At 70.8% G+C, this 115343-nt stretch carries 100 protein-coding genes and 6 pseudogenes; 39 read left to right on the plus strand and 67 right to left on the minus strand.

Annotated features, from left to right (window positions below; all coding sequences use genetic code 11):
* Positions 1–239: 239 nt before the first annotated feature.
* The 4 genes and pseudogenes from IH09_RS15360 to IH09_RS15375 all read right to left on the minus strand — a co-directional run bounded on the left by IH09_RS15360 (position 240) and on the right by IH09_RS15375 (position 6262).
* Positions 240–1997: a glycoside hydrolase family 35 protein gene (locus tag IH09_RS15360; RefSeq protein ID WP_052856809.1), complete on the minus strand. Its 1758-nt coding sequence runs from the start codon at positions 1995–1997 to the stop codon at positions 240–242.
* Between the two features lie 54 nt (positions 1998–2051).
* Positions 2052–4043, minus strand: a complete 1992-nt coding sequence (locus tag IH09_RS15365) for a glycoside hydrolase family 5 protein (protein ID WP_110952318.1) — start codon at positions 4041–4043, stop codon at positions 2052–2054.
* Positions 4044–4257: 214 nt separating this feature from the next.
* Positions 4258–4863: pseudogene (locus IH09_RS40660) on the minus strand (ABC transporter substrate-binding protein); the annotation flags it as partial.
* Positions 4864–5104: 241 nt separating this feature from the next.
* Positions 5105–6262: an ROK family transcriptional regulator gene (locus tag IH09_RS15375; protein WP_318279462.1), complete on the minus strand. Its 1158-nt coding sequence runs from the start codon at positions 6260–6262 to the stop codon at positions 5105–5107.
* Positions 6263–6428: 166 nt separating this feature from the next.
* Between IH09_RS15375 and IH09_RS15380 the strand changes: the two genes are divergently transcribed.
* Positions 6429–8546, plus strand: coding sequence for an alpha-galactosidase (locus IH09_RS15380; protein ID WP_318279463.1), 2118 nt, complete (start codon positions 6429–6431; stop codon positions 8544–8546).
* 100 nt (positions 8547–8646) lie between these two features.
* On the opposite strand, the gene IH09_RS15385 is transcribed toward IH09_RS15380, so the two are convergent.
* The 4 genes from IH09_RS15385 to IH09_RS15400 form a co-directional block, all read right to left on the minus strand.
* Positions 8647–9552, minus strand: coding sequence for a helix-turn-helix domain-containing protein (locus IH09_RS15385; RefSeq protein ID WP_052856812.1), 906 nt, complete (start codon positions 9550–9552; stop codon positions 8647–8649).
* Positions 9549–10313 carry a phytanoyl-CoA dioxygenase family protein gene (locus IH09_RS15390; protein ID WP_052856813.1) on the minus strand — a complete coding sequence of 255 codons (765 nt, stop codon included), beginning with the start codon at positions 10311–10313 and terminating at the stop codon, positions 9549–9551. The genes IH09_RS15385 and IH09_RS15390 overlap by 4 nt, the downstream gene beginning before the upstream one ends.
* A 799-nt stretch (positions 10314–11112) precedes the next feature.
* On the minus strand, positions 11113–11748 hold the full coding sequence (locus IH09_RS15395) for a response regulator (RefSeq protein WP_052856814.1): 636 nt from the start codon (positions 11746–11748) through the stop codon (positions 11113–11115).
* Entirely contained in the window at positions 11745–12968 is a 1224-nt protein-coding gene (locus IH09_RS15400) for a histidine kinase (protein WP_052856815.1), read from the minus strand. The genes IH09_RS15395 and IH09_RS15400 overlap by 4 nt, the downstream gene beginning before the upstream one ends.
* A gap of 172 nt (positions 12969–13140) precedes the next feature.
* Here IH09_RS15400 and IH09_RS15405 point away from each other — a divergent pair, with 172 nt between their 5' ends.
* The 4 genes and pseudogenes from IH09_RS15405 to IH09_RS15425 form a co-directional block, all read left to right on the plus strand.
* A complete protein-coding gene (locus IH09_RS15405) occupies positions 13141–14229 on the plus strand; it encodes an ABC transporter permease (protein WP_052856816.1) in 1089 nt (362 codons plus the stop codon).
* Entirely contained in the window at positions 14226–14906 is a 681-nt protein-coding gene (locus tag IH09_RS15410; RefSeq protein ID WP_052856817.1) for an ABC transporter ATP-binding protein, read from the plus strand. Before IH09_RS15405 ends, IH09_RS15410 begins: the two co-directional genes overlap by 4 nt.
* Positions 14907–14942: 36 nt before the next feature.
* Positions 14943–15386 (plus strand): DUF2871 domain-containing protein, encoded by a 444-nt coding sequence (locus IH09_RS15415; RefSeq protein WP_052856818.1) that lies wholly within the window; start codon positions 14943–14945, stop codon positions 15384–15386.
* A 653-nt stretch (positions 15387–16039) separates the two neighbouring features.
* Positions 16040–16765 (plus strand): annotated as a pseudogene (locus IH09_RS15425) (NAD(P)/FAD-dependent oxidoreductase); the annotation flags it as partial.
* 479 nt (positions 16766–17244) lie between these two features.
* Here the strand turns inward: IH09_RS15425 and IH09_RS15430 are convergent.
* The 4 genes from IH09_RS15430 to IH09_RS15445 form a co-directional block, all read right to left on the minus strand.
* Positions 17245–17469 (minus strand): hypothetical protein, encoded by a 225-nt coding sequence (locus IH09_RS15430; RefSeq protein WP_052856820.1) that lies wholly within the window; start codon positions 17467–17469, stop codon positions 17245–17247.
* A gap of 67 nt (positions 17470–17536) precedes the next feature.
* On the minus strand, positions 17537–18871 hold the full coding sequence (locus IH09_RS15435; protein WP_190233301.1) for a Dyp-type peroxidase: 1335 nt from the start codon (positions 18869–18871) through the stop codon (positions 17537–17539).
* A 20-nt stretch (positions 18872–18891) separates the two neighbouring features.
* Positions 18892–19905 (minus strand): hypothetical protein, encoded by a 1014-nt coding sequence (locus IH09_RS15440; RefSeq protein ID WP_110952322.1) that lies wholly within the window; start codon positions 19903–19905, stop codon positions 18892–18894.
* A 44-nt stretch (positions 19906–19949) separates the two neighbouring features.
* Positions 19950–20480 (minus strand): hypothetical protein, encoded by a 531-nt coding sequence (locus tag IH09_RS15445; protein WP_052856821.1) that lies wholly within the window; start codon positions 20478–20480, stop codon positions 19950–19952.
* A gap of 71 nt (positions 20481–20551) precedes the next feature.
* On the opposite strand from IH09_RS15445, the gene IH09_RS37250 reads away from it, so the two are divergent.
* Positions 20552–20749: a hypothetical protein gene (locus IH09_RS37250; RefSeq protein WP_190233302.1), complete on the plus strand. Its 198-nt coding sequence runs from the start codon at positions 20552–20554 to the stop codon at positions 20747–20749.
* A gap of 357 nt (positions 20750–21106) precedes the next feature.
* Positions 21107–22030, plus strand: a complete 924-nt coding sequence (locus tag IH09_RS15450; protein WP_190233311.1) for a GNAT family N-acetyltransferase — start codon at positions 21107–21109, stop codon at positions 22028–22030.
* A gap of 432 nt (positions 22031–22462) precedes the next feature.
* Here IH09_RS15450 and IH09_RS15460 read toward each other — a convergent pair whose 3' ends face one another.
* A complete protein-coding gene (locus IH09_RS15460; RefSeq protein WP_052856824.1) occupies positions 22463–23152 on the minus strand; it encodes a TetR/AcrR family transcriptional regulator in 690 nt (229 codons plus the stop codon).
* Positions 23153–23267: 115 nt separating this feature from the next.
* Between IH09_RS15460 and IH09_RS15465 the strand changes: the two genes are divergently transcribed.
* Complete coding sequence (locus IH09_RS15465) at positions 23268–24224, plus strand: NAD(P)-dependent alcohol dehydrogenase (RefSeq protein WP_052856926.1); 957 nt, start codon at positions 23268–23270, stop codon at positions 24222–24224.
* A gap of 288 nt (positions 24225–24512) precedes the next feature.
* Here the strand turns inward: IH09_RS15465 and IH09_RS15470 are convergent, their stop codons facing one another.
* The 3 genes from IH09_RS15470 to IH09_RS15480 form a co-directional block, all read right to left on the minus strand.
* A complete protein-coding gene (locus tag IH09_RS15470; RefSeq protein ID WP_052856825.1) occupies positions 24513–25907 on the minus strand; it encodes a thioester domain-containing protein in 1395 nt (464 codons plus the stop codon).
* A 641-nt stretch (positions 25908–26548) separates the two neighbouring features.
* Positions 26549–27196 (minus strand): response regulator, encoded by a 648-nt coding sequence (locus IH09_RS15475; protein ID WP_052856826.1) that lies wholly within the window; start codon positions 27194–27196, stop codon positions 26549–26551.
* Positions 27193–28683, minus strand: coding sequence for a sensor histidine kinase (locus tag IH09_RS15480; RefSeq protein ID WP_110952325.1), 1491 nt, complete (start codon positions 28681–28683; stop codon positions 27193–27195). The genes IH09_RS15475 and IH09_RS15480 overlap by 4 nt, the downstream gene beginning before the upstream one ends.
* Positions 28684–29097: 414 nt before the next feature.
* On the opposite strand from IH09_RS15480, the gene IH09_RS15485 reads away from it, so the two are divergent.
* Together IH09_RS15485 and IH09_RS15495 are read left to right on the plus strand one after the other, a co-directional pair.
* Entirely contained in the window at positions 29098–29643 is a 546-nt protein-coding gene (locus IH09_RS15485) for a GlcG/HbpS family heme-binding protein (protein WP_052856827.1), read from the plus strand.
* A gap of 363 nt (positions 29644–30006) precedes the next feature.
* Positions 30007–30604 (plus strand): annotated as a pseudogene (locus tag IH09_RS15495) (ankyrin repeat domain-containing protein).
* A gap of 183 nt (positions 30605–30787) precedes the next feature.
* Here IH09_RS15495 and IH09_RS15500 read toward each other — a convergent pair.
* The 11 genes from IH09_RS15500 to IH09_RS15545 form a co-directional block, all read right to left on the minus strand.
* Positions 30788–31939 carry an MFS transporter gene (locus tag IH09_RS15500; protein ID WP_052856929.1) on the minus strand — a complete coding sequence of 384 codons (1152 nt, stop codon included), beginning with the start codon at positions 31937–31939 and terminating at the stop codon, positions 30788–30790.
* A gap of 367 nt (positions 31940–32306) precedes the next feature.
* On the minus strand, positions 32307–32618 hold the full coding sequence (locus IH09_RS15505) for a putative quinol monooxygenase (RefSeq protein WP_052856829.1): 312 nt from the start codon (positions 32616–32618) through the stop codon (positions 32307–32309).
* A gap of 266 nt (positions 32619–32884) precedes the next feature.
* Positions 32885–33277: a GNAT family N-acetyltransferase gene (locus IH09_RS15510; protein WP_052856830.1), complete on the minus strand. Its 393-nt coding sequence runs from the start codon at positions 33275–33277 to the stop codon at positions 32885–32887.
* Positions 33278–33872: 595 nt separating this feature from the next.
* Complete coding sequence (locus IH09_RS15515; protein WP_172450741.1) at positions 33873–34526, minus strand: GNAT family N-acetyltransferase; 654 nt, start codon at positions 34524–34526, stop codon at positions 33873–33875.
* A gap of 59 nt (positions 34527–34585) precedes the next feature.
* The gene (locus tag IH09_RS39055) at positions 34586–34753 is read right to left on the minus strand and encodes a hypothetical protein (RefSeq protein ID WP_190233304.1); all 168 of its coding nucleotides are present in this window, start codon (positions 34751–34753) and stop codon (positions 34586–34588) included.
* Complete coding sequence (locus IH09_RS15520; protein ID WP_052856832.1) at positions 34750–35403, minus strand: HAD family hydrolase; 654 nt, start codon at positions 35401–35403, stop codon at positions 34750–34752. The genes IH09_RS39055 and IH09_RS15520 overlap by 4 nt, the downstream gene beginning before the upstream one ends.
* Positions 35385–36374 carry a dTDP-glucose 4,6-dehydratase gene (locus IH09_RS15525; RefSeq protein ID WP_094792430.1) on the minus strand — a complete coding sequence of 330 codons (990 nt, stop codon included), beginning with the start codon at positions 36372–36374 and terminating at the stop codon, positions 35385–35387. Before IH09_RS15525 ends, IH09_RS15520 begins: the two co-directional genes overlap by 19 nt.
* Positions 36375–36387: 13 nt before the next feature.
* Positions 36388–37698 (minus strand): aminotransferase class III-fold pyridoxal phosphate-dependent enzyme, encoded by a 1311-nt coding sequence (locus IH09_RS15530; RefSeq protein WP_052856834.1) that lies wholly within the window; start codon positions 37696–37698, stop codon positions 36388–36390.
* A 25-nt stretch (positions 37699–37723) separates the two neighbouring features.
* On the minus strand, positions 37724–38824 hold the full coding sequence (locus tag IH09_RS15535; protein ID WP_052856835.1) for a glycoside hydrolase family protein: 1101 nt from the start codon (positions 38822–38824) through the stop codon (positions 37724–37726).
* Positions 38825–38874: 50 nt separating this feature from the next.
* Positions 38875–40050, minus strand: a complete 1176-nt coding sequence (locus IH09_RS15540; RefSeq protein WP_052856836.1) for a glycosyltransferase family 4 protein — start codon at positions 40048–40050, stop codon at positions 38875–38877.
* Positions 40047–41246 carry a DegT/DnrJ/EryC1/StrS family aminotransferase gene (locus IH09_RS15545; protein WP_052856837.1) on the minus strand — a complete coding sequence of 400 codons (1200 nt, stop codon included), beginning with the start codon at positions 41244–41246 and terminating at the stop codon, positions 40047–40049. The genes IH09_RS15540 and IH09_RS15545 overlap by 4 nt, the downstream gene beginning before the upstream one ends.
* A gap of 492 nt (positions 41247–41738) precedes the next feature.
* Here IH09_RS15545 and wecB point away from each other — a divergent pair, with 492 nt between their 5' ends.
* Both wecB and IH09_RS15555 read left to right on the plus strand, forming a co-directional pair.
* Complete coding sequence (gene wecB / locus IH09_RS15550; RefSeq protein ID WP_052856838.1) at positions 41739–42893, plus strand: non-hydrolyzing UDP-N-acetylglucosamine 2-epimerase; 1155 nt, start codon at positions 41739–41741, stop codon at positions 42891–42893.
* Between the two features lie 193 nt (positions 42894–43086).
* Positions 43087–44031 (plus strand): LLM class F420-dependent oxidoreductase, encoded by a 945-nt coding sequence (locus tag IH09_RS15555; protein WP_052856930.1) that lies wholly within the window; start codon positions 43087–43089, stop codon positions 44029–44031.
* Positions 44032–44472: 441 nt separating this feature from the next.
* Here IH09_RS15555 and IH09_RS15560 read toward each other — a convergent pair whose 3' ends face one another.
* From IH09_RS15560 to IH09_RS15590, 7 genes are all read right to left on the minus strand, one after another.
* Positions 44473–45036, minus strand: a complete 564-nt coding sequence (locus IH09_RS15560) for a hypothetical protein (protein ID WP_052856839.1) — start codon at positions 45034–45036, stop codon at positions 44473–44475.
* A gap of 17 nt (positions 45037–45053) precedes the next feature.
* A complete protein-coding gene (locus tag IH09_RS15565; protein WP_052856840.1) occupies positions 45054–46205 on the minus strand; it encodes an NAD(P)/FAD-dependent oxidoreductase in 1152 nt (383 codons plus the stop codon).
* A 450-nt stretch (positions 46206–46655) separates the two neighbouring features.
* Positions 46656–47447, minus strand: coding sequence for an ABC transporter permease (locus tag IH09_RS15570; RefSeq protein ID WP_052856841.1), 792 nt, complete (start codon positions 47445–47447; stop codon positions 46656–46658).
* Positions 47444–48217, minus strand: a complete 774-nt coding sequence (locus IH09_RS15575) for an ABC transporter permease (protein ID WP_052856842.1) — start codon at positions 48215–48217, stop codon at positions 47444–47446. The genes IH09_RS15570 and IH09_RS15575 overlap by 4 nt, the downstream gene beginning before the upstream one ends.
* On the minus strand, positions 48214–49248 hold the full coding sequence (locus tag IH09_RS15580; RefSeq protein ID WP_240150801.1) for an ABC transporter ATP-binding protein: 1035 nt from the start codon (positions 49246–49248) through the stop codon (positions 48214–48216). Before IH09_RS15580 ends, IH09_RS15575 begins: the two co-directional genes overlap by 4 nt.
* Before the next feature lie 822 nt (positions 49249–50070).
* Entirely contained in the window at positions 50071–51408 is a 1338-nt protein-coding gene (locus IH09_RS15585; RefSeq protein ID WP_052856843.1) for an FAD-binding protein, read from the minus strand.
* A 698-nt stretch (positions 51409–52106) separates the two neighbouring features.
* The gene (locus IH09_RS15590) at positions 52107–52916 is read right to left on the minus strand and encodes a streptomycin biosynthesis protein (RefSeq protein ID WP_342352221.1); all 810 of its coding nucleotides are present in this window, start codon (positions 52914–52916) and stop codon (positions 52107–52109) included.
* Between the two features lie 1117 nt (positions 52917–54033).
* On the opposite strand from IH09_RS15590, the gene IH09_RS15595 reads away from it, so the two are divergent.
* The gene (locus tag IH09_RS15595) at positions 54034–54435 is read left to right on the plus strand and encodes a hypothetical protein (protein WP_190233305.1); all 402 of its coding nucleotides are present in this window, start codon (positions 54034–54036) and stop codon (positions 54433–54435) included.
* A gap of 56 nt (positions 54436–54491) precedes the next feature.
* Here IH09_RS15595 and IH09_RS15600 read toward each other — a convergent pair whose 3' ends face one another.
* Both IH09_RS15600 and IH09_RS15605 read right to left on the minus strand, forming a co-directional pair.
* Entirely contained in the window at positions 54492–55130 is a 639-nt protein-coding gene (locus tag IH09_RS15600; protein WP_052856845.1) for a methyltransferase family protein, read from the minus strand.
* A gap of 162 nt (positions 55131–55292) precedes the next feature.
* Positions 55293–56051, minus strand: a complete 759-nt coding sequence (locus IH09_RS15605; protein WP_052856846.1) for a MerR family transcriptional regulator — start codon at positions 56049–56051, stop codon at positions 55293–55295.
* A gap of 691 nt (positions 56052–56742) precedes the next feature.
* Here IH09_RS15605 and IH09_RS15610 point away from each other — a divergent pair.
* From IH09_RS15610 to IH09_RS15620, 3 genes are all read left to right on the plus strand, one after another.
* A complete protein-coding gene (locus IH09_RS15610; RefSeq protein WP_052856933.1) occupies positions 56743–58452 on the plus strand; it encodes a sensor histidine kinase in 1710 nt (569 codons plus the stop codon).
* 88 nt (positions 58453–58540) lie between these two features.
* The gene (locus tag IH09_RS15615) at positions 58541–59194 is read left to right on the plus strand and encodes a response regulator transcription factor (protein WP_052856847.1); all 654 of its coding nucleotides are present in this window, start codon (positions 58541–58543) and stop codon (positions 59192–59194) included.
* A 248-nt stretch (positions 59195–59442) separates the two neighbouring features.
* A complete protein-coding gene (locus tag IH09_RS15620) occupies positions 59443–61005 on the plus strand; it encodes an alpha/beta hydrolase (RefSeq protein ID WP_052856848.1) in 1563 nt (520 codons plus the stop codon).
* Between the two features lie 226 nt (positions 61006–61231).
* Here IH09_RS15620 and IH09_RS15625 read toward each other — a convergent pair whose 3' ends face one another.
* The gene (locus tag IH09_RS15625; protein ID WP_052856849.1) at positions 61232–62767 is read right to left on the minus strand and encodes an MBL fold metallo-hydrolase; all 1536 of its coding nucleotides are present in this window, start codon (positions 62765–62767) and stop codon (positions 61232–61234) included.
* A gap of 87 nt (positions 62768–62854) precedes the next feature.
* Between IH09_RS15625 and IH09_RS15630 the strand changes: the two genes are divergently transcribed.
* Positions 62855–63505 carry a TetR/AcrR family transcriptional regulator gene (locus IH09_RS15630; protein WP_052856850.1) on the plus strand — a complete coding sequence of 217 codons (651 nt, stop codon included), beginning with the start codon at positions 62855–62857 and terminating at the stop codon, positions 63503–63505.
* 126 nt (positions 63506–63631) lie between these two features.
* Here the strand turns inward: IH09_RS15630 and IH09_RS15635 are convergent, their stop codons facing one another.
* A complete protein-coding gene (locus tag IH09_RS15635) occupies positions 63632–64507 on the minus strand; it encodes a helix-turn-helix transcriptional regulator (protein ID WP_052856851.1) in 876 nt (291 codons plus the stop codon).
* Positions 64508–64746: 239 nt separating this feature from the next.
* Between IH09_RS15635 and IH09_RS15640 the strand changes: the two genes are divergently transcribed.
* Positions 64747–66237, plus strand: a complete 1491-nt coding sequence (locus tag IH09_RS15640; RefSeq protein ID WP_052856852.1) for a UbiD family decarboxylase — start codon at positions 64747–64749, stop codon at positions 66235–66237.
* 116 nt (positions 66238–66353) lie between these two features.
* Here the strand turns inward: IH09_RS15640 and IH09_RS15645 are convergent, their stop codons facing one another.
* The 13 genes from IH09_RS15645 to IH09_RS15705 all read right to left on the minus strand — a co-directional run bounded on the left by IH09_RS15645 (position 66354) and on the right by IH09_RS15705 (position 77505).
* Positions 66354–67121: a TSUP family transporter gene (locus tag IH09_RS15645; protein WP_052856853.1), complete on the minus strand. Its 768-nt coding sequence runs from the start codon at positions 67119–67121 to the stop codon at positions 66354–66356.
* Complete coding sequence (locus tag IH09_RS15650; protein WP_190233306.1) at positions 67118–67306, minus strand: hypothetical protein; 189 nt, start codon at positions 67304–67306, stop codon at positions 67118–67120. Before IH09_RS15650 ends, IH09_RS15645 begins: the two co-directional genes overlap by 4 nt.
* 156 nt (positions 67307–67462) lie before the next feature.
* A complete protein-coding gene (locus IH09_RS15655) occupies positions 67463–68239 on the minus strand; it encodes a hypothetical protein (protein ID WP_052856855.1) in 777 nt (258 codons plus the stop codon).
* Positions 68240–68444: 205 nt separating this feature from the next.
* Positions 68445–68978 (minus strand): SgcJ/EcaC family oxidoreductase, encoded by a 534-nt coding sequence (locus IH09_RS15660; RefSeq protein WP_052856856.1) that lies wholly within the window; start codon positions 68976–68978, stop codon positions 68445–68447.
* 110 nt (positions 68979–69088) lie between these two features.
* Positions 69089–69655, minus strand: a complete 567-nt coding sequence (locus tag IH09_RS15665) for a hypothetical protein (protein ID WP_052856857.1) — start codon at positions 69653–69655, stop codon at positions 69089–69091.
* Positions 69652–70773: an ROK family glucokinase gene (locus IH09_RS15670; RefSeq protein ID WP_052856858.1), complete on the minus strand. Its 1122-nt coding sequence runs from the start codon at positions 70771–70773 to the stop codon at positions 69652–69654. Before IH09_RS15670 ends, IH09_RS15665 begins: the two co-directional genes overlap by 4 nt.
* Positions 70774–70983: 210 nt before the next feature.
* A complete protein-coding gene (locus IH09_RS15675) occupies positions 70984–71793 on the minus strand; it encodes an ATP-binding cassette domain-containing protein (protein ID WP_052856859.1) in 810 nt (269 codons plus the stop codon).
* The gene (locus IH09_RS15680) at positions 71790–72863 is read right to left on the minus strand and encodes an ABC transporter permease (protein WP_052856860.1); all 1074 of its coding nucleotides are present in this window, start codon (positions 72861–72863) and stop codon (positions 71790–71792) included. The genes IH09_RS15675 and IH09_RS15680 overlap by 4 nt, the downstream gene beginning before the upstream one ends.
* Entirely contained in the window at positions 72860–73873 is a 1014-nt protein-coding gene (locus IH09_RS15685; RefSeq protein ID WP_446750520.1) for a sugar ABC transporter substrate-binding protein, read from the minus strand. The genes IH09_RS15680 and IH09_RS15685 overlap by 4 nt, the downstream gene beginning before the upstream one ends.
* Positions 73874–74015: 142 nt before the next feature.
* Positions 74016–75023 (minus strand): substrate-binding domain-containing protein, encoded by a 1008-nt coding sequence (locus IH09_RS15690; protein ID WP_052856861.1) that lies wholly within the window; start codon positions 75021–75023, stop codon positions 74016–74018.
* A gap of 214 nt (positions 75024–75237) precedes the next feature.
* Entirely contained in the window at positions 75238–75957 is a 720-nt protein-coding gene (locus IH09_RS15695; RefSeq protein ID WP_052856935.1) for a UTRA domain-containing protein, read from the minus strand.
* 397 nt (positions 75958–76354) lie between these two features.
* Positions 76355–77215 carry an oxidoreductase gene (locus IH09_RS15700; RefSeq protein ID WP_052856862.1) on the minus strand — a complete coding sequence of 287 codons (861 nt, stop codon included), beginning with the start codon at positions 77213–77215 and terminating at the stop codon, positions 76355–76357.
* Positions 77212–77505 (minus strand): Atu4866 domain-containing protein, encoded by a 294-nt coding sequence (locus IH09_RS15705; protein ID WP_052856863.1) that lies wholly within the window; start codon positions 77503–77505, stop codon positions 77212–77214. The genes IH09_RS15700 and IH09_RS15705 overlap by 4 nt, the downstream gene beginning before the upstream one ends.
* A 127-nt stretch (positions 77506–77632) precedes the next feature.
* Here IH09_RS15705 and IH09_RS15710 point away from each other — a divergent pair, with 127 nt between their 5' ends.
* Positions 77633–78475 (plus strand): helix-turn-helix transcriptional regulator, encoded by an 843-nt coding sequence (locus IH09_RS15710; protein WP_052856864.1) that lies wholly within the window; start codon positions 77633–77635, stop codon positions 78473–78475.
* A gap of 445 nt (positions 78476–78920) precedes the next feature.
* Here the strand turns inward: IH09_RS15710 and IH09_RS15715 are convergent, their stop codons facing one another.
* Both IH09_RS15715 and IH09_RS15720 read right to left on the minus strand, forming a co-directional pair.
* Positions 78921–79589 carry a bifunctional 4-hydroxy-2-oxoglutarate aldolase/2-dehydro-3-deoxy-phosphogluconate aldolase gene (locus IH09_RS15715; RefSeq protein ID WP_052856865.1) on the minus strand — a complete coding sequence of 223 codons (669 nt, stop codon included), beginning with the start codon at positions 79587–79589 and terminating at the stop codon, positions 78921–78923.
* Between the two features lie 428 nt (positions 79590–80017).
* Positions 80018–80467 carry a ribonuclease domain-containing protein gene (locus IH09_RS15720; protein WP_052856866.1) on the minus strand — a complete coding sequence of 150 codons (450 nt, stop codon included), beginning with the start codon at positions 80465–80467 and terminating at the stop codon, positions 80018–80020.
* Positions 80468–80722: 255 nt separating this feature from the next.
* On the opposite strand from IH09_RS15720, the gene IH09_RS15725 reads away from it, so the two are divergent.
* The 3 genes from IH09_RS15725 to IH09_RS15735 all read left to right on the plus strand — a co-directional run bounded on the left by IH09_RS15725 (position 80723) and on the right by IH09_RS15735 (position 84671).
* The gene (locus IH09_RS15725; RefSeq protein WP_052856867.1) at positions 80723–81349 is read left to right on the plus strand and encodes a helix-turn-helix domain-containing protein; all 627 of its coding nucleotides are present in this window, start codon (positions 80723–80725) and stop codon (positions 81347–81349) included.
* Between the two features lie 71 nt (positions 81350–81420).
* Positions 81421–81633: a DUF6126 family protein gene (locus IH09_RS15730; RefSeq protein WP_052856868.1), complete on the plus strand. Its 213-nt coding sequence runs from the start codon at positions 81421–81423 to the stop codon at positions 81631–81633.
* 371 nt (positions 81634–82004) lie between these two features.
* On the plus strand, positions 82005–84671 hold the full coding sequence (locus IH09_RS15735) for a beta-N-acetylglucosaminidase domain-containing protein (protein WP_052856869.1): 2667 nt from the start codon (positions 82005–82007) through the stop codon (positions 84669–84671).
* A gap of 213 nt (positions 84672–84884) precedes the next feature.
* On the opposite strand, the pseudogene IH09_RS15740 reads toward IH09_RS15735, so the two are convergent.
* Positions 84885–85064 (minus strand): annotated as a pseudogene (locus tag IH09_RS15740) (GNAT family N-acetyltransferase); the annotation flags it as partial.
* A 245-nt stretch (positions 85065–85309) separates the two neighbouring features.
* Here IH09_RS15740 and IH09_RS39060 point away from each other — a divergent pair.
* Both IH09_RS39060 and IH09_RS39065 read left to right on the plus strand, forming a co-directional pair.
* Entirely contained in the window at positions 85310–85447 is a 138-nt protein-coding gene (locus IH09_RS39060; protein WP_190233308.1) for a hypothetical protein, read from the plus strand.
* Between the two features lie 372 nt (positions 85448–85819).
* Positions 85820–86023: a hypothetical protein gene (locus IH09_RS39065; RefSeq protein ID WP_052856871.1), complete on the plus strand. Its 204-nt coding sequence runs from the start codon at positions 85820–85822 to the stop codon at positions 86021–86023.
* 188 nt (positions 86024–86211) lie between these two features.
* On the opposite strand, the pseudogene IH09_RS37265 reads toward IH09_RS39065, so the two are convergent.
* Positions 86212–86536, minus strand: a pseudogene (locus IH09_RS37265) (dihydrodipicolinate synthase family protein); the annotation flags it as partial.
* Positions 86537–86781: 245 nt separating this feature from the next.
* Here IH09_RS37265 and IH09_RS15755 point away from each other — a divergent pair.
* Positions 86782–87741 carry a LysR family transcriptional regulator gene (locus IH09_RS15755; RefSeq protein WP_052856936.1) on the plus strand — a complete coding sequence of 320 codons (960 nt, stop codon included), beginning with the start codon at positions 86782–86784 and terminating at the stop codon, positions 87739–87741.
* A 109-nt stretch (positions 87742–87850) separates the two neighbouring features.
* On the opposite strand, the gene IH09_RS15760 is transcribed toward IH09_RS15755, so the two are convergent.
* Entirely contained in the window at positions 87851–90013 is a 2163-nt protein-coding gene (locus IH09_RS15760; RefSeq protein ID WP_318279464.1) for a M9 family metallopeptidase, read from the minus strand.
* Between the two features lie 849 nt (positions 90014–90862).
* Between IH09_RS15760 and IH09_RS37275 the strand changes: the two are divergent.
* From IH09_RS37275 to IH09_RS15780, 4 genes and pseudogenes are all read left to right on the plus strand, one after another.
* Positions 90863–91348: pseudogene (locus IH09_RS37275) on the plus strand (aminopeptidase P N-terminal domain-containing protein); the annotation flags it as partial.
* 113 nt (positions 91349–91461) lie between these two features.
* A complete protein-coding gene (locus IH09_RS15765) occupies positions 91462–91950 on the plus strand; it encodes a dTMP kinase (protein ID WP_052856872.1) in 489 nt (162 codons plus the stop codon).
* A gap of 39 nt (positions 91951–91989) precedes the next feature.
* On the plus strand, positions 91990–92430 hold the full coding sequence (locus IH09_RS15770; protein WP_052856873.1) for an NUDIX hydrolase: 441 nt from the start codon (positions 91990–91992) through the stop codon (positions 92428–92430).
* A 403-nt stretch (positions 92431–92833) separates the two neighbouring features.
* The gene (locus IH09_RS15780; protein ID WP_052856875.1) at positions 92834–93169 is read left to right on the plus strand and encodes a MazG-like family protein; all 336 of its coding nucleotides are present in this window, start codon (positions 92834–92836) and stop codon (positions 93167–93169) included.
* Positions 93170–93404: 235 nt separating this feature from the next.
* On the opposite strand, the gene IH09_RS15785 is transcribed toward IH09_RS15780, so the two are convergent.
* The 5 genes from IH09_RS15785 to IH09_RS15805 form a co-directional block, all read right to left on the minus strand.
* On the minus strand, positions 93405–93806 hold the full coding sequence (locus tag IH09_RS15785; RefSeq protein ID WP_190233309.1) for a hypothetical protein: 402 nt from the start codon (positions 93804–93806) through the stop codon (positions 93405–93407).
* Between the two features lie 183 nt (positions 93807–93989).
* The gene (locus IH09_RS15790; protein ID WP_190233310.1) at positions 93990–94448 is read right to left on the minus strand and encodes a hypothetical protein; all 459 of its coding nucleotides are present in this window, start codon (positions 94446–94448) and stop codon (positions 93990–93992) included.
* A gap of 386 nt (positions 94449–94834) precedes the next feature.
* A complete protein-coding gene (locus IH09_RS15795) occupies positions 94835–95560 on the minus strand; it encodes a nucleotidyltransferase domain-containing protein (RefSeq protein WP_052856878.1) in 726 nt (241 codons plus the stop codon).
* Between the two features lie 292 nt (positions 95561–95852).
* Complete coding sequence (locus IH09_RS15800) at positions 95853–96845, minus strand: phosphotransferase family protein (protein WP_052856879.1); 993 nt, start codon at positions 96843–96845, stop codon at positions 95853–95855.
* 53 nt (positions 96846–96898) lie between these two features.
* Positions 96899–97129: a hypothetical protein gene (locus tag IH09_RS15805; RefSeq protein WP_052856880.1), complete on the minus strand. Its 231-nt coding sequence runs from the start codon at positions 97127–97129 to the stop codon at positions 96899–96901.
* 450 nt (positions 97130–97579) lie between these two features.
* Between IH09_RS15805 and IH09_RS15810 the strand changes: the two genes are divergently transcribed.
* Entirely contained in the window at positions 97580–98257 is a 678-nt protein-coding gene (locus IH09_RS15810; protein ID WP_052856881.1) for a thiaminase II/PqqC family protein, read from the plus strand.
* An 80-nt stretch (positions 98258–98337) separates the two neighbouring features.
* The gene (locus IH09_RS39915) at positions 98338–99798 is read left to right on the plus strand and encodes an inositol monophosphatase family protein (RefSeq protein WP_240150803.1); all 1461 of its coding nucleotides are present in this window, start codon (positions 98338–98340) and stop codon (positions 99796–99798) included.
* Positions 99799–99823: 25 nt separating this feature from the next.
* Here IH09_RS39915 and allB read toward each other — a convergent pair whose 3' ends face one another.
* A complete protein-coding gene (gene allB / locus IH09_RS15825; protein WP_052856882.1) occupies positions 99824–101167 on the minus strand; it encodes an allantoinase AllB in 1344 nt (447 codons plus the stop codon).
* A gap of 498 nt (positions 101168–101665) precedes the next feature.
* On the opposite strand from allB, the gene IH09_RS15830 reads away from it, so the two are divergent.
* Complete coding sequence (locus tag IH09_RS15830; protein ID WP_052856883.1) at positions 101666–102469, plus strand: IclR family transcriptional regulator; 804 nt, start codon at positions 101666–101668, stop codon at positions 102467–102469.
* 191 nt (positions 102470–102660) lie between these two features.
* Here the strand turns inward: IH09_RS15830 and IH09_RS15835 are convergent, their stop codons facing one another.
* The gene (locus IH09_RS15835) at positions 102661–102951 is read right to left on the minus strand and encodes a DUF5955 family protein (protein ID WP_110952330.1); all 291 of its coding nucleotides are present in this window, start codon (positions 102949–102951) and stop codon (positions 102661–102663) included.
* 609 nt (positions 102952–103560) lie between these two features.
* Between IH09_RS15835 and IH09_RS15840 the strand changes: the two genes are divergently transcribed.
* The 4 genes from IH09_RS15840 (at position 103561) to IH09_RS15855 (ending at position 107152) form a co-directional block, all read left to right on the plus strand.
* Positions 103561–103785: a hypothetical protein gene (locus IH09_RS15840; RefSeq protein ID WP_052856885.1), complete on the plus strand. Its 225-nt coding sequence runs from the start codon at positions 103561–103563 to the stop codon at positions 103783–103785.
* Positions 103786–103832: 47 nt separating this feature from the next.
* Positions 103833–104546: a nucleotidyltransferase family protein gene (locus IH09_RS15845; RefSeq protein WP_094792402.1), complete on the plus strand. Its 714-nt coding sequence runs from the start codon at positions 103833–103835 to the stop codon at positions 104544–104546.
* Positions 104547–104948: 402 nt separating this feature from the next.
* The gene (gene aceB / locus IH09_RS15850; RefSeq protein ID WP_052856886.1) at positions 104949–106586 is read left to right on the plus strand and encodes a malate synthase A; all 1638 of its coding nucleotides are present in this window, start codon (positions 104949–104951) and stop codon (positions 106584–106586) included.
* 299 nt (positions 106587–106885) lie between these two features.
* The gene (locus tag IH09_RS15855; RefSeq protein ID WP_318279465.1) at positions 106886–107152 is read left to right on the plus strand and encodes an SCO5918 family protein; all 267 of its coding nucleotides are present in this window, start codon (positions 106886–106888) and stop codon (positions 107150–107152) included.
* A gap of 75 nt (positions 107153–107227) precedes the next feature.
* On the opposite strand, the gene IH09_RS15860 is transcribed toward IH09_RS15855, so the two are convergent.
* From IH09_RS15860 to IH09_RS15870, 3 genes are all read right to left on the minus strand, one after another.
* A complete protein-coding gene (locus tag IH09_RS15860; protein ID WP_052856887.1) occupies positions 107228–108781 on the minus strand; it encodes a YfcC family protein in 1554 nt (517 codons plus the stop codon).
* Complete coding sequence (locus IH09_RS15865; protein ID WP_318279466.1) at positions 108778–110199, minus strand: M20/M25/M40 family metallo-hydrolase; 1422 nt, start codon at positions 110197–110199, stop codon at positions 108778–108780. The genes IH09_RS15860 and IH09_RS15865 overlap by 4 nt, the downstream gene beginning before the upstream one ends.
* Before the next feature lie 177 nt (positions 110200–110376).
* A complete protein-coding gene (locus IH09_RS15870) occupies positions 110377–110694 on the minus strand; it encodes a hypothetical protein (RefSeq protein ID WP_052856888.1) in 318 nt (105 codons plus the stop codon).
* A gap of 309 nt (positions 110695–111003) precedes the next feature.
* Here IH09_RS15870 and IH09_RS15875 point away from each other — a divergent pair, with 309 nt between their 5' ends.
* From IH09_RS15875 to IH09_RS15885, 3 genes are all read left to right on the plus strand, one after another.
* Positions 111004–111558: a TetR family transcriptional regulator gene (locus IH09_RS15875; protein ID WP_052856889.1), complete on the plus strand. Its 555-nt coding sequence runs from the start codon at positions 111004–111006 to the stop codon at positions 111556–111558.
* A gap of 108 nt (positions 111559–111666) precedes the next feature.
* Positions 111667–112482: a GNAT family N-acetyltransferase gene (locus IH09_RS15880; RefSeq protein ID WP_052856890.1), complete on the plus strand. Its 816-nt coding sequence runs from the start codon at positions 111667–111669 to the stop codon at positions 112480–112482.
* Positions 112483–112665: 183 nt separating this feature from the next.
* A complete protein-coding gene (locus IH09_RS15885) occupies positions 112666–113538 on the plus strand; it encodes a chitosanase (protein WP_052856891.1) in 873 nt (290 codons plus the stop codon).
* A gap of 82 nt (positions 113539–113620) precedes the next feature.
* On the opposite strand, the gene IH09_RS15890 is transcribed toward IH09_RS15885, so the two are convergent.
* Positions 113621–115084, minus strand: a complete 1464-nt coding sequence (locus tag IH09_RS15890; RefSeq protein WP_052856892.1) for a solute carrier family 23 protein — start codon at positions 115082–115084, stop codon at positions 113621–113623.
* Between the last annotated feature and the right edge of the window lie 259 nt (positions 115085–115343).

A 115343-nucleotide genomic window follows, 5' to 3' on the forward strand; every position in this document is an offset into this window, starting at 1 on the left:
CAGGCATGCTCCTGACCTACCGCTGCGAACCATGTGCGCCCAGGCGCACGGCAGTGACGACGGAAGCACAGCCACACAGGCAGGGCATCCTGGAATGAAACAGGCGCAAGCTACACCCCGCCCCACCTGTCACCTCACCCGACCAACAGGCATCAACCGCACCCCCAGCCCCACCATCATCGCAACCCCGCACCTCAAGAATCGGCAGATACAAGGGCATCAAAGGTGAAAACGACCTCTCAGTCCTCGACGGGCCCCAGGTCGGCTATGCCGCGGAGCTCCACCGTCCGGGTGGTGGAGGCGTGCAGTTCGAGGACGGTGATTTCGTTCCGGCCCGCCCGTAGGACCGGGGCGGGGACGTAGAGCGTGGTCTGCGGGCCTCGGGACCAGTAGCGGCCGAGAGCGAAGCCGTTGATCCACACCAGGCCCTTGGCCCAGCCGTCCAGGGCGATGAAGCCGTCGGCCGGGCGGGCGATGTCCACGTGTCCGCGGTGGAAAGCCGGTCCGACCGGAGGCGCGGACGTGTCAAGAGCCGTGTAGGACGGCGCGCTCGGGTTGTCCATCGGCAGCGAACGGCTGTACCAGTCGTCGAGGATCAGGCCGTTGGCGGTGACGGCACCGAGCAGTCCCTTGTGGTCGTGCATCGCTCGCCCGTAGTTCACACGGCCCTGGTTCTCCACGAGCACGGCCAGGCGGGCGCCCCGCCGGGGGGCGAGGAAGGTGAGCGCGTGCTCGTGGTTCTCCCGGTCCAGGACACCGACCGGCTGCCCGTCGACGAAGACCTGGGCCCGGTCGTGCACCTCCTGGACGCGGAGCACTGTGCGGCCGGCGTCCGGGAGGGCCGTCTCGTACAGGATGAATCCGAAGGACTGACCGAGCTGTTCCATGGTGACCGGGTGGTCGGCGTGCACCGCGGGGCCGCCGAGCAGCTCGATCTGGTCCAGGAGGCCGGCGCAGGAGGCGAGGTCGGCGACGGCCTCGGTGAGCTTGGGCGCGGGCACGGGGACCGGTTCGTCGGGGACGGGGGCGTACCGGGCGATGACCTCGCGGAACGCCGTGTACTTGGGGCCGGGGTCGCCGGCCTCGTCCAGCGGGGCGTCGTAGTCGTAGGAGGTGACGGTGGGCCGGTAGGTCCCCTTGTCGTTGGCACCGTTGGTGAAGCCGAAGTTGGTGCCTCCGTGGAACATGTAGAGGTTGACCGAGGCTCCGGCGGAAAGCAGCCGGTCGAGGTCGGCCGCCGCGTCTTCCGCGCTGCGGGTGACATGGGTGCCGCCCCACCGGTCGAACCAGCCGATCCAGAATTCGGAGCACATCAGCGGGCCTTCGGGCTGCTGGGCGCGCAGCTCGGCGAGCCCGGCGGCCACGCGGCTGCCGAAGTTGACCGTGCGCAGGACTCCGTCGAGGCCGCCGCGTTTCAGATCGGAGGGCTGGTCGCAGGTGAAAAGCGGGACGTCCACGCCGTGCCGGTACAACAGTTCGGCCAGTTCGGCGAGGTAACCGGAGTCGTCTCCGTAGGCTCCGTACTCGTTCTCCAGTTGTACGGCGATGATGGGTCCGCCGCGGGTCGAGAGGTACGGGCCCACGGTCGTCAGGAGGGATTCGAGGTAGTCGTCCACCGCCTTCAGGTAGCGGGGATCGCGGCTGCGCAGTTCGATGTCCTCGTCCGCAAGCAGCCACGAGGGCAGTCCCCCGCCCTCCCATTCGGCGCAGATGTACGGGCCGGGCCGAAGCAGGACGTGCAGTCCCTCGGCGGCGGCCAGGTCGAGGAAGCGGGGCAGGTCGAGACCTGCATCCACGTGGAACTCGCCGCGCCGGGGCGAGTGCAGGTTCCACGGGACGTAGGTCTCGACCGTGTTGAGCCCCAGCAGCCGTGCCTTGTGGAGCCGGTCGGCCCACTGCTCCGGGTGGACTCGGAAGTAGTGCAGTCCGCCGGAGATGATGCGGAACGGTCGGTCGTCGAGACGGAAGCCGTCTGCGGCGATCTCCAGTCGAGGCATGACTGTGCTGCTCCTAGGTGTCGGTGCCGGGGTGCCGCGGTCCGAGGCGGTCGCTCAGTTCAGGGGGCGGCAGAGGAGGGTGTCCGGGACGCCCAGCTTGCCGTGGGCCGGGGCGCCGTGGGTCCGGTCGAAGGTGTAGGCGACGCCCGCGAGGTACTCGTCGGCGCGGCATTGCCCCTTGTAGTCGTAGGGGGCCCAGTCGTTCTTGATCTGCGTCTCGTTCAGCGCCGGGTTGTCACCTCGGTCGAACCAGGCGACGCGGTTGGTCTTCGGCAGTGTGCCGGCCGCGGGCGCGCAGAGCAGGCCGGAGATCGCGGTGTCCTGGAACGCGAATCCGGCCGCGTAGTGGTTCGTGGGGCACTCCAGCTTCTCCCAGGAGGGAGCCCAGTCCTGGGTGACGTTCGACTCGTCCTTGACGACCACCCAGTCGCCCGAGCCGGTGGCGAGCTGGTTGACGTCGGTGCACAGACCGCGGCGGTTCTCCCGGCTGATGCCGATCAGGCGCTGGCCGTCGGGGCAGGAACCCTGGAGGTTGCCCGGGGTCTGGACCGGGGCGTGGGCGCGCATCCAGGACGAGGCGTTCTGGTTACCGGAGGCGACGTTCAGCATGTTCCAGCGGTTGGCCTCGGCGACCTTGCCGGTCTTGGCGGCGGCGTTCACGAGCTTGTTCCAGGCGGTGGCGCGCCAGTCACCGGGGTCGAGGACACTCTGCCGCTTGCCGGCCTCGTCGTAGGAGATCAGCGCCCAGTTGTCGTTGACCTTGCCGTCAGTGGTCCAGCCGGTCAGCGGCCAGACCGCGAAGTCGGTGTCGTTCTCCGCCAGGATGTCGGTGAAGCGGTTGAACCAGTCCGTCTCCTTCTGGTCGTTCTGCCCACGTCCGCCCGTACCGAACTCGCTGACCCACACCGGGGCGGTGAAGTGCTGACCGGACTCGGTGACGAACAGGGCCTGGTCGTCGATGACCTTGATCAGGTCTTCGGGGCTGAGGTCGCGGTAGCGCGGGTCGTTGGTTTCGCCGTTCTGCCAACCCCCTGTCGCACCGGTGTGGTTGGGGCCGGTGAAGCCGTAGAAGTGGGCGGAGTAGACCAGCTTGTTGGAGTACATGAGAGTGTTGGACAGGTTGCGGACCGGGGTGAGCGTCGGCCGGCCGTGGGGGAACATGCCCTGGGGGATGCCCTGCCAGTTGATGCCCTCCATGATGACCAGTATGTCCGGGTTGGTGTCCTGGATCCTGAGGCCGGCCTCCTGGAACGCCTTGTAGAGGTCGTGTTCGTTCCCCCAGCCCCAGTTCGGGTCGTCCTTCCAGTCCCGGCGGACCTCGTTGCGCAGGTCGGCGCCGACCACGCGCTTGTTCGACTTGTAGCGGTTCACCATGAACCGCCAGTTGTCGACCCACTGCTGTGTGGTCTGGCTGCTGTTCCAGCGCTCGTTGCCGTCGAGGCCGCAGCACCAGCGGTAGGTGGTGGTGTGGTTGTTGAGGATGACGGCGAAGCCGTCGGCGGTCAGCGCGGCGACGACGGCGTCGATGACCTGGAGCGGGGTCTTACCCCTCAACTGCGGGTTGGCCGCGACCGCGCCATCAGGGACCACCGTGGTGTCCTTGATCATGGCCTCGGCGTAGGGCAGACGGATGGTGTTGAGGCCGAGCTCGTGGAAGTCGGCGAGGATCCGCGCCATCGGAGCACGGTCCAGGCCGAGCGGGATGTTGTTCGACTTCTGGTCCGCCTGGTGGTTGGTCACGTCGTTGACGTCGCCGCTGCCCTCCCAGGTGCCCTGGGCGCCGGACCAGTTGCCTGCCTTGAGCTTGAAGCGGTTGCCGTCGGCGTCGACGATGTACCGACCGCGCGTGCTCAGCGGTCCTCGCCAGGACGCGGCGAGCTGCTCCCCGGTGAGCGCGGTCGTCACGGTGGTGGTGGTGCCGGCGGAGGCGGCGGCCGACGTCGTGCCGGGCGTCAGGCCGACAAAGAGTGCCGCCGTGGCCAGGACGGCGGACAGTGCCCGCCCGATGCCTCTCCGGCCGGTGGAACTGCGGCTGATCGATTTCATGATGCTGCCCTCCAAGGCGTGGAGTTGAAGGAGGTGCTGCCCTACCGGACCGGCGGTCCGGAGTCGTGGAACCGAAGGTTCTTGTCAGCCTTTGAGGCCGGTGTGGGCGATGCCTTCGACGATGTGGCGCGGTGGTGAAGCCCATCAGCAGGGACTTGTCGTCGTGAAGGCGCTTGAGGGCCGTGACGGCCTCGACGGCCTGGGGCGAGGCAAAGGCGATCTTGCCGTCGGCGACCAGCTCGCCGCGGTTGGAGAACACCGAGAGGGCCGGGATCTCGCCGACTCCGTCGTTGCCGACGAACAGCCCCTTGCTCTTCTTGGTGGTCAGCGTCCTGGCGGCGGTGACGAGCGCGTCGAAGGTGGTGGGCGGGGTGATCCCGGCCTTGGCGAGGGCGCTCTTGCGGTAGTAGAGCATCTGGACGTCGTCGACCATCTTGACGCCGTAGAGCTTCCCGTCGACGGTCACCAGATCACGGTCGCCCTGGTTGAAGTCGTCCTTGGCGCTTCCGTACTGCGCGTCGAGTGCGGCGACCTGGCCGCGGCGGGCGAGTCCTTGCGTGAAGTCGCCGTGCTCGAAGACGTCGGGTGCTGCGGCGGTGAGCAGCGACGCGTTGAGCTTGGCCGGGTAGTCGCCGGGCACCCAGGTGACCTTGACGGCGATGTCCGGGTTCGCCTTGGTGAACTCGGTGGCGCAGCGGGTGAGGGCCTGCTGGGTGCCGGCCTCCCCGTAGGCGTGGGACCAGACGTTCAGGGTGATCTTCGCTCCGGACGAGGAGCCGCCGGTCGGGCTGGTGGTACAGCCGATCGCCGTTCCGGCCACAAAAGAGGAGGGATCCTCCGAGGAATCCTCTGCGGCTGAGCTGGGCTCTCTGTGCGCTCATGTCGTTTCCTGGCGTGGTGACGTGGGCGTGCGGGTTGCGTTGTCCGGCGGGGCCGGTGTCCGACGTTCACGGCTGGCAGGCAGTGACGGACACCGGTCACGTCGGTGACGTGGGCCGGTGATCGGGATCCCGGTCACACAGCGTTCATGAGGTGACCGTTCGTCGCGGGCCGCGGCGCCCTCACGGGAAGAGCGCCTGGATGCTGACGACAGCCGCCGCTCGGGCCCATTCCGCCCAGGGAAGGGGCCGCAGGGTCAGCGGGCACTTCGCGGCCGCCTTGAAGCAGTGCGCGGTGTACGCCTCCTTGATGTGCACCCCGAAGAGGTCGTAGGTCTCAAGTCCTTCTCCGGTGACGACCACACGTTCGGGCCCCAGAAGGCTCACGAGATTGGCGATGCCGACACCGATGGCCCTGCCGGCCCGGACGAACGCCTCCCGCGCGGCGGGGTCTCCTTCACGGGCGAGGCGGACCGTGCCGTCGAAGTCGAGGTTCTTTCGGCCGGTGGCCCGGCGTACCGTGCCGAGGATGGCTTCGCTGGAGGCGATCGCCTCGACACAGCCGATCGAGCCGCAATGACAGCGCGGTCCCGCCGGATCGACACTGATGTGGCCCATCTCGCCGGCCACCCCGTAGGCCCCCTCGACCAGTTGGCCGTTGACAACGATCCCGGAGCCGATGCCCGCGCCAATCGTGACGAGCGAGAAGTACTCGGTCCCGATGCCGTCGCCGAACCAGTGCTCCGCAACGGTCAGGGCTTTGACGTCATTGTCGATCGTGACGCTCAGTCCGGTGGCACGGGCCACCGTCTCGGCCAGCGGCACGTCGCGCCAGCCGGGGAGCACCGAGTAGCGTACGCGCCCACCGGGACGGTCGACGTCACCGGAGACGGCGATGCCCACCTGCCGCGTACGGGACCGGAACTCGGGCTGTGCGTCGAGGAGTTCGCCGACGAGGTCGGCGATCAGGGCACACACGGCCGTCGGGCCACGGTCGCCCAGAGGGCGGCTCGCATGGACTCGGGGCCGGGACCTCAGGTCGCACACCGTGCCGTACAGGGTGTCGGCACTGATCTTCACACCGACGAAGAACTCCCGGTCGGGGGTGACCGACAGCGGGTTCACCGGGCGTCCGGCTCCTGGAGCGGTGCGCTCCGGTGGGAGTTCGTGCAGGTAGCCCTCGTCGATCAGCGGTCTGGCGGCCTTGGTCACCGCAGTCGAGGACAAGCCGGTGCGGCGGGCCAGCTCGACCCGGCTGAGCGGACTCTCGGCCAACAGCAGGCTCAGGATGGCAGTTTCGGCCGGGGCGGTGACCAACGGCTTTGATTGCTTCGGAAACACGGCGGCAATGTACCGGCGAATAAATAAGTTCGTCCAGTATTGATTTTCGCGGACCGGCGCCCCTACTCTCGCGGCACTTCCGCGTCTCCCCGGAAGCCGTGACGACGGCCGCCCACCCGCTGCGCGCCGATCCTCACGTCCGCCCGACACCATGCTGGGATCACCCGTGCCTCGAACGTCATCGACCGTCTCGTTCGACCGCTCCCTCGGGCTCGCGGTGCTCCGGACCCCCCGCAGCGTGTACGCCGTACGCATCGGTGCCGACGGCAGCCCCCGGCATCTGCACTGGGGGCCCGCCCTCGACGCCGCGGAACTCAAGGCGCTGCCCGACGCGGTCTCACCGGCGGCAAGCAGCTTCGAGGCCGACGCCGCCCCGGACGAACTCGCGCCGCAGACCGGAGCCCGCTTCGGGCCGGCGGGCCTCCAGGTCCGCTTCGCCGACGGCACGCGGGGCGCCCAGTGGCACTTCGCCGGCCACCACGTCGAGGGCGGCGAGCTGCGCCTGCGCCTGACTGACCGTCACTACCCACTGACCGCCGAGCTCTGCTATCGGGTCCACCCCGACAGCGACGTCATCGAACGCTGGACGGAACTCACCCACACCGGGACCGAAGACTCCGGTCCGATCACGGTCGACCGGCTGGACTCCGCCTCCTGGACGGCGCCGCCCCTGCCCGACTACCGGCTCAGCCATCTCATCGGCGGCTGGAACAGCGAGTTCCAGCTGCACCGCGACCGGCTCCCGGTCGCCGAGACCGTCCTCACCAGCCGCCGCGGCGTCACCAGCCACCACACCAACCCCTGGCTCGCCCTCGACGACGGCACCGCAGGCGAGGGCGATGGCGAGGTCTGGAGCACCGCCCTGGCCTGGAGCGGAAGCTGGCGCATCACCGTGCACCGGGATCCGGTCAGCCGCACCACCTGGACCGGCGGCTTCGGCCACGAGGGGGTCTGCTGGAGGCTCGGTCCGGGCGAGACCTTGCGCACCCCGGTCTTCGCGGGCCTGTACACCGACGGCGGGTTCGGTGCCGCGAGCCGCGCCTGGCACACATACCTCCGTGCCCACGTGCTTCCCTCCCCCGACCGGGACCGGCCCGTCCTCTACAACTCGTGGGAAGCAACGGGCTTCGGTGTCGACCACCCCGGTCAGCTGCACCTGGCCCGCCTCGCCGCCCGCCTCGGAGCGGAGCTCTTCGTCGTGGACGACGGTTGGTTCGGCACACGCACCAGCGACCGGGCGAGCCTCGGCGACTGGACACCCCGGCCCTCGGCCTTCCCCGACGGCCTGTGGCCGCTCGCAGACGAGGTACACCGCCTGGGCATGGACTTCGGGCTGTGGGTGGAGCCGGAGATGGTCAACCGCGACAGCGACCTCTACCGCGCCCATCCGGACTGGGTCGTCCACACGCCGACCCGGGAGGCCACCGAGCTGCGCAATCAGCTGATGCTGAACTTCGCTCGCCCCGAGGTCGAGGCGTGGGCGCTGGAGACCTTGGACCGGCTGGTTCGTGACCATGCCGTCGACTGGCTCAAGTGGGACGCCAACCGGGTCGTCACCGAGGCGGGCCGGCCGGGACATCCCGATCCCGACCGGCTGTGGATCGACCACACCCGCGCCGTGTACCGCGTCATGGACCGCTTGCGCGCCGACCACCCCGGCCTGCGGATCGAGGCATGCGCGGGCGGTGGCGGCCGGGTGGACCTCGGCATCCTCGCCCGCACCGACCAAGCCTGGACCTCCGACAACACCGACCCCGTCGACCGGATCGGCATCCAGCGCGGTTTCAGCCAGCTCTGCCCCGCGCAGACCATGGCCGCCTGGGTGACCGACAGCCCCAACGTCACCACCGGCCGCGTCACTCCCCTGCGCTTCCGCTTCCACGTGGCGATGGCCGGGGCGCTCGGCCTCGGCGGAGACCTCACCCGCTGGTCCGAGGAGGATCTCGACGAGGCGACGGCGCTCGTCGCCCGCTACAAGGAGATCCGTCCCCTCGTCCAGCACGGGCGGCAGCACCGTCTGAGCGGTCGCGGCGGCGTGACGGGCGTGCACTACGCATCCGAGGACGGCGCCGAACACGCCATTCTCGTCTGGCGCCCCACGTCCCGCTTCGGCCACCCGCCCACAGCACTCGTCCTGCCGGACCTTGACCCCACGGCCCGGTACCTGGATCTGGACGCAGGCACGCCCCACAGTGGCGCCGTCCTGGTACGACGCGGCATCGAGCTGGCGCTGCCCGCCGGCGACTACGCCAGCTCGCTGATCCGGCTTCGCCGGACCGCCTGAGTACCAGGTTCTGCACCTCTGTGCCGGACCACCTGGCCTGAACCCTCTGTGCCGAGAGACTCGTCTCAGCTCTCTTCGGGAGCACAGGCCGCCGGTGTCGTCACAGGTGCACGGTGCCCTCAAGGGCACGGTGGGCAAGGGGGGAGTGCCCGTACAGGCGTCGGAACGCGGTGCTGAAGGCCCGGACGTTGGCATAACCGCAGGCTTGGGCCACTTCCGTCACCGAGGTGCCTGCGTCGAGGAGCAGGGCCGCGCCCAGATCGAGCCGCATCCGACGCAGGGTCGCCATCAACGAGCCACCGGTTTCGTGCCGGAACAGCCGCTCGGCATGGCGTGCCGACAAGTGAACGGCGGCCGCGACGTCCCGGACCGTCATGGGCCGGGACAGGTTGTCGGCCAGGTAGCGCTGCATCGCCACCACCGCGGGCGACAGCCGGGTCGCCGAAGGTGATCGTGTACACAGGTCGTCCTCGGCCGCGAAGGCTCGTGCGGTGTCCACCACAAGCGCGGCCCCGAGGCCGGAGAGTACCGACTCGTACCCCGACCGTACCGGAGCCGCATGCTCGCCGAGTACGGTGACCAGGGACGCCAGCGAACCGATACGCCGTGACACCGTCGGCCTTGTGGTGTCGGTGAGCCCCGACCACCAGCCCCGTTCCCCAGGACCTGGGCCGTCCTTCCCGGCCCGTAGAGCAAAACCCCAGAAGGCAATACCCAGGGGGTCCATGTGACTTGACTCGATCTCGTGCACGTCACCGGGCCGTGCGAGGAAGACGTCACCGGCACCGACGTCGTGGTGCTCCGCGCCGATGCTGAACCGTCCGGCGCCGCTGTAGGCGAGGCAGACCTCATAGAAGGAGTGCCGGTGCCAGTAGTTGCGCCATGGCGACGTCGCATAGAAGCCCCAACTGAAGAAGTCGACCTGGAAGGCCCCGGCCCGGCAGGTCTGCAGCACACCACTCAGCTCTGTGAGCGAGCCGGCATTCGCCACATTCTTCAGGTTCAACCGGTTCTCCTGCCCGTGGGGTCAACGCCGGCCAGCATCATGCCCTGTCCCCGTGAGTGGTCGTGCGCCCGGATCACCGGCGGATCCGCCGGATCCCGGAACTGCACCAGCCAGGTGGTGCGAGCCTTGCCGCTGAGGTTGACGCCGGAGGCATGGACGGTCAAGTAGGAGAAGAAGAGCACGTCCCCGGCCTCGGCGGGAAGCGGCACGGTCGCGTCGAACGACACGTCGGGAAGGTGATAGCCGCCATCCTCCACATGCTCCAGAGGCCCCTGACGGTGGCTGCCCGGCACGATCCGAACGCAGCCCTTCTCCTCCGGAGCGTCGTCCAGGTGAAAGATCGCGGCACCGACGCGGTGGTAGGTGTGCGGGAAGAACGGGTGGTCCTGGTGCGGAGGAAACGGCGACCCGTTCTCCGGCGGCTTCACGAACAGCTTGGTGTGATGCAGCTGCACGTTCGGCCCGCCCAGCACCGCTGCGGCGATGCGGGTGAAACGCTCGTCCGTCAGCAGCCGGGAGAACGCCGCGGCGTGGAACTGCACATCGTGCAGGTGCTGCAGCCGGGTCGGTGTTCCGGCCGTGATGCGGGCCGCCGAGTCCCACGTCGCGTTCTCGTCGTCGTCCAGCGTGGCCAGCGCATCGTGGGCGCACTGACGGTAGGCAGCCGCCTCCTCCCTGCTCAGCAACCCCTTGACGAGCACGTACCCGTTCTCGCTGTAATGGCCGGCCAGGGCCGTAAGGTCGGCCGTTCCCCACGTCATCGTCACTGTCTTCCTCCTACGCCCTGACCGGTCGGAGTGCGGCAGGGTTCGGGAACGACATTAGGTATCCGGCCAGTGCCCGTTGTAGACCCGCGACGGACGGCGGTGTTTGCGAGACGGACGTGATCCGTTGCGGCGTTCCTCCCGGTGATCAGTCGGTCGGTCACGTCCTCCGCCGGGCCCCGCGGCGAGCAGGTCGGCTTCGATCCGGTCCGCGTACGGGTGTCGGCCCCGCTCGTCAAAGAGGTTCCGCAGCTGCTGCTCGGTGACCGCCTCCCCCGCCGGCGGACCACTGCCGCTGAGCGTGTCGGGCCTGAGTGTGGGTGGCCGGGCTCCCACTGTCCGTCTCGGTCGGCGCGGACGGCACAGTGAGCGCGCACACCCCCGGTCCCGTAGAGATGATCACGCAGACCCCCCGCACCGGTAACGCCGCCCCCGGCGACGCCTGAGCAGCGACCCCCACCCGCACGACCGGACCGTCCGGGCCCGTACCCGCGCCAGCGTGTGCGCGCGGTGTACGGGCTGCGGCGTTGCGGGGGCCCGGCCACGGCCGCTCGGGGTGGAAAGCAGAACTCGATACCAGGGTGCGTATCGGACGGTGATCGGTCTGCGGGGTTCATCCCCGTGACGGGATCCGATCAGGTGGACCGCGTCGTGCGACCGGAGAGCAACCAACGGATGAGGCACGGGAGTTCATCGAGTCGTACCTGCCGGTCGGCGAGTACGGTCCGTACCCGGAGCGGCTGGTGGGGCCGGACGTGAGGCATCGCTCGGTCGGGCGGACGGACTGCCTCGACGTCTACCGGCGGAGGAGGCCGAGTTCGGTGGCGGTGGCGACGGCGGCCGTGCGGGAGTCGACGCCCAGCTTGGCGTAGACGCGGGCCAGGTGGGATTTCACGGTTCCCTCGGTGAGATGGAGCCGGTGGCCGATCGCCTGGTTGGACAGCCCCTCGGCGACGAGCGCGAGGACTTCGGTCTCGCGCCGGGTCAGGGCGGTGGCGGGAGTGCGAAGCCGGTTCATGAGGCGGTCGGCGACGGCGGGTGCCAGCGTGGTGCGTCCGGCGGCGGCGGTGCGGACGGCGGTGGCGAGGTCCTCGGGCGGGGCGTCCTTGAGGAGGTAGCCGGTGGCGCCGGCTTCGATGGCGGGGAGGGTGTCGGCGTCGGAGTCGTAGGTGGTGACGATCAGGACACGGGGGGCCTGGGGGCGGGCGGTGATCCGGGCGGTGGCCTCAGCACCGTTCATTCCCTTGCCGAACTGGAGGTCCATGAGGACGACGTCGATGCCGCCCTGAGCGGCGCGTTCGACGGCGGCCTCGGCGGTGGCGGCCTCGGCCACCACGACGATGCCGGGTTCGGTCTCCAGTACGGCGCGGAGCCCGGCGCGTACGACGGGATGGTCGTCGGCCAGGAGCAGGCGGACAGGGGTGTCGGTCACGGGCGGGCCTCGTCGGGTGTGGGGGCGGCTGCGGGATCGATGGGCAGTTGGGCGGCCAGGGCGGTGCCCTGGCCCGGGGCGGATTCGACGGTGAGGGTGCCGCCGAGGGCGCGGACACGGGCGCGCATGGCGGCCAGTCCGAACCCGCCGACCTCGGGGTCGGGGACGGGCAGGTGGTCGGGGTCGAAGCCGCGTCCGTCGTCGAGGACGTCCACGGCCACCTGGTCACCGAGGTAGCTGAGGGTGACCTCGGCGGTGGCGGCGTGGGCGTGGCGGACGGTGTTCGCCAGGGCGGACTGGGCGATGCGCAACAGCGCGACCTCGTGCGCGGTCGACAGCGGTACAGGGTCCCCGGTGTGATGGAAGCGTACGGTGATCCGGTGGCGGGTGCTGGTGGTGGCACACAGGCGTTCCAGTGCGGCGGCGAGGGTGGTGCCCTCCAGCGCGGGCGGGGTGAGAGCGGCGACGAAACGGCGGGCCTCGGCGAGGTTGTCCACGGCTGCCTGGCGGGCCTGCTCGACGTAGCGGGCGGCGTTCTGCGGAGTGTTCGGCAGCGCGCGTTCGACGGCGCGTAGCAGCAGTTGGATGCTGGACAGGCCCTGGGCCAGGGTGTCGTGGATCTCGCGGGCCAGACGTTCACGTTCGGCCAGCACGCCGGCAGTGTGCTGGGCGGCGGCCAGGTCGGTGCGGGTGGTGGTGAGCTCCTCGATCAGGCGCCTGCGGTGTTCGCTCTCCCGGTACAGGGTCTGGTACCCCCACACCACCGCCACCGCCACCGCGGCACCGAGGGCCGGTCCGATGGCCATGGCCAGGCTGAAGGAGCCCTGGTGGGCGGCGAAGCCGGCGACGGCCGCCGCTGCGGTGAGCGTCACGGCGACGAGACCGGAGCGGCGGGGCAGCAGGTGGAGTTGGAGGAAGTACAGCGGGAACGCCACCCATACGCCATCGGCGGACAGGGCCAGCAGCACCAGCCAGGCGGCGCCCACGGCGGTCAGCCACAGCGCGGCGGCCCGGCGGGAGCGGCGTACGCGGGGCAGCGTCGGCCCGGCCGCGTAGAGGAGGACGCAGACCGCTGCGGCGGCAACGACCGTCTCGGCGTGCGGGTGGTGGTCGGCGAGGGCCCGGCCGGCGGCCAGGGCGAGCAGGGCTACGACCAACAGGTGCAGGCACCAGGCCAGGGCCCGGGTGGTGGGGGTCAAGGCGGGAGCGGTGATGTTCACGGTGCCTCCAGCCTAAGAAACAGCCCCGCAACCGAGCATCCGTCGAAAGTTACAAACGGCGTGCCGCCTTTCGGCGCGGCAAGTGCTGTCCTGGGCCGGATGCCCGTGCGGGGGGCCGGCGGCGAGGGTGGGGACATACCGCTTCCACTCCGTGAAAGGGCAGGCCAGAGCTGTGTATGTCGCCTGGAGAGATCTGAAATTCGCCAAGGGGCGCTTCGCCCTGATGGGCACCGTCATTGTGCTGATCACGCTGCTGGTCGGACTGCTGTCGGGGCTGACGGCCGGGTTGGGCCAGCAGAACATCTCCGCGATCACTTCCCTGCCCGCCGACAAGATCGCCTTCGGCGCGCCGGGCCAGGGCGAAAAGCTGTCGTACTCCAACTCCACCGTCACCGAGAAGCAGTGGCAGCAGTGGGCCAAGACGCCCGGTGTAAGCACCGCCGAGCCGTTGGGCATCACCACCACCAAGGCGACGGCCGGAAGCAAGAGCACCGGCGTGTCCGCCTTCGGTGTCCGGCGCGGCTCCGCGCTCGCCCCCGAAAGCAGCAGGCTTGACGACCACGCGGCGGTCCTGTCCACCACCGCCGCCGCCGACCTCGGCGTGGCGGCGGGCGACACCTTCTCCCTGGCCGGGCAGAAAGTGACCGTCGCGGCGGTGCGCGGGGACGTCTTCTTCAGCCACACCCCTGTCATCTGGACCAGCCTCGGCCTCTGGCAGAAGGCCGCGCCCCCCTCGGGCCGGGCCGACGGGCCGACCGCGACCGTCATCGCCCTGCACACCACCTCAGGCGCCGGCATCAAGGCCGCCGACCGGGCCGCGGGCACCGAGACGGTCTCCACGGACGACTCGCTGTCCGCGATCGGCTCCTACACCTCCGAGAACGGTTCGCTGCAGCTGATGCGCGGCTTCCTGTTCGCGATCTCCGCCCTGGTGATCGGTGCCTTCTTCACCGTCTGGACCATCCAGCGCAGCGGCGACGTCGCGGTTCTCAAGGCACTGGGCGCTTCCACCGCCAACCTGCTGAGGGACGCGCTCGGGCAGGCCGTGGTCCTGCTGGCCGGCGGCACCCTGATCGGCACCGGCATCGCAGCCGGCCTGGGAGCCCTTGTCGCCGGTTCGGCGGTGCCCTTCCTCCTCACCCCCGCAACCGTGCTCGTCCCGGCCGCCGTCATGATCGCGCTCGGCGCGCTGGGAGCGGCCCTGTCCATCCGCCGTATCACCTCCGTCGACCCGCTGACCGCCCTGGGGAGCGCCCGATGAGCCTCAACCTGACCGACATCACCCTCACCTATCCCGACGGCGACACCCGCCTCACCGCCCTCGACCAGGTCACCCTTGAGGTGCCCAAGGGCAGCCTGACCGCCGTCGTCGGCCCCTCCGGCTCCGGCAAGTCCAGCCTCCTCGCCGTCGCCGCCACCCTCATCACACCCGACGCCGGCACCGTCACCATCGACGGCACGCCCACCACCGGCATGACCCGCGGCGAACTCACCGACCTGCGCCGCCACAAGATCGGCATCGTGTTCCAGCAGCCCAACCTGCTGCCCTCCCTCACCGCCGCCGAACAGCTCCAGGTCATGGCCCAGATCGACGGCCGCAAGCCACGCACCGCCCGAGGCCGGGCCATGGAGCTCCTCGACGCCGTCGGCCTGGCCGACCAGGCCGGCCGCCGCCCCCACCAGCTCTCCGGAGGCCAGCGCCAGCGCGTCAACATCGCCCGCGCCCTGATGAACGATCCCACCGTCCTCCTGGTCGACGAACCCACCAGCGCCCTCGACCACGAACGCGGCGCCGCCGTCATCGACCTGATCACCCGTCTCACCCACCAGCAGGCCACCGCGACCGTCCTGGTCACCCACGACCGTACCCACCTCACCGCGGTCGACCAGATCGCCGAGGTCCACGACGGGCGTCTGCGGCTGCCCGCGCACACCTGAACCGCCCGGGAAACCTGCAGAAAGAAACCGACAGCCGTGAAGAAGCTCTACTACTCAGCAGTCATCTATACCGTCCTTGGCCTCCTCGCCGGAATCTTCCACCGGGAACTGACCAAGGCACAGGACTTCACCGCAGGCACCCAGCTCTCCGTGGTCCACACGCACCTGCTCACCCTGGGCACGCTGTTCTTCCTGATCGCCATCGCCCTGGAGAAAGCCCTGGGCCTGAGCAGCGGCCGCTTCTTCAACGCGTTCTTCTGGACGTACCAGGCCGGCCTGGTCCTCACCACCGGCATCATGACCGTCCACGGCACCATGACCGTGCTGGGCAGGGCCGCCGGACCCGCGATCTCCGGACCGGCAGGGCTGGGCCACATACTCCTCACCCTCGCCCTGGTCTTCTTCTTCCTCTGTCTGCACAACCGTGTACGTCCTGGTTTCACGCATTCCGCCGGGGCCGAGCGTCATCCCCTCCCCTGAACACCACCGGCGCTGCTGACGGCCGCGCCCCGGGCCGAGGACGCACCACGACGCGTCACCCGGCACGGGGCTCGGCCTCGCGGAAGCGGGCGTGAGGACGGCGCCGGATGAGCGTGCACGCCCCGTACGACGAGCTCAAGCAGCACCTGGGCGGGCCGCGGGGAGCGTCCGCCACCGCGGGCGCGACGACGAGCGTCCTCCAGGACGACGGGCTCCAGCGGCACCTGCGCTTCCCCTCCCCCAGGCCGTCCCGGGAAGGGCACGGGGTCGCCACCTGGTCCCACACAATCCCGCCGCCGGCGGCCTCCTCCCACGCCTCGCGCCACTGCTGCCGGTCACGGTGGTCCGCGTCCCGGCAGGCGGAGCTCACCCGAGTACGGGTGAACCCGTTGACCGGCGGGCCGTACCGCCCCGGACGTGCGGGGCGGTACGAAGGCGGCCGTGCCGGCAGGCGTGGAGGGGTGGGCCGGCCTCGGGCGATGCCCGGCGGTCGCCCCGTACGTTCCGGATCAGCCGGCCATGTGGACCCGTGTTCCGCACACGTACGCAACGCCGCCGGGTCGACGAAGCTCAGGCCGGTGTTGGTGGTCACGCAACCGCAGGCGTCCAGGTAGGGGCTGGTCATGGCGGCGGTGAAGTTCTCCGCGATGCCGGCCGGGATCGCGGTCCGGACCTCGTACGCACGCATCGGTGCGCGGCGCGTCGCCCTCGCCACCAACGCCTTTCCCTCGCTGCTCCGGCGCCACCGCCCGTACACCGTGCCGGTCTACGACTACGCGCTGATGACGGAGCCCCTGACCGACGAGCAGCTCGCCTCGGTCGGCTGGCGCAACCGCCAGGGCTTCGCCGACAGCGCCAACCAGTTCCACTATGTGCGCCTGTCCGCCGACAACCGCATCCTGTGGGGCGGTTACGACGTCGTCCACCACTACCGCGGGCGGGTCCGTGCGGAGCACGACCAGCGGCCGGCGACCTTCGTCACCCTGGCACGGCACTTCTTCCGGACCTTCCCGCAGCTGGAGGGCGTGCGCTTCGGCCACGCCTGGGGCGGTGCGATCGACACCTGCACCCGCTTCAGCGCCTTCTTCGACCTCTCGCACGACGGCCGGGTCGCCTACGCCGCCGGCTACACCGGCCTCGGTGTGGGGGCGACCCGCTTCGGCGCCGAGGTGATGCTCGACCTCCTGGAGGGGGCGCGCACCGAGCGGACCGCCCTGGAGATGGTCCGGCGCAAGCCCACCCCCTTCCCGCCCGAGCCCCTCCGCTCCGTCGGGATCGGCATCACCCAGTGGTCGCTCGCCCGCGCCGACGGCCACGCCGGGCGCCGCAACCTCTGGCTCAGGACCCTCGACCGTCTCGGCCTCGGCTTCGACAGCTGACGCCCCACTGAGATGAGAACGCGCCACCGGCCACTCCCCTCCCGCCACGTCCTCATCTGAGGACACGCGGCATCCGGCGCGCTTCTTCGGGACCGGGGCGGACGGCTGCGCCGGCTCCTTCGGACCACGCGGGCGCACCGACGGAGCCGGGTCCCCGGAGCCGCTCCTGGTGGCCCGCTCCACGTCACACACCAGCGGACCGGCACCCGGAGAAAGTGACCGGCGCGCCCTCGTTGCTCCCCGGGCCCCTCGCGACCTGAGCGACCGGCTTCCCGTCCGCACGGACGTTCCGGACCACCCCGGCCCGGAACTCCGCGTCGTATCCCTTGTACGTCTCCGCCATCGGACTTCCCCACGGCGGAGGCGTACAGGAGATACGAGGGGAAGCCCGGACGACGACCACGCATGCACCGCACAGGGACCGCCCATGCGGCCGCAGGAACACCTCGCACCACCGGCCACCTGGTGCGGATGCCCTCTCATGGGTTTCCCTGGCTGCTTCGCCGGCTGCTGAGCAGCGCGGCGATCGGCAGGGCTGCCGCCAGGCCGCTGAGCAGGACTCCGGCCAGGGCGCCGAGGATGGCGGGCTGGTCGGCGAAGGCGATTCCGGTCGCGGCCAGGGCAGGTCCCGCGTTGCGCACCGCGGCGACGGCCGCGATGAAGATGACGGTGATGGCGTTGAACAGCAGGTGCAGGGCTTCCATGAGGCATGTCCCCTCGGACGGCCGGGCTTCTCGGCGGGCCGGTGCCACGGCGGGTATGACCGCACGGTCAGTCCTGGAGACCACCGAGCCACCGCAAGGCCCTCAGGCCCGGCAGGAAGCAGTACTCGCCGCCGCGGGTGACGACGAACCGCGGCAGCGGGGACAGGCGCCGTCGCAGCGGCCGCCGGGGAACGGTGAACCCGGTGACGCCGTCATGAGATCCGGTGACGGGATCCCTGGCACTGCCCCCGCCGAAGAAGACGCCGTCGTTCATCCACTGGGACTGAACGAATTCGAACTGCTTTCCGAGATGGGCTCCGATGAACGCGAACATCAGACCGCGGTCGGCCCCGTCGTCCTCCAGGGCCCCCTCCGGCAGCGGCGGACCGTAGACGGCGCCGCGTCTGATCATGCGGTGCAGCCGCACTTCGCCCGCCACCGCCGCGTCGCGGGGATTGGCCCGCCGGATGTGGCAGCCGCTGGGCGTGATGAAACCCGCCGGATCGTCCCGCCCGTACAGGAAGGTGTTGTGACGCTGCGGGTCGGCGCCCAGATCGGGGGCGTCGTGCTGCGGACTGAGCGCCAGCGGTGCGCCGCTGCGCCAGCGTCCCATGATCTTGGCGGCGAGCAGTTCCTCGTCCTCGGGGCCGGTGGCGTTCTCCCGCAGGTAGCGCCGGAACTCGGCGACCCGCTGATGGAGTTTGCGGAAGACCGCGTAGCTGCCGTTGCGTCCCAGCACCTCCGGCTGCGGGGTCTGGATGCCGCCGATCTCGTCCCGGTAGCCGAGCACGAATTCGCCGGCCTTCAACGGCACCTCCAGCCGGTTCGACGCGCCGATGCCACTGCCCTCGACAGCCGGTTGGCTGACGCCGTCGAGGTAGCCGAAGTGCTCGGTCCCGGTGGGCAGCGCGCAGCAGTCCTGACGCCAGATCGCGACCACTCCCGGGAGCTGGTCGTGGGCGAGGCGGGCCCGGTCGAGGGCCGCCTCCAACCGTGCGGTGTCAGGGGCGAGCGCCGCGAACACCACATGGACGTCCGACGTGCCCAGTGGCGCCTCCCACTGTGCGGGGTCGCTCTCGCCGACATCACCCAGCGTCTTGGCCCGGGCGGCCATACCCTGCCGGAACTCCCAGGCGAACGTGTCCAGCGATGCGCGCGGCACACCCAGCGCCGCCAGCCCGTGAAAGGTGACCGCGACGCTCACCCACGTCTCTCCCAGGGGGCTGACCGAGTCGGCGGCAGCGGTCACCGATGCCGCCGCGCGCCGCATCAGCTCCCGCCCCTGCGCCCGGTCATCGACACGGAACACCAAGTACGTCGCCGCGTAGGGGGTCGGGCGGGGGCTGAGAACCCCCCGCTGAATGTCGTCGAGCTCCAGCACGGCCGGTGTCTGCGCGCTCATGGCCCCGCCTCCTCGCATCACTACGTCGTGACGAGGTTCCGCCAGAAATTCCGCAGGCTTTCGTCGCCGCCGAACAGCGAGCTGAAGATCGTGGAGTCCGCCAGCAGCACATCGCCGGCCCGCTCACCGCTCGGGGGCATCCACAGGAACATGTTGAACTCGGTGTTGCCTGCCTCGATGAACGGATGCGGCTTCGAGGTGTCGATCGGCTGCCGGGCCAGCACACGTACGGCATCCGGCTCGTCGCTCGTCACGGCGTAATGCGGAAGATGCTGGTGGAAGTTGAAGTTCGTCACCCCCTCCAGCCACCCTTTCGTATCCGCGTCCCGGAACGCGGAGAACGGGGCGATCCGGTTCGGCGCTTGCACGGCGGGGCGCAGACCGTAACGGTTCTCAACGGGTACCCCCAGGCCCTGCATCAAGCCCCGGACGCAGCCGGCGAACTGCTGCTGGCGGGGCACCAGGAGATCTCCGTGGTGGTGGTACTCCACATCCCGGACCGAAAGGTCCTCCGATGCCCCGACATCATGATGAGGCCCCAGGACCAGGCGTGCGTCCTCCCGGCCGAGGAAGGCCCGTAGCGCCTCGGCCTCCCCGGGCCCGGCCTCCTGTCCCGTGACCGTGTGATCCAGCCCGAACACGAACAAGGTGTCGGTGTCGGCCAGTACCCGCTCGTCGAGTGGGGCGGGAGAACCGGCCTGGTCGATGCGCTGGTACACGGGTACAGGGTGTCCGGTGGTCTCCTCGACGAACTGCTGGAACGGCACCCAGGCCCGGAAGAACAACTCCAGCGAGCCGGTGATGCTCTGCTGGAACCGCGACGGGTCGGACCACTCCGGGTCCTCGTACGCGGGCCAGGCCACCCGCCGGACCTCGGTCATGGTGGAGAACCGGTTGTCCAGCTCGGCCGGGTTCCTGCCCGCCTCCGCCGGATAGCTCCACGTGACGTAGACGCTCACCCGCCGCCGACCAGTGGTGTACGGACGCGGGACGTGGTTCTGGTTGTACGTACGAGCGGTCCTGACCTCGCTCATCGGGTCTCCTGTCCGCGGTGGTACGCCCACCCGAAAGCCGGATTTCACTGCAGTTGGTCGAGCATCTCCGACAACGCGTTCTTGATTCGCAGAGCCTTCTTGATCTCGTCAGCCGTGACGAACGGATACTCTCCGTACTCGATAAAGCTCGGGCAATGGTGCGCGCGTACGAACCTGATGAACGCCTCGGGGTTGGTCTTCCAGTCCTCCGGGAATCCTTCAAGGTTCTCGAAGGCCGTACTCACCCCCGCCTTACTGAAAAGAGCGACGGCGTCCTCGGTGTATTTGTCGAAATCGGTGTCGAAGATCCCCTGATACATGAAACGGGTGTCGTCGTCGAAGAGCACCCAGCGCAGATAGTGCAACTTCAGCGGCGCCAGAAGGTACGGATCCCGCTCCAGCGCCTTGGCCAGGGTTTTGCCGTACTCCCGAATCACCTCGGCCCGGCCAGGTTTGACCTTCGCGACGATCGTGAACCCGTAGCACGCCGGTGTCTTCGGGAAAACAGGGCCGTACTTGCCCTGTTCGAGGTCCGTTTCCTTGGGGAGAACGGCTGCCTGTGGCTTGATCTCCATCTCGCCCCTCCCGCCTCCTGCTCGCCGGGGAACACCTCTTCATGGTCCCACTCAGCCACTCGACCCGCCTCGTGAGCAGTGCTGTGTGCCAGGCCCGGCACAGCCACGTCCCGGCCCGCCGGTGCCTGGTCCGTCACGAGGAGTTCCCCTGTCGCGTGATACGCATCGGCCGTAAGGCGCGCGTCGTCCCCGCCTCCCTGCTCCGCGTACTCGACAGCGGAGACCCGGAATGCAGCAGCGCCCCCACCGAACACTGCGCGCCGTCGTAGTCGCGGTGCGACGAACCCTGGAATCCGCCCATCGGTGTCTCACTCACCCGTCGCCCCTCTCACGTATCCGGCGGCTCTTGTCCCGCCACCGGATCATGGGCCGCCGGGCTGCGCCGGGCTGTTGGAGACGCGTTCAAACGAGCTTGAGCAGGCGGCGGGGCTGCGGTTGGATGGGCGATACGGCTGGCCCCTCACCACCAGGGTTGAGGGGCCACGACAGCGAGAGGAGGGATAAGCCCATGATCCCCATGATCACCGCGCTTGTGTCCTCCCGGGGCGCGGACCGCGTCTGAACCCCGGAGCGGACGGGCGCCTTCACCGGAGCGTGCCTTGACCGTGGAACAGAACGACCTGACCATGCGTCCGATCACCGGATGCGAAGAACTCGACCTCTTCTCCCAACTGCCCTACGTCTTCAACGGGGAACTGGCGGACGACCTCGCCGCCGGCCGCCGGCGTCCCGCGTGGATGTGGGTCGCCCTGCGTGGTGACCGGCTGCTGGCCAGGGCCGCCTGGTGGAGCCGACGGGACGGCGACGCACCATTCATCCTGGACATCCTCGACATCGACGACAGCGCCGCGGATCCCGATCGTGTGGACATCGGGGTCCGGCTTCTGCACACCGCGACGGCAGCCATCCTCCCGAACGGGGCGCGTCCCCCCGAGTACAGCCGTTTCGTCCCGCCGGACTGGCGCGAGAACGCGGCGACCAGACAAGCCGTCGAGGACCGCATGACGGTACTGGAACGGACCGGTGCCCAGCTCTTCGTCGAACGGCTGCGGTGGGACTGGCGTCCGCAGTCGCCGGTTCCCGAGCCCGGCGGACGCCTCGCATTCCGGCCGGTCCACGACGCCGAGGAGCTCGTGACGCTGATGGCCTTGGCACTGGACGGAACCCTGGACGCACATAGCCGCGACGACCTGACCCGGATGTCCGTCCACGAGGCGGCCGTCAAGCACTACGAGGAGGAGCTCGCGCGCTACACGAGCCCCCGGGACTGGTGGCGGATCGCCACACTGCCCGGTGGAGAGCCGGTGGGGTTCGTCATCCCGGCCCGCAACGACTACAACCCGATCATCGCCTACCTCGCGGTCCTGCCCGCACACCGCGGCAACGGCTACATCGACGACATCCTCGCCGAGGGCACCCGCATCCTCGCCGAGCAGAACGTCCCCCGCATCCGCGCGTCCACCGACCTCGGCAACACCCCGATGGCGAACGCCTTCCGGCGCGCTGGATACCTCAATTTCGAGCGTGAGATCAACATGACCTGGAGCTGATCGGGCAAGGGGCGGGGGCTCCGCGGACGGTGCCCCCGCCCAACTCCCGGCTCTCCGGGCGAGTGCCCGGCCATAGGGACCACCATCGGTACAGCAGCCGATAACGTCAAGCACTTGATCTTGAACGGTGAGAGGGCCTCACCAGTACTGCCGGCGTCCTCTCAGCGTGGCGGGGTCGCCGCAGGTCACCCGGCGGACACGGTGCTCTCGAACGACAACTGACGGCCGCTATCGCGCTGGCTCGCCAGCTCCCGCCGGGCGGTCGGCGTACGGGCGTACCCGATCCGGATCGGCCGCGCCGCGCGGGGTGCGGGCACGATCACGGGCGCCGGGCCCTGCTTCCACGCGCGGCCTGGCCCCCGGTCGGTGGGGACGGGGATCTCCAATTCCTCGCGGAGTGCGGGGTCATGACCGCCCGGGGGGCGTTGGGGCTCACAGGCGGCCCGGTGGCCGGCGGATTTCGCACAGTTCCATCGCTGCGGGAGGTGGGAGAGAGCCGGGGCGCTGTGTCTGGAAAGCCTGGAAGAAATAGGCGAGCAGGCGCCGGGAGGCGGCGAGGGCGGTTTCTCGCGGTTGTCCGGCGAGACCGCTGTTGGCAAGGAGCAGGAGGGTGATATCGGCGGGGTCGAAGTCGTCGCGCAGCTGTCCGGCCTCGCGGGCACGCTGGACCAGCCGCGCCAGCCCCTCTTCGGCGCAGTCGCGTTCGTGACCGTGGTCCAGGGCATCGGGGAACTGATCCAGGAATACGGGGGCGAAGCCGCGGTCGGTCACCTGCGTGGTGCACACCTTCTCCAGGAGTGCGTACAGGCCGTGCCCGGGATCGGGGTCGGCAAGGGCCTCGTCGAAGGCTGCCGCACACAGGGCGAGTTGCTCGGTGAAGGCGGCGGTGGCAAGCGCGGTGCGGGTGGGGAAGCGGCGGTAGAGGGTGGCCACGCCGACGCCGGCGCGGCGGGCGACGGCGCTCATGGGGGCGTCGATGCCCTGGGCCGCGAACACCTCACGCGCGGCTTCAAGGATGCGTTCCCGGTTGCGCCGGGCATCGGCGCGCAAACCCGCCGGGTCGGCGTCGCCGGGCACGTCGCCGACGTGCCCGGACGACTTGTGAGATGGCTGAGCAGGCAACGTTTCTCACTTCAAACTAAACGGACGATGTCATCCACTTACCGGTTTAGCGTGAGCGTACCAGCGGGCGCACACAGCGCCTTCGCAGCTCCGAAACGCGACACAGGACGAGATGATGAGCGATATGCGCGCAGCCCTCTTCGACCGGTACGGCCCCCCGGAGGTTCTCTACGTGGGCAAGCGGCCGACGCCGGCCCCCACGCCCGACGAGGTGCTGGTGCGGGTGCACGTCGCCGGCGTCAACGGTGCCGATCTGCTCGATCGGACCGGGAAGGTACGCCTGGTAACCGGCCGTACTTTCCCCAAGGCGAGCGGAATCGACTTCGCCGGGGAGGTCGCCGAAGTCGGTGCGTCGGTCACCGGAGTACGTGAAGGGGACCGGGTGTGGGGGCTGCTGGGGCGCAAGATGGGCAGCATGGCCGAGTACGTCGCCGTACGCCCCCGCCAGATCGCCCCCGCTCCGGAGAACCTCACCCCGGTGCAGGCCATCTCACTGCTCGCCGGCGGGGCCACGGCCGTGACCGCCCTGCGCGAGAAAGCCGTCATCAAACCCGGTGAGCGACTCCTGGTACGCGGGGGCAGCGGAGGCGTGGGCAGCGTCGCGGTGCAGATCGGCAAGCTCTTCGGTGCCCACGTCGTCGCTCTCGCGAGCGCGAAAAACCTCGACTTCGTCCGCGGCCTGGGCGCCGACGAAGCGCTCGATCACCGTACGACTCCCCTCTCCGAGCTGGGCCGTTTCGACGTCATCGTCGACACCGCCGGAACGCAGCACGCCCGCTTCCGCCGCCTGCTGGCACCCGGCGGGCGCATGGTCGCCGTCACCCTCGACTTCAACAGGCTGCTCCCCAGCCTCGCCACCATCCTCGTCTCAACCGTCCACGGGAGCAGGCGCATACGCGTCTTCAGCGGCAACCCCGACACCGAGTTGCTGACCGAGATCACCGGCTACGCGGAGCGCGGCGACATCGTCCCCGTCGTGGACACCGTCCACCCTTTCGACCGGATCGCCGACGCCCACCGCGCCCTGGAAGCCGGTGGCGTCCGCGGCAAGCACATCATCCGGATCACGTGAGGGGGCGGACACGGCCGCGGTCCCCAACTCGTCTACACCGGCGGCGGGGCCGGGGTCAGGGCCGACGGGCCGCATCGCGCAGCCGCACGGCCTGACTTCGGCTCAGCCCTCCATGGCGGCGTCCTCGTCATGAAGTCCGGTGGCGTCCGGGGCGCGCGCTTCAGCAGCGGATCCTTCCGCCCCGGGAATGCGTCGGGCGGCCCCGCTGTCCGTCCCGGAACAGGGGGCCGCCTTGCCGGTCACTCGGCGGCGCGGCTGGTCAGCCGGGTTGCCGTCGGGCGGGCGGCCTCAGTTGCCGGAGGTCTTGCCCCGCTTCCGCAGGAAGAACACTGTGGCGCCGCCGAGGAGTACCAGGACCGCCGCGATACCGCCGATCAGCGGGGCGTTGCCGGAGGCACCGGTGGCGGCCAGGTCCCCGTCGTGGTTCTCGCCCTCGGCCGGGATCGGGGCCGGGGTGTCACCGCTGCTGGGCGAAGGGGCGGGCTTGGGGCCGCAGTCCAGCACACCACTGGCCGACTTCTTGAAGCCGTGGTCGCCGGTGACGGTGATGTTGTACCGCTGGTCCTTGTCCGCCTTGATCAGGATCGTCTTGTCGCCGCCGGGCTCCACGGTGTGGGTCTTGCCGTTCAGGGTGAAGTCGAAGGGCAGATCACCCTTGTTCCCGGCGGTGACCTCGACCCCGCCCTTGGCGCACTTCTCCATGAAGCCGACGGTGGGGATGGCGCCGCTGTGGCCGCTGCTCTCCCACTTCGCGGACACCTTGGCGTTGAGCGCCAGGGACTTGGTGCCGGCGAGAATCATCGTCTGGCTCGGGCCTCCACCGGGGCGGACACCCTTGAAGGCGCGGCCGTGGGTACGCGCCGAGGAGGCCGTCACGGTGACGGTGGCCTCGATCGCGTCCTGGGACCTGGGCGCGGTCAGGTACAGCTCATCGCCGTTCTTCGCGGTGGCGACCGGCTGACCGGCCTTGTTCACCACCGCGACCTTCTTGGCCTTGGCTGCCTCGTCCAGCGCTACGTCGGCCGTCGGCGACGAGGTGTCGACCTTGATCGGTCCGAGGGTGTCACCCGACTTCCCCGCCAGCTGGGCCGCGTTGAGCCGCAGCGAGGCCGGCGGCTCCGGCAGCACCTTGGCGTTCTTGACCAGGTAATCGGAGACCGCCTGTGCCGCGGGGGCTTTCGCCTCACTCTTCAACTTGTCCGAGAAGTGCCAGATGGCCAGCTGGGTGCCGGCGGCGGCGTCGCTGTCGGTCAGTTCACCGTCGATACCGGCGGCCTTCTTCAGGTCGGCCGCGGACAGTGTCGGGAACGCGTGGTCGAGAATCCACTTGATCTTCCCGGCATCGGCGTTCTCGCCGAGGGAGGTCCTGCCCCAGTCGACCTCGCTGTACTTCGAGCCCGATATGGGGCTGGTCGGGAAGTCGACACAGTACGTCTTGAGCAGGTCGCCGTTCGCGGTCTCCAGGTTGAACAGGCCGGCGTCGCGCTTGCCCCAACGCTCGATATGGACCGGGCCGACTACATCCGAATGCCCTTTGAGTACGGCACCCACGCCGCCGTTGGCGGGGGAACCCTCATCGGCCAGCGCCGTACCGGTCAGGGCAGCTGCGCCGCCGACAGTGAGTGAGACAACCACCAGGGAGGTGAACAGGCGGGCAGCGCCGCGCCAGTGAAAACGGGTCATGAATTCCCTTTCGCAAGCAGGGTCATGAACGCCCTGCAATGATCTGCGCCCCCTGAATCGCACAGCAAACCCTAGGTGATCACTGAAGGTCGGGTTGACGGGAAGTAAAGGCTTATTGATCTTCGATTCGCAATCGTTATCGTGCGAAGAGGTAGGCGGAACGGCCGTCGGAGGCGCCCGGCGTCGGGGCGCGGGGCGTCGGGGCGCGGGGCGTCGGGGCGCGGGCGGTGTCCTGGCGCGCTCCGGGAAGCAGGACACCTCCGTGGCCTGGAAGAAGCCCTCCGGAGGCCACCCGCTGACGGGGTTCGTCGGCCTTGGTCGCAGCGGCAGCGGGGAACCGGTCGTGGGCCCGCTGCGGCTTCGGCGACGCGGGCGCCGGGACCGCCGCCGACCACGTCGAGGCCGCGATACCGGCCCAGGTCCGGTTGCCGAAGCGGTGGCGGCGCGACGGCGGATGCCGATCCGCACGCAGCGAGGCCGGGAATGACAACTCGCCGCCCAGCAAGGGGAGTTCGGCACACGGCAGCGGCGCCCGCCGGCCGGCCCTCGCCCACCCGCGGTGCAGTGACACCCGCGATCGGCAACACCAACCGCATCACCGATGTCGTGCGGGCCGTGGTCGGCCGACCGGGTCTCCTCGCTCAGCCGAGCAGGCGTTGTTCCTTTGCCACCGCCACCGCGCCCGCCCGGGTATCCACGCCCAGCTTGTCGTAGATGCGGCCCAGGTGGGTCTTCACCGTGGCCTCGCTGATGAACAGGGCGCGCGCGATGTCACGGTTGCCGAGGCCCTGGGCGAGCTGGGCGAGGATGTCGCGCTCGCGGTCGGTGAGGGAGGGGCGCGGGCTGCGCATACGGGCCATGACCCGGCTGGCGACGGGGGCCGACAGCGTCGTACGGCCCTGCGCCGCGGCCTGGATGGCGGAGAACAGCTCCTCCGGGCGCTCGGCCTTGAGCAGATAGCCCGTCGCGCCCGCCTCGATGGCCCGCGTGATGTCGGCGTCGGTGTCGTACGTGGTCAGGACCAGGACGTGCGGGGTGGCGCCGGGGCCCGCGGTCAGGCGGCGCGTCGTCGCCACACCGTCCATGCCCGTGCCCAGTTGCAGGTCCATCAGGACCACGTCGGGCGCCAGTTTCGCGGCGAGCGCCAGGGCTTCCTCGCCGGTGCCCGCCTCCCCCACCACCTCGATGTCCGGTGCGCTGTCGAGGAGGGCGAGCAGGCCGGCCCGTACGACGACGTGGTCGTCGCAGACCAGGATGCGGACGGGGCGGGGGGCTGCCGGGCCGGTCATGACGGCGTCTCCAGGGGGATCGCGGCGGACAGTACGGCGCCCTCGCCGGGCGCCGACTCGATGGTCAGTGTGCCGCCGAGCTGGCCCACCCGGGCGCGCATCGCGGGCAGTCCGTGACCGCGCACCCCGGCCGCGGTGCCGGGCGGCCCGGCCGCGTCGAAACCGCGGCCGTCGTCGGCGACGTCCAGGACGGCCTGGTCGTCGAGGAGCGTGAGGGTGAGCGCGGCGGTGGTGGCGCCGGAGTGCTCGCGGACGTTGGCGAGGGCACCCTGGGCGATCCGCAGCAACGCCGACTGGACGCGGTCGGGCAGGCGAGGGCTTCTGCTGCCGTCGTCGATGTGGACGCGCACCGTGAGACGGTCGCCGGATTCGCGTGCGGCCAGGGCCCGCAGCGCCTCGTCGAGTCCGCCGGCACCCGCGAGGTCGGCGGGGGCGAGATCGTGCACGAAGCGGCGGGCCTCGGTGAGGTTGTGCTCGGCGATGGACTCGGCGGTCCTGACGTGGGCGCGGGCCTTGACCGGGTCGGTGGCCCAGATCCGCGCCGCCGCCTGGAGCAGCATCTGCTGGCTCGACAGGCCCTGGGCGAGGGTGTCGTGGATCTCCATGGACAGGCGCTGCCGCTCGGCCAGCATCCCCTCACGGCGCTCGGACGCGGCGAGTTCGCGGCGGGTGCGGATCAGATCGTCGATGAGGCGGCGCTGGCGGGCGGACTGGCGTTCCATCCGGATGAAGACGCCCGTGGCGATCGCGGCGACGGCCGGCGGCGCGAACACCAGGTCCGGGTCGAACCGGCCCGACAGCTCCAGCTGCGCGACGACCACGAGGATGACGAGCAGGGTGAGCAGGCCGATCGCGGCGCGTGGCCGCAGCGTGCGCAGGCCCGTGTAGAAGAGCGGCACCGCGCACCAGGCGAAGCTCGGCGCGAGCACGACGAGCACCACCCAGACGGTGACGACGGCGCACAGCCAGGTGTGGCGCGGCAGCCGGGCGCGCGGAGCCGGGCGGAGATCCCGGCCGGGCCCGAGGACGTACAGCACCGCGAGCACCACGCTCAGGGCGGTGATCCAGGGGAGTTGGGCCGAGCCGCTGTGGCGTATCAGGAAGCGGGCCAGGGACGAGCCGAGGAGCAGGAAGAACGCCCCGTGCAGCACGGCGCTGAGCCAGCGCGCGTCCGGGTCGACGGCTTCTTCGAGCAGCGCGTCGTCAGGGGCGTCGGGGTCGGCTTGCGGGGCAGGGCCGGTCGGCGCGGTGGCCGGGGCCGGGCCGGTCGATGCGGTGGCCGGGGCCAGGTCTGAGGTTTGGTCCGGGCCTTGGCTTGGTGTCGCGGTGTCGGCCGGTGTCGTGGCTCCGAGCGATGTCGTGGCGTCGGCCCGTTTCGTGGCATCGGCCCGTTTCGTGGCCGACACCGTGGCTTCGGACGGTGCGGTGGTGGCCTGAGACCGCCGCGGTGCGCGACGGTCGGCGGCCCGGCGCCGGTATGCGGGCATCTCCGCTTCCCCGCCTCCTCGTCTCGCGCCGGGAACTCGCACCGGCTGATGAACTCACTCCGCTGTCGGGAACTCGCGCGAGAAACCCCTCCTGACCAGCCCGAACAACCCCGAATGACATGGGCAAACACCCCTATTCTCCGGCACCCGCAGAACGCCGGGGTCATCCGATCGGCTGACCCCCGCATCGACCGCTCGGCCCGCCGGAGCCAGCCGGTACGCCGACGGTCCGACCCCGGATCCGGACCCAGGATGGCTACCGGAGCGGGACGGCGACGCAGGACGAACGCCCTCCCGGTCAGCGGACCCGGACACCAGGGTCCGCACCGGACCCGGCGCCGAAGCCGGAGCACCGGACACCCGACGGACGTCGACGCACCGACGCCGCCCACGATTCCCAGGAGTTGCCGAGCCATGAAGAAGATCTCCCAGTACTCCCGGCGTGCCCGCATCGCCACCGGCGTCGCCCTCGCGGCCGTGGCCGCCGGCACCTTCGGCACCGTCTCGGCGAGCGCCGCCACGGCCGCGCGGCCCGCGGCGAACGTGCAGACCACCGCCACGACCACGTCCACCCATCTCACGATCGGTGCCGCCACCAAGGCCGCGCAGGCCGCCCTCGACGCCGCCACGAAGGAGAACCAGCACGTCACCGTCGCGGTCGTCGACCGCAACGGCAACACCGTCGTCACCCTGCGCGGCGACGGCGCGGGCCCGCAGTCCTACGTCTCGGCCGAGAAGAAGGCGTACACCGCCGTCTCCTGGAACGCCCCGACCTCCGAGCTGGCCAAGCGCCTTGAGCAGACCCCGAACCTCAAGGACATCCCGGGCACCCTGTTCCTCGCGGGCGGCGCCCCGGTCACGGCCAAGAACGCGCCGATCGCCGGCATCGGTGTCGCGGGCGCCCCGTCCGGCGACCTGGACGAGAAGTTCGCTCAGGCCGGCGTGGCCGCGCTCGGCTAGGACCTGCCCCGTCCGCCCCCTGGGCCCCGGCGGTATCCGGCTCCCCCATGCCGGGTACCGCCGGCCCCGTCGCTCCGTGGCTCCGTGGCTCCGTACGAGCCCCGGTCGCACCCCGCCTCCGCACGAGCCCGGTCCGCACCGTACGGGCCCCGTCCGCACCCGGCGCCCGTACGGGCTCGGACGGCCCCGGAAAACACCCCCATGGCACCGGAAAGAACCTGAAGGACCCCGCCCATGCTGCCGCTGCCGACCGCCGTCCGGATCTCCGTCACCAGGATTTCGGCCGCCAGGATCTCCGCCGGGAGAATCACGGCAGCCACGGTCTCCGCCCTGGGGAGAACCGCAGTCAAGAGGAGAGCCGCCATGACCCCGAACGACCGCACCCTGCTCGATGCCGCCGAGCGCGGCGACGCCGACGCCGTGCGGGCCGCCCTCGCCGCCGGTGCCCGCACCGAGGCCCGCGACCGGCACCGCCGCACCCCCCCTCCTGCTCGCCGCGCTCGGCGATCATGTGGCCGCCGCCGAGGCGCTCGTCGCCGCGGGCGCCGACCCGAACGCCCAGGACGACCGCGACGACAGCCCCTGGCTGGTCACCGGCGTCACCGGCAGCGTCCGTATGATGCGCGTCCTGCTCCCGGCGGGCCCCGATCTGAAGCTGCGCAACCGCTTCGGCGGCATCGCCCTCATCCCGGCCGCCGAACGCGGCCACGTCGACTACGTAAGCGCCCTGCTGCGCGAGACCGACATCGACGTCGACCACGTCAACCGCCTCGGCTGGACCGCCCTGCTGGAAGCCGTGATCCTCGGTGACGGCGGCCGCGCACACCAGAAGATCGTGGAGCTGCTCATCGCGGCGGGGGCCACCCCCGGCCTCCCGGACGGCGACGGCGTCACGGCCCTGGAGCACGCCGAGCGGCGCGGCTTCACGGAGATCGCCGGGCTCCTGAGGGACCTACGGTGAGGCGCGACGCCGCCCCCGCGCGGGCACGGCCGGGGCCCCGACTCGACACCGCAGGGCCGTGCGGTCGCTCACCGTCCTCGGGGCGGGGCGGGGCGGCGGAATGACGGCAGTCACCGAGCAGGCGCCACTTCGCCATCAGACAGCCGCACCTAAGGTGCTTGATCACTGACCGACGGCAGGAGGCTATTCCGACCGCCCACCGTTCCCCGCCCCTCTTCCGCCTGTGGCCCGCCCAGCCAGCAGACGTCCGCCAAGCAGTACCGTGCAGGCCCCAAGGGTCAGCAGCCCGCCCGCGAGGAAGGTGCCGCGTACGCCGGCGAGCGGGAGGACGAGGCCCCCGAGCGCGGCGCCCGTCGCGATACCGGCGTTGTAGGCACCGGAGTTGGCCGCGAGTGCGATATCGGTGCGGCCCGGTGCGCAGTGCAGCATGGCGTTCTGGGTGGTCATGAACACCGGCCCGAGTGCACCGCCCGTCAGCACCAGGAACACCACCGCCGCCACCGGGTCGGTGCCGGCCGCGTACAGGCCGAGCATGCCCACCGCCTGTGTGGCGACGGCGGTGGTCAGCGCAGCCTGTGGAAAGCGTTCCAGCAGTGCCCCGGTGATGCTCACCCCGGCCAGGCACGCCACACCGAAGGCCACGAACAGGGCGGTGACCGTGCTCGGGGAGAACCCGCTCACGTCGCCGAGGAACTTCGTGAGGTACGTGTATCCCGTGAACGCCCCGGTGGCGGACAGGGTTCCGGCCGCCAGCACGATCCCGAACCGGCGGGCGTCGGGACGGGTTCCGTAGGCGGCCGGCTCTTCTTCCGGACGCGAGGTCGGCAGCAGAACGGCGATCGTCACCAGAGAGCCGAGTCCCAGAGCCGCCAGCATGGCTACCGGCACCGGCCAGCCGTTCTGCCGGCCCAGCCAGGTCCCGGCGGGAACGCCGAGCACGAGGGCGAGCGAACCGGCGACGGAGAGCGCCCCGACCACCCGCCCGCGGACCTCGGGCGCGAACAACCCCACCGCGACCGGCGCCATCACCGCCCAGAACAGCGCCTGGGCGAGTGCGGTCAGCAGCCGCGCCACGAGGAGCAGCCAGTAGGAGGTGGCCAGCGCCGCAAGCAGACTGGACAGGACCAGCGCGGCCAGTAGTCCCGTGAGCACATGCCGTCGGGGCACCGCCCGCACGAGGTGGGCGAGCGGCAAGGACGCGACGGCCACCGTCACGCCATAGCCGGTGACCAGGAGACCGACCGCTGACACGGACACCCGCAGGCTTTCGGAGATGGGCTCCAGAAGGCCGACCGGCAGGTTCTCCGCGGTGTTGAAGGTGAAGGCCGCCAGCATCAGGGCTACGAGCACCGCCGACCCGCGCCATGGAGCCGGTTGCACCGTGACGACACGGTCTCTTCCCGACCTCGCCCGTCGCACCTGCTCCATGGCACCGTCCATGGGGGTACCCCACCGGGCTCACCGGTCCCGCCGCAACCGAATTCATCTGCCGTGACGGGGAGAGGTGAAGGTGGCTCTGACCGCTGCTGTTCCGTGGAACAGGCCGGTTGTGGAACGGCGACGGTCGGGGCACTACTCCATCCTTACCGGCTGCGCCCTGGGCCGGCCTGCTCCGCAGCCCCGTCGCCGCGCTCTCCCGGATCAAGGCCGGGCGCTCCCGGGTTCGGGTGTCCGCCGGATTCGGCCCAACAACGCGACGGGTTCACCCAGTTGCCGCTTCATGCTTGCTGGGTACGCGCATGCTGGGATGCACCTCGCGCTCGATGCGCGGCATGAGCTCCGGGATGTAGATCTTCTGGATGGCGTCACCGGCATCGTGAGCCTCCCAGTGGGCGCGGCTGGCCCAGCGCTCGACCAGGACGAAGCGGCCGGGTTCCTCGTGTGAGTGGTACGCCTCCCAGCTGACGCAGCCGTCTTCCGCCAGACACAAGGGGCGCATCCGGGACAGGGCGTCGGCAACGGGGGCGATGTCGGTGCTCTCGGGGACCCGGATGATGACGATGAGGTCGAACAACTTGCTCCTCAGGAATGGGCTGGGCCCCCGCCGGTGGCGCGCAGGCTCGGACAACCAGTCAGGGTAAACGATCCTTCATCGCTCGCTCCGGCCTTCGGTTTCACGACATCGCGGTCAGCGGAGCCAGAAGGATGCGCGGATCCCCATCAGTTCTGAGGGAACGCTCGTGTGATCAAGCAGGGCCTCACGATCGCCCATCCACCCTGGGTTTGTCCGGCGCGTCTTCCCCTGGTCGTAGGAAACAGCCGAGGGCTTGGGCGTCCTCGTTACAGGGCGATCAGCCCGGCCGTCGTCTCCTTGAAGCCGCAGGCATCGAAATAGAACGCGCGCAGGTGCTCCTCGAAGTCGACGTGCAACCACTCGCAGTTCGCGGCACGGGCTTCGTCGGCCGCCTTGGCGACGAGCGCGGCGCCGACTCCTCTCGACCGGCAGTGCCGGGCGACGACCGTGTCCAGGATGAAGGCATGGGCTCCGCCGTCCCAGACGACGTTGACAAATCCGATCAGACCGTCCTCCCACGCACAGACCCAGCCGAGGCTGTGGCGCTCAAGCCGCGTTCGCCAGTCGGTCTGCGCGATTGGGGGACCGAAACCGTCGGCGTGCAGTGCGTTGAGAGCGGCGTTGTCGAAGCCACCCCGCCATTCGTACGTGATCGTCACGCCGCCATCGTATGTCCCGGCCCAGCGCGGCACTGACCGGGTTTCCGAGTGAGTAGGCGCCGCCTGCGGGGAGTTGACCGTCCGCGCGGCCGAACGTCCGGCGCCTGAGAATCTCGATGCCGCGATGCGCGCCGTACCGGGCGTGGCCGGCCAGGTGTGTCGCCAAGGCGGTGTCGGGGTCGCTGCGGTAGAGGTCACTGCCCGGATCCGCGGTCCGGCTGCCGTACCGTCCGATGCCGTGGACGTCCACCACGGCGTCGATCCCGCACCGGCGCAAGGTGACGCGCAGGACCCGGCCGAGAAGGGCAGCGGTGAAACTGCCGATCAGCGCCACTCTGCTGCGGGGCGCGCCGGGAAGTGGTCCCCCGCTCTCCAGGATGCGGCTGAGGGAGAGGATCTCGCCGGTGTCGCCGCTGTCGACCAGTTCGCGGACGAGTTGTCGTGGGGTGGTGTGCGCGTCGTCCCGGACGGCTTCCGGGCACGGCGCAGCAGGTCTCGGGCCATCTCGTTGTCCGGCCCCGGGGTTCGGCCTTTCCGCCGCCGGCCGCGTCCACGGAACGTGCGGCCGGCAGCAGGTCGGGGGTGGTCAGGAGGGTCAGTAGAGGCTGACGTTGACGGCGTACAGCTCCATGGCCAGCCGCTTCGCCACGGACAGGGACGAGTGGTTGTCCCATTCGGTGCTGTAGAGCGGCCGGGCGCCACGTGCGCGCACCAGCCGGGCCCAGCGGGTCACCAGTGCCGAGGCGAGGCCGCGGCCGCGGTGGCTCGGCAGTGTCTCGGTGCCCGCCTCATATGCCTCGCCGCCGTCGCGGGCCGCGCAGCAGACGGCGACCGCTCGGTGGCCGTCGAACGCGGCGACGGTCGGCTGCCGTTCGGCGAGGGTGTCGGCCACTTCCGGGAAGGTCTCGCGGAAGCGGGACGACTCCGACGGACCGCAGTCCCGCAGGGTGATGCCTGGCGGCGCCGGTGTGTCTGCGGAGTCGGGCACGGCGTAGGCGGGGCCTACGAAGCTCTCCGTCACCGGGGCGTGCCGCGCCAGCAGCCGGAGCGCGCCGGCCGGGGGGCTGACGAGCTCGGTCAGCGGGGCCGGGGTCTGGTCCGCGGCCCATCGGTCCAGCTCGTCGGTGAGGTCCGCCGGCACGGCGGTGCTGGTCCACGCCGTCACGGCGGTGGCCGTGTACGAGAGGAAGCACCGGGGCGGGGCGGGGCGGCCGACGTCGTTGATCGCGGTGAGTCTGCCGTCCCGCATCACGAACAGCGTCCGTGCCTGTATCGGTGCCAGGTCCTCCGGTGAAGCGGCGGCGGCCGTCATCGCAGCAGGCCCCGGCGACCGTGGCCGATGAGGTGGGAGCGCACTCCGCGGCGTCCGCCCCCGCCCTGGAGGTTGGGGATCGCGGTGGTGAGGAAGCGGCGCTGCTCCGGCAGGAGGGGTGTGCGCTGCGCGGCCGGGATGTCTTCGGGCGAGGTCGCGTTCATGTCCGGCCCTTCGTATCGGCCGCGGTGGCGGGGAAGTCCAGAAGGCGGGCCACTGCCTCGGGGAGCGTGGCGGGCGATTCGACGTGCAGGGTGCGCAGGCCGTGGTGGCGGGCCTCGGCGAGTACGTCCGGGTTGTCGTCCAGCAGGACGGCGTCGTCGAGCGGGCGGCCGCACCGCCGGGCGACGGCCTCGAAGAACTCCCCGGTGGGTTTGACCTCGCCCACTTGCCACGACGAGGCGATGACGTCGAAGCGTCCGAGGTGCCCGTACCGGTCGTCCTTGACCCGGTCCCAGTGGGCGGCCTCGTTGTTCGTCAGTACCAGCAGGATGTCGGGGCGGTGCCGGCGGATACCGTCGATCGCCGTGAACGCCCCGGGGTGGACGGCCAGACAGTCCCGGTACAGGTCGTCCAGCCACCGGGCGTCCACCGCGACGCCGGCCGGGGCCCCCGCGGCGGCGAGGGCGTCGCGCAGGACGTCGTGGACATGGGCACGCCCGGTCTCGTACGCGGCGTCGCGGGCGTCGATCTCCCCGCGCAGCCGCTGGGTGTCGGCACCGTGCCGGGCGGCGAGGCGGTCCAGGAAGTCCGTCTCTTCGGTGACGTTGTTGAAGAGGACGCCGCCGGCGTCCATCAGGATCGTGTCGGCCATACCGTCTCCACGTGTTCCCGCATCCAGACCAGGTTGTCCGCCAGGCCCCTGGCCAGGTCGTACTCGGCACGCCACCCGGTGGCCTCGGTGAGTTTCGCCGGATCGGCCTGCAGCTTGAGCACTTCGCCGGAGCGCGGCGGGCCGTGCACGATCTCGCTCTGCGACCCGGTCAGGGCCACGATGGCGCGGGCCACGTCGATGATGCGGTGGTCCGTGCCGGTGCCGATGTTGTACGTCTCGCCGGTGGCCGGCAGCTCCGCCAGGGCGAGGAACCCCGCGACGGTGTCCGCGACGAAGGTGAGGTCGCGCGTCTGCTCACCGCTGCCGTTGATGGTGATCGGCTCTCCCCGCAGCGCTCTGGCCAGGAAGAGCGGCACCGCGTCATAGACGTGGCGGGGCCCGTAGCTGTTGAACGGCCGGACGATGGTGAGCGGCAGGCCGTAGGTGTGGTGCCAGGACCAGGCCAGGCGGTCGCAGGCCACCTTGGACGCCGCGTAGGGCGTGGCCGGTTCCAGCGGATGCCGTTCGGTGATCGCGTCCGGCTGGCTGCCGTAGACCTCGCTCGAACTCGTCACCAGGAGGTGCGCGGGCTGCCGCTGCTGGGCTGCCAGCAGGACGTGGAGAGTGGACATCACATTGGTGCGCACCACATCGGCGGGCTGGTCCAGCGATGCCGGTACGTAGGCGTCCGCGGCGAGGTGGAACCAGGTGTCGGCCTCCAGCCGGCCGAGGACGTCGACCGCCGAAGGTCCCGCGAGGTCCACGTGCACCACCCGTTCGAGGGCGTCGACGGTCGCGGCGGAGAGATTGCGGAGCCGGTGCGTCACCTGTGCGGCCGAGACGCGTCGGACGACCGCGGTGACTCGGGCGCCGCGGCTCACCAGGGTCTCGGTGAGATGCGAACCGATGAAACCGTCGGCTCCCGTGACGAGCACCTGGCGTCCTGCCCAGTGCGTGGTCGTGGGTGACATCAAGAGGTGCCTTTCAGCGGTGGGATCGGTCTTCGGACCGGGCGGCCGTGCGCTCCAGCGCACGGCGCAGCCCCTGTGCCAGGAATTCGACTTCGGACGGGGTGGAGTTCAGCGGAGGAGCGACGATCAGTCCTTCGCCCGTGCCGTCGGCGTGGAATCCGTTGAAGGGGTACAGCAGCAGCCGCTCGTCGCGGGCGGCGGCGAGGGCGGCGGCCTGGGTGCCGGGCGCCAGCTCCACGGCGTGGAAGTAGCCCACTCCCCGGGTCTCCTTCACCACGGGCAGTGCTGCCACCGCCCGTACGGCGGCGGCGACGTCCCCGCCCCGGACGCGAGTGGAGTCCAGCGCGCCGATCTCGCCGAGCACATCGAGCACCGCGAGCCCCGCCGCGGCCTGGAGCGGGGTCGCCGACATGGTGCCCATCAGGGGCAGTGGCCGGGGGCCGGAGCGGAGCCGGGCCACTCCCTCGGGGTTCACGAGCACCGCCGCCAGCGGAAGGTATCCGGCGGACAGTCCCTTGGAGAGCACCACGATGTCCGCCGCCGCGTCCGTGCAGTGGTCCGCGCCGAGTGGCAGGCCGGTCCGTCCCAGGCCGGTCAGGACCTCGTCGTGGATGACCAGCACACCGCGTTCGTGGCAGGCCCGGCGCAGCGCCGCCAGATAGCCGGGGGGTGGCGTATAGGCGCCGCCCGTCGTGCCGTTGACCGGTTCGATGAGTACGGCCGCGACGGACTCGGGCCCACGGCGGTCGATGGCCTCGGCCACGGCGTCGGCACAGCTCGCCCGGCACCGGTCGTGGGGGCAGTCGCGGTGGTGTCCCGGGTAGGGCGGGTCGAAGGCCGGTGCCAGGCCCAGGGCGTCGTCGGGGTGCGGGCGCCGTCGGCGGTGTCCGGACAGCCCCAGGGTCAGCGCGCTGTTGCCGTGGTAGCCGAGCCGGGCGGTGAGGATGTGATGCCTGCCGTCCTGGCCGCGCGAGCGCTGGATGAGCCGGGCGTAGGAGATGGCCAGTTCCACCGCGGAGGTTCCGGAGCAGGCGAGGCTCACTCCGTCCCCCGGCCGGTTGACGGCTTCGGTCAGCCGGCCGGCCAGCTCTTCCTGCACCGCCGGGAGCAGCACCCCGGGGGAGGCGAAGGTGGCGGTGCGGGCCTGGCGGGTGATCTGTTCGACCACGTGCGGGTGGGCGTGGCCGATGTTGACGCACACCAGACCGCTGGCCGCGTCCAGCAGACTGTCGCCTTCGGCGGTGTGGATCCATGCTCCCGCGGCATGGCTGTAGTCGATCGGCGGCAGTGGCTGACGCGCCGACAGCAGAACCGAGTCACTCATGTCGTGAGCCTTTCGCAGGGGCGCCTTAGACCAGTTCGTGCCAGGCCAGACCGGCCTCGCCGCCGCACAGGCGCAGGGCCTGGCCGGCGAACATGGAGCTCCAGCTGTTGCGGTGCGGCTCGGCGGCCTGGGGCCGGTAGAGGACCGCTGCCTTGTCGTCGTAGGTGTGGAGGCTGTTGGCCAGCGTCGAGACCGCACTGCCGAGGCCGTCGGGGCGCAGGTCCAGCAACTTGGCCAGGCGTATCGCCTGAGCCAGGACGTCGGACTGCATCCGGTCGGAGGCGGGGCCGCCCGTGCGGTGTGCGTACGTGGTGAAGCCGCCCCCGGTGAGCTGCTGTTGCCACACCCACTCGGTGATGCGGACCGCGCGTTCCCGCGCCTGCGGCCGGCGGCGGGCCGTGTCCCAGATCCACAGGCCCTCGGCGGCGTAGCAAGCGGCGTGCAGGCTGATCAGATCGCTGTCCGGGCAGGTCGTGACGGGCGCCGCGGAGGGCGGGCAGGGGTCGGCGAGCACGGTGTCCACCAGCCGTTCGGCGGCTTGTGCCGCTCCGGTGACGCCCGCGCCGTCCGCGCTGATCAGTGCCTGCACAAGCTTGAGCAGATGGGCGCTGCCGGAGTTCGACCAGGTCGGCTCGGTTCCTTCGGGCCGGTGTCCCGTGGCCAGGGGGTGGGGGTGGCCACGGGTCGGCAGGTGGTCGAGGAGGAAGCGGGCCGCGGCGCGTCCCGAGGAGAGCAGTCGCTGGTCACCGGTGCGCCGGCCGTAGGAGAGCAGACCGTGGGTGATCATGCCGATGTCGAAGAGGAAGACTCCGCCGTCGCCGTGGTCGGGACGGCACGAGTAGTCCCCGCTGTCGATGCGGTCGGCCAGCCACGAGGCCGCCGCGTCCGCCCGCTGCCGCTCGGACGCGTCCAGTGTCTCGTGGGCGAAGAACGTCAGGATGTATCCGGTGATCTCCGGATACGGGTAGGAGAGGCGGCCGTCGGGTGCCTGCCATCCGCAGTAGGCGCCGTCGGCCCGCTGGGTGCCGCCGCCGCGGAGCCAGGCGGCCAGTGCCCTGGCCAACCGGTCCTCGCGTTCGGGGGGTACCTGCGACGTCTGATCGGCCAGGGCTTGGTGTGAACTCATATCCCGCTCTTCGGTCTCAGGGGCTGACGGGTGCTTGACGTCGTGTCCGGTCACCGCTGGCCACACGCCACTTCGTAGGCCCGTTCGTGCCCGGCGGCGACCGCCGTCGACGAGAAGCGGCGCACCGCTTCGGCGTGCGCCGCCGCCACGAGGTTCTCCAGGTCCGAGGTGATGACGCGCGCCATGCACCCGGCCAGTGCCTCGACGTCGCGGGCCGGGTAGAGGAACCCGGTCCGTTCGTGATCGATGACCTCGTCGTGGCCCTCGACATTCGAGGTGATCACGGGGCGCCGGCCGGCCATTCCCTCGACGAGGGCGATGCCGAACCCCTCGTGAGAGGAGGGCAGTACCACCGCGTCGGCGCCCGCGTACAGCATGGGCATGTCGTGCCAGGAGAGTCCCTGCTCCCAGATCACCCGGTCCGCGACGCCGAGTTCGTCCGCCAGGGCCCGCAGCTTCTCGGCGTAGGAGTCGAGCGTGCGCGCGGTCGGGGTGGTCAGGACGAGGCGGGCCCGCGGGTGCCGCCCGGCCAGGTGGGCCAGCGCGGCCACGGCGTCCTCGATGCACTTGCGTGGTACGGGCCGCGCGGGGACCAGGAAGACCGTTTCGTCGTCGGCGACGCCGTGGCGGTTACGCCAGCGGGCGCGGGCGGCGCCGTCGTCACGGAAGCGGTCGAGGTCGGTGCCGAACTCCACGACGTGGATGTCGTCGTCCGTGAAGCCGGCGTCGAGTGCCCAGCGCCGGTAAGCCTGCGAGCCGCATACCATCACATCGGCCCGGAGGTTGTCGACGAGCCCGCGCTGCAGGGACCGCTCCAGCGGGTAGTCGCCCCAGAGGTCGAAGACCCGCTGCCCCGGCATATGGGTCTCGAACAGCGAGACGGCGAGCTTGGCGCCGATCGCCGGCCGGAGCCAGCTGGTGAGGAGCGCCGGCACGTAGTTGAAGACATGGACGAGGTCTGCGTCGCCGGTGGTGAGCACGGAGTGCAGGCTGGCCACCGCCGCCTTGGCGTCCAGGCGCTGGCAGGCGTCCATCAGCCCGGTGACTTCGTGGACGCGCACCGCTCCCTCGCGGTACAGCCGGCGCTCCGGACCGTCGGGGACGGCCTCGGTGGCCACCGTCACCTCGTGGCCACGCGTCACCAGCCCCTCGGCCAGCTGGTGCAGGTGTGTCTCGCCGCCGCCGACGATGGGGGGATACTTCTCCGCCACGAGCAGGATCTTCATGACAGCGACTCCAGGGCTCCGCGCAGCGCCTTGACGGCTGCCACATGGTCGGTCCGGGGCGGGCAGCCCAGCAGCAGCCCCCGCTCGGCCAGCGTTCGCGTATGGAGGTACGGCTCGTGGACGACCTTGGTCACGCCGTCGAAGCAGGGCTGATGCGGCTGGGACGCGCCGAGGAAGCCGCGCGGATCGATGCCGTGCTCGATGAGCACGCCGACGGCGCGCGTGAGCGGCAGCCCTTCCGGAAGCAGGGTCGCCACCGCGAAGGGCGAGGCGCCCGGCGAGACGGGGTCTCCCAGGACACCCCAGCCGAACTCCCTTAGAACGGGCACCAGTTCCTGGGCGAGCTGCCGCCGCTGCCGGGCGAGCTCCGCGTGGCGCGTGAGCTGCACGCGGCCGAACGCGGCCTGGAAGTCGGTGATTTTGGCGTTGTAGCCCAGCCTGAGGTGGATGTACCGCTCCTCCGGGGCCAGCGGACGGTCGTCCACCGGGTGCTCGAAGCGCCCGAGCCGGTAGTCCGGGTTCCGTCCGAAGGCGCGGAGGCTGCGCAGGACGGAGTCGATCTCCGCGGAGTGGCCGGCCGCCACACCGCCCTCGCCCATGGTGAGGTGATGGCCGGCGTAGAAGCTGAAGGTCGCCACGTCGGCGGCGGAGCCCACCGGGGTGGACCCGTCGGCGGCGCCCAGCGATTCACAGCAGTCCTCGATGACGAAGACACCGTGGCGGCGCTTGATCTCGGCGAGACGGTCCATCGGCAGCGCTTGGCCGAGAGTGTGCGGCAACAGCACACCGCGCGCGCCGTGTTCGACGACGGCCTGCTCGACCAGGTCGAGGTCGACGTTGACATGGCCGGCGGCCACATCGACGAAGACGGGGACCAGGCCGAGTTGGACGACGGGCGTGACCGCGCTGACGAAGGTCGCGCCGGACACGATGACCCGGTCGCCCGGCCGGGCCCGGCCGAGTTCGAGCATGGCCGCGCAGGCCAGGAGATTCGCGGTGCTGCCGGACGTCACCGCGAGGGCGTGGGCGAAGCCGAAGGATTCGGCGAATTCCGCCTCGAATTTCCTGGTGGTAACCCCCGTGGCCAATTCCCCGGAACGGAGGGCGGCTACGACGGCCTCGATCTCGCGTTCGTCATAGGTGGGGCGGCCGAACGAAAGAAGCGTACCGTCCCCACCAGCGTGAATGATTTCCATAGCATGGTTCACACGGGTCCCCGATCTCTCTTTTCCGAGATTGTTCATGGACGCGCACAGACGCAGCGTGCATGTCGGACAGTCATTACAGACCTGAGAAAGAACGTGCCGGTTGTCCATCACGTGCCGGCTGGCCTTACTCATGTACCGCAGCCGGAGTGCGCCGCACGCTAACACAGCGACCGGACCGTCGCGCAAGAGGCAACAAATCAAGCTCCCCGAAAGCTCGTTGACCGGACAACGGGTGTGTGTAAGGCTTCCCAGATCGAAACTGCCCGCCATTTGCGGGAAAAGGCTGGCGCACCTCGGCGAACATAAGGGCCGCATCGCGCCCAACACCCGTTTCGACTTCCCTTGCATGTCAAGCGCAATCAACCCTGCGACGGGGAAGTCCAGAGCGTTGTTTGCAAGTCGTTTCAGGTCGAAGTCAGTGAACTGAGAGTCGGCTTTCCGTTCAGTTCTTCGCTGTTCGGCGCCCGAAAGAAGGAACACATGGCCCTGCGCGTGGGGATCGTCTACGGAACTCGCCCCGAAGCCATCAAGCTCGCGCCGCTGGTGCTCGCGCTCGACGCCGACCCCGGCTTCGAGCCCGTCATCATCACCACCGGCCAGCACCGGGACATGCTCGACGAGATCAACGAGCTCTTCGGACTACGTCCCCGGCACAACCTCGACATCATGCGTCCCGGCCAGCGGCTCAGCGCCATGGCGAGCCGGATCGTCGGCGAACTGGGAGACCCCCTGCTCGACGAACTCGTGGACGTCGCCGTGGTACAGGGAGACACCAGCACCGCGTTCGCCGCCGCCTATGCCGCGGCATGCGAGCGGATACCCGTCGCCCATCTGGAGGCCGGCCTGCGCACCGGAGACAGGTTCGAGCCGTTCCCCGAGGAGATCAACCGGAGACTTATCACCCAGCTCGCCGATCTGCACTTCGCCCCGACCGCCGACGCCGCGGGCAACCTTCTCGCCGAAGGGGTCCGTTCCGATGACGTGTATGTCACGGGGAATACGGTGATCGACGCAATGCACCTCGTGCTGGACCGTCCCGGCGATTCCGCCAACCGTGAGCTGGACGCATTCACCGAGGGCCGGCAGACCGTCCTTTTGACCATGCACCGCAGAGAGTCCTGGGGAATCCCCATGGGCCGGGTCGCCGCCGCCGTGGCGGAACTGTGCCGCTCCCGGCCCACGCTGCGTTTCGTCATCCCGCTGCACCCCAATCCGGAAGTACGCCGTGTTTTCCGGAGCCACCTCTCCTCCCTCTCGCAGGTGCTGCTCTGCGAGCCGTTGCGTTATTCCGAGTTCATCCGGCTGATGCACCGGGCCGTGCTGGTCCTGACCGACAGCGGTGGCGTGCAGGAAGAGGCACCGACGCTGGGCAAGCCCGTACTCGTGCTGCGGGACCGCACGGAGCGCCCCGAGGGCATCGCCGCGGGCTGCGCCCGGCTGGTGGGCACCGACCCGGCACTCATCGTCAAAGAGGTCGGCCGACTGCTCGACGACCCCGAGGCGTACGAGGCGATGCGACGTCCGGGCATCGTCTGCTACGGCGAGGGGGACGCCGCGGCACGGTGCCTGGAGGCACTGCGCGAGCGCTGGCTGTCTTCTCCCGACGCGTCGGCCGAACTCCGGACGTACCGGTGACCGAGGACGGCCCGGACCGGCACCCGCCGGCCGGCGCCGTACGGATCGTCATCGCCCGGGTTGTCGCGGGACGCCGGGCGGCCGATGATCTCAGGCCACGAGCGCGCCACCGCCGTGACACCACGCCCGGTATCCACCGGGCGCCCCGCTCCCCGCATGTCCCGGATCAGCCACGAGGAAAGGTATGGACGCCATGACCCTCCGTCTGCTCGTCGAGCCCCAGCAGGGCACCACCTACGACGCCGTGTGCGCCTTCGCCCAACGGGCCGAGCAGCTCGGCTTCGAGGCCCTCATGACCAGCGACCACCTGGTCCGCATCGGCGACGGGTCCCCCGGTCCCGGGCCGCTGCACGCCTGGACCCTGCTGGCCGGCCTGGCCCGGGACACGCACCGCATCCGACTGGGCACGATGATGTCCGCCGTCACGTTCCACCACGCGTCCGTCCTCGCGTTGACCGCGGCGCAGGTCGATGTGATGAGCGGCGGCCGTCTGGAGCTGGGCCTGGGAGCGGCCTGGTACGAACGCGAGCACCAGGCATACGGCATCCCCCTTCCCTCCGTCACGGAGCGGTTCTCCCGCCTTGAGGAGACGCTGGAGGTGATCCGGCGGCTGTGGACGGCCCCGCCGGGAGCGGAAGTCACCTACCAGGGGCGGCACATACACCTCGAGCGCTGTCCGGCGCTGCCCCGGCCGCATCAGACGCCGCACCCGCCGCTCCTCGTCGGCGGGCTGGGCAAGCGGTGGACACCGCGTCTCGCGGCGCGCTACGCCGATGAGTTCAACGCTCCGTTCACCACCCCCGATCAGGTGCGGGCGGCGGCGCGGCGGGTGGCGGTGGCTTGTGAGGAGACCGGACGCGATCCCCGGGAGATCACCGTGTCCGCGTCGCTCGTCCTGTGCCCCGGGGGCGACCGGACCACGCTGGCGCGGCGGGTGGCCGACACCGGCGAACCCGCCGCGGAGATCGCCGGCTTCGGCGCCGTGGGGTCTGCGAAGCAGGTGGCTGAGGTCCTGGGCGCATACCGGGACGCCGGCGCCGTCCGCTTCTACGCGCAGATCAACAATCCCCTCGACCTGGAACTCCTCGACGACCTGGCCGAGGTGGCCGAACTGGCGGGGCTGCCCCTCCCCCGCTGACCGGCAACTTCGCACTGCCGCCGCATGCCCCGCCCCGGCTCGGGTCGGATCGGATCGCGGCGGAATGGGCCTCGACGGACAGCCAGTCGGACGGCCGGGCCGGTCTCCGTTCGCGGAACCCGGGCCGGGCGCCGACGCGGGGCGGTCCGGCGGGGCAGCAGTGTGACGTGTGGGCAACTCACCTTTGTGGAAGGTGAGTTCATCGATCCGTTCCTGCCGAGAGGCAGACGGGTCCGTGCCCCCGTGCGGTGGCGTGAGCGGTTCGGGGGATCCGGAGGTCGAAAGGCCGGCGGGGCGTCGTCACCCGCTACGACGCCCCGCCGACAACCACCCCGCCCGAATCCGCCTCCGCGCCACGGCCCTCCGCACCGGCGGCCTCCGGCAAGCCCGTTGACCACGACGGACAGCAGGCCCTGGTGACCCGGCGAGGAGGGCCTGACCTCAGTCGGACTCCCGGATGCCCAGGACGTGTGCCGCCGGACCGGACGGCAGGGACGGCGGTGTGAGGACCAGGCTCTGGAAGAACAGCCACGAGACCGTGGCCGACGGCGGCTCGGGGAAGAGCGCCGTCGGTGCGAAGAGGCGGCCGGACACCGCCTCGGCCAACCAGTCGGGCAAGAACAGCCGACGGCTCTGCGGGGCGTAGAACGCCGCGGGAACGCCCGGCACCGTCGTCACCGTCAGATCGTCGATACGTCCCTCCGCCAAGGACGCCGCATACAACAGCAGATCACGTTCGAGCGCGGCCAGCAGGGCGGCTTCGGGGACCTGTCCGGCCGGGACGGAGTCCGGCTCCCGGTCCCAGACGGGAGGAACCGGCTCCGGTGCCCGGCCGCCGTCCTCGGCGTACCGGCGCCGGATCCCGGCCAGGATCGGCCCCGGAACGGGCACCTGGCGGCGGATGGCCCAGCGCTCCAGCTCGTCGAGGTGGCCGACGCTCCAGTCGAGAAGGGCCGTCGTCTCGTCCGCGTGCGGCCGCGCCGCACGGATGGTGAAGGAATTCATGGCAGTCTCCGGGCCCGTCAGTACTTGGTGGCGAATCGGGTGTGCGGGCGCAGCGGACGCCCGTAGCGGAAGCGGTCCAGGCTCAGACCGGGGGCCTCGTCGTCGATCAGTGCCGCCACGAGCCGGCCCGTGACGGCGGTCAGCAGCACCCCGTTGCGGTGATGTCCCGTTGCCACCACGATCCTGGGGTCGTCCGCCCGCGCGAGGATGGGGAGCTCGTCCGAGGTCATGGGGCGGAAGCCGCTCCACATCTCCTCGATGCGCCACTCCGCCGCCTCGGGGACGACGGCGCAGAGCCGGCTGAGGATGGTGCCGACCACACCGGCCGTGTTGTCCGTCTCCGGCCGCAGGTACTCCTCGCTCGTGCCCACGATGTATTCGCCGGGTGACCGCGACACGATCGATCCGCAGCCGCCGCTGGGCATGAACGCCACGCTCCGCAGCAGTCCGGGAGGGCCGGCCAGCCGTACGATCTGCCCCTTCACCGGGCAGACAGGAATGTCCAGGCCGAAGGCGCGGCCCACCTGCCCGCTCCACGAGCCCGCCGCGATGACCACCTGGTCGGCGATGACCGTGTCGCCCTCGCCCGTGGTCAGGCGCAGCCGGCCGTGCTCGTCATCGACCCCGGTCAGGCCACCGACGAGCACCGGGCACTCCTCGGCGGACGCCCACTCCGTCATCGCTTGGAGCAGAGCCCTCGGGTTGACCACCGCTTCGTCCTTGATGCGGATGGCCCCGCGGAAGGTCCGAGGTGACAGATGCGGCTCCGCGTCGCAGACCTCCGCGGGGCTGAGCCACCTGTTCTCGATGCCGTACTTGTCCATCCACTCCGTACGGGACTGGAGGCTGTCCGGGCGTTCCACGAGGTCCAGCAGGGTGAAGTCGGTGGAGCGGAACCCGACCGACTCGGGAGTGAAGCCGAAGGCGGACAGAAAGGGGGGGTAGTAGTCGAGACCCTCACGCAGCAGTTCGTAAAACTCCTGCGGCATCCAGGGGTCGTACTCGCACGCCGGGGTGAGCATGCCCGCGGCCGCGGTGGACGCACGACCTTGCGTCGTCCCACCGATGACGGCGACGGACAGATACCGGCGACGCAGATGAAGGGCGGTCGACATGCCGATCAGGCCATCGCCCACCACTGCCACGTCCACACGGATATTGCGGCTCATCGGGCCGTCTTCCTTTCAGGGGTGGTGCGGGGCGGAGGGAGGTGTCACGGGACGGTCTTGGGTAAGCCGGCCGCCGCATGCGAAGAGCAACGGGTGCGGCCTCGAAGAGTTCAACTCGGCGGCGGGGCCCGGGAAATCCAGATCATTCCCTGGGAACAGACAATCACCGAAGAGGCGAGATGTTTCTCTGCCCGCGATTCCGAAAGGAAGGAGAGCGGGCGTAACCCTGGTAAGAATACATCGCATTTCCCTCATTCGGGATACGCGCTCCGGGAATTCACCGATTGACGCACGAGACGGCACCGCACGGCTATGGACGGTGTTGACGGACGAAAGGAATAGGGCGGCTTGCGCGGTGAACGGGGCTGCCCGTACAGCGAACTCCTGCCGGCGCATACCTGCCGGGCGGTGGTGCCGGGCCTGTTCGCCCTGCACCACCGCCCGGCAGCGTCATGACGTGAAGTTCAGCGACCCGTCCCGGCGGCCCTTGCTCGCGATGCGTTCGAAGAACAGCAGCGTCAGTGCCGCCCACAGGGCTGCGACACAGACCTCCAGCCCCAGTTGGCCGAGGACATCGGAGAGCGGACCGGCGGCCGCCAGGGTGCGCATGGCGGTGAGTCCGTGCGAGAGGGGCAGGACCTGGGTGGCCCACTCGATCGGCGCCGGCCAGAAAGACCGCGGAACGTTCGTACCGCAGAAGGTCATCAGGACCATGAAGCCGAAATTCAGGTACACCCAGCGGAACTTGTAGTGGCGCAGCGAACACGCGGCCAGGATTGCTCCGTACACATAGGCACCGAGCCCGATCACTATCAGGCACGGCAGGGCGAAGACAGCGACCCGCCAGTTCCAGTCGGGCCGGAAGAGCGCCCACACCAGCGCGAAGACAAGGGCGGAACTGCCCAGTCCGGCCAGCACCCAGTGCAGACCGCGGCCGAGGTAGACCAGCCCCATGTTCGTGGGCGAGACGACGAGCATGGGGTAGGTCCCCTGGTACCGCTCCAGCGACGCCGTGGTGATCACGAGCGTGGCCTCGATCGCGATCACCGTCACCGCGTTGCCCAGCAGGACGTACTCGGCCGTGATCCGGTCGCCCGCCATCTTGCCCACCAGGCCGAAGAAGACCACCTGGCTGACCAGGCGCAGCATCCATCCCGTGAGCCAAGTCTTGGGGGTGTAGACGTGCTTGAACTCGGCGAAGCCCACGAATGCGGCCTGGCCGATGACCTGCTTCACCATCATGCGAGGCTCACCATCCCGGTGCGCCGGGCGCGGTCCGCGGCCTTGCGGATGAGGACGATGCCGAGGAGGAGCGCGATGGCGCCCAGACCCGCGATCGCCCCCAGGCGCGGCACCACGTCATGGACTTCGTCACCGGACAGGCTGTCGCGCAGCAGATCGGCCGACCAGGACAGGAAGATCACGCGTCCCAGGGGCTGGATCCAGTCCGGCAGAACGGAGAGCGGGAACACCACGCCGCCAAGGATGTAGAAGGGATAGCTCAGCGCGTTCTGGTAGATCGTCGTATCGCGGCTGATCACGAAGAACGTCGCCAGCATCGTCGCCGTGCAGGCGGTGGCGAGCAACGTCACGATCAGCGCGATCAGCGCGATACCGGGGTGCGCCACGGGCAGTTGGACCCCGAAGCCCACCGTGGCCACCAGCCAGGACTCCGCCAGGGTGAAGGCGCCGATCAGCATCACGGGCAGGATGCGTCCGCAGACGACCAGGGCGAAGGCCCGTGGCGCCGCGAGGACGAGATCCAAGGTGGACATCCACCGCTCGTTCTGGATGACGCCGCCGGCGACGTCCACCGCCACGAACCAGATACCGAACAATCCGGTGCCGATGACCGCGTTGGCCACGAGGTCGTCGCGGTCGTTGTAGCGCACGATGGACAGGAAGATCACGGACATGACCGGTGCCGTGACGACGATCAGCATGTGCTCGGGCGCCCGCATGCTCGTGTTCCACTGCACCTTGGCCGCGGCCGCCATGACGCGCACGCTCATACGGTCAGCCCCCGGTTCCCCACGAGGTGGACGTAGACCTCTTCCAGAGTGGGCCGCCCCGTCCGCAGTGCGTCGATGCCCGCGTCCAGCAACCAGCGCAGTACGACGGGGTTGGCGTCGGCCGATACGGTGTGGATCCGTACGGATCCCGGTTCCGACAGCTTGTCGACGCGCTCCACCTGCGGCAGCCCGGCGAGTTCGGACAGCAGAGGCGACTGGTCCTCCCTCAGGGTGACGTCTATCCGGTCGTGTCCGGAGAGCATCCGTCCGATGGTGGCGGTCGGCTCGGTCACGAGGATCGATCCGTGGTCGACGAGGGACACCCGGTCGCAGAGCGCCTCCGCCTCGGACATGTCATGGGTGGTGATCAGGATGGTGCGCCCCTCGGCCTTCAACTCGTGGACCAGGTCGCGGAAGTCCCGGGTGGCGAGGGGGTCCATGCCCATGGTGGGCTCGTCGAGGAAGAGGACGGCCGGGTCACCGATCAGGCCCCGCGCCAGGTGTAGCCGCTGTCGCATACCGCGGGAGAAGCCCTCCACGGGCTCATCGGCCCGGTCCGCGAGCCCCACTCGCTCCAGCAGCTCCTGGCTGCGCCGCTTCACCACGCTCGCGTCGACGCGGTACATCGTCGCCCAGAACACCAGGTTCTGGCGGGCGGTGATCCGGGTGTACAGGCCGTTGTCGCCGCCGAACACGATCCCGATGCGCCGGCGGACCTGGTCGGCCTCCGTGGTCACATCGTGTCCCGCGACCAATGCCCGGCCGGAGGTCGGCAGGAGCATGGTGCTGAGAATTCTGACCAGGGTGGTCTTGCCCGCCCCGTTGGGGCCGAGGACGCCGTGGGTCTCGCCCTCGGGAACGGACAGGTTCACGCTGTCCAGTGCGACGACGCGGCTGTCCTGGGCCGTCGGTCCGCTCTGCTTGGCACGCTTCGCCTGCCGCCCCTTTTTGACGAAGACTCGGCCGAGGCCGGTGACCTCGATCATGCGCTTGGCTCCTTGTTCGGTGTCGGTGGTGGGCCATTCGCTCATCGGCGGTCCGATCCGGGTCCCGCGATGTCCTCGCCGGCACGGCCGGGGCGCCTGGAGGACGACGTCGAGCGACGCCGTCCGTCGCGGAGAGGCGTTGTACGAGCACGCCCACCGACGCCGTTCCTTCGGAAATCCCGGAGATTCCGGAAATCCATGGGGTCCGGAATACATTCGGCCGCATCAACGATTGCACTGGGTTCACGGATTCGGAACTCGCCGTCCCAGCAGATCTCGGGATCACTCGACGTGCCACTCTGCATAATCCCCCACACCTATATGGCGGAAGCAGCCGATACACGACTGCCGCACTACTTGCTCTTCTCCCAGCAGTGCCTCATAGCTAGCCGTAAGGACCCACATGTCCTTTCAATGGGACGGGCGTCCGTGATCGTCGCCGACCCTACCGCCCCAACTGACGTCGTGCCAGATCGAATTGGCGCGCGGGGCGGTGAAGCAAGGAGGCCCTGTCGGCACCCCCTGGGCACCATCCATGAGCCGTCGGCCGTGCGGAACTTCGAGAAATACCCCGCCAACCCGAAGAGCGCGCCTACGGTACGACATTCTCCTCAAGAGGCTCGGATGATCCTGCAATGCGTGAGCCGAAAAACTAAGGCTCTGAAGGAAAGCCATTGCTGCTGAGAGAAGCGACGTGCCGTACCCGGCGGGCTCATCCGGGACACGAGACCGCCGGCGACCGCTCTCCGAAGGGTTGTCCTGACCGTGGGCAGCGCCTCTGCCCACGGTCACGCAGCCGGCAGCCGGCAGTGGGCACGATCCCGCCCCCGGACACCCCGGCCCGGTGAGCGCGGCACCGGGGGGCGCTCAGCTCATGTGCTGGACGACGTACCGCGCCAGAGCCAGCGTGGTGAGGCTCGGGTTGGCCGCTCCCGCCCGGGGGATGAGGCACGGGCCGGCGACGGCCACACCAGGGGCCTCCCGAAGGTGTCCTGCGACGTCTACGTGCTCCCCGTCCAGCGGCAACCCCCCGCTCTCGTGGTCGAGTTCCCCGATCGTCGCGTCGTAGACCACGGCGGTGCCCGGTTGCGCCTCGGCCTGGGCCAGGGCTTCGTCGAACGAGACGTACTCCTCACGGAAGCGCGCCTTGAGTCCTGTGCGCCTGGCGAATTCCCTGAGCAGATTGCGCTGTTCCCGGCGCACCTCGTCGAGAGCGGCAAGGGCCGGGGGCTCCAGGACGATGCTCGTCCGGTCACCGACCAGGACGGTGGACGCCGCCTCCGGCGGCTGCTCCCCCATGGCCCAGGCGTCCATGAGGACACCGCTGCCGTGCCGTTGGCGCTCGACTATCAGATTGGAGCGGGACGGCGCGTCGAACCCCGCGTGCACCGAGGACTCCATCGCCCCGTGCCGACCGTCCTCCACGACGAGCATGCCGCAGGCCACGTGGTCGACGAGGGAGTACCGCCGCGGCTCCCGGTGCTGCCCGTGCACCAGTCCGTCGACGAGCTCGATATTGCCGACGGTGCCCGCGCACAGGACGATGTGCCGGGCATCGAGTGCGGGCCCGTCCCCGTCGTCGAGGATCAGCGAGTAGCCGCCTTCGGCCCGCTTCCGCACCGCGCTGACGCGGTGCCCCGTGCGGATGCGCTCGGACGGCAGGCCGGTGACCGGGGAGTACGCCTCCCAACGGCCCTGGCCCAGCGTCCGTATGGCCCGCGGGGTCGGAACGGCCGGGTATCCGAGCCCGGCCAGCTCCTTCGCCATCGCCTCCTCTGTTTCGGTGCGGGCCTGTGTGAGCCGGGTTCCGCCGGACCACGCCCTCAGGGCCGCCTCGGTTCGGGCGTAGAGCCCCGGTTCGCCGTCCGTTCCCAGCAGGGCGCGCCGTACCTCGGCCGGCCACTCGCGCAGCGCGTCGTCCTCGATGCGCAGGCAGATCCCGCGCCAGTACAGGCTCCGCCCGCCGACGCGTCGCCGGTACCCCGACAGCGGGCCGTACGGCGTCCCGGGCTGCGCGAGGAACGGGGTGAAGGCCGGATCCTGCGCCGGGTCGGCCAGGTGGGCGGAGCCCTCGTCCGCGGCGATGTGCGCACGCCCCTGGTGCGGGCCTGCCTCCAGCACGATGTACTCGCGGCCCAGTCGTTCCAGTTCGGTGGCCACCGCCGTCCCCGCCATACCCGACCCGATTACCGCCGTATCCAGCACAGTTCAGCCTCATTTCCTTGTCCCAAGGCACTTCCGGCGTGCCGCTGTGGCGCGGGTGCACTTGTGGAGGGCTTTCTCATTCCAGTGTCTTCACCGGTGGATCCCGGTGTGACGAGGGAGAGCGTCGAGAAGTGTCGAGCACACACCTGAGTCCGGGCAAGGTCGGGGGTCAGGAAGACACCGACGCCGGCTTCTCAGTACGACACCGTCAGGTCTTTCTCCGTCTCGGCGCGTCGTGTGTTTCCCGCTAAGCAGGCAGCATGGGGGTGTTACGTGGATTACCGACCCAGGTGCGTCCCTTTCGGCACCCCCGACATCGGTGTGCCGCCGACCCCGGAATTCCCGCGGAAACCTCCCCTTGTCACCCGGCAGCCAATCCCCGTTCGTTCCCCCGCACGTACAAGTCCCCGTACGTGCGCACCGCACCCGCCCGCTCCACCTGTGTTCAACCAAGGAATTTCCTGGGTTGAACACCGCCGCCCGTTGCAGCCACCTACTGTGCGACGCGGTCCGGAAGTCGCTGTTCCGGAGCCGGCCCATATGCCCTGGCCGCCTCGGGCAAGGAGTCCGTCTCGGCCGCCGGCGCCTCTCCGCCGGCCTCATGGGGACGTACGGGGCCGGCTTTCCGTAGGCGCGCCCCGGAAGCTTGGCCTGGGATCTCGTACTACGTCACCGCGGGGATCCGATCTTCGCGCGTGTCACGCACTTGCCCGTCCACGCCGTTCCAGTTGCGCGGCGAAATCCTGCCAGACCCCGGAACAGCCCCGCGCCAGTTCCACGATGGTTGCCGCACAGTGCATCGGCACGCTGTCCAGCAGCCGCTCCCAGTCCTCGCCCTCCACCGCCTGAACCTCCAGCCAGCGCAGCAGGGCGCGCCCGGCCTCATTGCAACGCAGTGAGGGGTCCTTGCGCAGTTTCTGCAGCAGGATGCGCCGGTTCTGCTCCGCGGTCCGCGGAGCGGTCGTACCGCTTCGGTCCTCCGACGCGGCGTACCGGGCCGGTGGCTGCGGGTCGGCCTTCTGCCGTCCGGCCGGGACCGGGTCCTGGCCGTTGCGGATCCGCCGGCGCACGTCGGAGGCGGTGCCCAGCGACACCCCTGCCGCATGTGCGATCTTGCGCAGCGGCGCGTCCGGCTGTTCGGCCATCAATTCGCCGGCCAGCCTGCGCCCTTGGGCCCCGTCGACGGGCCGTACCCGTCCGTCCCTGCCGATCCGGGCGTCCAGCTGCGGTACGTCCTTGGCGTCTCGTCGCAATGCCGCAATCGTCTTCGCGTCCAGCCCGGTGACCTCGCCGATCGCCTGGTTGGACCACTGGGCATGGGAACGGATGATGCGTTGGGCGGCCGCGGCGCGCTCCTCCTGGGACAGCGGCAGTCCGTGGGCGATATTGGACCTGACCGCGAGGAGGAAGGAGTCCTCCTCCGCTCCGTCGAAGAACCGCACCTCGATCTCGGTCTCGCCGCGGAGCGCGGCGGCCCGCAGCCGGTGCATCCCGTCGATGACGCGCATGGTCGAGCGCTGTACGACGATGGGTGGCAGCCGAGCTCCGGAATCGGCCAGCAAGCGGATGTGCTCGGCGTTCTCTCCGGCGCTGCGAGGCGAGTCGGCCGCCAGCAGCGAGCTGATCGCTATACGAGTGGTCCGTTGCCCGACCGATAGGCCGCTCCCCTGGACCTCAGCAGCAGGAACGTTTCTGTAACTGCTCTTCAGAGGTGAATCGGCCCGAACTGTTTCAGCCACCGGGGAGCCTCTCGGTCGATGATGTTGTCACTTGCCGGACCCGTCACGAAGCGGAACAGAAGCACTCTCGACCTGACCCGAGCCACTCTCGGCTCAAGCGGCTATCGGATTCACAGAGCTTACTTTGAGCAACAATCGTTTCGTCAACAACACCGAATAACAAGGCAAAAGTTCGGCCATAGCACGAGATCGGCCATTTTCCCCGAGGGGAACCCGGAACGGCCCGATGATGTCCCGCCACGGCTGCCGGTTGGGGTGCGCGTCGGGTGTGAGCTGGGGCGACGGTGATTTTTCGACAAGGGCGTGCACGAGCTTGACAACGCTGCCGTATCGGGTGGTCCGAGGCATTGTGGGGATAATTTGAGAATAGTCGTGCCGATCACAGGTTTCACCCATCTCCCACGGTTCGGTAGGCGTTTCGACTGGTCACGCGTTGTTCGGGCTGGTTTCTGGCGTGGGAATGCCGGGGCGGGATGGGTGTGGCGCGGTGGCGGAAAACTGCCCCATCCGCCTTCGGCGGCAAGGGCGTCGGTGGGCGCCCGATGATCTTTCCTGGGCGCGATGGCGAGGGCGGGCCGGGAGCTTCGCGCGCGGTTCCGACGACCGCATCGCCGGGAACGGGACGTTCATCGACCGTCAAGGCGGTGGCGGACGATCGGACATGTCCGGTCACGTGTACGCGTGAGCACCCCGGCCGAGGAGTTGTTCGGTGTCGTCAGCTCGGATGGTGCGGGGAAGATCGTCTATCGAAGGAGAAGCCGCCCCCGTGGCAGACGAAATGGTGCGCAGTATCCGCACCTGGCACGAGACCTCCGGACAAGGTGCTGGGGCGGTTGCCGGCCCTTCGCTGCCGTCCTGGCGCCGTAGGGCCGGGAACCCCGGCGCGATGAGACGAATAATCCTGCCGGTTCTCTTTCTCGCGGCCGCCGTTGTGCTGACGGGATGTGGCGCGGGCGGCGACCCCGAGTCGACTCCCACGGGCCCTCCGGTCATCACCGCGACTCCCCTGCCGGCCGCCAAGGAACTGGCCGACCGCTACCGCGAGGCCGGAGGAGCCGCCGACGTATACGGCATCCGCAGCGCGAAGGACCGCGAGGGCGTACTCGTGCTGACCGTGTGGACTCACCGGAAGACCTACTACAAGAATTTCGACGACGTCGCCACGGGTATGGCCTCCTTCCTGACGCGGGAAGGAGGCCGCCTCCATCAGGGCTACCTGCTCAACCTGTACGGCTCGGACGGAACTCGTCTGCACTCCTACGACACCACTCCGGTGCACACTCCTTGACATCCAGGCATGTGGCTGGAGCCCTGCAGGCCGGGCGGACCCGTACCCGCCTTCGGCTAGCGAGTGCCGGCCCGGCGGGGGCGGGCCATGGCAGGGCGGGTCCAGGGGATCAGCGCCGGGACGCGGGCGCGGTAGGTCTCGTAGGAGGCGCCGAACTGACTGGCCATCATGCCGTTTTCGACCTTCACCCGGCGCAGCAGCCAGGGGACGGCGACCGCCAGGTAGATGATCCACGGGCCGAATCCGCAGGCCAGCATGGCTCCGGTGATCAGGCCGAGGAGACCCGTGTAGATGGGGTGACGGACCAGCTGGTAGGGACCGTCGGTGCGCAGCTCGTGATGCTCCTGGAGCATGGGGATGCCGGCCCACATGGTGCCCAGGACCCAGCGGGCCCAGAGCAGCAGGGCGGTGGAGGCGAGCACGAGCAGGGCACCGAGGAGTGCGAGTTCGGGCTGCCAGTACTGAAGGTGGGGCCAGAAGGAATGCGGGACGCGCCCGATCAGCACGAAGAGCACAACGACGCCCGCGACCACAGTTGTCTGGCGGGGCATGGCCCGGCGCTGGCTGCGTAGCCAGCCCCGCAGACCGGCCTCGTTGCGCACGCCGAAGTAGACGGCGCCCGCAACCCAGGCCACGAGGAAGATCAGGACGCAGATATTGGTGAGTCCGACGAGTACGGAGTGCAGTAAGTCCATGCCCCCAGGCTGCTCCGCGCGCGGAGCGGACCGCCACCACCCACGGGTGGAATCGAAGGACCACCCACGAGTGGAGACCCTGCGGGCGGGGCGCCGTGTCACCGGGCCGGCGAGGGGTGCGTGATGCCGGGGGCCGAGGCCCCCGGCAGTGTGGGCCGTCGGTCAGCTCAGCCGTGCATCGGCGTAGACGCCCATCGCGTCGCGCTGGTAGACGGCCAGCCCGTCGGCGATCTTGTCGTAGTTCGCGCGGAACGCCGGGTCGTCGACGTAGGTCTGGCCCAGTCCCTTGTAGGCGATCGTGTTCGGGGTCCAGAACCGGCAGACGCCCTGGTAGTGGGCGTCCACTTCGGCCTGCACCGCGGGATCGGTGACCGGTGTGCCGGCCGTCATGAACTCCGCGAAGCGGATCATCTGTGCCGTCACCTCCCGCTGCCACTGTTCCTGGTCCTCGGTGGTCATCGTCTCGATGGCCTGCCGGGACTGCGCCCACGCCTTCGGCCACCGCTCGCGCACCTCGGCGTCGGCCGGGGAAGGATCGAAGCCCTCGAAGAGGTTCTCCGGCCTGTTGATTTTTGCCATGTCGTCGTCCTTGCCTTCCTCCAGTTCGGCGATGGTGCGCCCGACGGTGCGGACCAGCGTCGCCAGCCGGTCCCGCTCCCCCAGCAGCCGCTGGTGGTGCTCGCGCAGCACGGCCACCCGGTCGACCTGACGGTCCAGAACCGCCCGGATCTCGCGCAGCCCCAGGTCCAGCTCCCGCATCAGCAGGATCTGTTGCAGCCGCAGCAGGTCCGCCTCCTCGTAGTAGCGGTGCCCGTTGCTTCCGATCCGCGCCGGCGGCAGCAGACCGATCTCGTCGTAATGCCGCAGCGTCCGGGACGTCACCCCGGACATCCGGGCCACCTCCGCGATCGACCAGGCCATGGCCGGTGCCTCCCCTCGCCGGGCCGGTCTCTCCGGCCCCACACACGACCGTAGGAGTTGACGCAGCGGAAACCGCAAGCCGGAACCGGGGGCCGCGCCCGCCGCCCGCCGAGCCCGCGCGTCACCCGCCTGCTGCCGGGCACCCGCATCGGCGGCCGGCTCGGTGACCGCTGTGGGCGGCGTCGTATGTTCCTGTCCGGCCCGGCCGCCTTCACCACCGCCTGGCTGCTGTGCGCGCCGGCACCGGGCATCGAGTCGCTGATCGTCCTCCGGCTGGTTCGAGCTCGCCGGCCTCGCCGCCGACACGTTCTCGATCCGGGACGTCGCCCCGGGGTCGTCCAGGCGTGCCCGCCGACCGCGATTCTCGTCCTCACGTTCCTGCCGGCCGGGAAGGTGCCGCCCCGAGGGCGGCGCGGGCTTCGTCGTAGCGGTCCCGGAAAGCCGGAGCATCCGGTGTCCTGGGCCGTGCCCCGCGGATCGTGTGCCGGGCCGCCGCACCAGGTGCGACTTTCGTCGTCGGCCGTCGCGACGAATGGCCGGTGCGGTGGCCGGTTGAGCCGCTTAACGTGGCCGGGTGACTCGTGTGGAATCTACGGCCCCTGGAACATCGGCCCGCCTGGCACTGGCGGCGAGGCTGCGTTCGGTGCCCCGGCGGCTGGCCGCCCCGGCCAGGGCTCTCTTCGCCCCCGGCATGTGGCCTGCCCGGCGCATCGTGGGCGAATCGCTGCTGAGCGTGATGTTCGGGCTGCTGGGAGCAGGTGCCCAGGCCCTGGTCCACGGCGGCGCGGTACCGACCGTCGCCGTCGGGCTGGCGGCCGGAGTGCTGTCGCTGCTGCGCCGGGTGCTGCCCGCGACCGTGCTGCTGGTGACCGCCGTCTGTTCCGTTCCGTTCGACGGTATCGCTCCGCTGGTCTTCGTCGCCGCCTGGTCGGCGGGGCGGCGGATCGACGGGGTCGGCAAAGCGGCCGGCGTCTTCGGCCTGGTGTATGTCCTCACCTTCGGCCTGGGAGTCGTGCAGGACCTGCCGCACTTCTCACTGTCGTACCTGGTCTTCGGCGCCCTGGGACTGCTGGTCGTGATCATCGTGCCCGGCCTCGCCGGCCGCTATTGGTCGCAGCGCCGTACGCTGACCGACACGCTCCGGGAGTACAACGCCCAGCTGCTGCGCGAGCGCGCGATGATCGCCGGGCAGGCCCGGATGCGGGAGCGTCAGCGCATCGCGCAGGACATGCACGACAGCCTCGGCCATCAGCTGGCGCTCATCTCGGTGCACACGGGCGCGCTGGAGGTGGACCGCGAGCTGACCGGGCGGCAGCGGGAGGCGGTGGGGGTGCTGCGCGAGGCGTCGGTGGCCGCGATGCACGAGCTGCGCGAGGTGGTGGGGGTGCTGCGGGACGGCACACCGGCCCCGGGCCAAGAGGGCACCACCGCGGGTCTTGCGGCTGCCGGGGTGGAAGACGCCACGGTGCCGTCGCGCGGGGTGGCCGGTATCGAGGGCCTGGTGGAAGCGTCCCGGAGCGCGGGTACGGCCGTGGAGCTGCGGCGCTCCGGCGAACCGCGCCCGCTCGCCCCGACCGCCGATCACGCGGCGTACCGCATCGCCCAGGAGGGCCTGACCAACGCCCACAAGCACGCCCCGGGCGCCCCGATCGCCATCGAGCTGCGGTTCGAGCCGGACTCGCTGATCGTGGAGGTCGCCAACGGCCCCGCGACCGGGGCGGCGGACAACGGCCGGAGTGTGGTGAGCGGCGGTCAGGGTCTGACCGGGCTCGGTGAGCGGACCCGGCTCGTCGGGGGCATGGTGCACGCGAGCCCGACGGCGAACGGCGGCTTCCGGCTGGCGGGCGTGCTGCCGTACACCTCGCCGGAGGGCGGTGCCCCGAGCCCCGTGCCCGGTGACGCGGCGGCGACGTTCGTTGATCCCACGGGCGACTTTCGGCAGCAGATCCCGGCGGGCTCCCTGGGCGAGGGTGATCCCGTCATCGACCGGATCGGTCTGCCGAAGGAGCTGGCCAGGGCAGTGAGCAGGAACAAGAGAAGCAGCGGGATAGCCGTTGGCTGCGGGGTGGTGGCACTGATCGCCCTGCTGCTGGTGATCGCCGCGGTCGTCGGGGGGATCTTCCTCATGCGTGAGGCGGACAAGGCCATGATCAAGCCGAAGCAGTACGACGCGGTGCAGGTGGGCCAGTCCGAGGCGGAGGTCCGCAAGCAGTTGCCCCAGGGGGAATCCATCCTGACCGAGGGCCTGGACAAGGGCGCGCCGCCCGTGCCCGAGGGGGCGAAGTGCCTCAGCCTGAATTCCACGGAGGTCGGCGACAATTGGCGCAAGGAGCCGGTCTTCCGGTTCTGCTTCAAGGACGGCAAGTTGATCGAGAAGAAGTCCTTCGAGGTCACGACCTGAGGACCGGCGCTGTGCAGACCCGGTCGCTCGGTCGGGGATGATGGTCGGTGGCCGCAGGTATGACCGCTCAAGACCGCGCAGGAGAGTCGTGATCAGGGTTCTCGTCACAGATGACGAGCCGCTCATTCGGGCGGGCATCAGAATGATTCTCTCCTCCGCCGACGACATCGACGTCGTCGCGGAGGCAGCCAACGGCCGTGAGGCGGTCGAGCTGGCCCGGTCCCGGCACGTAGATGTCGTGCTGCTCGACATCCAGATGCCTGTCATGGACGGACTGACGGCCCTGACCGAGCTGCATCGGACCGTCCCTGACACGCGGGTGCTGATCCTGACGACGTTCGGGGAGCAGCAGAACGTGCTGCGCGCCCTGACCGGGGGCAGTGCGGGCTTTCTGCTCAAGGACTCGGCGCCCGCGGAGCTCATGCGCGCGGTACGGGCTGCCGCGGCCGGCGACGCGTACTTGTCGCCGGGCGCCACCCGCCATGTCGTGGACTCGTTGGCGTCCGGCCGGAGCGCGCACCGTGCCGAGCAGGCCCGCCGGCGGCTGGAGACGCTGACGGACCGCGAGCTGGAGGTCCTGGCGCTGCTGGGTGAGGGCCTGTCCAACGCGGACGCCGGTCAGCGGATCCATATGAGCGAGGCCACGGTCAAGACGTATGTGAGCCGGATCCTGGCCAAGCTGGAGTGCGAGAACCGGGTACAGGCCGCACTGCTGGCACGGGACGCCGGCCTGGGGACCTGACCACTGACCGCACCACTCGATGACGTGGCCGCGGAGCGCGCCGCGGGCGGCTCCCGGTCTGTGACCTTCATGCCTGCTGCTTTTGATTACGGCGCGGTCCGCCCCGGGGTGACGGCCGTTCAGCCGCCGGGCAGAAGCCGGTACTGCCCGGAGGCACCGCGCGTCCACCTTGCCGCGCGTCCACCGTGCCCCGGCCGCCAAAGGTTCACGTGAACACCAGACAACACCAGACAACACCAGAGACAGGCATGTCCAGATTTATCGCTCTTCGCACCGCCTCACTGCTCTCCGCCTCCCTGCTGCTCGCCGTCGGTACCACCGCCTGTAGCGGCGACAAGGACGGCACCGGCCTCCGAACGTCCCCCGCGTTGACGGCCACCGCGCTGCCCACCGCGCTCACCTCCCAGAAGCCCGACTGGCAGCCCTGCCCGGCGCCGTCCATCGCCCAGGGCGGCGACGGCAAGGCGCCCGGCAAGCTGCCGGACGGTACGGCATGGGAGTGCGCGACCATGAAGGCGCCCCTGGACTACGCCAGGCCCGACGGCGACACCATCGATCTGGCGATGATCCGCGCCAAGGCCGTGGGCGGCGGCAAGCGGATCGGCTCGCTGGTCTTCAACTTCGGCGGGCCGGGCGCATCGGGCGTGGCCACGCTACCGGACTACGACGCCGCCCAGTCCCTGCGCTCGCGCTACGACCTGGTCAGCTTCGACCCGCGGGGCGTCGGTAACAGCGCGGGCGTGACGTGCCTGAGCGACAAGGAGACCGACGAGCGGCGCGCCAGGACACACGACCTGACCGAGACGGCCGAGGAGAACAAGAGGACCGCGGCGGCCTGCGCGAAGAAGTCCGGGAAGGTGCTGCCGCACGTCGGTACCGAGAGCGCCGCCCGCGACCTGGACCTGATGCGCCAGGTCCTGGGCGATGCCAAGCTCCATTACTTCGGCATCTCCTACGGAACCGAACTGGGCGGCGTCTACGCCCACCTGTTCCCCAAGAAGGTGGGACGCACCGTCCTGGACGCCGTCGTCGACCCGGCCAAGGACTTGGTACAAGAGTCACTGGGCCAGGCGAAGGGCTTCCAGCTGGCACTGGACAACTATCTGGCGGACTGCGCGAAGACGCCCGGCACCTGCCCGTACCGGAGCCCCGAGGACGGGCACCGGCGGATCGCCGAGCTGCTGGTGAAGACCGGCGAGCAGCCGCTGCCGACCACGAGCGGGCGCAAGCTCACCCAGGAGGAGGCCGTCAACGGCATCGCCCAGATGCTGTACTCCGATGAGTTGTGGCCGAGCCTGTCGATATCGCTCTCCGACGCGGAGCAGGGCAGCGGCGACAACCTCCTGACGATGGCCGACGTCCTCAGCGGCCGTGACGACCGGGGGCACTACAGCACCATGCAGGCGGCCAACACCGCGATCAACTGTGCCGACACCAAGCGGCGCCCCACTCCCCAGGATGTGGCGGCCAGACTGCCGGAGTTCCGCAAGGCGTCACCGGTCTTCGGTGAGCCGGCCGCCAAGGGCCTGCTGAGCTGTACCGGCTGGCCGGTCACCGGCAAGAGCGACACCCCGCAGGTGTCGGCACCGGGCGCCGACCCCATCGTCGTCATCGGAAACGCGGGCGACCCGGCGACCCCCGTCGAGGGCGCGCGGAAGATGGCCGAGGAGCTCGGAAAGGGCGTGGGCGTGCTGCTCACCGTCAAGGGCGAGGGCCATGGCACGTACGGCGTCAACCCGTGCGCCACCAAGGCCGTGAACGAGCACCTGCTGCACGGCAAGGTCCCGTCGGACGGAACCGTCTGCTCATGACCACGGGGTAGCGCGACGGGCCCGCGCACACCGATCCGGTGACGCCGTTGCCGCCGCCCACGGGTTTCTTAACCCCGGGAGCCGATCCCCGCCGGACCCGGACCCGAACTCGGCCCCGACCCTGCCTGTTCACCCCCCGCCGAGCCCGCAAGGCGCTCGATGCCCGCCGGTCGGCGGAGGGTGGGCGCGGTCGGCCGGCTGCGCCGTCCGGGTCGGCCGTCCCGGCCTACGCGGACGGGGCGAGCCAGTCGTCGAGCGGGACTCGGCAGGAGTTGAGAATGCCGGCGATCAGTGCGTAGGTGCCGATGAGGGCGAGCAGTTCCAGCAGTTGCGGTGTGGAGTGGTGGGTGGCCAGTTCCTGCCAGGTGGCGGAGGAGAGTGCGTGCCCCTCGCACAGTTCGTCGACGGCCCGCAGCAGCGCCCGGTCGGCTCCGTCGAAGCCGGGGCTGTCCGGCCCGTCAGGGATGCGGGCGATCTCGGACTCGGTGAGGCCGGCGGCGGCGCCCAGGCGGACGTGGTGCTGCCACTCGTAGGGCGAGCCGGTGCGGTGGGCGGTCCGGAGGATCACCAGTTCCCGCTGGCGGGGCGGGATGAGTCCCTGGCCGAGCTGGGTGAGCAGGGGTACCAGGGCGACCAGCAGGTCGGGGTGGTTGCCGATGGTCGCCAGGACGTTGAGCACCGGGCGGCCCGCCAGCGGCCCGGCGCCGTCCGCGAGGAGCTGCGCTGCGGGGCCTGCCAGGCGTGGGGCCAGGTTGGCGATCTCGGACGCGGGCCGTGGCGCGATGCGCGGGGTGTCGGCGGGGCGCGGCACGACGCGCAGGGCCGGAGCGGCGGGGCTCGGCGCGGCGTACTGGTCGAGGAGGCCCATCAGCTCCTCCTCCCCCGGCGTACCGTCGCCGTTGAGTTCGCGGTAGATGGCGCCGATGTTGAGCACCAGGCGTTCGGGGTCGTCCCAGTCGGCGATGGTGTCCAGGTCCATTTCCCGGGCGGCCTGTATCACGGATACGCCCGCCCCGTGGGCACGGACAGCGTGGTCGCGGACGCGTTCGAGGTAGTCGCGGAAGGTGCGGACCTCGCGCTTGCCGACGACCGGGCCGTGTCCGGGCACGATCGTTTCGACGTCCAGGCAGAGGATCAGATCGCAGGCGGTGATCCAGTTCTCCACCGGGCCGCTGTGGATCACCGGGTGGCCGCCGACGAACAGGATGTCCCCGGTGAACAGCGTGGCGGCGTCCGGGACATGGACCAGCACGTCCCCGGCGGTGTGGGCCGGGCCGACCTCGATCAGCCGGACCGTACGCCGGCCCACCGCCACCTCCAGCTCGCCGCTGAAGGTCCGGGTCGGCAGCGTCGGGGTGATGCCGGTGAAGTCGAAGGTCTTGCGCATGTCCTCGGCGACCCGCGGGAGCCGGACCGCGCCGGGCGCGGCGAACAGTTCGTGGAGCCGGTCGCGGCGCATGGCGGCCGCGGCGGCCTCGGAGGCGAGGATCGTGGCGTCCGGGAGCAGTTGGTTGCCCCACCAGTGATCGCCGTCGCTGTGGCTGTTGACCAGCGTGCCGATCGTGAGCCGGGGCAGTGCCCGCGCCATCGCGTCCAGCATGTCGCGGGTCTGCGGGACGGAGAACAGGGTGTCGACGAGCAGCCCTTCGTCGCCGGAGACGATCAGCCCGGCGTTGCTGAACCCCCAGGAACCGTTGGGCTGCAGGTAGGCGTAGGTGTCTGCGGCGATCTCGTGCAGACCCGGGGTGAAGGGGACGGCCATCGCTTGACCTCCTCGATAGATGCACTCGGATGTACTTGAGTACCAATGTATACTCAAGTATCGATTGGACCCAAGTACACTCACGGTGTGAGGTCGACGACACCGCAGGACGCGGGAGAACCGCAGGACCGCCGCGAACGGCGCCGCAACGCGACACGGGAGCGGCTGCTGACCGCGGCCCTCGAACTGTTCGCCGCCCAGGGGTACGCGGCCACCACCTATGAGCACATCGCCGAGCGCGCCGATGTGGGCCGCCAGACCGCGTTCAACCACTTCCGCCGCAAGGAGGACTTCGTGACCGCCTGGGTCCAGGGGCGGCACGAGCGGCTGGACCGGCAGGCGGCGGCGGACGCGTCCGCCACGGGGAAGTCCGCCGTCGAGGCACTGGCGGACGAACTGCGCGCACTCGCGGAACTCAACGAGCGGGATTACGCGCTGGCCAAGGAGCTGCACGACGGTGGAGTACTGCACGCCGCCTTCGGCCTCGGGGCCGCCACACCCCATGCGATCCTCGCCGTTGTCACCCGCGGTCAGCAGCGCGGCGAGATCCGCGGCGACCTCGATCCCGGGACGCTCGCCGATATGGTCTTCGACGGTTATGTGACCGCCCTGAGCCGCTGGCTGAGCGGCGACGGCGCGTACTCGCTCACCGAGGCCCTGCTGACCAGGCTCGCCGTGCTCGCGGAGGGTTTCACGGCCCGTGGCGCCGCCAATTCCCGCCGTTCCGGCGCGAGTTGACGTGACGGCAGCAGGGCCGATGACCGATCCTCGCCTCCCCCGGCCGGCCGCAACAGGCAGCACACCACGGGGTATTGAGGACCTCGGACCCGGCGGACGCCGGACAGGGCACCGACGCCGGTCCGGTCAGTCCTGCGTGCGATTGGCGTGCAGCCGGAAGGCGGTCGGCGTCCGGCCCGTGCGTTCGCGGAAGAACCTGGTGAAGGCCGTCGCGTGGGGGAATCCGAGCCGTTCCGCGATGCGGCTCGCGGGCAGGGCGGTATGCAGCAGCATCCGCTTGGCCTCCAGCAGTACGCGGTCGTCGATGAGCCGCTTGGCGCCGTGTCCGACCGCGGCCCGGGTGGCCCGGCTCAGGGTCCGGACGCTGTAGCCGAGGCACCTCGCATAGTCCGCCACCCGGTGGCTGCGGGTGAAGCCGTTCTCCACCGCCTGGTGGAAGCAGTGGAACGCCTCACTTCCCGCCGCGCGGGCGCGGGGGTCGTCCGGTAGGTGGGTCAGGCGCATCAGCAGGACGGCGAGCAGGTGGCGCATGATCCCGGCGTGCACGTCGACGGGCAGTGAGCCCAGGCGGCGTTGCTCCGTCTCCAGCATCGCGAGGGTCTGCCGCACCGGCGCGTCGGCCGGCGGCGGGAGGGTGACGGGCAGGCGCCAGGCACGCTGGTCGAGACCGACGGCGGCGACGGCGTCCGGGCCGAGCACATTGGCCTGGAAGAGGACCGCCGCCCCCTCCGCGTCCAGGGCGCCGGACCGGAACCGGAGCACCTGCCCCGGCCGCACCCACAGCCAGCTTCCGCCGGGCGCGACGCATTCGGTGGAGTCCACCGAGCAGGGCAGGAGTCCCGCTCGTACGGAGATCACCAGATGGAAGGCGGGCCGGACGGGACCATATCCGCCGTCGGTGCGGCGGCCGATACGTGTGACCAGCCTCGACAGTCCGAGGACTTCCACGCCGGGCAGGCTGCCAGGCGTGTCCGGGAACGGGACCTCCGGGACGCTCCCCATACGACGCGTCTCCTTTTGCACAGAGTCCGGCGGTTTTTCACCCGAGCGGGACGCGGCGTCGAGCCTAGCGTGGAGTCACGGCGCAGGTCAGCGGCGCCGACAGGGGGCCCCGCTACGCGCGCCCGTTGACCCGCACCGGCCACAGCCACGCGAACCGCGCATCGGCACAACCCCCGCATCCACTGCACCGACCGCGCCCATCGCACGCCCGGACCGCCCCACCACGACGAGGAGACCTCATGGCCCCGCACCACCACCCGGCACTCAGTTTCCGGGACTTCCTTGACGGACTGCTCGCCGCCGGCGACGCCGTACCGATCGCCCGGCCCGTCGACCCTGAACTCGAAGTCGGGGCGGTCACCCGGCGGGCCTACGAGACCCGTTCGCCCGCGCCCCTGTTCACCACCCTCACCGGCGGCGCCACTGGATTCCGGATCCTCGGCGCCCCGGCCGGGCTGGGCGCCGCGGACCGGGGCACGTACGGCAGGCTCGCCGCGCACTTCGGGCTGGAGCGCCACAGTGGCCCGAGGGACATTCTGGAGAAGCTGGTCTCCGCCCTGCACGCGGTACCCGTGCCACCGGTCGTCGTCGCCGACGGTCCCTGCAAGGAGAACATCCGCCGCGGCGACGACGTCGATCTGGAGCGGTTCCCCGTCCCGTTGCTGCACCAGGGCGACGGCGGCCGGTACCTGGGCACGTACGGATTCCACATCGTGCGGAGCCCCGACGGCAGTTGGACCAACTGGTCCGTCGGACGCACCATGCTGCGCGACCGCACCACGCTGGTCGGCCCGGCGATGCCGCAGCAGCACCTCGGCATGATCCGCGAGATGTGGCGGGAACGGGGCGAGCCCACCCCGTGGGCCATGGCGCTGGGCGCACCCCCCGCCGCCCTGGCCGCCGCCGGTATGCCGTTGCCCGCCCACGTCAGCGAGGACGGCTACGTCGGGGCGCTCGCGGGCGGCCCCGTCGAGGTCGTCCGGACCGAGACCAACGGCCTCTATGTGCCCGCCCATTCGGAGATCGTGCTGGAGGGGTACATCAGCACGGACGAGACGGCGCCGGAGGGGCCGATGGGCGAGTACCACGGATACCTGTTCCCGCAGAGCAAACCGCAGCCCGTCTTCCATGTGCAGGCGGTGACCCACCGCGACGATGCCGTCCTGCCCGTCTGCGTGGCGGGCGTACCCCCGGAGGAGAACCACACCATCTGGGGCACGATGATCTCGGCGGAGGCCCTGGACCTGCTGCGCTCCGCGGGTCTGCCCGTCGATCTGGCCTGGTGTTCCTACGAGGCGGCCACCTGCTGGATGGTGATCTCCGTCGATGTCCGCGAGCTGGCGGCGAGGAGGACCACCGAGGCGGAACTGGTGGATGCCGTGGCGAGGGTGCTGTTCGGCTCGCACGCCGGCTGGCTGGTGCCCAAAGTCATCCTGGTCGCCGACGACATCGACATCACCGACATCGATCAGGTCGTCTGGGCGCTGGCCACTCGCTACCACCCCGGCACCGAGTACTGCTTCCCCGACACTCCCGGCATCCCCATGGTCCCCTACCTCACCCCCGAGGAGGCCCGCACCGGCCGCGGCGGCAAGTCGGTGATCAGCTGCCTGACACCCGAGCAGTTCATGGGCACCACCCGCGGTACCACCGCCTCGTTCCGCACCTCCTACCCGCGCGCCCTCCAGCAGCACGTCATCGACAACTGGGGTGCCTACGGCTACCGCTGACACCGTCAGCCGGGCCCGCGACCGGCCCGCGGACACCGCACCGGCCGGTCATCGCGGGAACCGCCACGGCTGCGGGAGCCGCCACCGGCCGGGATACCGGTTCCGGCCGCGGTGGCTCAGCGGAGCAGCATCTGGACGATGCCCACGGTCCCGACCACCACGATGAGGGTGCGCAGGAGTACGGGACTCAGGCGGCGGCCCACCGTGGCCCCGATCTGGCCGCCGATGGCGGAACCGACCGCGAGGAGTGCGACGGCCGTCCAGTCGAAGTCCGCGACGGCGAGGAAGAAGAGCGCGGCGACGCTGTTGACGACGGCGGCGAGAACGTTCTTGGCGGCGTTGAGACGTTGCATGCTGTCGTCGAGGAGCAGGCCCATCAGGGACACGTAGACGATCCCCTGGGCCGCGGCGAAGTAGCCGCCGTAGATGCTGGCCAGGGTCAGTCCGATGAGCAGCGGCAGTCCGCCGTCGGGGGGACCGGAGGTGCCGGTCAGTTCGCGGCGCTGCCGCAGGTTCTTGCTGATCCGGGGCTGGAGGACGACCAGGACGAGAGCGAGGCCCACCAGGACCGGCACGATCCTCTCGAATGCCGTGGCGGGCAGGGCCAGCAGCAGCGTGGCACCCGTGAGACCGCCGAGCAGCGCGCCGGCGCCCCACTTCAGGATGCGCCGGCGCTGGCCGCCGAGTTCCCGCCGGTAGCCGATGGCTCCGCTGATCGAGCCGGGGATCAGGCCGAGGGCGTTGGAGACCGTGGCGGTGACGGGCGGCAGGCCGACCGCGAGCAGAACGGGAAAGGTGATCAGTGTCCCGGAGCCGACGACGGCGTTGATGGCCCCGGCCCCGGCGCCCGCCCCGAAGACGGCGAGCATCTCCCCCAGCGTCACGCCGCGCCCGATTCCACGGAACCGGTGCCACCGCCCGCCGCGGCGGAGCGCGAGGGCCGTGATCCGTCCGGCTGCCGCATCGGGACGACCCGCACCGGAGTACCGGAGTACGCGGTGCCCGGCTCGACGGCTATGCGAGCGCCGGCCGCCGCCGCGGGCGGGACCCCGAGGTATGTGGTGTTCATGACGTACAGCATAGAAACGGAACGCTTCGGGAGTGGCCGAAGTGTCCTAGCGGTAATCAGGCGTCCGGGCCCGATGCACGCCCGCGAGGGGGCGGACGCCGTCATGGGTGCACGGCCGTGCCCGGCCCGGCGGCCGCCCCACCCCGCCCCGCCGGGTCAGTTGTCGACGTACTTGCGCAACACGGCCTGGTAGTCGGCGAATTCGGGCCCGGTGTGGAGCTTGTCGGTGCCCTTCTTGAGGTAGACCAGCCCCGGGCAGTTGGGCTTCCCGGAGCCGCGCAGCTGCTCGCTGCCGACCTTCTTGCCCGTCCTGGCCTCGTACACGGTGACGTCGTACACGCCGCGGTACAGCTTGATGGTGTCCGAGGTGAACTTGCAGTCGGTCAGGAACTCGCCCTCGTCGGGGGTGTCCAGACAGGCGATGAGCTGGACCCGGTGCGGGTCGAGTCTGTTTCCGCTCCAGTAGTCCGCCGTGTCCGAGGCCGGGTAGAGAGACTGGGGGGAGCCGGACTCGCTGATGGTGAACATCGCGATCGGGTGCGGGCCCGCGCCGGTGCGGTCGGCCGCCTGCGGGAAGTACTTGCGGGCCAGGCCCGCGCCGCAGCCGGTCTCGAAGTCGGAGACACGGCCGAGCGCCTTGTCGTTGGCCTTCGGCTCGAACAGCACCCAGTAGACGCCGTAGCCGACCACCGCCACCATGACCACCGCTATCACCCGGACGAACAGCGTCCGCCGCCGGCGCTGTCCGGGCCCCGGGTCCTGCGCGGACGCCCCGCCGGACCTGCGCCTGCTCGCCAGGAGGTATCCGAGGTAGAGGACCGGGGCGGCCGCCAGCACGGCGAACAGGGCGCCGACCAGCGGATTCCCGCCGTTGAAGGCGATCACGGAGAAGAGCACCGCGAAGCCGAGGAGCAGGACGATCAGCTTGGCCATGAACACACCGTTCCGTGGAGCCCGACAAGGAGCCCAAAGGCTACCGACGGCAGGTGAGTTCACCTCGACGGTTCTGTACCAAGGTCATGACAGGTGCTCAACAATCCCGCTCGCCCGGTGAGGCGGCCCGGTCACCTCACCAGCCGGGCCGCCGCACCGGTCCGCCGGCCCGTGCGGGCCTCGGTCCCGAACCGGGAGTTCGCGGTCAGTCTCCGGTCGGGACCACCGAGGAGTGGTGGTTGATGATCAGCCACCGCCCGCCCCGCAGCTCGTAGACGAAGGTGTAGCGGGCGTCGACCTTGGACTTGGTGCCGTCCTTGTTGGTCAGCGTGAACTGGTAGAGGCCGGTGTCGATGGCGGCGGTGGGGCCCAGGATGTGGATGAACCGCTCCTGGATCCGGCCGACGGGTTTGCTTTCGAGGAAGTGCTCGAAGTAGTCGACGATCCCGGCCCGGTCGGTGCGCACCCGGGCCGAAACGGTCGGCAACAGCACCGCACCGGGGGCGTAGAGGTCTGCGACACGGTTCGCGTCACCCGTGGCCAGGGCCGCGTTCCACCGGTCGAACAGGTCGGCGATCTGCCGCTGCGTGGGCAGCGGTGTCGTGGCCGCCGGGACCACCGTGGCCGCTGTGGCCGTGCGTACGGCAGGGTCTTGGACAGGGGTGCCGGCCGCGTAGGCGGACCCCGCACCCGTGAAGAGTACGGCGACGGTGGCGACGGCGACCCCGGCGGAATACATGCGTCTCACAATGCACCTCCCGCTCTGTGGCAGTTCTGCACACAGGGAAGACCAGCTTCACTCACCCCACGCGATTCGGCACCCGCAGCGCCGCCCCGGCCGCCGTGCGCTCAGAACGTGATGGTCGAGACGGTATAAACGACCGGATGGCCGGGTTCGTCGTGGCTGACCATGATCCGCTGTGAGGGCTGCGGGGCCTTCTTCTCATGGCTGGTGCCGGTCCACTGCCGGTCGGTGGTGAAGTCCCAGCCGACCTTCGCGGCCTGTTCGGGCGCGATGGTGGGCGTGCCCGAATTGAGGTCCTCGGCCGAGGTGCCGACCTTCGTCAGGAACTTGTCGAGCCCCCGGTCGTCCGTCCTGAACTGCACGAACAGCGAGCTGGTCTGCCAGGAGTTGGACTCGTAGTAGTAGACCGGGGTGGAGCCGACGGGGACCGGGACGTTGTAGATCCGCTGCTGGACCTTGGAGGGGAAGCCGTTGGTCAGGCCGGTGGCCGCGGCCTCCTGCTCCTTGCCCTCGCCGCTGTCGCGGCTCTGCTCGGCGGAGATGACGATATAGCCGGCCGGGATCGTGATCAGCAGGAAGACGATCAGCGCCATCAGCCACGGGCGGGGGCGTTTACCGCGCGGCGGCCCGGCGAGATGGTCGTCGTGCATATGCGGGTCCGGTTCGGTCATCGGCGGCCGGACCGTTCATAGCGCTCGTACCGCTCGACGCGGCGGCGGTTGGCGCGCCGGAAGCGGCGGGCGACCAGCCGGGCGAGGTCCGCGGCGCCGACCATACCGGCCTCGGGGCCCAGCTGGGCCTTGGCGATCCGGGCCTCGGGGCGGTAGCCGCGGCCGGTGAGCTGGCGCCGGAAGGCGTCCCGGGCCGGGCCGATCAGGAGATCGTCGGCGGCGCTGACGCCACCGCCGATGACGAAGCAGGAGGGGTCGAGGGCGGCCGCGAGGTTGGCGATACCGACGCCGAGCCACTGGCCGATGTCCTGGAGGAGCTCGACGCACATCGCGTCGCCCTCCCGGGCCAGCTCGGTGATCAGCGGTCCGGTGATGTCGCCGACGCGCCCGCCGACCCGTTCGATGATGTTGTACGCGACCGGGGAGTCGGCCGCGGCCAGTTCGCGGGCCTCGCGCACCAGGGCGTTGCCGGAGCTGTACTGCTCCCAGCAGCCGCGGTTGCCGCACGGGCAGCGGTGGCCGCCGGGGACGACCTGCATATGGCCGAACTCACCGGCCACGCCGTACTTGCCCCGCTTGACCTGGCCGTCCTCCAGGATCGCGCCGCCGATACCGGTGCCGAGGGTGATCATGACGAGGTGGTCCTCGCCGCGGCCGGCGCCGAACCGCCATTCCGCCCAGGCGGCGGTGTTGGCGTCGTTGTCGACCATCACCGGCACCGCGAGGCGCCCGGCGAGCCGGTCGCGCAGCGGTTCGTTGCGCCAGTTCAGGTGCGGGGCGAACAGCACCTTGCTGCGGTCGGCGTCGACCCAGCCGGCCGCGCCGATGCCCACCGCGTGCACATCGTGCCGGTCGGAGAGGTCCAGCACCAGCTCGGTGATGGTGTCCTCGACGACCTTGGGGCTCTTGGACTTGTCCGGTGTCTCGGTGCGGACCTTCTCCAGGATGGTGCCGTCGGCGTCGACGACACCGGCCATGACCTTGGTGCCGCCGATGTCGATACCGACGGTGGGCACCCGCGGCGCGGTCAGCAGCGAGCGGCGCTCACGGGTGCCGACCGTGCGCAGCACGGTGGCTCTCGCCGACCCGCGGTGCACCCGTTCCCGATACGTGCTCATCGGCCCACCTCTTCGCCGTTACGGCTGCCGTGACGGTCGCGGCGGCTGCGTGCTCGCAAGAGTCGTCTCGTCCCTGCGGATCTCGGGAGGCCGGGGCCTCGGCGTGCATGGTCCGCTGCGATTGTGCATCACGCGCGGCCTCCGGCGCACCGCGGCCAGGGGCGGGCGGCCCGCACGGGGCGGCGGACCGGCCACGGGGTGCGGGCCGGGTCAGTCGGACCGGTGGCCGCCGGGGAACTCCGGGGTCGCCGCGCGGGACAGTTCGTGGCTGAGCTGCTCCAGCTCGCTGCCGCCCGCCATTTGGCGCGTCAGCTCGTCCAGCGCGATCTCCGACTTGGCGTGGCTGCCGGCCATCGTGCCGCGCTTGAGCAGGACGAAGCGGTCGCCGACGAGATAGGCGTGGTGCGGATTGTGGGTGATCAACACCACGCCGAGGCCGGCGTCGCGCGCGGCCGCGACGTACTTGAGGACGACGCCGGACTGCTTGACGCCGAGCGCCGCGGTCGGCTCGTCCAGGACGAGGACCTTGGCGCCGAAGTACACGGCGCGGGCGATGGCGACGCACTGCCGCTCGCCGCCCGAGAGGGTGCCGATCGGCTGGTCGACATCGCGCAGGTCGATGCCCATCCGCAGCAGCTCGCTGCGGGTGGTCTCGCGCATGGTGCGGACGTCGAGGCGGGCGAAGGGGCCGCGGCCCTTGGTGGGCTCGGAACCCAGGAAGAAGTTCCGCCACACCGGCATCAGGGGGACCACCGCCAGGTCCTGGTAGACGGTGGCGATACCGCGGTCCAGCGCCTCGCGGGGGGAGCCGAGCCGCGCCTCCTCGCCCTCGATGGTGAAGGATCCGGCGTCGTGCTGGTGCAGCCCCGAGATGATCTTGATGAGGGTGGATTTGCCGGCGCCGTTGTCACCGAGCACACAGGAGATCTCCCCCGCGTGCACCTCCAGGGACACCCCCTCCAGCGCCCGGATGCTGCCGTAGTACTTGCTGACGTCGGTGAGCTCGACCAGGGCCGTCATGCCTTCGCCTCCGCGCGCTTGCGGATCCATGCGTTCAGGAGCGTGGCGAGCAGCAGCATCGCCCCGAGGAAGAACTTGTACCAGTCCGGGTTCCACTGCGCGTAGACGATGCCCTTGCTGGTCATGCCGAAGATGAAGGCGCCGACGGCGGCGCCGATCGCCGAGCCGTAGCCCCCGGTCATCAGACAGCCGCCGACCGCCGCCGCGATGATGTAGAGGAACTCGTTGCCCACACCGTCGCCGGACTGGATCGCGTCGTACGAGAACAGCAGGTGCTGGCCGGAGACCCAGGCGGCGAAGGCGACCCCCATATAGAGGCCGATCTTGGTCTTGACCACCGGGACACCGACCGCGCGGGACGCGTCCGCGCCGCCGCCCACCGCGAAGATCCAGTTGCCGACGCGGGTGCGCAGCAGGATCCAGGTGGCCACCGCGACCAGCACGATCCACCACAGGATGGTGATCTGGATGTCCACCCCGCCCAGGGTCAGCCGGGAGGCGAAGAGCGCACGGGCCGAGTCGAAGCCCTCCATATCGGCGATGGACTTCGTCGAGACGGTGCCGCTGATCAGCTTGGTGAAGCCGAGATTGAGGCCGGTCAGCATGAAGAAGGTGCCGAGTGTGATGAGGAAGCTGGGCAGTTTCGTCCGGGTCAGCAGGAAGCCGTTGAAGAAGCCGATGGCCAGGGTGACCAGCAGCGATACACCGACGCCGACCCAGGTGTTGGCCGTCAGCTGGTAGCTGACCATGGACGAGACCAGCGCCGAGCTGACGACCATCACACCGGCCGACAGATCGAATTCGCCGCCGATCATCAGCAGCGCCACCGGCACCGCCATGATGCCGATCGTCGAGGACGCGTAGAGCACGGTGGAGAGGCTGGATGCCCGCAGGAACGGTTCCGCGACGACCGAGAAGAAGACGAAGACGGCGATGGCCCCGACGACCGAGCCCAGCTCGGGGCGGCCCATCAGGCGGCGCACCGGCGAACGGCGCACCAGCCCGTCGTCGGCCGCGCCCCCCGCCGGCGGGCCCGAGGGGGCCGGCGACGGTACGGCGGTGCTGCTCATCGCGTTCCCCGCTTCGTGTACTCCTGGAGCGCCGCGGCGTCCTTCTTGGTGATCACCTGGGGCCCGGTGAGCACCGGCTTGCCGCCGCCGAGGACGTCGGAGTTGTACTTGTAGAGCCAGAGCAGGTCCACCGCCTGGTAGCCCTGGAGGTAGGGCTGCTGGTCGACGGCGAAGCCGAGCGAACCGTCCTGGAGGCCGGCCGCCACCTGCGCGTTGAGGTCGAAGGTGTCGATCTCGGCCTTGCTGCCGGCCTGCTCCTTGGCCTTGACGGCGGTGGGGGCGAACGGCGCGCCGAGGGTGACGACGGAGTCGATGGCGCCGTCCGCCTGGAGCTTGGACTCGATGGAGGACTGCACATCGGGCATGTTGGTGCCCTCGACGTACAGCTTCTGCAGCTCGCCCTTGAAGCTCTTCTTCGCCCCGTCGCAGCGCTGCTCGTGGCCGACGTTGCCCTGCTCGTGCAGGACGCAGAGCGCCTTCTTGCGGCCGCGCCGGTTCAGCTCCTCGCCGACCGCCTCACCGGCCACCGTCTCGTCCTGGCCGATGTGGCTGAGCGCGCCGAACGCCTTGGACTCCGCGGAGCCGGAGTTCACCGTGATCACCGGGATGCCGGCCTTCTCGGCCTTGGCGACGACGTCCTTCATGGCGTCCGGCTTGGCCAGCGTCACGATCAGCCCGTCGACCTTCGCGTCGATGTAGGACTGGACGAGCTGGCTCTGCCGCGCGGCTTCCTCGTCGTTCGCGTAGACGAACTTGATGTTGTCCTTGGCCGCGGCCTGCTTGGCGCCGTTCTGCACGATGTCCCAGAAGCTGTCGCCGGCTCCCGAATGGGTGACCATCGCGAAGGTCCACCGGGGGGTGTCCACCGCGGCCCTGCCACCGGCGGCCTTGGCGGCGCGCTCGTCCTCCGCGCGCTTGCCCCCGGTGCTGCTGCACCCCGCCAGGGAGGCGCCGAGCACCGCTGCCAGCACGGCGCTCACGACGCGCACCCCTCTGCGAACCCTTACCACGAGGTCTTGCCCTTCCCGCTGATGTCACGCTGTGTGGTGTGCGCGGTGACGCGCACGGGCACCGGTTTCCCGGCACCAACCGCCCAAGTATCCGTTACGGCCGACCGGTGCGGATTCATCGGGTCCCGCGACCCGTGCGCGGTCACCGGGTACCGCGTCCGGTGTACTCCGCGAGCTTCGGTACGTCCTTGGAGGTGACCAGGGTGGGACCGGTGAGCACCGGCCGGCCGCCGCCGAGCACATTGCCGTTGACCTTGTCGAGCCAGAGCAGGTCCACCGCCTCGTACCCCTGGAGGTAGGGCTGCTGGTCGACGGCGAAGGCCAGGTCCTTGGACTTGAGGAGCCGTACGACGGTGGAGTCCAGGTCGAAGGTCGCCAGCTGCGCGGTGCTGCCCGCCTGTTTCCTGGCCTCGGCGGTGAACGCCGCCATCGGCGCGCCGAGGGTGACGACCGCGTCGATGGACCGGTCGGCCCGGAGCGCGGCCGCGACGGCGGACCGGGCGGCGGACGCGTCGGCGCCGTCGACGGTGAGGTTCGTGACCGGCCCGTGGAAGCCCTTGCGGACACCGGCGCAGCGGTCCGCCAGCGAGGTGTCGCCCTGTTCGTGGATGACGCAGAGGGTCTTCTTGGCGTGCCGGGCGGTCAGCTCCGCGCCGACCTCCTGCCCGGCCGCCGCGTCGTCCTGGCCGATATGCGTCAGCGCCCCGTAGGCCCGGGAGAACCGGCCGCCGGCGTTGACGGTGATGACCGGTATGCCCCGCGCGACGGCCTTGCGGACGGCCGCCTCGACGGCCGCCGGCTCGGCGAGGGTGACGATCAGCCCGTCGACCTTCTGGTCGATATAGGACTCCACCGCCTCGGCCTGTTCCGCACCGTCCGTGTCGTTGGCATAGAGGAACTTCACGTTGTCCTTGGCCGCGGCCTGTTCGGCACCGTTGCGCACGATGTTCCAGAAGGTGTCGCCGGTATCCGCGTGGCTGACCATCGCGAAGGTCATCCGGGGCGTATCGGCGATCCTGCGGCCCGTGCCCGTCCCACCGTGTCCGCCGTGCTCGCCGCCGGAGCCGCTGCACCCGGCGACCAGCGCGAGGGCCGCCAGCAGGGCGGCCGCGCCGCGGAATCCGGGTCGAGCCGTACGCACGCAGATCATCGTGGAACCGCCTTTCCTCCCCGGCCGCCGGAATGACGGTTGGAGGAGTTCTAACGGTGCTGACAGAGCCACGTCAATGGTTTGTCTGAACATTCTGACGCGGAGTTCGATTATCCGGCGCGTATACCGGCGTCCCTCCGGCGGGCGGCCAGGGGCGGGGACGCGGTGTGGACGCGGTGGGCGGCACCGCCCCGCCCCGTCCGCCCGGCCGCGCTCAGGGGCGGACGAGCAGCTGGAACTCGAAGGCGTAACGGGACGCCCGGTAGACGTGAGAGCCGAATTCGACCGCGCGCCCGGTGTCGTCGAAGGTGGTCCGCTCCATCGTGAGCAGCGGGGCGCCCTCGGGCTCGTCGAGCCGCGCCGCCTCCTCGGCGGTCGCGGCCCGCGCGCCGACCGCCTGCCGGGCACTGTGCAGGGTGATCCCGGCCGACCGCATCATGCGGTACAGACCGGTCTCCTCCAGCCGGGCGGTCTCCAGCTCCAGCAGACCGGCCGGAATGTGGTTGCGCAGATGCGCGACGGGCTCGCCGTGGGCGAGCCGCAGCCGCTCGACGAGCACCACCTCCGCCCCCTCGGCGATGCCCAGCGCGGCGGCGATCTCGGCGTCCGCCTGGGTGAGGACGTTGCGCAGCACCCGGGTGGCGGGCTTCTGCCCGGCGGCCTCCAGATCGTCGTAGAGGCTGCTCAGCTCCAGCGGGCGCTTGACCTGGCTGTGGACGACCTGGGTGCCGATACCGCGCCGCCGGACCAGCAGCCCCTTGTCGACCAGCGACTGGATCGCCTGCCGCACCGTCGGCCGGGACAGGCCGAGCCGGCCGGCCAGCTCGATCTCGTTGCCGAGCAGGCTGCCGGGAGCCAGCTTCCCGTTCTCGATCGCCGCTTCCAGTTGCTGGGCCAGCTGGAAATACAGCGGGACCGGACTGCTCCGGTCCACGCTGAACTGAACGGGGCTCTCGGCGCCCGCGGTACCTGTCTCGCGTTTCCCCACGGTCGCGAGCGTATCCGCCCGCACAGATGACGGGAAGTCCAGAGGTCACATTGTCCGGACAAGGGCGGGTGGGGGTGACTTCTCCCCGCCCCCTCCGGCCGATCCGGGGCCCGGGTACTCCGGCAGTCCGGCACTCCCGCGCTCGGGCCGCCGTCCGGCCGAGCCCGAGCCGCTGTGCACCCGGTGCACGGCCCGGCCCGGGGAACGCCGCACCGTCCGTTACAGCGATGGTCCGACCGCGGAGGCGCAGTTCCCCCATTGCGAGCGGGCCCGGCCGGCGCAGAAGGCTGCAGGGCCGGGTGAGGTTCGCCAGGTTCCCCGTTTCCGTACCGGGCGGGGCCGTCTACGCGCTCGTGTCGTCCTCCTGGGGGAAGTCGGTCGAGCGGGCGAGGTCTTCCCAGGTGTTCAGATCACTGTCGACGGCGTCGCGTCCGGCGCGGATCACACGCAGCGCGTCGGAGCCGAGAACGAGGTGGGCCGGCGGGTTCGGTGTGCCGAGGATGTGCAGGACCGCGGCGGCTGCTCGGGCCGGGTCGCCGAGCTGCCGGCCGCTGGCCTGTTGGCGGGCGGCGCGGAGGGGTTCGAACAGGCCGTCGTAGTCGGGGACGGACCGCGGTGCGCGGATCATCGAGCGGCCGGCCCAGTCGGTGCGGAAGGAGCCGGGCTCGACGGCGGTGACGTGGATGCCGAAGGCGGCGACTTCCTTGCCGACGGCTTCGAGGATGCCTTCGAGCGCGTACTTGCTGCCGCAATAGGCGGACACTCCGGGGAAGCCGGTCAGGCCGCCCATGGAGGTGACGGCCAGAATGTGCCCGCGGCGGCGCCTGCGCATGAAGGGCAGGACAGCCTGGACGGTAGCTGCGGCGCCGAAGACGTTGACGTCGAACTGCGCGCGCAGGTCGGCCAGGGACGTCTCCTCGAAGGTCCCTTCCAGGCCGTAACCGGCGTTCGCGATCAGCACGTCAATGGGGCCGACGGCCTTCTCCACCTCACCCGCCACGGCGAACACGGCTTCGTCGTCGGTCACGTCGAGGACGCGGGCATGAGCGTGTTCCGGATGGAGGGCGGCGAAGGCTTCCGCGTCGGCCTGTTTGCGGACGGTTCCGACGACGGTGTGGCCGGCGTCGAGTGCGGCGGCGGCGAAGGCGCGGCCGAGGCCGCTGCTGACGCCGGTGATCAGAAACCTCTTGGCCGTGTGTGTCATGCCCGTTCTTCCTTGTGGAGGACGAGGTGCTCGTGGAAGAGCACGCCGTCCCGGATGTCGCCGGTGGCTGTGAAGCCGGTGTCGTCGACGTAGTCGAGGTGGCTGCCGGTCACCGTGTAGCAACCGGTGTAGGCGCTGCGGCAGTTGCCCCGCGCTTCGTCGTAGCGGCCGTCGGCGCGGAGTTCCTGCCGGATGTGCCCGTCCGCGGTCACCCACATCCCGACCACGTCCGCGTCGCCGGTCCTTCGCCCGGGGGCCTCCTCCGGCGGGTCCGACTCGTTCCTCACCATGCGCTCCTTCTTGTTCGCGGGTGCTGATCACCAGCGTGGGCGGGCGACGGGAGGGGAGCCAGGACGGGTGGTGCCTGGGTACGGCACACCCAGGCACGCGGGGCAGGGCGCGGCCTAGCCTGGAGGGATGCCCAGCAACGATCTCGGAGATTTCCTGCGCGCCCACCGCGCCCGCCTGCGGCCCGGCGACGTCGGGCTCGCCTCCTACGGCGCCCGCCGGGTGGCGGGGCTGCGGCGGGAGGAGGTAGCCGTCCTGGCCGGTATGAACAGCGACTACTACGCCCGTCTCGAACAGGGCCGCGAGCGCGGTCCTTCCCCGCAGATCCTCGAAGCGATCAGCGGTGCGCTGCGGCTGGACGACGAAGCGCGGGAGCACATGTTCCGGCTGGCGGGCACCGCGCCGGAGGGGGAGCGGCCGCAGCCGAGGGAAGCGGTCAGTCCTGCGCTGCGGCAACTGCTGGACGGTTATCCGAAGGCCGCGGCGTTCGTCCTGAACCCGGCCAACGACTTCCTGGCTTCGAACGCGCTGGCCGACGCACTGTTCTCACCGTTCGAGGACATGGGCAACATGGCCCGCATGACCTTCCTCGACCCGGTCGCCCGGAGCTTCTTCTCGCAGTGGGGGCGGGCGGCGGAGGCGGTCGTGGCCGGACTGCGCCACGCCACGGGCCTGGACCCGCACTATCGGCGCCTGCACGACCTCGTTCGCTCCCTGACCGAGGAGAGCGAGGAGTTCGCCGCCCTGTGGTCCTCGCACACCGTGCACCGGAAGTCCCGTGACGGCAAGAGGCTGCTCCACCCCGATGTCGGGCCCCTCGACCTCACCTACCAGACCTTCGATGTCCGCGAAGCGCCGGGCCAGCAACTGGTGATCTACCACGCCGAACCGGGAAGCCCCAGCGCCCAGGCGCTCTCACTGCTCGGCAGCCTCCACGCCACCCACCACCAGGAGGCCGCTCCGGAGCGGTAAGCCCCCCGGCACGGCCATCTGCATGTCGGCCCGGCGCACCACGGTGCGCCGGGCCGACATACGCAGGGCCCGGTTACCCGGGGTTCCGGTGACGCGGGGGCTGCGGTGCCGGGGCGGCGTCCAGGACAAGCCCGGCGGCCCGCACGCGCAGGATGGCGGCGAGGCCCTGCCCGGTCAGGGCGCCGGCCAGTCGCGGACCCAGGCCGGCGCCGATGGACATGCTGCACGTGCCGAGGGCGACGGCCGCGCCGCGCGTGCGGGGCCGCCCGGCTGTCGTACGGGCCACCGTCGTTGTACGGAACCGCTCGGCCGCCGCGCGAGGCCGCCCGACCGCCGTACAGGTCCGCTCAACCGCCGTACGGAACCGCCCCGCCGCTATACAGGTCCGCCCAGCGCGCCCTATGGATCCGCCCGGTAAATCCGCCCGACCGCCGTCCGGAACCCCTCAGACCCCGTACGGGTCCGTCGTGCCGTCCGGGGCCAGGTGGTCGGGTGCCGCGTCGGCGAGGCGGGCGAGGAGGTCGGCGGCGCGCTTGGCGACCGTGTCGCGGTCGCCCTCCGAGAGGGCCGAGCCCATCCCGACGGCGACGGCGCCCGCGGCGATCCACTCCGGCGCGCTCTCGATCGTCACCCCGCCCGTCGGCAGCAGCGGCGCCTGCGGCAGGGCGGCGCGGACATCCTTGATCCAGGACGGCTGGTGCGCGGAGGCGGGGAACAGCTTGAGCGCGTCGGCGCCCAGCTCCAGGGCGCGGACCATTTCCGTCGGCGTCGCCACTCCGGGAAAGACCGGGACGCCGTAGCGGTGGCCGGTGCGGATGACCTCGGCGTCCAGGCTCGGCGAGACCAGGAAGCGGGCGCCGGCGTCCACGGCCATCCGGGCCGACGCGGCGTCAAGGACCGTGCCCGCGCCGATGACCGCGTCATCGCCCAGCTCGCGGGTGAGGGTGGTGACCGCCTCCAGCGCGAACGGGGTGGTCAGGGATATCTCCAGGCTGGTGATACCGGCCGACAGCAGGGTGTCCGCCGTGGCGCTCGCCTCGTCGTAGGTCTCGCTGCGGACGATGGCGAAAACACGCTGCGCCAGTGCGGCCCGGGTGATCTCCCAGCGATACACGGCAGTTCGCCGCCCTTCCTTGTCTCCAACGCTCGATGCCGCCTCGCCGCGACCACGGCGGACCAGCGCTCCCAGAGGCGCGCCGACGGGGCTGACCACCGCATGGTGACTTTGCCGTCGATGCCCGCCCACTCCTCGTTTCCACCGAAACGCTACCGGGAGCCACTGATAATCCTCCCGCGGGGGTACGCCCGGCGCTCCCCCTCCGGCAAGAACTGCGCCCCCCGTCGACCGGAATCGCGCCCCCGCCCGGCAGAATCCGGCGGTCCCCGAAGCCGGGCGGCGCGAGCCGGGCGACGGGGGCCGGGGGAACAGGGACCGAGGGGAACAGGGACCGGGCGCCGGAGGCGGCGCGGCGGACGGGAGCACGGCGCGGCGGCGGCCGGGGTGCCCGAGCACCCCGGCCGCCGCTGTTCCCGACCGCCGCGTCAGCAGCCGCGGTCGACGAGGTCGAACGACTCGTAGTGGTCAGAGGTGTAGTAGTCCTCTTCCGTCTGCTTACCGGCCACGATGCGGCGGGCACCGCGGTTGGGCGAGCCCGGCGTGACGACGGTGTACTCGTGGTAGTAGCCGGACTTCTGGGACGGGAGGATGCCCTCCCGGTTGTCGAAGACCGTGCCGTCCTTCGGATACGGGAAGGGGCCACCCTTGTCGATCAACTTCAGGGTGTCGTGCGCCTGGGAGGGCAGGTCGGAGTAGCAGATGTCGCCGACGGACTTGAGGTGCGCGGCCGGGGCGTGCGCCGTGGTGGCGTACGCGGTGGCGGGGTGGGTCACCGCGGCGGCCGGCGCGGCGGTGACCGCGGTCCCGCCGAGGAGAAGGGCCGACGCGAGGGCGCCCGCGGCGCCGATCCTGGTGATGCGTGGGGGGATTCTCATGCCCCACAGGATGACGCGCGTAGACATGAGCCTGTCAATCCCAACGGGCGGATGTTTCCCGGGAGTTCACAAGGTCACCCCAGTTGGCCCACCGGCGCTCGCCCGTCGGTCACCCAACCCGCGCCCCCGACACCTTCCCGCGACGGACACCCATCGGGCATAGTGGACAATTTTGCGTGTCGCGAACCGGGCCGAGCGGTTTGCCTCTGAGGCAAGTTTTTTGCCTCAGAGGCGAAGTCTCGTTATACCGGGAGCATGACCGAGCTCCTTGACGAGCCCCCCGGCATCCCGCCCGAGGACCTGTCCACCGTCGCACCCCGCCTGCGTGACCTGCGGCGTCACAGTGGGCTGACCCTGGAGGCGGCGGCCCGACGGGTCGGGCTGTCGCCCGCCCATCTGTCCCGGCTGGAGACCAACCGCCGCCAGCCGTCGCTGCCGATGCTGCTGGCGCTGGCCCGTACGTACGGAACCACGGTATCCGACCTGCTGGGCGAGACCGCGCCCGAGCGCGACCCGATCCTGCGGGCGAACCGCACCGAGCCGTCGGGCGCCGGCGGCTGGACCTACTGGACGGTGGGTGCCGCCGGGCGGGCGATGCAGGCGCTGCGGCTGCACGTACCGCAGCGTGCGCAGGGCGACCTGGTGCGGGTGCACCCGGGCGAGGAGTGGCTCTACGTCCTCAACGGGCAGCTGCGGCTGACCCTCGGAGAGGCCGTTCATCTGCTGGATCCGGGGGACGCGGCGCACTTCGACTCGCTGACCCCGCACCGTATCGCCGCCGCCTCGCCGGGCGGGACAGACCTCTTGTTCGTGCACACCCTGATGCAGAGCGGCACCGCCGAGCTGTGCCTGGGTGACGCCGCGCCGCGCCGCGGCCTGTGATGCCGGGGGCGCGGACGATCTCCGTGCCCCCACCCGTGCCGCACCGTTCCGGAAGGGAAGGACCGTACACCGTGCCTGACCAGACCACTCCCTCGTCCCCCCAGACGTCCCCGGAGACCACGCCCCCGCCCGCGGAGCCGCTCGCCGACGCGGCGCCCGCCCGGGTGTACGTCGAGAACAAGCCACCCCGCGGACTGTATGTGCGGGTGTTCATCTACGTCATCGCCACCCATGTGCTGCTGGCCTTCATGAGCCTGCTGGTGGTCGTCGCCAAGTCCCGCTGACGGGCAGGGGCGGCGCCCCGCGGAACAAGACCCGCGCGCCGCCCCGTCGCCATCTCAGGGCCCCGGTACGGGCTTACCGCCACCGCAAGGACTCCCCTCCGGCGGGACCGTCGACAGCCCACCCGTAGCCCCCGTACACCCCACCACCGGGCGAACCGCAGCCCCCGCCACCCCCATTCCCGGATGAACCGGACACCCGCCGAACCGTCTCGGCAACGTCCATCCCCCCGATGGGAAAGTCCATTGCCCCGCCGCGGCCACGGGGTGCAGCCTTCTTCCGCACTTCCACTCGCTCCACACAGCTCTCCAGAGATCACTGCGCACCCAGCACAGCTGTCCCTGAACCTCGCTGTACCGAGGAGGACCGAAGGATGCACCGTACGCGTACCGCGGCGGCCACCGCGTTCGCCCTGGCCCTGGCCGCGATCCCCCTGGCGGGGCCGCCGGCCGCCGCCGCGACCGCGGGCCCCGCCCGCGCCCCGGACAGACCGGCGGCCGCCACCCCGCTCTCCCCCACCCCCCGGTCCGTCCAGGCCCGGTCCGACCGGGTCACCGTCACTCCGTCCGTCACCGTCGTCGCGGACCCCAAGGCCGACGCGCCCGCCCTGGCGCTCGTCGAGAAGTCCCTCAAGGCGGCGGGCGCCGAGCGGATCGTCCGGTCCGCGCGGGCCGCCGCCGGCCGGCAGCTGACCGTCTACGTGGACGGCTCGGGCGCGGCCCGGGAGCTGAAGCGGCTGGGCGCGCGCGGCACCGACGGACTGCCCGCGGAGGGCTACGCGCTGGCCGTCGGCGATGGCCGGATCGCGCTGGCCGGCAAGGACGCCACCGGCACGTACTACGCCGCCCAGTCGCTGCGGCAACTGCTGCCGCACCGCGACCGGCCCGGTGCCCGTATCCAGGGCACCGCCGTACGGGACTGGCCCGCCACCCCGCTGCGCGGCGTCATCGAGGGCTTCTACGGCACCCCCTGGTCGCACCAGGCCCGCCTGGACCAGCTCGACTTCTACGGCGAGCACAAGATGAACATCTACGTCTACTCGCCCAAGGACGATGCGTATCTGCGGGCGAAGTGGCGCGACGCCTACCCCGCGGACCGGCTCGCCCAGTTGAAGGAGCTGGTGGACCGGGCGCGGGCCCGCCATGTGGAGTTCACCTACGCCCTCTCCCCCGGCCTGTCCGTCTGCTACAGCTCCGATGCGGACGTCGCCGCGCTGACGGCGAAGTTCCAGACGCTGTGGGACATCGGCGTCCGGACCTTCGCGGTGCCGCTGGACGACATCAGCTACACGAACTGGAACTGCACCGCGGACAAGGACCGGTTCGGGACCGGCGGCGGGGCGGCCGGTACCGCACAGGCGCACCTGCTCAACCGCGTCAACCAGGAGTTCATCGCCAAGCACCCGGGCGCCGAGCCGCTCCAGACCGTGCCGACCGAGTACTACGACGTGCAGCCATCGCCGTACAAGCAGGCGCTGTCAACGCAGCTGGACAAGAACGTGCTGGTGGAGTGGACGGGTGTGGGTGTGGTCGCGCCGACGATGTCCGTCGCCGAGGCGCAGCGGGCCCGGGAGGTCTTCGGGCATCCGATCCTCACCTGGGACAACTACCCGGTCAACGACTACGCGACCGACCGGCTGCTGCTCGGCCCGTTCAACGGGCGGGAGAAGGGGCTGCCCGGACAACTGGCGGGGATCACCGCGAACCCGATGATCCAGCCCGCCGCGTCCAAGATCGCGCTGCACACGGTCGCCGACTACGCCTGGAACGACCAGGCTTACGACGCGCGCGCCTCCTGGGGCGCGGCGATCGACGAACTGGCCGGCGGCGACGCCCGCACCGCGCGGGCGCTCCGGGCCTTCGCGGACGCCAACTACTACTCGGTCCTCAACCCCCGGCAGTCGCCTGAACTGGCCGCCGCCGTCGACGCGTTCGGCAAGGACGGCGACGCGCGGCGGCTGGACGCGGCGCTGCGCACCGTCCAGGACGCGCCGGCGGTGCTGCGCGACCGGCTCACCGACCGGGGCTTCGTCCAGGACAGCGAGCCCTGGCTGGACGCGACGCACGCCTGGGGCACCGCGGCGCGTACGGCGCTGAAGCTGATCGAGGCGACCCGGGCGGGCGACGACGCGAAGGCGTGGCAGCTGCGCCAGCGCATACCCGAGTTGGTGCGGACCGCCAGGTCCTTCGTCTATGTCGATCTGAACGGCAAGAAGGTCCCGGTGCGGGTCGCCGACGGAGTGCTGGACACCTTCATCGAGGGCGCGCTCGCGGCGCATGACGCGGCGCTCGGGGTGACCGGCCGCCCCACGGCCTCGACCGATCTCGCCGCCTACCAGGACAACACCGTCTCCCGGATGACCGACGGCGACGACGCCAGCTACTTCTGGAGCGGCGCCGCCCCGAAGGCCGGTTCCTATGTCGCGCTGGATCTGCACACCGAGCGTCCGCTGGGCCGGATCACCCTCGCGATGGGCAAGAGCGGCAGCCCGGACGACTATCTCCACCACGGCGTTCTCGAATACTCCGCGGACGCCACGCACTGGCGGCAACTGGCCGCCTTCGACGACACGGCGGAGATCACGGTCGATCCGCCGGCCGACGCCGGAGCCCGGTATGTGCGGGCCCGCGCCACGCAGTCCCAGGACAACTGGCTGGCGGTACGGGAGTTCACGGTCGCCGGGTCGGACACGGTGACCGGCGGCCCGCCCGCGGCTGCGGGCAGCGCGCTCGGGGCGGCGGCGGACGGCGACCCGACGGCCGCCTACCGCGCGGCGCGGGCGGCGCAGTCCGGCGAGTCACTGGAGTTCACCCCGGCCACACCCCGCACCGCGCGGTCCGTGGTGGTACTCCGCCCGCAGGGCGCGCCGCCGAAAGCCGCCCGGGTCCAGGTCCGTACGGCCGGCACCTGGCGCACGCTCGGCACCCTGTCCGGCGCCTACACCCGGCTCGCGACGGGCGGCGGCACCATCGAGGGCGTACGGCTGGTCTGGCGCACGGGGACGGCGGCCCCCGAGGTCAACGAGGTGATCCTGCACTGACCCGGGGCCGCGCGCAGGTGCGCGGCCCGCGTGGGCGGACACCGGCGGGGCCCGGCACTCACCGGCACCGGACCTCGCCCCGCCCGCCCCCTGAAGCGGTCGGAGCGCGGACCGTCCCTCCCCCGGAGCAACACAGGCCACCATGGGCCGGCTGTCCCTCGCATCAACGGTGGACCGGTCCCCGACCACGCATACGCCCTCAACCGCCCGTACTCACGGCGCCCACTCCTCGGCGAGCAGGCCGAGAACGACCAGGTCGACGAAGGCCCCGTACACCCAGGCGGAACGCCGCAGAGTGCCCTCGACGGAAAATCCGGCCCTCGTCGCAGCCGTGATCATCGCGGTGTTGTCGGCGAGGGTCTCGATCTGCAGCCGGTGCAGGCCGCGTACGGAGGCCGTGCTCGACGCGATCGTCGACCACAAACGCATTGCCGCTCCTGCCGGGTTCGGCGTCGGCAAGACCCATCTCGCCGTGCGGGCCGCCGTCTGGTGCACCAACGTCCATCCGGTCGGCACCGCCTTGTGCATCACCACAGCGACGAGGTTTCGCCAGGTGCAGCGGCAGCTCTGGCCGCACATCCGCAAGGTGGTGCCGCGGGCCGGCCTGCCGGGCTGTTGCCGGCACGGTCCAGTACAAGATGCCCGACGCGTACGGCCAGGACGTTGTGGTCACGTACGGCTTCTCAGCGCCGGCCAACGACGAGGTGGCGATGCAGGGCATCCATATACCTCACCTGCCGCTCATCGTGGACGAGGCGGGCGGTATCAACCCGTGATCGGCGCGGCACCAACAACCTGCTCACGGGCGGGCACGCAGTGATGCTCGCGATCGGCAGCCCTGCGATGGACGATCCCGTGTCCTGGTTCGAGGAGTTGTGCATCGAGAGCGAAGACCCGAGCGAGACGACGACCGTCACCATCCCCTCCCCCGACTCCCCAGCAATCGCCAAGGAGCGGACGCCGTACTGCGCGGACTGCACGGACTGCCCCGACGGCATCGCCCGGCACTCCCTCGCCGACCACATGCCGGACCAGGACTGGGTCGACCGCACCATCCGGTCGTACGGCGAAGACCACCTGTACGTGATCGCCAAGGTGTTCGCTCGGTTTCCTCGGGGCGGCGGCGAGGCGCCGAGTACACCGGGCGCGTGCCGGACTACGCGGAGCCGGACGCAGAGCCGCTGCGCTGGGAGCGCCTCAGCACCGTGTGCGGTTGCTCGGAGGAGGACCGGGCACCGCACGACATCACCCCGGAGACGGGCGACCCGCGCCTGTTCCCGACGAAGCCGCCGTTCCTGCCCGGCTGGCGCCGTCCGGCGAGCGACATCGGCCTGCAGCCGCCCGCCTGGTGAGTGCGGCAAGGGAACCCAGGACCGTCACCGGGCCCGGCAGCGCTACCCTCCCGCCCGCGTTGGGAGCACTTCTCCTCTCCACCTGGTCCCACGGCTGCAGCCGGAGCGGTGCATCTCCGCCCGGGCGGAGGTGAACCGCCGAGGAGGGAGGGTACTGGCTGCGGACCCCGGTGCTCTCCACGCAGGCGGTAGTGCTCCACGACCGCCGCCCGCTCCGCCCGGTAGGCGTTGGGCGGCGGCAGCAGCACCGAGGTGGCGCCGGCCTTGGCTGCCTGCTTGGCCCAGCGGCGGGCCTCGAAGGCACCGTACGCGGCCACGCCCGGCATCACGCCGAAGCCGTCGGGGGCGGTGGACGGCGGTCTCGACGACGCGGGCGCGCTCCTCGGCGGTCAGCGTCTGGTACTCGCCCAGCGAGCCGTTGGGCGCCACGCCGTCACAGCCGCCGGCGGCCAGGAAGCGGACATGCTCGGCGAAGGCGTCGTAGTCGACCGACAGATCGTCGTGGAACGGCAGGGCCGTGGCGACGTGGACTCCGTGTCAGGGCCTCGCGGAGTTGGTCATGCTGCAGCTCCTTGACTGGTGTGGGAAAGAAGGTAGTAGTGCAATGTCACACGCCATAGACCTGGAACCGGGCTGATGGCCCGATGCCGCGGATCGGGTAACGGCCGTGCTGCCGGCCCGCGTCGAACAGTGCCTCGTCCACCGGGACCATCGGACGTAAAGTTGGCACACTCCTGAGAGACCTGGAACGGGTGCTGATGGAAATCGAACTGCGACACCTGCGGATTCTGTGCACGATCGCCGACACGCTGAGCCTCGGCCGGACGGCCGCCATCATGGGGTGCTCGCAGCCCGCCGTCAGCAGTCAACTGAAGCGCATCGAACGGCTTATGGGCGAGGACCTCTTCGTCCGGGGCAGTGCGGGGGTGACACCGACGCGCTTCGGGGTCGAGGTGGTGGTGCAGGCCCGCGAGGTGGTGGCGCTGGCGAACGCGATCGGGCACCGGTCCACCGCGAGCCGCCGCGGAGCTGATCGGGTGCTGCGGGTAGCCGCGACGAATACGCCCATCCTGCCGGGGCTCCTGCAGCGGGCGCGCACCGTCCTGCCGGCGCTGACCGCGCAGGTGAGCAGCGTGTACTCCTCGGCCGAGATCATCGGGCTGCTCGAGGACGACAAGCTGGACGTCGCCGTCGCAGTCGACTACCCCGGACGGGAGTTGGGGCATTCGGAAGCCGTGGCGCGCCGCGGCATCGTCACCGAGCCCAGCTTCGTGGCGCTGCCCGCCGACCACCCGGCGAGCGGGCAACTGGACGTGCCGCTGCTCGATCTGGCCGGGGACGCATGGTTCCTGACACCCGACGACGGTGCGGGCTGGCCCGGTGTCTGCTACGACGCCTTCCAGGCGGCCGGCTTCCGACCCGCCACCGTGCACGAGTACCTCGGTGACCGGGACCAGTTGCAGCGGATGATCGCCGACGGGCTGGGGATCGCCGTCGTCCAGGCGACGTGCAAGCCGAACCCGGGTGTGGTCGTCAAGCCGCTGGCCGGCACGCCGCTGTGGTGCCGCTATGTGCTGGTGTGGCACAGGGAGCGGGTGTCCGATGAGGTCACGGAGGCGCTCTTCGGCGCGGCCCTGGCCGCCTACGAGGAACTCATCGCCCGGGCACCGCACTTTCGGGCGTGGGCAGCCCGCCACTACCCGGCCCCGCGGAGGTAGGCGTACGGGGCTTGTACGACACCGGCACAGCCCGAGGCCGTGGCCCGGCCGACCGGAGTCGGCCGGGCCACGGTCCCGGGTCATGCAACCACTGCCGTTCAGGAGGGGATCAGAACGACGTGGTGACGGTGACCCCGCTGAAGTCGGTCACCGCGTACAGGCTGATGTACCGGTAGCCCGCCTCGGTGTTGTTGACGGTGATGCTCTCAGCGTTGCCGGAGTTGGTGGACTTCTGGGTGAAGGCGGACGGGCCGGCCCATGTCGTCGGGTCGTAGTAGAGGTCAGCATTGCCGCTGCCGCCGCTGGTAGTGACCTTCAGAGTGGTGTTGCCGGCCGGCAGCCACACCCACAGGTAGTCGGTGTCACCGGCGACCCGGGACTGGTCCGACCGGAAGCAGTTCTTCCCCATCGCCTGCGTGTTGGTGTCGGCGCAGGCCGTGCGGTTGCCGCTGCCACCGCCCAGGGTGTCGAGCCAGGCGTCGAAGTCGGCGTCGTAGCTGGTGCCGATGTTGTTGTAGACGGCGTAGGCACCCTGGTAGTCCCCGGTCCGCATCTTGGCCAGCATGGCCTGGATCTGGTCCGGGTGTTTCTCGGTCATGTACCGGACGGCCAGGTATCCCCACGGGTAGGTGCGGGTCTCGTCGTCGATGACGTAGGTGTTCTGGAAGAGCTGGCTGAGCTTGTAGGTGTGTTTGCCCGCCTCGGTCAGCGCGCCGTCGTCGGTGAGGTTGCGGTAGGAGTAGGAGACGTACTCCGCTTGGCCCTCTATCCACCAGACGTCCGGGACGGTGATCTGGGTGCCGAAGTCGCCCTTCATGTCGTAGATGGACTGCTGGACGTGCGCGAACTCATGGTTGAGGTTCCACGCGTTGGCCGGGAAGCCGTTGTCGGTCGGCCACTGGTAGAGGATGGAGTAGGCGATGTTGTCGGGGTCGGTCGGCGTGCCGGTCAGCGTCTCGCCGCCGTTGTTGGTGTCATTGCCGAAGATCGCCCACGAGTAGGTCGTGTAGTCGGTCCTGCTCCCGAAGATGACCATCTTCAGGTTGAAGTACTCACCGGGGATCGGCGTGCTGGTCTTGACCTGATTCTGGTAGAACGCGACCTCATTCGACAGGCTCGTGCAGACGTCGGACTGCTCCTTCGCTGTCAGCGCCTGCGCCATGACGGTGAAGTTGCTGCAGGCGTTGTTGATCGGCAGCGCGGCCGCGGTGAGTTGCTTCGTCAGGTCGCAGACGCCGTAGTAGGAGCACTGGTCCGGGTCCCCGACGCTAGCCCGGTAGGCGACGTGCACCCACAGGTTGTCCGTGGCACCGGTGATGGACGAGCCGTCCAGCAGACCCTTGATGAGCGGGCGGATCTTGCTCTGCAGGGCCGGTATCTGGATGAGGTTGGCCAGGTCGTTGCCTGCGTTCGAGTCGAGGACGTCGTTGACCCCGCCGAGCAGGTCGCGGTGGCCGAGGGTGAAGTTGTAGAGCGTGTCGGCGATACCGGGTTTCGCGGTGATCGCGGTGACGAAGTCCGACAGCCACGGGCCGCGCCACAGCGGGGTGTAGATCGCGTTCAGCGCCCGGTCCATCTCCGGGACGGCGTCCCACGAACTGCTGGTGTAGGCGTTGAGGTAGCGGCCGTAGACGTCCAGGTAGTCGGCCTGCACCTGCGCGCTGTCGGTGAGGACGAACGCCTGCTCCAGCACACCGCCGTTGCCCGCGCTGACGTCATTCGCGTGACTGCTGGCGAACAGCGTGTTGAACCCGTTCTCGATGGCGCTGCGGAGCGAGGGGTCGTACGTGCCGACGTCCTGGGGGTTGCCGTACTGCACGTAGTAACCGGCACGCATGAAGTACATCAGCTCGTACAGGCCGCCGGAGTCGTCACCGGTGTAGGAGCCTGCCGCTCCGGCGACGCCGTTCGCCACCGCGAGCATCTGGGACTGATTGAACACAGCGTGCGCGTCCGGACCCGTCAGGCTGAACAGCGGGTTGATGCAGGAGCTCCAGTCCACCGTCTTGATGTACGACACCAGGTCGCTGCCGGACCGGCCCGAGAAGTCCGACGTGGTGCACGACGTGACGGCGGCAGGCCGGGCGGCACCGGCCGCGTTGAGTGGCGCGTGTGCTGACAGGTGCGGCTTGGACGGCTTGGCCGAACCCAGGGCAGCCGGCGCCCCGCGAAGTTTCGCGGGCAACGGCTTGGCGCTGGTGGCGGCGGCTTGGGACTGAGCGGTCTCGGGTCCGGTGGGCGTGACCTTCCCGTGCTGTTTGGCAGCCTGCACGGCTGCGGAGGGTACCGACACGGCCGGTGGTGAGGCATGCCTCGTGTTGCTGGTTGCCGCGGCCGCCTGAGTGTTCGTCAGGCCGGCGACGACGAGCCCTCCGGCCGCCAGACCTGCGGCCAGAACTCTGGGCAGGATTGATCGACAGTGCATCGCATCTCCAGTGGGGGGGAGCGAAGGGGAAGCCGCCCGAGGAAGCGAGCAGCGGTGTGTAACATTGCACTGGGTGAAGTCGTGAGCAATACTCCGGGACCCAGCACTGTTTCCAGTTGCCCCATAACACCGGCGCACAGGGTGTCAACGCCCGCCTGGAAGTGAGATGCGGACGACCAGGGCACAGCCGATCGAGACGATCGACTGGCACACCGGCGGCGAACCGTTCCGGATCGTCGTGGACGGCCCGGCCAAGGTGACGGGTGACGGGTGACGGGTGACGGGTGACGTGCCCGCCTACATCCACGCGCACAGCGTCGAACACCGCGCACACGGTCGGCACATGCCGGTGCACCGTCGTTCCGCGCGACGCGTTCCTGCCCGGATTCGTGCTGAGATGACCGAACTCCTCCACGCGGAGCTGGTCTTCGCCTTGGGGCCGGTAGCCGCCGTCCGGGCCGTCCGCCGACCTGCTCACCGCGAAGGCCGCCCTGCGAGGCGACCGTCCGACGGTCGTCAGGACCACCGGGGTGGGATGTGGGAGGACCTGGTGGTCGCCGTCGCGGCGTACCAGGCAGGGAGAGGCGCACCAGCAGGGAGCACAGGCGGAGCGCCCCCTGTTTCCGTACCATGTGAAATAGTACTGTCGCCGCACAGGGTTCCCGACGGACGGAGCACACGGTGGTGCGAGACGACATGCAGCAGCGCGAGGGCGCGAGCCACGACCGCGCGGTGCCGCCAACGCTGGCGGAATGCTTCACGCAAGGGTGGGCCGAGGAGACTCCGGCGGTGCCGGTACTGCCCGGAGCGGCGTACGCGGCCAAACGTCGCGCGCTGCTGTCCGCGCGCTTCCCCGGGGAGCGAATCGTGATCTCGGCCGGCGGCCTGAAGGTCCGGAGCAACGACTTCGACTACCCCTTCCGGCCGCACTCCGCGTTCCTCCACCTCACCGCGGACGAGGGCGGCGCCGCCGCCCCGGACAGCGTCCTCGTCCTGGAGCCGACGGGCACCGGCCACGACGCCACGGTGTTCGTCCGGCCGCGCTCCCCGCGCGACGGCGGGCCGAACGGCACCGAGTTCTACCGCGACCGCCGCTACGGCGAGTTCTGGACCGGCCGGCGCCGCACCCTGGCGGAGACCTCCGACGCCCTGGGCCTTACAGCTCTCCCCCGCGATGGCCTCGCACGCGCCCTCGCCTCGGACGTCCCGACCCGGGTGGTGCGCGGCCAGGACCCGGTGGTCGACGCGGCGGCGCCGCCGGCCGCCGGGGCCGAGGCATCGCCGTACACCGAACCGTGGAGCCCTCCACCAGCGAGCTCGGCACCTTCACCCGCCAGAACGCCAACACCATCCATGGGCACGCTCTGGCCTGCCTGGTCGCGGCGGACCGGTACGCGCACATCGAACACGAGATCAAGCCGTCGCTCCACGCCGGCGACACGGTCATCTGTGATCGCTACCTCGCCTCGACGCTGGTCTTGCAGCGGCTCGACGGCGTGCCGCTGGAGTTCCTGCTCGACCTGAACGCGGACATCCTGATGCCCGACCTGGCGGTGATCCTCACCGCGTCGCCCGGCCTCATCGCCCACCGGATAGCCGAGCGCGGAATCCGCCACCGATTCCACCTCGACCCCACCATGCCCAGCCGCGAGGTCGACCTCTACGCCGAGACCGCCCTCACCCTCACCGCCAAGAACGTGAAGGTACTGGTGCTCGACAGCAGCAATGCCACGCCGTCGGAGCTCGCGGCCGAAATCGCCGACACGCTCCCCGACCCTCGATAGCGTCGGCAACCTCACCGAAGCCGACAACCCCCAGGGATCATGAACCCGGAACCCGCACAACCCGTCATCGACACACACGTCATCCTCCGCGACGGGGACAAGATTCTCTTCTCACAGCGTGGCGGCCCGTACGGCCACGGGCGGTGGCACATGCCCTCGGGCAAGCTCGACAAAGGCGAGCCCCTGACCGTCGGCGCCGCCCGCGAACTGTACGAGGAAACCGGCATCACGGCCGACCCGGCTCACCTGCGCCTCGTCCAGGTCGTACACCACCGGCAAGACGCGGAAATGGAACGAATCGGCTTCTTCTTCGAGGCCACCGAATGGCAAGGACACCCGGTCAACAAGGAACCCGAGAAGTGCCGCGCCCTCGGATGGTTCACCGTGCACGAACTGCCCGACGACATCATCGAATACCCCGCGGCCGGCTTGAACGGCTACCTCCGGACCACGGGTCCTCTCACTGAGCACGCCTGGTAGCCGCGGCACGAGGACCACGTCCGGGGCGTGGCTCAATCGCCCGCCCCGGACTTCTTCATCGGATGAGCCGAGCCCCCGGGTGGACCCCGGCGGAGAAGGCCAGATCTTCCTTGAGACAGAGCGCATCGCCGCCGAGCGCATGACGATCGACGTCACGCACCAGCTGGAGAACATCCGTCTCGCCGGCCGAATCCTCGCTATGCGTGACGCCCGCATTATCGAGCAGGTGGATACAACGAACTGGCCCATGCGGGCGGCTTGTTCGCTGAGATCGTGGCCCCCGTCAAGGACCGGTAGGCAGCCGGTGTCCTCACGCAGCCAAACGACCGGCCACTCCCCGATGACGCTCACGTTCCCCCTGAGCGCTTGAACCCCGTCCGTACGAAACAGAATCGAGACACACGTGACTGATACCTGGCAGACGATTGCCCGCCTTGCCGGCCGCCTGGAGGAACACTCCACGCTCCCTCGCGAACAGCGCATCCTTCTGCAACTGCTGAAGATCCAGGAGGAGGCCGGCGAGGTCGCCGAGGCGGTCATCGGAGCCATGGGGCAGAACCCTCGCAAAGGTCACTCGCACACCTGGAAGGACGTCGAGGCCGAGATCTGCGATGTCATCGTCACCGGCATGGTCGCCTTGACCCGCATGAACCCCGAGGCCGCGACCGTCTTCCAACGTCACATGGAGGGCCTCGTCGCGCGGGACCTGGACCAAGCCGAGGGCGCCGCTGCCCAGTGAACCGGCTCGCACAATCGGCCAAGAGTGATCACGGTTGGGGCGGATGTAACAGATCACCGCTCCACGACGTTCCGAACCGCGAAACGGGGTTGACCTTCGTGCCAACCCCACTCACAGCCGAGGAATGGGTGACAACTGCTACCGCTCCCCTCTCACCGGCAGCAGGACGGGCCTTCTGTCAGGAACCCCCGTTCCCGTCACGGCCCGCCTCGGCGCCACAGGCCCCGGTGGCCGACTACGCGCTCACCGGCTCGTACGGCCTGATCTTCTTCACCCGCACGATCACCTCGCCCGCAGCGGAGTCCTGAAATCCGGCGCGGATCGCGTCGACGCTCGGGCCCTGGTCTCCCACCGAACGGCGGCGGACCGGGACGCGGTTCCCGAGGTGTGCACGCGACACCAATCGGGCGCCGTACCCATCGTGCGCGTCGTGAGTACACCGCCTGAGCCCCCCTTGCCGCGAATCATCGCCCGCGAAGTTGCCGGCCAGCTCCTGCGACGCCAGCTCCACCACCGAGGAATACGCCCGCCGGTCCGACGGCACCGGCACCGCGGCGGGAGACTCCGCCGCGTCCGGCGGGAGGGGCCGCCAGGGCTCGGAGCCGGCGCGCGACCGCGTCGCCACGTCCTCGTACAACTCGGCCTGGAAAACGGGGACATCACTGTCCCACCGAGTCCGCAGTGCGACCTTCTCGCCTCGTATCATGCGCCCTTGCTATCCCACCCGGCACAGTCGATCAGGAGACCGGGTCGGCCGGACCGCCTGCCTGTGCCCGGCCTGATGGCGAACCCTCAATCCTGGCCCCGACCGGTGCGCGGGTCAGCTCGCCGTCCCGTCGAGGAGGGGCTTGAGTTTGGCCACGAGGGTGCCGGCCGAGACGATACGGGGGATCTGCTCACCTTCCGGCGGCGCGAGGTTCGGGCAGGATTCGCTGTCGGACGCATCGCCCTTGAGCTTGAAGCTCTGCAACTGGCGGCCGGTGTCCGCCGTCCGGACGGTGACCTGATAGGACACGTCGACGAGGAGCCGAAGGCTCATGTTGTATCCGCCAGGTTTCGCGTACATGCACCGGCCCGTGGTCGCCGTGGAGTGGCCGGGCAACGGCGCCAGGCAGATGACGAGTTGGGCGACGGACCCGCCTGCCTTCGCGGTCTGCGATGCCCACCGTGGCGGCAGGTGGATATAGGCCGGCGTCGCGAGGTCGGGGGTGTCCAACTGGATGACGTCCGCCGGGTGCGGCCCCGGTCCCTGGTAGTGGCCCTGAGGGTCGCTCGGCACCTTGCCCAGGCACACGTTCTGCGGAGTGGCAGCCGGTGAACTCGCCTCCGCGGACGGGGCAGGAGCCGAAACGGTACGGGCAGGAGTACTGGGCGGAGCCGTCGGCCCGGCTTGATCGCCCCCGGCGCGGCCGCATCCGGCGAGCGCCGTGAGCACAACGGCAACTCCGACTCCCGCACACATCCGCACGCCGCGCCGTCGCCTGTCCCGCTCCCGCACTCTCGCCCCCTGGCATGTCCCCGATGATTGTCGCGATCAAGTCTGCCCCACGAGGACGGCGGGTTCCAGGGCTACCGTTCGAATGCCATCCACACCTGGCAGCGGCGCATCATCGGCCACACCAGGGGCCTGCGGGCGACGGCGGACGGATCGGACCGCTTGACGAATCAGGGGCGCCAGCGGTGCGAGTGGCCTTCCCTCAGCGGCCCGCCGAGCAGGTCGAGCACGTGCTCGGCGGCGGCCGCCAACGGGGCGGGGTCGGCGTGTTCGGCCACCGCTTGATGGCCGTCCAGCAGGGCCCTGCCCCGTACCGGGTCCGCGCTCAGCAGTCTGCGGGGCAGCCACTTGCCGATGCCTGTCCAGGCGTTGTGGTGCGCGGTGAGCAGGTGTGTCGCCTCGCGCAGGGTGAAGTCGGCGAGGGAGAGCTGTTCGTACCGATCGGCCGGCGGGGTGTCGATCAGGTCGTCCATGAAGCAGGTGAGGCCGTAGCGTCCACGTTCCCATTCCGCCGGGGTGAGCGGGGGCGGGCCGGCCGCCAGCACCGCTCGGGCCCGATCGCACGTACGGGAGAGATGACCGTGGGGGTCCATCAAGGGCAGCCCCTGGTCATAGATGAACAGGACCGTGCCGCGACGGCGGGCTCTGTCCCACGCGAAGAATTCCGGTATGTCCGCGAGGGTGTTCAGGAACAGCTCGGCCAGAAGGCCCTCGTGGCGTATCACCTCGCGACGGCTGGTGTCCGAGTCCGGCAGGAGGACGGCCACGTCGAGATCGCTCTTCGCAGTGGCCCGCCCCTGGGCGGCCGAGCCTCCCAGCAGGGCTCCCAGGGCGTGCGGGAAGAGGGTCGTGACCAAGCGCAGAGCCTGGGCGGCAGGGTTTTCCTGATCATTCATGGCCGGTCATCGTGCCAGCCCGGGGATGCGTTCGTCCGAGTTCGGGGTCCCTACCTTGTTCCCTGGTTCAGGGAAGCCTGCCTGGCGTGGCCGATGCTCGTCACCGCCCGGGAGTTCCTGCCACCGCACCGCGTCTCCGCAGCAACGTCGCAGCAACGTCGCCGGTTCCCCGTAAAGTCAAGGCATTTCCGACCTTCGCCGTCACAGCGGATCAAAGCCGCGAACGCCCGTATCCGGCGGCCGGACGAGAAGTACGGCGGCGCCGCTCCGCGTTGCCCGGTGCCTCCGCGGGCTACGTCAACGGCAGAAGCGCCAGTGCCTCATTCATGTTGTGCTCGGCGATCCCTCGCATGCTCGCCCGGTCGGGGAAGTCACCGTCGAGGAGACGCAGTGGACCGGCTACCAGCGACAGACGCATCGCGAGCATGTAGAGGTCGAGCCGCCGCGGATCGAGACCGGGCCGGGCCAGTGCGGTGTACCGCTCGCCGAAGCGGAGTTGGAGGAAGACGTGCTCCCACTCGACGTCGAAGTACATCAGATCTTCGATGTCGATCAGGACGGGGTGGCCGTCCGCGTCGACCAGGACGTGGTCGGGTCCGAGTTCTCCGTGGATCAGTCCGTATTCCGTGCGCGGGCTCACGCGATCGGCCAGTTCCCGCAGACGGTCGCGGAACGCGGCGTCGGCTCTCGCGATCCTGTCCTCGCGCCCCGCCGCCTCATCGAGGTCCCGCAGGGCGCGGTCGAGGACCCGTCGCTCGCACGGGACCTCGGACGCGGAACCGCCCCGGTCCAGCAGGTCCACCTTGCCGTAGTGCCGGGCCCGGTGCCGGTGCATCACCTCAAGCATCCGGGCGAGGTCACCCAGAGCACCCGCGGCACGCGCAGGGTCGGTTGCGAGGAGGGCTTCGAGCGTGCCGCCGGAGACATCCTCGACCACGGCGACGTCCGCCGGATAGCGGCGCCTGCTGTCATCCGCCAGGAGTACCCGTGGAACCCGTGCCCCGACGTCGTCCAAGCACCGCTGCGCGGCCAGGAACGGGACCAGCCCGGAGGCGGGCGCGAACGGGTCAGCCGGATCGGCCTCTCGCGCGCCCGGCCAGAAGTTCTCAGCCGCCGCCCAGCTGTAGACGATCACGCTCGACGTGTGGGTCCCCTCAAGGCGGACCCGGTAGACCCCCTTCTTGCTTCCCCCGCGCAACCGGTCCACCGCGACAACGCGGCATCCGGCTCCCAGTGCGTCACGCACGAGCCCCGACAGGTCCTGGATGTCCGTGAATTGCCGCATCCGCAGAACCTACTGAAGACGGCGCGCGCACATGCCATGGGATACCTCCTCCGCTACGTATCATCGCCGCCCCTGCCCCCACTCTCGTCGAGCAGGCCCAGAGCCGAGCAGAGGGAGACGGAGAGGGTCATCCATACGACGAACGCCCCGCCGCCGTAGAGCACCGCGCGGGGCACGCTGCCGTCCGCTGCCCACGACAGCACACCGGCGATGACGGCGACCAGCAGGGAGAGGGTGATTGCCAGGGCGACGAGCAAGATCCGCGTCGAAAGTCCGGAGCGCACGGCCGGCATCCTTCTGTGAAGGGTGGCCGCTCCGAGACACGCGTCTCAGCCCGACCACCGCAAACGGTGGTTGGCTGAGACGGTGTGGTCCCGGGATGTCTCCGCACCGTGGCAGGTCCGGACACCCCCGGGGCAACGCCCTCAATCAGTCCTCGGATGGTAGGGGACTCCGGCGGATCACACCAGAAGACGGCTCGTTCGCCGTAGGCCGAGACGGTCTCAGCGGTGATCAACTGCCCTCCGCCGCCCGCCGTCTGGCCTCCGCCCTCCGATGCACCGCACCGCACACCACGGAACCGCCGCACGGCCGAACGACGCCACCCCGACGACACGCCCCCGCGCCCCTCCCGCGAGCTGACCGACGCCCCTCCCCGCGTCCTAACCTGAGGGCCGGGCCGTTCTGCTGAGGCCCTGGCCACCCTCGCGACCGCACACGGAGGAGACGACACCATGGCCCGACCCGCCGATGCTCCGAGCCCGACCGCGACCGCCGTCCTCGACGACGCCGTACGCGCCCTCGCCCCGGACGCCGACGCCAACCGGCTCGTCCCGCGGATCGCGGCGGGCGAGGCGCCGCGCGACGTGTTCACCACCTTCGCCCTGGAACAGCAACAGGTGATCGCGTCCGACCGCATCAGCTTTCAGCACCTGGCGCGCCGGGCCGATGGCGACCCGCCCGTGGCCGACTTCTTCGACCTGCTCGCCAGGGGCGAGGCGCTGGCCCTGGAGCAGCTGGCCGGCCTGGCGGACTCCTGCGGGCTGACCGAGCGGGACCGCGCCGCCTACCGGCCGCGGCCCGGCTGCCAGGCGTACCCCTCGTACGTGGCGCGCCTCGCGCTCGGCGCCGAACCAGCCGATGTGGTGATCGCCCTCACCGCCAACTTCGCCGCCTGGGGCGGCTACTGCGCCACCGTGGCCCGCGCGACGCACGACCACTACGCCTTCCCGGACACCGCCCGCGCCTTCTTCACGTTCTTCGCGGAACCGGCGCCGGACCTTGCGGACCAGGCCCGCGCCGCCGTCCAGCACGGCCTCGACACGGGCCAGTCGCGGCCTGCCGCGGCGCACCGCTACGGCCGCCTGCTGCAGGCGTACGAGGAGATGTTCTGGGACTCCCTCACGGACTGAGCGGGTGTACGGAGCGCTCGGCGCGGTCGACGGCGCGGGCCCGGGAACTCGCCTTCGCCGACAACCCCGAGACCGAACCCATGACCACATCCGATACCTCCGCCACCCCTCCCCCATCCCCCGCACCTCTCTCTTCCGGCCCCTCCCATTCCCCCAGCCCCGCCGGCTCCACCACCCCGCCCGCCGACCGGAAGGTGTTCGACTTCGCCGTGCGGCTGGCCGCCGCGGCCGGCCGCAGGGCCGCCGCGGGCTTCTTCGCCGAGGCCGGCCGGAACGCCGCCCGCAAGACGGACGGCACCGAGGTGACCGAGGTCGACACGGATGTCGAGGCATTCGTCCGCGGTGAGCTGGCCGCGGCGTTTCCGGCGGACGCCGTCCACGGCGAGGAGGGCGGGCCGCGCCCGGGAATGTCCGGCCGCCGCTGGATCATCGACCCCCTCAACGGCACGAAGCAGTTCACCGAGGGCGACCCGTCCTTCGCCGTCTACCTCGCGTACGAGGACGAGTTCGGTCCGGCGGTCGGCGTGATCCATGTACCGGTGAGCCGCCGGACGGTGGCGGCCGGGCGCGGGCTCGGCTGCTGGCTGCTGCCCGGCGACGTACCGGACCCGGCGCACGGCCGACGGTTGCGGGTCGGCGAACGGGATGTGCTCACCGGCGCCAGGACCCGGATGCACAACCCCGCGGGCTGGCCGGAATCGCTGCTGACGGCGCTGCACCGGCGGGTGTTCCTGACGCCGTCCGGGGGCGGGGTCGTCGATGTGATCACCGGGCGCGCCGATGCCTGGGTGATCGCGGGGCCCGCGATGGGTTACGAGGACTGTGCGCCGCTGCCGGTGATCGTGGCGGAGGCGGGCGGCCGGGTGACCGATCTCGCGGGGGCGCCGGTGCTGGCGGGCGACGGGTCCGTGCTGATCACCAACGGGCTGCTGCACGATGCCTTTCTGGAGTTGGTGGCCGAGTCGGGCGGCCATGCGATGCGGGCCGTGGTGGTCGACGCGCATCCGGGGTGGGCGGCCGAAGGACGCTGCCTGACGACGGAGTTGGGGGCGCTGCTCGGACCGTCGGCGCTGCGGCTGGAGCACATCGGGAGTACGGCGGTACCGGGCCTGGACGCGAAACCGGTCTTCGATCTCCAGGTCGGCGTGGCGGATCTGCCGGAGGCCGCGCGGGCCTTCGACGCACCGCTGTCGGGCGCCGGATTCACCCGCTCACCGTACGAGCACGATCACGTCCCGGCGGGCCGTACGGACGATCCGGAGCGCTGGACCAAGCGGCTGTGGCTGCGACGCGGCGGGCCCGGTCCGGACGTCAACCTGCATGTCCGCCGGGTGGGGTCGCCCAACGAGCGGCTGGCGCTGCTGTTCCGCGACTGGTTCCGGGCGCATCCGGAGGCGGTACCGGCGTACGCCCGGTTCAAGCGGGAACTGGCGCACCGGGTCCCCGATATCGACGCGTACAGCGATATCAAGAACCCGGTGGTGGACCTGGTCATCGAGGTCGCCGAGGCGTGGGCTTCGGCGACCGGCTGGCGGCTTTGACGGTCTTGGCGTCCCTGACGGCTGGTCAGTGGCCGGGGGGCCGCTCCAGGAGGCGGCCGGTGGGCTCGGTCAGGGTGGTGCCGTCGTTGATCCGGTGGCCGCGCAGCCAGGTGGACCGTACGACGCCGTGCAGGGTCTTCCCGGCGTAGGCGGTGATCTTGTTGCGGTGGCGGAGCGCGGCCGGGTCGACGGTGAACGTCTCCTCGGGCGCCAGGACCGCGAAGTCGGCGTCCCGGCCGGGCTCGATGGCGCCCTTCTGGCCGAGGCCGACCAGCGCGGCGGGGGCGGTGGCCATCCAGCGGGCGACGTCCTCCAGGGTGTGGCCGCGCCGGCGGGCCGCGGTCCAGACGGCGGGCAGGCCGAGCTGGAGGGAGGAGATACCGCCCCAGGCCGTGCCGAAGTCGGCGGTCTTGAGGTCGGCGGTGGCGGGCGAGTGGTCGGAGACGACGCAGTCGATGGTGCCGTCCGCCAGGCCCTGCCAGAGCGCCTCCTGGTTGGCCGCCTCGCGTATCGGCGGACAGCATTTGAACTCCGTGGCACCGTCCGGGACTTCCTCGGCGGTCAGCGTCAGGAAGTGCGGGCAGGTCTCGACGCTGATCCGGACCCCCGCCCGCTTGGCGGCGGCGATCAGCGGCAGCGCGTCACCGGAGGAGAGGTGCAGGACGTGCACGCGGGCCGCCAGCCGTTCGGCGAGCGCGATCAGCCCGGCGATGGCGTCGTTCTCACCGGCCCGCGGGCGGGAGGCGAGGAAGCCGGCGTAGTGCGGGCCGCTTGCCCGCGGGGCGCGCTCCAGGTGGCCGGGGTCCTCGGCGTGCACGATCAGCAGACCGTCGAAGCGGGCGATCTCGCCGAGGGCGGCGGCCAGCTGTTCCGGGGTGAGCTCGGGGAACTCGTCCACGCCGGAGGGCGAGAGGAAGCACTTGAAGCCGAAGACGCCCGCGTCGAAGAGCGGGCGCAGGTCCTCGACGTTGCCGGGGACGGCGCCGCCCCAGAAGCCGACGTCGATATGCGCCGCGCCGCGGGCGGCCGCGCGCTTGGTGTCGAGGTGGCCGACGGTGGTGGTGGGCGGGAGGCTGTTGAGCGGCATGTCCACGAGCGTGGTGATACCGCCGGCCGCGGCCGCGCCCGTCGCGCTCCGGAAGCCTTCCCACTCGGCGCGGCCCGGGTCGTTGACGTGTACGTGGGTGTCCACGAGGCCGGGCAGCAGGACGTCGTCACCGAAGTCCTCGACCCGCGCCCCGGCCGGGGGGCGGGCGTCGTACGGCAGCACCGCCGCGATCCTCCCGTCCCGGACGCTGACGGACGCGGCACGCATCCCCTGCGGTGTGACGACGCGCGTGGCACGCAGCACCAGTTCGGCCTCGGACACCCGGCCCCTCCTCGCTCGCTCCAGGTCGGTACGCGCTGCACACGGGACGCCCTGTGCCGCACGCGATACCTCACACGGGCGCGCCGCACAGGATTCAACAATCTGTTGAACGAGTGTTCCCGGCGGGCATCGACCCGTCAAGACCCGTCACCCGCCGTTGATTCGGCGGCCGGCCACCCACAGCCGACGGCCACCGAGCGCCGCGCACCGCACGCCAAAAGGCCGGGCACCCACCCCGGCCCGACTTGGAGGATTCCACGGAATGGACAGTAGTTTTCGTGCAGCAGAACGTAGCTACCACCAATGGCACCCTCGACGGATCACGGCCGGTGATCTCACCCCTCGGGACAAACAGGGCCTGACCGGCGGGAACGAGTGTGCGATCGGCCGCGTGTCGGCGGGAGGGGACCGGTAGGCTGCTCCGGTCGGGCCCGGCACCCGTACACCGGAGCCGAGACCGCCGAGACCCGACCTGACCCGCCCCGAAAGGAACGCGACGTGCCGCCGTCCAGCGCCAGCACCTCCGCCGCCGAAGCCAAGCCCGCAGGCGCGAGCGGCGGTGTCCAGTCCCTTGAGCGCGCCTTCGACCTGCTGGAGCGGATGGCGGACGCCGGAGGCGAGGTGGGCCTGAGCGAGCTCGCCGGCAGCAGCGGACTGCCGCTCCCCACCATCCACCGCCTGATGCGGACCCTCGTCGCCTGCGGCTACGTCCGCCAGCAGCCCAACCGCCGGTACGCGCTCGGCCCCCGCCTGATCCGGCTGGGCGAGAGCTCCTCGCGGCTGCTGGGCACCTGGGCCCGGCCGTTCCTGGCCCGGCTGGTCGAGGAGACCGGTGAGACCGCCAACATGGCGCTGCTCGACGGCGACGAGATCGTCTACGTCGCCCAGGTGCCGTCCCGGCATGCGGTGCGGATGTTCACCGAGGTCGGCCGGCGGGTGCTGCCGCACACCACCGGCGTCGGCAAGGCGCTGCTGGCCGGTCATCCGCCGGAGGAGGTCCGCGCGCTGCTCGCCCGTACGGGCATGCCGGCCGCGACCGACAAGACCATCACCGACCCGGACGTCTTCCTCGAAGAGCTCGCCGAGGTCCGCCGCCTCGGCTACGCGGTGGACGACAACGAGCAGGAGATCGGTGTCCGCTGCTTCGCGGTACCGGTGCCCGACTCCCCCACCTCGGCGGCGATCTCCATCTCGGGACCGACCGGGCGGGTGACGGAGGCATCGACGGGCAAGGTCGTACCGGTGCTCCAGGACGTCGCGGCGAAGCTGTCGGTGGCACTCGCCAACCAGACGCCCGCGTAGGCGTCCGACGCGGGAGGGCGGCGCGGGGCACGCACGGCCCCGGTCCGCTCTCCCGCAGTCCATCCTTCCGCGCGCACCGGCGCCTCCCACGCGTACGCGCCTCTCCCGCGCACCGGCGCCTTCACAGTCCACGCGCCGTCGCCTTCACTGGCGGCACATCGGCACCTTCACCGTCCACGCAACCGGCGCCTTCACCGTCCGCGTGGCGACCGGCCGAAGCGGTCGATGCTCGCGCGGACCTCGGTCAGCGCGGGCGACAGTGCGCTGACCGAGCCGACCGCACCGGCTATCAGCAGCAATGAGCGGCGCAGTCGGGGAACTTCGGGCACACCCGCGCACACCATCGCATCCAGCGCGGCCAGCTCGTCCTCGGCGACCGCCCGGTCCGGTAACTCGCCGGGCAGCACGGCCAGTTGGCGGCGCATCCGGGACACCGCCCCGCGTAGCTCCCTCACCCGCGGATCACGCTCACCCCCGGCCACTCGTCCCCGCCTCTCCCCATACACCACAACGGCGGCGCCCTCCCGGGCTGTTGACCCGTTTCACAATGTGGGACAGTTAACGCCACTCTCCGCTGATCGCGCCACACAGAGAGCGAAATCCGAGGCGCGGGCGGGCCACAGGTATCCGCTGACATCTGATCGGCGCGTCCGCTCTCCGCCCTCGCCCGTCACGATCGCGCCGGATCTCCGCATCGACGGCCGCGCAGGCGCTCGGAGCCGGATCGAGGCCACCGCCTCCCCGCACCCGCACACCCACGCATCCGCACGCCCGTACTCCCGCACCGGAGCCTGCCTGAGGACCGGTCACCTGGGCATCCCTCCACATCCGCCCCAACTCCTCTCCCTCTCCGGGCCTCGCGTTCAGTCCACTCCCAGTGCCGCGTTCAGTGCCGATTCCGGTTCCCACGAGGGGCGTTGGTCGCCTGTCCTGCGGCGCTTCCCCCGCACGGTCCGATCATGCGTCAGTACGTGCGTTCCCCCTGACACCCGTTGGCATGGGCAGGTGCGATCCGATGCGTACAGCGCGACAGAATGGAGCATTCTCCCTTCCAGGGAAATATCCGGCATATCACTGGATCGGAGATTGCCATGGAGCCCAGCACCGGGCCCGACACCGGCCCGAACCAACGGCGCATCAGCGTCGTGCAGCTCATCTGCCACGCGTACGGCCTCTCCGACGTCTCGGAGATCACCGTGGAGCACATACACCGTTACGTCACCGAACGCCGCCTCGCCGAGACCGGCACACACCATGTCCGTGACCGATTGCGGCCGAGAATTCCGCGCCCCCGGGCGCCCGGCGACATGACCTGACGCCGACGCGCGGGCGGAGCGGCACACTGTGGGGTAAGCAGTCCCCCATGGCACCCAAGGCATCCATCACACCCACACCACGGTCGGCGCGAGCGGCGGGGGCGGCAGGAACGCCGGGGGCGACGGAACCCACCGGGGCGCGGGGGACGGCGGGGGCCGCGTGGCCCGAGGGGCGGGGGAAGGTCGCCGGGCTGCTGCTCGCCGCGGGCGGTGGCCGGCGGCTGGGCGGCCGGCCGAAGGCGCTGCTCGAACACCGGGGGCGGCCCTTGGTGGAGCACGCCGCACGGGTGTTGCGGGAGGGCGGCTGCGCACAGGTGCACATCGTGCTGGGCGCGGCCGCCGCGGCTGTACGCGAACAGGCCGAGCTCTCCGCGTACACCGTCTCCGAGAACCCCGACTGGGCGCAGGGCATGGGGTCCTCGCTGCGGGTGGGGCTGGCGGCGCTGACCAGGTCGGGGGCGGACGCGGTGGTGGTGGCGCTGGTGGACCAGCCCGGCATCGGCGCCGCGGCGGTGGCCCGGGTGGTGGCCGCGTACGAGGGCGGCGCCTCGCTGGTGGCCGCGACATACGGGGGCCGCCGCGGCCACCCGGTGCTGTTCGGCGCCGACCGGTGGGGGCGGATCGCCGCGAGCGCGGAGGGCGACCGCGGTGCGCGGGCCTATCTGCGGGAGCACGCGGCGGCGATCACGCTCGTCGAGTGCGGGGATGTGGCCGAGGCGTACGACATCGACACACCGGAGGACCTGCGCCGGCTGGAGTGAGGGCGCAGTACGGCGAGTGACGCCGGCGGAGGCGGGGGCGGGGACCGTTGCCGGGCGCCACCGGAACCGGCACAGAACCACGACCGGGCCGGAACCTCGCAGGCCCCGGACGACCCGCGCAGGCCCCGGACAATCGGCGCAGGGCCGGGGCAGCCGAACAAGGCCAGAGCCGGCACACCCACGCCGGCACCCGGCGCCATCCATCCGCCAATTCCGCCGACTCCGGGAATCTCGACATCAACAAACCATTGAAGTTCCGCGATAAGGAAACTACTCTCCACAGGTCAGAAGCGTCTTGCACCCAGACGGCGCCCGCGACCGCACTCCGGAGCCGACGGCACCCCGTGCCGTGCGGGCGTCCCGGCGGCCGCCGGGCACCGCCGCCGAATGGAGTGACAGCTCATGTCCGCACCAGCGCCGTCCCCGCTGGCCACCGTCGAAGCCGGCCCCGGCAACACCCCCGCGCGGCAGGGCGAGATCCTCACCGACGCCGCGCTCGCCTTCGTCACCGAGCTCCACCGCCGGTTCACCCCGCGCCGCGACGCACTGCTCGCGCGCCGCGCCGAGCGCCGCGCCGAGATCGCCAGGACCGGCACCCTGGACTTTCTCCCCGAGACCGCGCACCTCCGCGCCGACGACAGCTGGCGGGTCGCCGCGTCGCCCGCCGCGCTCAACGACCGCCGGGTGGAGATCACCGGTCCCACCGACCGCAAGATGACCGTCAACGCCCTCAACTCGGGCGCCCGGGTCTGGCTCGCCGACTTCGAGGACGCCACGGCGCCCACGTGGGAGAACGTCGTCACCGGCCAGCTCAACCTGATCGACGCCTACGAGCGCCGGATCGACTTCACCTCACCGGAGGGCAAGACGTACGCGCTCAAGCCCGCCGCGGAGCTCGCCACCGTGGTCGTACGGCCGCGTGGCTGGCATCTGGACGAGCGTCACCTCCGGGTCGAGGGCCGGCCGGTGCCCGGTGCGCTGGTCGACTTCGGGCTGTACTTCTTCCACAACGCGCAACGCCTGCTGGACCTCGGCAAGGGCCCGTACTTCTATCTGCCGAAGACCGAATCGCATCTGGAGGCCCGCCTCTGGAACGACGTCTTCGTCTTCGCCCAGGACCATCTCGGCATCCCGCAGGGCACCGTGCGCGCCACCGTGCTGATCGAGACGATCACCGCCGCGTACGAGATGGAGGAGATCCTCTACGAACTGCGCGCGCACGCCTCGGGGCTGAACGCCGGCCGCTGGGACTACCTCTTCTCCCTCGTGAAGAACTTCCGTGACGGCGGTGCCAAGTTCGTCCTCCCGGACCGCAACGCGGTGACGATGACCGCGCCGTTCATGCGGGCGTACACCGAACTCCTCGTCCGCACCTGCCACAAGCGCGGTGCGCACGCGATCGGCGGGATGGCGGCGTTCATCCCCAACCGCCACGACCCCGAGGCCAACGAGCGGGCGCTGGCGAAGGTCAAGAGCGACAAGGACCGGGAGGCGGGCGACGGTTTCGACGGCTCCTGGGTCGCGCACCCGGATCTGGTCCCCGTCGCCCGCGCCTCCTTCGACGCGGTCCTCGGCGACCGGCCGCACCAGAAGGACCGGCTGCGCGAGGACGTGCACGTCACGGCAGCCGACCTGATCGCCGTGGACACCCTGGACGCCGAGCCCACCTACCAGGGCCTGGTCGACGCCGTGCAGGTCGGCACCCGTTACATCGAGGCGTGGCTGCGCGGTCTGGGCGCCGTCGCCATCTTCGGCCTGATGGAGGACGCCGCCACCGCCGAGATCTCGCGCTCGCAGATCTGGCAGTGGGTGGACGCGGGCGTCGTCTTCGACAGCGGGGCGCACGCCGGCGAAAGGGTGACCGCGGAACTGGTACGCGCCATCGCCGCCGAGACCCTGACCGGTATCCGCGCCGAGGCCGGCGACGAGGCGTTCGCCGCCGGCAAGTGGCAGCAGGCGCACGATCTGCTGCTGCGGGTCGCACTCGACGCCGACTACGCGGACTTCCTGACGCTGCCCGCGTACGAGTTGCTGGACTGACCCCGGCCCCGAGGGCCCGTACCGCCTGCGCGCCGCAACGGGTACGGGCCCTTCGCCGTGCTCGGCACGGTGGGGCTCCGGCCGTGGAGTGGCGGCCGGTGGAGTCCGGGTCGATCGGCGTCGGGGAAGCGGTTTCCCCGGCGGGGGGCGCGGCGACCCGTCAGCCGCGCACCCCGCCGCTGTGCCCGTGGCGCGGCGCGCCGACGGGTTACGGTCCGTGTCGGCCGGGGCCTTGAGGGTGTCCGGATCCATGAGAAGGTGAGCTTTCGGGCTCCATTCCTGCGCACCCTTGTTGAGGCATGATGCGTGTCACCATTGCCGGCGTTTTCTTCTACCTCCAGGCGAGCGAGGTGGAGCAGAAGATGAGCACCGTTACGCCGGAGCCGATCGACGGCGACTCCGTGGTCGTCGGCACCACCGCCTTTCCCGTCAAGCAGGTCGGCCGGATCGTCACCGGTCAGGACCCGCGGGATTTCAGCGCCGGCGAGATGGTCCGCGCGCTGCGCCAGCTCGGTTTCACCTGCAAGCCGCGGCCGGCGGCGAGCGAGCCGACGCCCTTCCTCTGAGGCCAGGCGCCACGCGGCGCGGCCGCCCCGTCCTGGTACGGCCACCCCGTCCACGTCGCCGTCCCGACGCGGCCGTCAGCCGAGTACCGCGCCGAGCGCCACGAAGCCGCAGACGAGGACGGCGAGCAGGGCCAGCAGTGGCCAGACGAAACGCAGATATCTGTCGTAGCCGACCTTCGCCAGGGAGATGCCTCCCATGATGACGGCGGTGGTGGGAACCCAGAGGTTCATCCAGCCGCTGGCGGCCTGCCAGGCCGTCACCACCACCGCCCGGGAGACGCCCGCGAAGTCGGCGAGCGGGGCCAGGATCGGCATGGCCAGGGTGGCGTGGCCCGAGGTCGACGGGATCAGGAATGCCAGCGGCAGGTTCACCAGGAACACCATGATCCCGAAGGCCGCCGACGGGGTGCCGGAGACCACGCCCTCGATCGAGTGCAGCACGGTGTCGGTGATCTTCGAGTTGTTCATGATGACGGTGACGCCGCGGGCCAGCACGATCACCAGCGCGGGCGCGATGAAGTCCGCCGCGCCCTGCACGATCGTCGCGCTGAGCCGCTGCTCGCCCATCCGCGCGATGATCCCGACCAGCACCGCGGCCACCAGGAACAACGCCGCCAACTGCGGGAAGGACCAGTCGAGTTCGAAGCCGTACGGGGGTGCCGCGGTGTTGCCGGTGAGGGCGCCGGCCCAGGGGATCACCGAGAAGATCATGAAGGCGAAGACCAGCGCCACGGTCACCAGCACCGTCTTGTGCAGCCCGGTCAGTCCGGGTGGCGCCGCGGCGGACGTCGTGGTCCGGGCGTGTTCCCGGTCGCCGGGCAGGAAGCCGCAGAGTGAGCGGTCGGGGTTCCGGCGTACCCGGCGCGCGTAGCGGACGACATAGGCGATGGTGACCGTGGTCAGCACGAGCCACATCGCGACCCGTAGCGCGATGCCGTCGCCCAGGGAGATCTCCGCGGCGGACGAGGCGACGCCGGTGGCGAACGGGTTGACGGTGGAGCAGAGCACGCCGATGCCGGCGCCGAGGATGATGGTGCCGGTGGCCACCAGCCGGTCGAAGCCGAGTGCGAGCATCAGCGGCACGATCAGCCCGTAGAAGCCCAGCGTCTCCTCGGCGAAGCCCTCGACGGTGCCGAGGAGGGAGAAGACCGCCATCACGCCGGTGATCAGGAGTGCGCCGCGGTCGCGCAGCCGGTGGGCGAGGCGGCCGATACCGCGGTCCAGGGCGCCGGTGGCGAAGACCACGGTGATGAACGCGCCGATGGCGAGCACGAAGAGGAACACCCCGGCGCTGCCGTACAGTTCGCCGCTCAGTCCGGGGCCGACCTGCCCCGTCCTGGCGTCCTTGATGCCGTAGAGGCCGTTGACGGGTGACAGGAAGAGGTCGTTGAGGCTCTCGGGGAAGGTCTGGGCGGACGGCGCACGGTGGTAGGTGCCCTGGACGGGGGCGCCGTGGCCGTTGCGGGTGTAGGTACCGGCGGGGATGACGAAGGCCAGCAGCCAGACCGCGAGGGTGACGACGGCCAGGACGGTGACGGCGCTGGGGAAGGTGAACCGCTTCGCGGGCGGCGGTTCGGCGGGGGCGGCGGCGGGCGGGGCGGGCGGTTCGGGCGCCCGCGGGACCGTCATGCGGTGCCTCCGGCCCGGTACGTCGCGGCCCGGTGCGTCGCGGCGTATTCGGCGAAGAAAGCCGCCTCGGCGAGCAGCGCGCCGCGCAGTTCGGACAGCAGCACGCGCTCGTCGGGGCCGTGCCGTTGGCAGAGCTGGTCGGCGGGGCCGAAGAGCAGGATCTCGGCGTCGGGCACCGCCGCGGCCAGGCCGTTGACCAGGGGGAACGAGCCGCCGGCCGCCGTGTGCACGGGGTCGGTGCCCCAGGCGCGGCGCAGTGCGGTGCGGGCGGCGCGGTAGGCGGGCCCGCCGGTGGCGGCCTCGTAGCCGGGGCGCACGCCGCCGGGGGTGACGGTGAGCGGGATGCCGAAGGGGCGCAGCCGTTCCAGGTGGCGGACGAGGGCGGTGAGCGCTTCGCGGGGGTCCTGGCGGGGGTGGACGCGGAGGTTGAGCGCGGCGCGGGCGTGGGGCACGACGGCGGGGGCGGCGGACGTGACGGGCGGGGCGTCGAGGCCGACGACGGTGATCGCCGGGCCGCTCCACAGCCGTTCGCCGAGGCCGCCGGAGCCCATCAGGGGGGTGCCGTCGGTGATGCCGGCCAGTTCCCGGAACTCGTCGTCGGTGAAGGTGGTGCCGTCCCAGGGTTCGCGGCGCAGGCCCGCGACGGCGACATCGCCGTGCGCGTCGTGGAGGGTGGCGAGCGCCGTGACGAGGGCGAGCAGTGCGTCGGGGGCGGCGCCGCCGTACGCGCCGCTGTGCACGGCGGCGTCGAGGGTGCGGACTTCGACGAGGAGGTCGGCGGCGCCACGCAGGGCCGTGGTGAGAGTGGGCGTGCCGGGGCGGATGTTGCCCGTGTCCGCGATGAGCATCGCGTCGCAGGCGAACATCCCGGGGTCGGTGGGCGGGTAGGCGTCGAAGGCGCTGCCGTGCTCTGCCTGCCCCTCGAAGATGATCCTGATGCCGACCGGGGGCCGGCCGCCATAGGCCCGCAGCGCGCCGATATGGGCCATCACATTGGCCTTGCCGTCGGCGATACCGCGGGCGCGGACGCCGCCCGGGATGCCGGCGGGCTCGAAGGGCGGTGAGGCCCAGCGGTGTTCGTCGCCGGACGGCTGGACGTCGTAGTGGGCGTAGAGCAGGACGGTGGGGGCGTCGGGGGTGGGCGGCGGGACGGTGGCGGTGACGACGGGGGCGGTCTCGGGGAGGTTCAGTTCCCCGATGTCGGTCACGCCGGTGTCCCGCAGCAGGGCGACGACGAGGTCACGTGCCTGGAGGACCGGTTCGGGCGAGAGGCCGGGGAAGGCGATGGAGGGGATGGCCGCGAGCCGTTCGAGGTCCGCGCGCACCCCTGGCAGCAGCGCGTCGGCGGTGGACTCCAGGGCGGCGGACCGGCCTGCTCCCGGGGGCCGACCGTCCGGGTCGTTGGCTTCCTGGTTCACCGCGGAACCCCTCTCCGTGGCGCGGCCGGTGCGCGCAGATGGCCTCAGAATCGCTCATTGACGTACCTTCAGAGCCAATGCAGCATATCCGGCATTTCACTACGCGAGGTGGCCGTTCGGCGACAAACGGTGACCGTGGCGCCCGCGCTCACCGTCCCGCGCGCCGCGCGCCGGCGGTCACCCCGGCGGGCCGCCGACCGCGAGCGGCGCGGGCGGCAGCGTGTTCCGCGCCTTTGTGCCGTACGGCTTCCGCGCCATCCGCACCACCTGCCGGGTGGGCGGCACATCCGGCGCGGCCCGCAGGGCGGCCGCCAACTCCAGGCCGTCCACCAGCGCTTCGCAGGCGCCGCGCCTCAGGTCCGGGGGCATCGCGTGCGCGGCGTCGCCAATCAGCGCCGTGCGGCCGGAGAGGTAAGACGGCAGCGGCGGGGCAAGGTGGTACAGGACGTACCGCAGCGCCCCGGCCTCCGTCGGGCGGTCGAGGACGGCCCGCACACCGGCGCCCCAGCGGCCGAATCAGGCGCGCGGCACGGCGACTTCCCCCTCCGGCGCCGAGGGTGTCAAGGGTGTCGAGGGCGTCGAGCGCCCGCAGGGCGAAGGGCCGCAGCGCGAGGGCGGTACCGGCGGTCGGTGGGGCGCCGACCCGCTCACGGGCATCGACGCGTCGGCCGCCGGCACACAGGACCATGGCAGCGCCGATTCCGCCGATTCCGCCCCCGACGACAGCCGTCGAGGACTCCATGACCGCGCGATACTATTTTTGTAGTAGTCAAGCAGGTAAACGTAGTACGAGGAGCGGGCGGCGTGGCACGACGGCGGGACGAGGTACTGGACGCGGCGATCGAGGTGCTGGGGGCCGAGGGCTCCCGGCGGCTGACCTACCAGGCCGTGGACACCGCCGCGGGCGTCCCCACGGGCACCACGTCGAACTACTTCCGCAACCGCACGGCGCTGATCGACGGCATCGTCGATCACCTCCAGACCCTGGAGCACCGCGACTGGGAGTCGTTCGCGGGCGGCGCCGATCCGGCCGATCCCGGTGAACTGGCCGAGGTGATGGCCGCCTTCGTCCGGCACGCCACCGGTCCCGGGCGGGCCCGCACCGCCGCCCGCTTCGCGCTCTTCCTGGAGTCCTCGGCCCGCCCCGAGCTGCGCGCCCCGCTCGCCCGGGGGCGCCAGACGGTGCTCGCCTGGAGCGCGGAGCGGGCACGCCGCTTCGGCTCCCCGGCGCCGGAGCGGCACGGCCGGATCCTGCTCGACCATCTCGACGGCGTCGTACTGCACGAACTCTCCTTCCCCGCGGCGGATTTCGATCCGGCACCGGACATCCGCGACCTGCTGCGCGCGCTGCTGGGCTGACCGCGGACGGAGCCCTGGGCGCGCCGCGCCGGACAGCCGGCGCACCACGCGCCGGACGCGCGTCGCAAACCAGTCGCTCCGCGGTGCCCGGTGTGGTGGAGTGCCCGGATGACCACAGATGAGACTTCCGAACGGGCGGCCGCCTACCTCGCCGCGTACGACGAGCAGCTGCGTGCCCGCACCTTCTCCCCCGAGCTGAGCGGGGCCGAGCGCGTCGGCCCGGTCGAGCGCATTCTCGTCCCCGGGGAGGGCGGGCTGATCCTCTACCGCGATCTGGGCGGTCTCGACGGGCCCGAGCTGGACGCCTTCATCGCCGCCCAGCGTGATCACTTCGCCGCGCTCGGCCGGCCGGTCGAGTGGAAGTACTACGGCTACGACCTGCCCGCCGATCTGCCCGACCGGCTGCGGGCGGCCGGCTTCACGCCCGGTGAGCAGGAGACGGTGATCATCGGCGAGGCCGCCGAGATCGCCGCGGAGCCACGGCTGCCGGAGGGCGTACGGCTGCACGAGGTCACCTCCCGGGCCGACTTCGACCGCATCGCAGCGCTCTCGCAGGAGGTCTGGGGCGGCGACCAGAGCTGGCTGGCGCCGGCCATGGAGGGATGGGTGTCCGGCGGCGGCGACCCGTGCACCGTGCTGGTCGCCGAGTCGCTCGCGGGCGAGGTGGTCTGCGCCGCCTGGGTCCGCTTCCACCCCGGCACGGAGTTCGCCTCCCTGTGGGGCGGCTCCACGCTGCCCAACTGGCGGGGCCGCGGCCTCTACCGGGCGCTGGTCGCCGCCCGCGCCACGCTCGCCGTGGAGCGCGGTTTCCGCTACGTCCAGATCGATGCGCTGGACACCAGCCGTCCGATCCTCGCCCGGCTCGGTCTGCTCCCGGTGGCCACGACGACCCCGTACACCTGGGAGCCGGACGCCGGGAACTGACGGCCGGTCGCGGGCCGGGGAGCGCCGGAAGCGGAACCCGTGACGCCGCGGTCGCGCCAACAGCGGCCGCGGCGGCTCGGGTTGGTGCCGCTGGACGGGTATACGGCACCCTTCAAGTCTGGTAGGAAAGCTTCCTAACGATTGGGGAACCCCCCTCGGACCACCTCGACTTGGAGGCCATCCATGCGCACCCGATCGATCAGCAGAGCTCTGCCCAAGACCGCGACCCGGGTCGCCCTCGGTCTCGCCCTGCTCGCGGTGCCGGCGACGGCGGTCGCCGGCACCGCGTCCCCGGCCGCGCCCTCCCAGGCCGTGGCCGACACCGCGCCACTCACCGCGCGGGCCGCCACCGGCCTCGACGATCCCGCGAAGAAGGAGATCGCCATGCAGCTGGTCTCCAGCGCGGAGAACTCCTCGCTGGAGTGGAAGAAGTGGTACAAGTGGATCGACGACATCGATGACGGCCGCGGCTACACCGCCGGCATCATCGGCTTCTGTTCCGGCACCGGCGACATGCTGGATCTCGTCGAGCTCTACACCAAGCGCAAGCCCGACAACATCCTCGCCAAGTACCTCCCCGCGCTGCGCAAGGTGAACGGCTCCGACTCCCACAAGGGCCTGGACCCGAACTTCAAGAAGGACTGGGAGAAGGCCGCCCAGGACACCGCCTTCCAGCAGGCCCAGAACGACGAGCGGGACCGGGTCTACTTCGACCCCGCGGTCAAGCAGGGCAAGGCCGACGGGATCGGCGTCCTGGGCCAGTTCGCGTACTACGACGCGATCGTGATGCACGGCGACGGCGACGAGAAGACCAGCTTCTCCAGCATCCGCAAGCGCGCGCTGAAGTCGGCCAAGACGCCGGCCCAGGGCGGCGACGAGGTCAAGTACCTCAACGCCTTCCTGGACGCCCGGGTCTGGGCCATGAAGCAGGAGAAGGCCCACGAGGACACCGGCCGGGTGGACACCGAGCAGCGCCTCTTCCTCAAGAAGGGCAACCTCGACCTGAAGCCGCCGCTGGACTGGAAGACCTACGGCGACTCCTACCACATCGGCTGACCCCGGCGGCCCGCATGACCCGACGGCCCGTAAGAGAGCGGATGGTGCCGCTCCCCTGCGGGCCGTTGCCGTGCCCGGCCGCTCAGTGCGCGGGGGCCGCCACGAACCCGGCGGCGTCCGGCTCACCGCCCGCGGGGCGCCGCGGGCGGTCCGCCTCCTCGTGGCCGCCCCCGGCCCCGGCGTCCAGCGGACCGGGCCCGCCGTCCGGCCGCCGGCCGCCGAGGTGGTGGAAGACGAGGTTGAGGACGAGGGCGACCAGGCAGCCGGTGCTGATACCGGAGTCCAGGACGACCAGCAGGTCCTTCGGGAAGGCGTGGTAGAAGTCCGGTGCCGCGATCGGGATCAGGCCGATGCCGAGGGCCGCCGCCACGATCAGCGCGTTCTCGCCCTTCTCCAGCGCGGCCGAGGCCAGCGTCTGGATCCCGCTGGCGGCCACCGAGCCGAAGAGCACGATGCCCGCGCCGCCCAGGACCGGCAGCGGGACCAGTGAGATCACCGACGCGGCCACCGGGCACAGGCCCAGCACGATCAGGATGCCGCCGCTGGTCGCCACGACGAACCGGCTGCGCACCCCGGTCATCGCGACCAGGCCGATGTTCTGGGCGAAGGCGCTGTTGGCGAAGCCGTTGAAGAACGGGCTGACCGCAGTGCCCAGGGTGTCGGCGCGCAGTCCGCCCGCGATGGTGCGCTCGTCCGCCGGGCGGCCGACGATCCTGCCGAGGGCCAGTATGTCGGCCGTCGACTCGGTCATGCAGACCAGCATGACCACGCACATCGAGACGATGGCGGCGAGTTCGAACCGCGGCGCCCCGAAGTGGAAGGGCACCGGGAAGCCGACGAGCTCCGCCCCGGCGAGGGCGGAGAACCGGGTGATCCCCACGGGTATCGCGATCAGCGTGCCGGCGACCAGGCCGAGCAGGATCGCGATCTGCCGGAGGAAGCCGCGCAGCACCCGGCGCAGCACCAGCACGATGACGAAGGTCAGCGCGGCCGTCCCGATGTTCGCCAACGAGCCGTGGTCGGAGGCGTGTTCATTGCCGCCCTGGGACCATCTGAAGGCCACCGGGAGCAGGGAGAGGCCGATCAGGGTGATGACGGTGCCGGTCACCACCGGCGGGAAGAACCGTACGAGCCGGGAGAAGTAGGGGGCTAACAGGAAGCCCAGCACACCGGCGACGAGCACCGCGCCGAAGATGACCGGCAGCGCGTGGCGGGGGCTCTGCGACTGGCCGATCGCGACCATCGGGGTGACGCCCGCGAACGAGACGCCGTTGACGAAGGGGAGCTTCGCCCCGATCTTCCAGAAGCCCAGCGTCTGCAGCAGAGTGGCGATACCCGCCGTGAAGAGGCTGGCGCCCATCAGGAACGCGGTCTCGGCGGGGCCCAGACCGCAGGCCGGGCCGACGATCATCGGCGGGGCCACCACCCCCGCGTACATCGCGGCCACGTGCTGGAGGCCGCTGGTGACCATCTTGACGGGTGGGAGGGTCCGGTCGACCGGGTGCCTGCGGTCGGCCTCCGGCTGCTGCCCGGGGCGTGGGGCCACTGCGGGCCTCCTGTCGTTTTCTGCGCCGCCTTGAACGGGCGGGGCGAGGCTGTCACGGAGGGCGTGCGGAGTGGTGCGTGGGGCGGGAGGTCGTGCGAGGGAGGAGGGAGAGCGAAGGGGGGACGAGGGGGGCGAGGGGGGGTGCGCAGCCGGGCGGGCCGGTGGCGCGCGGCGGAGCGGCGGTGCGGCGGTGCGGCGGTGGACCGGCCCGGGGGCGCAAGGGTGCTCTCCCCGCGCCCCCGGGTCCGGCGCCCGCGGA

This window comes from Streptomyces celluloflavus, assembly GCA_000720995.1.
Taxonomy (GTDB): Bacteria; Actinomycetota; Actinomycetes; order Streptomycetales; family Streptomycetaceae; genus Streptomyces; species Streptomyces celluloflavus.

Coding starts and splice junctions, on each gene's coding strand:
- IH09_RS15795 (WP_052856878.1), bottom strand. CDS start 95,560: ATGAATGATCAGGAAAACCCTGCCGCCCAGGCTCTGCGCTTGGTCACG.
- IH09_RS15705 (WP_052856863.1), bottom strand. CDS start 77,505: ATGGTGAGGAACGAGTCGGACCCGCCGGAGGAGGCCCCCGGGCGAAGG.
- wecB (WP_052856838.1), top strand. CDS start 41,739: ATGGCCCTGCGCGTGGGGATCGTCTACGGAACTCGCCCCGAAGCCATC.
- IH09_RS39915 (WP_240150803.1), top strand. CDS start 98,338: ATGACCACATCCGATACCTCCGCCACCCCTCCCCCATCCCCCGCACCT.
- IH09_RS15720 (WP_052856866.1), bottom strand. CDS start 80,467: ATGAGAATCCCCCCACGCATCACCAGGATCGGCGCCGCGGGCGCCCTC.
- IH09_RS15430 (WP_052856820.1), bottom strand. CDS start 17,469: ATGGAAGCCCTGCACCTGCTGTTCAACGCCATCACCGTCATCTTCATC.
- IH09_RS15530 (WP_052856834.1), bottom strand. CDS start 37,698: ATGAGTGACTCGGTTCTGCTGTCGGCGCGTCAGCCACTGCCGCCGATC.
- IH09_RS15675 (WP_052856859.1), bottom strand. CDS start 71,793: ATGACGGCCCTGGTCGAGCTCACCGACGTCAGCAAGTACTACGGCAGC.
- IH09_RS15600 (WP_052856845.1), bottom strand. CDS start 55,130: ATGGACTTACTGCACTCCGTACTCGTCGGACTCACCAATATCTGCGTC.
- IH09_RS15690 (WP_052856861.1), bottom strand. CDS start 75,023: ATGATCTGCGTGCGTACGGCTCGACCCGGATTCCGCGGCGCGGCCGCC.
- IH09_RS15590 (WP_342352221.1), bottom strand. CDS start 52,916: ATGCGCGTCATCGACGGGATGCACCGGCTGCGGGCCGCCGCGCTCCGC.
- IH09_RS15725 (WP_052856867.1), top strand. CDS start 80,723: ATGACCGAGCTCCTTGACGAGCCCCCCGGCATCCCGCCCGAGGACCTG.
- IH09_RS15735 (WP_052856869.1), top strand. CDS start 82,005: ATGCACCGTACGCGTACCGCGGCGGCCACCGCGTTCGCCCTGGCCCTG.
- IH09_RS39055 (WP_190233304.1), bottom strand. CDS start 34,753: ATGAACGCGACCTCGCCCGAAGACATCCCGGCCGCGCAGCGCACACCC.
- IH09_RS15450 (WP_190233311.1), top strand. CDS start 21,107: ATGCGTCCGATCACCGGATGCGAAGAACTCGACCTCTTCTCCCAACTG.
- IH09_RS15650 (WP_190233306.1), bottom strand. CDS start 67,306: ATGAACACCACATACCTCGGGGTCCCGCCCGCGGCGGCGGCCGGCGCT.
- IH09_RS15465 (WP_052856926.1), top strand. CDS start 23,268: ATGAGCGATATGCGCGCAGCCCTCTTCGACCGGTACGGCCCCCCGGAG.
- IH09_RS15710 (WP_052856864.1), top strand. CDS start 77,633: ATGCCCAGCAACGATCTCGGAGATTTCCTGCGCGCCCACCGCGCCCGC.
- IH09_RS15605 (WP_052856846.1), bottom strand. CDS start 56,051: ATGGCCTGGTCGATCGCGGAGGTGGCCCGGATGTCCGGGGTGACGTCC.
- IH09_RS15575 (WP_052856842.1), bottom strand. CDS start 48,217: ATGAGCGTGCGCGTCATGGCGGCCGCGGCCAAGGTGCAGTGGAACACG.
- IH09_RS15535 (WP_052856835.1), bottom strand. CDS start 38,824: ATGAGTTCACACCAAGCCCTGGCCGATCAGACGTCGCAGGTACCCCCC.
- IH09_RS15635 (WP_052856851.1), bottom strand. CDS start 64,507: ATGGGGAGCGTCCCGGAGGTCCCGTTCCCGGACACGCCTGGCAGCCTG.
- IH09_RS15660 (WP_052856856.1), bottom strand. CDS start 68,978: ATGTATTCCGCCGGGGTCGCCGTCGCCACCGTCGCCGTACTCTTCACG.
- IH09_RS15620 (WP_052856848.1), top strand. CDS start 59,443: ATGTCCAGATTTATCGCTCTTCGCACCGCCTCACTGCTCTCCGCCTCC.
- IH09_RS15810 (WP_052856881.1), top strand. CDS start 97,580: ATGGCCCGACCCGCCGATGCTCCGAGCCCGACCGCGACCGCCGTCCTC.
- IH09_RS15565 (WP_052856840.1), bottom strand. CDS start 46,205: ATGAGCCGCAATATCCGTGTGGACGTGGCAGTGGTGGGCGATGGCCTG.
- IH09_RS15360 (WP_052856809.1), bottom strand. CDS start 1,997: ATGCCTCGACTGGAGATCGCCGCAGACGGCTTCCGTCTCGACGACCGA.
- IH09_RS15845 (WP_094792402.1), top strand. CDS start 103,833: ATGGCACCCAAGGCATCCATCACACCCACACCACGGTCGGCGCGAGCG.
- IH09_RS15410 (WP_052856817.1), top strand. CDS start 14,226: ATGAGCCTCAACCTGACCGACATCACCCTCACCTATCCCGACGGCGAC.
- IH09_RS15595 (WP_190233305.1), top strand. CDS start 54,034: ATGAGACGAATAATCCTGCCGGTTCTCTTTCTCGCGGCCGCCGTTGTG.
- IH09_RS15800 (WP_052856879.1), bottom strand. CDS start 96,845: ATGCGGCAATTCACGGACATCCAGGACCTGTCGGGGCTCGTGCGTGAC.
- IH09_RS15610 (WP_052856933.1), top strand. CDS start 56,743: ATGTGGCCTGCCCGGCGCATCGTGGGCGAATCGCTGCTGAGCGTGATG.
- aceB (WP_052856886.1), top strand. CDS start 104,949: ATGTCCGCACCAGCGCCGTCCCCGCTGGCCACCGTCGAAGCCGGCCCC.
- IH09_RS15570 (WP_052856841.1), bottom strand. CDS start 47,447: ATGATGGTGAAGCAGGTCATCGGCCAGGCCGCATTCGTGGGCTTCGCC.
- IH09_RS15520 (WP_052856832.1), bottom strand. CDS start 35,403: ATGGCCGACACGATCCTGATGGACGCCGGCGGCGTCCTCTTCAACAAC.
- IH09_RS15485 (WP_052856827.1), top strand. CDS start 29,098: ATGAAGAAGATCTCCCAGTACTCCCGGCGTGCCCGCATCGCCACCGGC.
- IH09_RS15475 (WP_052856826.1), bottom strand. CDS start 27,196: ATGACCGGCCCGGCAGCCCCCCGCCCCGTCCGCATCCTGGTCTGCGAC.
- IH09_RS15655 (WP_052856855.1), bottom strand. CDS start 68,239: ATGGCCAAGCTGATCGTCCTGCTCCTCGGCTTCGCGGTGCTCTTCTCC.
- IH09_RS39060 (WP_190233308.1), top strand. CDS start 85,310: ATGCCCGACGCGTACGGCCAGGACGTTGTGGTCACGTACGGCTTCTCA.
- IH09_RS15640 (WP_052856852.1), top strand. CDS start 64,747: ATGGCCCCGCACCACCACCCGGCACTCAGTTTCCGGGACTTCCTTGAC.
- IH09_RS15680 (WP_052856860.1), bottom strand. CDS start 72,863: ATGAGCAGCACCGCCGTACCGTCGCCGGCCCCCTCGGGCCCGCCGGCG.
- IH09_RS15365 (WP_110952318.1), bottom strand. CDS start 4,043: ATGAAATCGATCAGCCGCAGTTCCACCGGCCGGAGAGGCATCGGGCGG.
- IH09_RS15560 (WP_052856839.1), bottom strand. CDS start 45,036: ATGAATTCCTTCACCATCCGTGCGGCGCGGCCGCACGCGGACGAGACG.
- IH09_RS15860 (WP_052856887.1), bottom strand. CDS start 108,781: ATGACGGTCCCGCGGGCGCCCGAACCGCCCGCCCCGCCCGCCGCCGCC.
- IH09_RS15445 (WP_052856821.1), bottom strand. CDS start 20,480: ATGGAGATCAAGCCACAGGCAGCCGTTCTCCCCAAGGAAACGGACCTC.
- IH09_RS15700 (WP_052856862.1), bottom strand. CDS start 77,215: ATGACACACACGGCCAAGAGGTTTCTGATCACCGGCGTCAGCAGCGGC.
- IH09_RS15540 (WP_052856836.1), bottom strand. CDS start 40,050: ATGAAGATCCTGCTCGTGGCGGAGAAGTATCCCCCCATCGTCGGCGGC.
- IH09_RS15885 (WP_052856891.1), top strand. CDS start 112,666: ATGCGCACCCGATCGATCAGCAGAGCTCTGCCCAAGACCGCGACCCGG.
- IH09_RS15580 (WP_240150801.1), bottom strand. CDS start 49,248: ATGAGCGAATGGCCCACCACCGACACCGAACAAGGAGCCAAGCGCATG.
- IH09_RS15435 (WP_190233301.1), bottom strand. CDS start 18,871: ATGAGCGCGCAGACACCGGCCGTGCTGGAGCTCGACGACATTCAGCGG.
- IH09_RS15625 (WP_052856849.1), bottom strand. CDS start 62,767: ATGGCCGTCCCCTTCACCCCGGGTCTGCACGAGATCGCCGCAGACACC.
- IH09_RS15670 (WP_052856858.1), bottom strand. CDS start 70,773: ATGAGCACGTATCGGGAACGGGTGCACCGCGGGTCGGCGAGAGCCACC.
- IH09_RS15665 (WP_052856857.1), bottom strand. CDS start 69,655: ATGACCGAACCGGACCCGCATATGCACGACGACCATCTCGCCGGGCCG.
- IH09_RS15470 (WP_052856825.1), bottom strand. CDS start 25,907: ATGACCCGTTTTCACTGGCGCGGCGCTGCCCGCCTGTTCACCTCCCTG.
- IH09_RS15855 (WP_318279465.1), top strand. CDS start 106,886: ATGATGCGTGTCACCATTGCCGGCGTTTTCTTCTACCTCCAGGCGAGC.
- IH09_RS15480 (WP_110952325.1), bottom strand. CDS start 28,683: ATGCCCGCATACCGGCGCCGGGCCGCCGACCGTCGCGCACCGCGGCGG.
- IH09_RS15390 (WP_052856813.1), bottom strand. CDS start 10,313: ATGACGTGGGGAACGGCCGACCTTACGGCCCTGGCCGGCCATTACAGC.
- IH09_RS15525 (WP_094792430.1), bottom strand. CDS start 36,374: ATGTCACCCACGACCACGCACTGGGCAGGACGCCAGGTGCTCGTCACG.
- IH09_RS15500 (WP_052856929.1), bottom strand. CDS start 31,939: ATGCTGGCGGCCTTCACCTTCAACACCGCGGAGAACCTGCCGGTCGGC.
- IH09_RS15545 (WP_052856837.1), bottom strand. CDS start 41,246: ATGGAAATCATTCACGCTGGTGGGGACGGTACGCTTCTTTCGTTCGGC.
- IH09_RS15515 (WP_172450741.1), bottom strand. CDS start 34,526: ATGCGGGACGGCAGACTCACCGCGATCAACGACGTCGGCCGCCCCGCC.
- IH09_RS15555 (WP_052856930.1), top strand. CDS start 43,087: ATGACCCTCCGTCTGCTCGTCGAGCCCCAGCAGGGCACCACCTACGAC.
- IH09_RS15770 (WP_052856873.1), top strand. CDS start 91,990: ATGAACCCGGAACCCGCACAACCCGTCATCGACACACACGTCATCCTC.
- IH09_RS15840 (WP_052856885.1), top strand. CDS start 103,561: ATGGAGCCCAGCACCGGGCCCGACACCGGCCCGAACCAACGGCGCATC.
- IH09_RS15880 (WP_052856890.1), top strand. CDS start 111,667: ATGACCACAGATGAGACTTCCGAACGGGCGGCCGCCTACCTCGCCGCG.
- IH09_RS15755 (WP_052856936.1), top strand. CDS start 86,782: ATGGAAATCGAACTGCGACACCTGCGGATTCTGTGCACGATCGCCGAC.
- IH09_RS15440 (WP_110952322.1), bottom strand. CDS start 19,905: ATGAGCGAGGTCAGGACCGCTCGTACGTACAACCAGAACCACGTCCCG.